Source organism: Gardnerella sp. DNF01141 (genome assembly GCF_049244255.1).
In the GTDB taxonomy this organism is placed as follows: Bacteria; Actinomycetota; Actinomycetes; order Actinomycetales; family Bifidobacteriaceae; genus Bifidobacterium; species Bifidobacterium vaginale_E.
Genome location: NZ_CP058391.1, coordinates 115,343 through 230,685 on the forward strand (window position 1 = coordinate 115,343; position 115,343 = coordinate 230,685).

Here is a 115,343-nt window from a genome sequence, read left to right on the forward strand (position 1 = left end):
AGTAGCAGTTATCGGTATGGGAAATGTTGGTGCAGCTGTTGCTCACCAGCTTGTTGTTGGTGGTTACGCCGACGAGTTATACCTGTATGACAAGAATGAAGCTAAGGTTAAGGCTGATGCATTGGATTTTGAGGATTCAATGGATAATTTGCCTTTTAATGTAAACATTACTGTCAATGATTACGATGCTTTGAAAGATGTTGAAGTTATCGTAAGTGCTATGGGTAATATTAGACTTTTAGACGTTCCAAATCCTGATCGTTTCGCAGAACTTAAACATAATCGTGTTCAAGTTGAAGAAGTTGGCGCAAAGATTAAAGCTTCTGGCTTCCATGGTGTTTTAGTTGATATTACGAATCCTTGCGACGCTATTTGCCAGCTTTATAAAGAAACAACTGGTCTTCCTTATGAAAAAGTTATTGGCACTGGAACTTTGCTTGATTCTGCAAGACTTCATCGTGCTGTTGGTAAATTCTTCGGAGTGCATCCAAAAGCAGTGAAGGGCTATAGCTTGGGTGAGCATGGCGATTCGCAGTTTGTTGCATGGTCAACAGTTAAGGTTCTTGAACAGCCAATTGCTGAGCTCGCAAAAGAAAAGAATATTGATTTGAACGCTGTTGATGAGGAAACTCGCCAAGGCGGCTTTACGGTGTTCTATGGCAAGAAGTACACGAATTACGGTATTGCTGCTGCTGCAGTTCGTCTAGTTCATGCTGTTCTTTCGGATTCTAAAGAGCAGATGCCTGTTTCGAACTATCGCGAGGAATACCATTCTTATCTTTCTTACCCAGCAATCGTGGGTCGCGAAGGTATTGTAAAGCAGTGCAAGCTTGATCTAACTGAAGAAGAATTGCAAAAGTTGCAGCATTCTGCAGATACGATCTTAAGTAAAGCTCAAGCAAAATAATCTAAAATAATCTAAAATAATCTAAAAGTAATATAGCGATGTAATATATCGAAATATTATAAAAGTAATCTAACGAAATAATTAGGTAGTAATGGTCAGTTGCTGTTTAGTAACTGACCATTACTATTGTGTTTTTCACGTCGAATACATCAAGTAATTTAGAATGTATGGTTATGAGGAAGCGCCGTACGAAAGCAGCAGGTGAAGAAACACAGTCACCGATGCAGCAGCGTCGACTATTTTCAGGACCGCTTGTTTTTCTACTCATGGTTTTTATAGTTACAGTTGGTTCAATTGAGTGCATTTCTACAGTTAGAAATTATGCTCTAAGTTTGGCTGAACTTCACGCATTGCAGCGCGAAGAAAGTACGTTAAAAGAGCAAAAACGTACACTCGACAATAATATTGAACGCTGGAAAGATAAAGCGTATATTGCAGCTCAGGCTCGAGATCGTCTTGGTTTTGTTTTTCCAGGGGAACAGGCAGTTAGAGTGGAGCATCCTGAAGCTGTAACAGGCACATTGCCTAATGCGTTTGCGCAGGAGAATAGCGAAACTAAGAATCGTACTGTTCTACCTTGGTATAGTGATTTGATGTATGCAATACACAAAGCAGACAAGCCAGATAATTTGCCATTGCAATAAAATTACAGTAAAGCTGTGCTGGGAAAAATAAATATGCCAGAAAGTTCAAATATTATGCAAAAAAATGACAATAATCATTACTCTCCAGAAGATGCTGTAAAGCGTTTACTTAAAACGCCAGCAAGCGATGCTGAACGTGCGATTGTTCAGAAGCAGCTTGGAAGGTTTCCGAGGGGAATGGTTGCTATTGGTGCGCGCTGCGTTTGTGGCCGGCCTCTTGCGGTTATAACAAGGCCGTGTTTGCAAGATGGCACACCATTTCCAACTACTTGCTATTTAACCAGTCCCGAAGCTGTAAAAGCAGTGTCTCATGTAGAAGCAAACGGTCTTATGCGAGAATTTAACGAATTGTTGCAGACGGACGAAGTTGTTAAGAAGCAGTATGAGCAGGCACATAAGTATTATTTGGCATTCCGTCATGCATTGGCTGTTTCGTTGGGAGATAGTGAAGAGCATATTAGTGATATGAGTGCAGGTGGTATGCCTGTGCGCGTGAAATGCTTGCATGCTTTGCTTGCGCAAACCTTGGTAATGGGCAAGGGTGTGAATCCTATTGGTGACATGGTGTTGGAGAGAATTAAGGATGAGTTTGATCCAAACGTGTGCCGTTGCACAACTCCATGGAGCGATGATTCTGATGCTGAAGAAACGGAAGTTGTTTCGGATGAAAAAAATAATAGAAAAAATGTTGGTAGTAATAGTGAAGAAAAATCTGTGACTGTTGCTGCAATTGATTGTGGTACTAATTCTATTCGTCTTAAAATTGCGCAAGTTTCCGAGCATGGAATGAAAGATATTGTTCCTAGAATGCTTCGTGTTGTTAGACTTGGGCAGGGAATTGATGAAACGCACCGCTTTGCGGACGATGCTTTAGCGCGAGTTCGGGATGCTGCGCACGAATTTGCGCGAGTTTTGAAAGAGCATCCGGTTGATGCGATTCGCTTCGTAGCAACTTCTGCAACGCGTGATGCTGAAAATCGTGAAATTTTTGAGCAGATGATGGTTGACGAGCTAGGTGTTCGACCGGAAGTTATTAGTGGTACAGAAGAGGCGGCGCTTAGTTTTCTTGGAGCTACAAGCGTTGTTTCGCGCGATGATTTGCAGCCACCGTATCTTGTAGTTGACCTAGGTGGGGGTTCTACTGAGCTCGTGCTTGGAGGGGATGGAGATAGTTTGCCTGTTCACAAGGTTGCTGCTGCATATTCGATGAATGTTGGTTCTGTGCGAATGACTGAGCGTCATTTGCATACTGATCCGCCTACTGAAGACGAAATCCAAGCTGCAATTGATGATGTTGACAAGCATATTGACGAAGCTTTCAAAGTTGTGCCTGCTGGTCGCGTGCGCACTATTATTGGCGTTTCTGGAACTGTTACTACAATGGCTGCATTGACAATGGGCTTGAAGCATTATGATCATTCAGCTGTTGACGGAGTTAAAATTGGGCTTGATCAGGCGTACGCGGTTAATAACCGATTTTTGCGCATGACTCGTGAGCGTAGGCGTTCGTATGCGACGATTCACCCTGGGCGTGTTGATGTTGTTGGCGGCGGAGCAGTGGTGTGGAGCCGAGTGCTTGAACGTTTGGCAAAAGCTGCGTATGAGGATCATGGTGGTGTTTTGGATACTTTTGTGGCAAGTGAACATGGTTTGCTTGATGGCATTACGCTTGATTTGGGGCGCAGACTGCTTGGCTTAGAACGCTGAGTTGTGTTTTTGACAAGTGTTTGGTGGAGTTGCATGTTTGAAGAGCGTTTAGTAAGTGCGTGTTTGTGTTTTCGCCACGCGCTGGCTTGTTCTTTGCAGTGATGTATGGCATAATAATTGATTGCTGCCTCTGTGGCGGAATTGGCATACGCATCAGACTTAAAATCTGACGCCCTTACGGGCTTGTGGGTCCGAGTCCCACCGGAGGCACGAACGAAGCGCTGAACAGTTTTTAGCTGTGCAGCGCTTTTTTATTAACGTTGAGAAATAATGGGTTATTTCGGGTTATTTCCCAAAATGTGGCGTTATAGGCCAAAAGTGCTTAAAGCTAATCTGATGAATATTATGCGGCATAGTCACAATCCAAACGCTGTTGTCAAACGATTTACAGTGATGTGCTGAGCGTTATCGTCTGCGCCAGCGAGTGCGTCCTTCGCCATTGTCGCTGCAAACCATAGGCACACCTTTTGTTGATACAGCTTCTACTTCTGGTCCTGAGTTGCAGAAAGAACCTGGATGAACAACTATTGCGCCTGAATTTTGTGCCGTCTGTTGCTGAGGTGTTGGTGATGGAGTAGGAGCTGGTGCTGGAGCAGGGGCTGGAGCAGGAGTCTGAACATGTTGCTGTGGTTCGTTCTGTGGTGCTGGTGGTGTTGGTGTTGGAGCAGGGGTTTGATTTTGTTTAGAATCATTGCCTGTGGTTTTATTTTTATCGCCATTATTTCCATTATTGGTGGTATTGCGATTAGTATTAGAACGCACTACTTTCTTTACTTTATTTTTTCTTTTACGATTAACGCGTTTGCGCTTACGCGTTGTAGTTTTCTTTTTGCGTTTTATACCATTTTTGGTGTTTTTGCGTTTCCGATTTTTCCGATTTTTCTTCTTTTTGCGAGTCTGATTTTTCTTAGACTTTTTGTTATCAGATTTTTCTTTATTTCGTTCTTCTGCCGTTAATCCGTCTTCGTCTACTACTTCGATGTGTTTCTTTGAATTTTTGTCCTTCTTATTTTCCTTTTTGTCACTTTTTTCATCCTTTTTTCCGTCTTTATTTTTACCTTTAAAAATCGATTTCCAAAAATTTTTAACTCCGTCAAACCAGGAACCTGAGGCAATCGTTTTGGTACTATTGTCAGATTTTTGAGTTGCTGCAATGTAAGAGTTTGCTTTATTTTCGCTAGCATACGCAGTCTCGGGAGCAGCAAATAGTGATGCTGACATTGTGAGAGTAATAAGTATGCCCAAAATAGTATTTACAATAGAGCGAGTTGTAGTTTTATGCTTCGTAACGCGCGTAATCTTCTTGCTCATAAGTTTCCTATCTGTAGTTTTGCAAGCTAGGTTATACTATATTCTATTTGATTGTTATTACGTATGTTTCGTTGCTGTTTTTTTTTTATTTGCGTGTTTTATTCTGTATAAAATTTTGACAAGTTGCATTAAATAAAATTTGGGTAGTGTGCACTTATTTTCGCTTACACGCTTATGTTGACAGCATGTGATTACATAGTTGTAGATACGTTAGTTTAGCAATTTTGAACCCCGGCTTCGGCTGGGGTTCATTGCGTATAAGAGAAAATGCGAATGATATTGAGAAATAATATCGTTCCTGTATTTGACAGGAGGCTTAGCAAGTGCATAATCATAATGGTGTAACTTCAACTAGCGGCATTGATTTACACTCAAGAAGTGCCAGTGCCAGCGCAAGTACTACTACAAGCGCAAGTACCACTACAAACGCAAGTACCACTACAAACGCAAGTACGACTACAAACGCACGTACCACTGCCATCTCCAGCACCAAAACCAGCACCAACGCAAGCGACGTCAACATCACAACCAGTTTCAACGCCAACGCAGCTTCCCAAGCAGCCGCAATCCACGCAAGTCACACTCACCAGCATCGCTTACTTCTTACTCTTTCTCTTACTTCAATCGTATTTTTTGCCGAAGTAATCGGCTCTTTCCTCACAAATTCTCTTTCGCTTCTTATTGACGCAGGTCACATGCTTACGGATATTTCCGTTCTTGCAGCTTCAACTGTTACTGCAATTCTTATGCGCCGCCGTCCAAGCAGCAAGCGCACGTGGGGTTGGGCTCGTCTTGAGGTTATTACTGCTGCCGCCGGTGCTCTTATTTTGCTAATTGTTGGCGTATACGCTCTTGTTGAAGCTGGAATGCGTCTTTTTGGCAACGGTCACCAAGGCATTCATGATGTAAATCAACTGCTTTTCTTCGGCATACTCGGCCTTGCTGCAAACCTTGCTTCGCTTGTAATTCTTATGTCTCAATCGCAAGACAACATGAATATGCGAGCCGCATTCCTTGAGGTTATGAATGACGCTTTGGGTTCTGTGGCGGTTGTAATTTCCGCAATTGTTATGATGAGCACTGGTTGGGCTGGTTTTGATGCTCTTGCCGGCGCGATTATTGCTATTCTTATGATTCCGCGCGCTCTGAAGTTGCTTAAGAATGCTGTTAAGGTTCTTCTTGAACAAACTCCAGAAGGTCTTGATCTAGATAAAGTTCGTGAGCATTTAGAGCATGTGCCGCATGTTCTTGCAGTGCACGATTTGCATGCTAGTACCGTTTCTACTGGATTGCCTATTTTTATGGCTCATGTTGTTGTCGATCCTAACATGACTATGGCTCAATGCTCTCAGGTGCTTTCCCAACTTCAGGATTGCTTGCGTGAGCATTTTCCTGTTTCTGTTTCGCACACTACATTCCAGTTGGAGCCTGAAGGCTATACTACTTCAAGCGCTTCTGAGCATCACGAGTAATAGTTTGAAGCATTTAGCTACTATTTAACTGTGTTGCATTCATTTTTGAAGTAAAGTGTAAATATGCCCTTAAAAGAATTAATTGATAATCCACACAGCGAGCGTGTGCGTAGGCTTGTAGCGTTAAGCAAAGGCAACTCGCATGCTTCTAAGCGTTTTTTGGTTGAAGGTCCTCAAAGTGTTCGTGAGGCTGTTAGTTACGCTTCAGATTCAATAAGTGATATTTACGTTACTAAAGAGGTTTGCGTTAACAATGAAGAAGATGCTAATCAATCTTCTTCTTTGCAAGAAATTATTAAAGAAGCGTTATCTAAAGATTTATATGTTCATCCTGTTGAATCAAGTATTATGCAAAAAATAAGTTCTGATTCGCAAGGAATTGTTGCTGTTAGCGATGCGCAATTTTTAGATGAGATTTACGTAGGTGAGTTTAAGAATTTGCAAAAGTCTGTTAGTTCAGAAAACTTTGTGAATGCAGAAGGCTCTGAGCGCGTAGGCAATACAAATAATCCTCTTTTGATTGCAGCTTGCTGGCAGGTAAGAGATCCTGGTAATGCGGGTGCGATTATTCGTGTTGCAGATGTTGCAGGCTGCGATGCTGTTGTTTTTGTTGACGATTGCGTAAGTCGTTGGAATTCTAAGCTTGTGCGTTCGACTGCTGGCTCGCTATTTCATCTTCCTGTAGTGCAATTAAGCGTTCAAGACTGGTTTGATTACGCTAAAAAATCAAATATTCGCGTTATTGCAGCGGATATTTACGGAACTGATCAGCTGAAACCTGTGCCTTTCCCAAAGATTCTTGCAAATACTGAGCTTACCAGCTCTTCTTTAGCAATCTTATTTGGCAACGAAGCGCGTGGTCTTCCTCAAGAAATATTGCAGCAAGTTGACAATATTTCAATTATCCCAATCTACGGTAAAGCGGAATCAATGAACCTTGCAACAAGCGCAGCAGTAATGCTTATGGGCTTGGCTATGTCTAGTCATGAGCGAAAAATATAGCTTTGGGCAGTATTTTTAACAGTGTATAGAACATAATGAAACATGTGGATACGCGTAATACAGATAGGAAGGGTGCTGTGACCGATAATAAGCCATTCGACGTTAAAGCTGTAACTCAAGCAGTCAAAGAAGGTATTGCTCGTGCTGCTGCAGCTCAGAACATGGACGAGTTAAAGGCGGTGAAAACTCAATATGCTGGTGCTCAGTCAGTGATGACTCTTGCGAGCAAGGCTATTGGTTCACTTCCTGCAGATCAAAAGAAGGAAGTTGGCAAAGTAATGTCAACTTTGCGAGCTGATTTTGGACGTGCATTTGCTCAGGCTTCGGAGCGTGTTAAATCTGCTGAAGAAGCACGTATGCTTTCTGCTGAAACAGTTGATATGACTCTTCCGGTGAATCGCAAACCTCTTGGTGCTCGTCATCCGATAGCTCGTATTATTGAAGATTTTGAAGACTTCTTTATTTCTATGGGTTGGCAAATTTCTGCAGGTCCAGAAGTTGAAACTGAATGGTTTGATTTCGACGCGTTGAATTTTGGTCCAGATCATCCTGCTCGCCAAATGCAAGATACTTTCTACGTTCAGGGAAATCAAGCCAAGGATGCTGCAGGCTTTGTTGGTTCAAACATGGTTTTGCGCACGCAGACTTCTTCTGATCAGGTTCGCGCATTAATTGAGCGTGGAGTTCCTCTTTATATTGCTTCACCTGGTCGCGTATTCCGAACAGATGAGCTTGATGCAACTCACACTCCAGTATTCCACCAGTGTGAAGCTTTAGCTGTAGATAAGAACTTGACAATGGCTGACTTAAAGGGCGTTCTTGACCGTTTGGCTGTTGCAATGTTTGGTCCAGATGCTAAAAGCCGTTTGCGTCCTAGCTACTTCCCATTTACTGAGCCTAGCGCTGAGCTTGATTTGTGGTTCCCAGATAAAAAGGGTGGCCCAGGTTGGATTGAATGGGGTGGCTGCGGTATGGTCAACCCAAATGTTTTGAAGTCTGCAGGTTTAGATCCGCAAGTTTACACTGGCTTCGCTTTTGGTGTTGGTTTGGAACGCACTTTGCTGCTTCGTCACGATATTAACGATATGCATGATTTGGTTGAAGGCGATAAGCGCTTCGCACAACAGTTTGTAATGGGGGAGTAAAACTCATGCCAATGGTAGATATTGACTGGCTTAAAGATCATGTTGAAGTGCCAGAAGGTTTAACTTACGAGCAGCTTGCTAAGGATTTAGTGCGCGTAGGTTTGGAAGAGGAAGAAATTCATACTTCGCAGGTCACCGGCCCAATTGTTGTCGGCTATGTAGTAGATGCCACTGCCGAACCGCAGAAAAATGGTAAAACTATTAATTGGTGCCATGTTGATGTTGGTGAAGAGTACAACGATGTTGATGAGAACGGTAAGAAAGTTCCTCGTGGCATTATTTGTGGCGCTCCAAATATGGCTGCAGGTGAAAAGGTTGTTGTAACTCTTCCTGGTGCTGTTCTTCCTGGTGATTTTAAGATTGAGCCTCGTAAGACTTATGGTCATATTTCTAACGGAATGTGCGCATCTGAGCGTGAGCTTGGTTTAGGAGATAGTCATAACGGCATTATTTTGCTTCGCGAATATGGATTCTCTAAAGCAGAATATGATGCTCTGAAACCTGGCGATGATGCTATGGAATTTCTTCATCTTAATAAGCCAATTTTGGAGATTAATATTACTCCAGATCGCGGTTACGCTTTTTCATATAGAGGTGTTGCTCGCGAGTACCATCACTCAACCGGCGCATCTTACACAGATCCTGTAGTAGCTCTTAATGAGCAAGCTGCAAAATTTATGGACTCTCAGAATCATAAATCTGCAGATATTCAGGTAAGCATTGAAGATACGAACCCAATTCACGGTGTTGCTGGTTGCGATCGTTACTATGCTCGTGCTGTTAATAATTTCAGCTCTGATGCTAAAAGCCCTCACTGGATGCAGCGTCGTTTAACTCGTGCAGGCATGCGTAGCATTTCTCTTGCTGTTGACGTTACTAATTACGTGATGCTTGACTTAGGTCAGCCTTTACATGCTTACGATTTGGATAAAATTGAGGGTCCTATTGTTGTTCGTCGTGCGCGTTCTGGTGAACATCTTACGACTTTAGATGGTAAGGATCACGAATTGCACGTTGAGGATTTGGTTATTTGCGATTCTCCTCGTGGAAATCAAGGCTCTCGTATTCTTGGTTTGGCTGGCGTTATGGGTGGCATGTATGGCGAAGTAACCAGTGAAACTAAGAATGTTTTGATTGAAGCAGCTCACTTTGATCCTGTATCTATTGCTCGAACTGCTCGTCGTCATAAGATTCCTTCTGAGGCTTCGCGTCGCTTTGAGCGTGGTGTTGACACTGAGTTGCAACCTGCTGCAGCTCAAATGGCTGCAAACCTTTTGGAGCAGTTTGGTGGTGCTAAGCCATCTTCTTATCCAAATGATGTTAATAATACTCAGTCTCGCAATGTGATTGTTTTCAAAGCTGATGAAGTTAAGCGTGTTGCTGGTCTTGATCTTGATTTGAACCGTATTAGTGACATTCTCACCGATATTGGTTGCTCTGTTGCAGGTGGTGGAAATGGTTCATTCTCAGTTCTTCCCCCAACTTGGCGTCCAGATTTGAATGAGCCTTGCGATTTGGTTGAAGAGATTGCTCGACTTGTTGGTTACGATGAGATTCCTGTTAAAGTACCTGCTGTTCCTATTGTGGGAAGAACTGGTTTAACAGAAAAGCAGGCAACTCGTCGCGCTATTGCTTATGAACTTGCAGAAATGGGCTTAGTTGAATCTTTAAGCTACCCATTTGTTGGTGAAGAAGATATTAAGGCCTTCCGAAAAGATGTTGATGAAGTTGACAAGGTAAGTGTTCGTATTGCTAATCCTTTGGCAGGAGATCGTCCTTGGCTTCGCAGATCAGTTCTTATGACTTTAGCTGGAACTGTTCGTCGTAATCTTCGTCGCGGCTTAGATAATATTTCAATGTATGAGCTTGGTCATGTTTATTTTAGTGATCCAAACGCTCCTGCAATTCCTGCTCTTCCTGGTTCTGTGCGACCGTCTAATGCGGAACTTGCTGCATTAGATGCAGGTTTGCCGGATCAGCCTTTGCATGTTGCGGCTCTGTTTACCGGTCATGCTGAAGAAACTGGCTGGCTTGGCACTCATCGCGATGTTGACTGGAGTGATGCTGTTGAAGCAGTTCAACGTTTAGCTAAGCGCATTGGTGTTCAATTTGTGTTAGACCAATTTAATGCTGAGGATGCTCCTGTTTCTTGGCATCCAGGTCGCAGTGCTAGCGTTTGTGTAATTGCTGAAGATGGCTCTAAAGTGTCTATTGGTGTTGTTGGCGAATTGCATCCTCACGTGTGCGACGCTTTGGATCTTCCAAAACATTCTGCAGCGTTTGAGCTTGATTTGACTTCTTTGTTTAACAATATGTTAATGAAGCCAGTTCAGGCTAAGCCGATTTCTACATTCCCGCCAGTTAAGCAAGATTTTGCGTTCACTGCTCCTGTTTCGTTGAAGGCACAGGTTTTGCAAGATGCAATTGAAAAAGCTTCAGGTGATTTGTTTGAATCTGTTGAGCTTTTTGACGTGTATGAAGGCGAGCAGTTAGGTGAAGGTTTGCGATCTCTTGCATATTCTGTGACTTTCAGAGCTGCAGATAGAACTCTTTCTGGTGAAGAAATGGAAGCAGTTCGTAAGGAGATTACAAAGTCTGCTGCAGCATTGCACGCAACTTTGCGCGTATAAGACTGTATTAAATAAGCATAATGCGATTGTGATTTCATGTTTTATTGGTTTCACAGTCGCATTATTCTGTTGTTATAACAAATTTTTTGAAATAAATTTCATATTTCGTAGATATTTACACATGTAATCGTATATATTTATGTATAAATGTTTTTTATGAAAGGTTCTGTAAAAAATTATGGTTAATTCTAGGCAGGATGCTGAAATAGATGATGACGGAGATGTTGTTTTTAAGCAACAACGTCCCTCTACAAAAGCTGCTAGATTAGATGCTATTGAGCAGGCTTTGTTGTCTGAGGTTATTACGTCTCAGTCTCAGCTTTCTAAGGTTCTTGCTCTCCACGGCTTTAATGTTACTCAAGCTACTTTAAGCCGCGATTTAGATGAGATGAATGCTGTTAAGATTCGTTTAACCGACGGTAGGATTGCCTACGTTTTGGGGGATGGCACTGGAAATCGTCATGCAATGGATACTGTTCGTATAGATCAGCAGGTTGCTCGAACGTTATCTGGTCTTGTTACGGAAGTTGCTCACGCAAATAATATTGTTGTAATTCATACTCCATCTGGAGCTGCACAGTATGTTGCTAGCGTTATAGATCGCCAGCCTTTGAAGGGTATTTTGGGCTCTGTTGCAGGAGATGACACTGTTATTATGGTTTGCGTTTCCAATGAAGAAGCGGAAGAAAGAGCAAACTGGATGCTTACTGTTGCATCTCGCTAATTATAGAAACTTGCTAATTGTAGAAAAAGGTTAGCTTAAAATTTATTTGCGAAAATTTATTCGTTAATATTTATATTTATAACGTGTACAGTGCAAATTATGCTGTACACGTTTTTATATGTATAAGTATGATTTCTAAATTTTATATATTTTTCACTTAATGTGACAGAAAAATAAAAATACAATAATTTTCGACATGTCTATTGCGTTTATCTTGTGTGTATAATATGCTCTATATTGTTTAGTTATACAAAGCGCTGCATATGGAGGTCACATGAATAATAATAAGCGCATTGTTCTGGCATACTCAGGCGGCTTGGATACTTCTGTAGCAATTCCTTACTTGAAAGAACAAACCGGCCAAGATGTTGTTGCTGTATCTCTTAATGTTGGTCAAGGCGGTGAAGCTCTTGATGCAATAAAGAAGCGCGCATTAGCTTGCGGTGCAGTAGAATCTTATGTTGTTGATGCACGAGATGAGTTTGCCAACGATTATTGCATGCTCGCTTTGAAAGCAAATGCAATGTACGAAGATGTGTATCCTCTTGTTTCTGCACTATCTCGTCCACTAATCACAAAGCATTTAGTGCATGCGGCGCACGAATTTGATGCGGATACTATTGCTCATGGTTGCACCGGAAAGGGAAACGATCAAGTTCGTTTTGAAGTTGCTATAAAATCCTTAGACCCACAGTTAAAAGCAATCAGCCCTATTAGAGATTTGTCGCTTACTCGCGATGTTGAAATCGCTTTTGCAAACAGTCACCAGCTTCCAATTGAGCAAAGTAAGAAAAGCCCTTACTCAATTGATCAAAACGTTTGGGGTCGCGCAATTGAAACAGGTTTCTTGGAAGATCCTTGGAATGCTCCAACAGAAGAGTGCTATTCTTACACTCAAAATCCTATGGAGTCTCAAGAGCCTGATGAAGTGACTATCACTTTTGAAAAAGGTGTTCCAGTTGCTATTGACGGTCATAGTGTAACGCCTTTGCAAGCTATTGAAGAAATGAACGCAAGAGCAGGTGCTCAAGGAATCGGTCGAATTGACATTATTGAAGATCGTTTAGTTGGCATCAAGTCTCGCGAATTGTATGAAGTTCCAGGAGCTCAGGCTCTTATTGCTGCACATCAAGAGCTGGAAAACTGCTGTTTGGAACGTGAGCAGCACAGGCTAAAGCGTGATCTTGATAAAAAGTGGGCAGAATTTGTTTACGACGGTCAATGGTTCTCTCCAGTTGTGCGTTCTTTGAATGCGTTTATTAACGAAACTCAAGAGCATGTTTCTGGCGATATTCGAATGACTATGTACGCCGGAAAGGCTGTTGTTACCGGTAGACGCTCCGAAGAGTCTCTGTACGACTTTAACTTAGCTACGTACGATTCTTCCGATACCTTCGATCAGCGTGCTTCCAACGGTTTTATTGAAATTTACGGATTGTCAAATACTGTTGCTGCAGCTCGTGACATGCGCGTTTCAAAAAACAATTAATTTGGATTTGAGGTAATAATGATTTCGCACGATACAACAAAAAACGCTAGCAATCCGATTGCATTGTGGGGCGGACGTTTTAGCTCTGGCCCATCTAAAGAGCTTGCTGCATTAAGCAAATCAACACAGTTTGATTGGCGATTAGCTGATGATGATATTGCTGGATCTAGAGCTCACGCGTTTGCACTGTATCGTGCAGGTCTTCTTAGCAAAGAAGAGTATTCAGAACTGATTTGCTCATTAAATGAATTGCAAAATCAAGTTGATTCAGGAACTTTTGCTCCTATTGAAGAAGACGAAGATGAGGCAACTGCGTTAGAGCGAGGATTGCTTGAAATTGCTGGAAGTGAGTTAGGCGGAAAGCTTAGAGCAGGTCGTTCTAGAAATGATCAGATTGCAGCGCTTATACGCATGTTCTTACGCCGACATGCTCGATTTATTGCAAACCTACTGCTAACAGTTTGCAAAGCTTTAATTACGCAGTCAAAAAATGCAGAAGATGCTGTAATGCCAGGGCGAACTCATATGCAGCATGCTCAACCTATTTTACTTGCACACCAATTAATGGCTCACGTTTGGCCACTACTTCGCAACATTCAGAGACTTGTTGATTGGGATTCACGCGCAAACGAAAGCCCTTATGGTGCTGGAGCTTTAGCTGGAAACACTCTTGGTCTCAATGCTGATGGCGTTGCTAAAGAGCTTGGTTTTGACGCTGTTTGCGCAAACTCTATTGACGCAACCTCAAGCAGAGATATCGTTGCTGAATTTGCATTTATTTCAGCAATGATTGGCGTCGATATTTCTCGGTTAAGCGAAGAAATTATTATTTGGAATACGCAAGAATTTGCTTTTGTTCGCTTAGATGACGCTTATTCAACCGGCTCTTCTATTATGCCTCAGAAAAAGAATCCAGATATTGCAGAGCTCGCAAGAGGAAAGTCTGGCAGATTAATTGGTGACTTAACAGGATTAATGGCAACTCTTAAAGGTCTTCCTACTGCTTATGCTCGCGATCTTCAGGAAGATAAAGAAGCTGTTTTTGATCAAATTGATACGTTAGAAGTGCTGCTTCCAGCATTTGCAGGAATGCTAAAAACTATGCAGTTTGATTTTAAGCGTCTTCGTGAGCAATCAGCCACAGGTTTTGCGCTCGCAACAGATATTGCAGAATGGCTTGTAAAACAAGGTGTTCCATTCCGTAATGCTCATACTTTGTCTGGTTTGTGTGTAAAGCGAGCAGAAGAAATCGGCGGAGATCTTGCTGATTTAAGCGACGACGATTTTGCGAATATTTTAGACGGATTTATTGATTGCAGCCAAATTCCTAATCTTAGAAAACTGCTTTCAAGTGACGGATCTGTTGCATCTCGTTGTACTAGAGGCGGAACTGCACTAGTGCGAGTTCTTGAACAAATAAATGAAGCTGAATCTAAAGTAAATGAATATAGTAAGTTTGTTTCTTCTACAAGCGACGGTTCCGCTTATAGTTCATCTTCAAAATAATATTGTGCAAAATTGAAATATTGTGATTATGCTTTTGACAGCTTTGTAATAGTGTCTGCCTGTACTGCAAAAATTAAAAGGCTTGCGGACGCGCATAGCGCCCGATATTTCGGAATTTTTGCAATAAGGAGATACGAATGGCTCAGGTCAGGAATTACAAGGAAGCAGGTTTTGCTTCTTTGTTTGAAGAGCTAAAGTGGCGTGGATTGATTTCTCAATCTACAGACGAGAAACAGCTTGCTCAAGCACTTGACGGAGAACCATTAACGTATTATTGCGGCTATGATCCTACAGCTGCATCTTTGCATATTGGAAATCTTGTTCAGCTTATTAACATGCGCCACTTGCAGGCAGCAGGTCATCATCCTATTGCGCTTGTTGGTGGAGCAACTGGTTTGATTGGTGACCCTCGTCAAAGTGGTGAGCGAACTTTAAATTCTAAAGATATTGTTGCTGCATGGGCTGAACGTTTGCATAATCAGATTGGACGTATTCTGCCTCTTGATGGAGAAAATCCTGTTCGTTTTGTTAGCAATTACGACTGGGTTTCTAAGATGTCTGCTATTGATTTCTTGCGAGATGTTGGCAAAAACTTCCGTGTTGGCACAATGATCGCTAAGGATATTGTTGCTCGTCGCTTGAACTCAGATGAAGGTATTTCTTTTGCAGAGTTTAGTTACCAGGTTTTGCAAGGAAACGATTTCTTGTATCTCTTTGATAACTACAATGTCACTTTGCAGCTTGGTGGATCTGATCAGTGGGGTAATTTGACTTCTGGCATGGATCTGATTCGTAAGGTTCGCGGAGCTTCAGTAAACGTATTTACTAGCCCGATTATTACGGATAATCAGGGCCGTAAGTTTGGTAAGTCTGAAGGCAACGCAATGTGGCTTGACCCAACAATGTTAAGCCCATACCGCTTCTACCAGTTCTGGTTTAATCAGCCTGATGATGAAGTTGTTAAGTTACTTAAAGTTTTCACATTCTTACCAAAGAGTGAGATTGAGCGTTTAGCGCAGCAAATTCAAGAAGATCCAGGAAGCCGTGAAGCTCAGCGCGTGCTTGCTTGGGAAGTTACAAGTTTTGTTCATGGTGAAGATTTAACTAACCAAGCTATTGAAGCTTCTTCCGCACTGTTTGGCCGTGGAGATATTAAAAATATTGATGAGCAGACTCTTGAGGCTGCTTTAGATGGCGTTAAAGTGAAGTCAGAAGATGGTAGCTTAGATTTTGCAAAGTCTCACAATGGGGATCGTATTGTAGAAGCTGCGGTTTCTGCAGGTTTGTTCCGCACGATTTCCGAAGCTCGTCGCGCTATCGAAGCTGGTGGTTTGTATCTAAATAATGAACGCGTTGAAAGCGTTGACGATGTGCTTGACGATGCTTCCTTCTTGCATGGTCGTTTTGCTTTGCTTCGCCGCGGTAAGAAAGCTATTGGTGCTGTAGAGCGCGCATGATTTGTTTTTAATATTAGATTAATATTAATTTATTGTTTATTAGAATTTGAAAGGTATGCCGATAATGGGCGAAGAGCGCGGATCACGTAGTGGCAAGTCGTTTGGTAATCGTGGTAATTTTGGCCATCGAAACGGTGGTAAAAGTGGTGAAAGACGCGGTGGTTTCCACAAAGATGGATTCCACAAGAGTGGTTCTAAGAGAAGTGGTTTCCGTTCTGAAAATCGCGATGGAGAACATCGTTTTAACCGTAATCGCCGCTTTGATGATCGCCGTGATGATCGTCGTTCGCGCGATTTTGAGCATGGCGGTGAAGAAGGCGGAAATCCTCGCTACAAGAAGTTTGATGGTGAAAAACGTTTCGACCGTCGAAATAATCACAACGAGAATCGCAGAGAAAATAATCGCGGTGGAAACTTCCACAAGGATTTCCATAAAGATTCCAGAAGTGATTTTGGCGATAATCGTCGTGATAATCGCAGCGAAAATCGTCGCTTTGACAATCATCATAATAATCGTTACGACCGCAATGATCGTTATGACCGCAATAATCGCAATGAAAATCGTCACTTCGATGAGCATCGCAGCTCTGAGCGCCGAAACAGCAATGCGCATGGCAATGTCAGATTTGAAAATGGACCTCGTCGCAATTCTGACGGAACGGTTTCATATCCATCACAAAACCCTTATACCGCGCGTCGCCCTGGCGAGCCTAAAATGCCAAAGGGTCTAGAGTGGGCAATGCTTTCTAAGGAAGACCGTGAGCGTTTGCGTGGCCTTTCCAAGGAGCATGCTGAAAATATTGGTCTTCATATTCTTGCAGCCTACGTTTTGCAGGAAGAGAATCCTGATCTTGCTTTGGAACACGCAAAATGGGTTGCTAAGCAGGCTTCAAGAATTGATTTTGCTCGCGAAACATTAGCTTTTGTATCTTATCGTCAAGGCGATTACAAGCTTGCTGTTAAAGAATTCCGCACTGCAATGCGCATGAACGGTTATCTCGACTACCTGCCATTTATTGCAGATTGCGAGCGCGGCATGGGCAATCTAGATAAAGCCTTAGAAATTTGCATGTCAGATGAAGCAAAAATCCTTAAGGGTGAAGTTAAAGCCGAAATGTTCTTAGTGTACGCAGGTGTTTTGTTTGATACTGATCATGCAGATAAAGCTATTGAGCTTGTTCATGCAATGGGCCGTTCAAAGGGCTTACCTGGAGAGTATCGTATGCGTGCCGTTCAAGCTGAGCAGTACTTCTTAGAAGAAGCAGGCAGAAGCGATGAAGCCGTAGAATTAGAATCTTTGCTCGACAGTCTTGAAAATCAGTATGCTGATGCTGACGATGACGATATTAACCCAGATGATATTGTTATTGACTACGATTTGGAACATTTGAACGAAGCCATGATGGATGAGATTGGTGTAAGTGAAGATGATTGCGAATTTGCTCCAGAAGAAGATGAATCTGAGGATTAAAATCATTTAAGGCTATTTTTATGCAACTTGAAACGAGAAAGAATTTTTCTGCAAGTACTCGTCCTTTAAGTGAAGCTTTTAGCTTAGCTTTGCTTGATTTGGATGGTGTTGTTTATAGAGGCGGAAATTCTGTTGAGTATGCTGCTGAATCGATTGAGTCCGCTCAAAAACGCGGAATGTTTATTGAATACACAACAAATAATTCTTCTCGTTTTCAAGCTGTTGTTGCTAAACAATTGGAAAGTTTTGGTCTGAGTGTAAAACCATGGCAGATTATTACTTCATCTGTTGTTGCGGCTCGCATGGTTGCGCGTCATGTTGAGCCAGGTGCTCGTGTTCTAGTTCTTGGTGCTGAGCATTTGCTTGAGGAAGTTAAGCGTGTAGGTTTACAGCCTGTAGATTCTTGCAAAGATGATCCGCAAGCTGTTATTCAAGGCTGGTATCCTCAGATGACTTGGCAAGAAATGGCAGAAGTTTCTTTTGCTGTAGAGCACGGAGCTAAATATTTTGTTACAAATCGTGATTTAACAATTCCTCGCGAACTTGGAATAGCTCCTGGATGCGGCTCAATGATTCAGGCTGTTATTAATGCTACAGGAGTTGAGCCTATTTCGTCTGCTGGAAAACCTGAATCTGCAATGTATGACGAGGCTCGACTGCTTGTTGCAGCAAATGCTGAACATGTAAAAACTAAATTTGAGTCAGAGTACGAACAATATACTGAAAAAGACGAGTTTGGAAATCCTGTAATAAGTATTTCTAAATCTCTTGCTGTAGGAGACCGTTTAGATACTGATATTGAAGCCGGAACAAGGGGAGGCTACGAGTCTTTGCTTGTTCTTACTGGAGTTACGAATCCTAGAATGCTTATGCTTGCGCCGGAGCATTTGCGACCAAGCTTTGTTTCTAAAGATTTGCGAGGACTTAACGAGTCCCATAACTGCCCAGAGAGAGTGGACGAGCATACTTTTATTTGCGAAAGTGCAAAAGCTGAGCTTACTGATAATCGTATTATTGAAGTGAATAATCTTAATGATTGCAATGCTTTGAGGGCTGCATGCGCGTTGACATGGAGTTTGCAAGATAATGGTGAATCTCTTGAAAACTATACTCTTCCGGAGTTTTCATTATGAGTTTTAATGAAGATTTGCGAATTTTTGTAAACTCTTCTTCACATAAACGTTTGGATTGTGCTCTTGTTGTCAGAGGATTAGCAGAAAGTAGAACAATAGCTAAGCGTTTAATTCAAAATGGTGCTGTAAGCGTAAATAATAAAACTATTAAAAAATCTTCTTTTCTTGTAGAGGATTCAGAAGAAATAGTTATTTCTAAATTAGAAGGCGTAAGCTCTTTTGTTAAATATGTTTCTCGCGGAGCTCTTAAGCTAGAAGGAGCTTTTGAAGCGTTTTCTAAATACGGTTTATCTACTTCCAAGTCAACTAGAGCATTAGATATTGGTGCGTCAACAGGCGGATTTTGCGACGTGCTTTTACAAAGAGGAGTTGAGCATATTATTGCTCTCGATGTTGGTCATGGGCAGCTTAATCCTAAAATTGCGAATAATACTAGAGTAATCGAAATGAGCGGAGTAAATATTCGTAACGTTTACGAAGAAGATTTGCCGTATAAACCTAATCTGATAGTTTCGGATGTTTCTTTTATTTCTTTAACATTCGTTATTCCAGTAATTGCGCGCATTGCTGAGCATAATGCAGATGTTGTTTTACTTGTTAAACCTCAGTTTGAGGTTGGAAAAGGAAATCTTGGAAAAGGTGGAATAGTAACAGACGAATCTTTGCGTCTTAAAGCGTTAGAAAATGTTGAAAATTGTGCTAAAGATAATAATTTGACGATTGTTTCAACAGTAAAATCTCCTATTGAAGGCACTCACGGAAACGTAGAATATTTGCTTTATGCGCATTTTGAAGGCTGATAATACAAATACTTACGCCTAATATACGTAGAAGAATTACAATAGTACTGTTATTTGAAAACAGTACGAAGGGTATTTGTGATGCAGCAACATTTCGATGAAAATACTGCTTCTGCGCCTCGACGCGCTCTTGTAGTAACTCATGCGAGACTTGATAGCCACAGTGCTGTAGTAAATCAAGTTACTTCACAGCTTACTCAAGCGGGTTTTCTAGTTGATGTTTTTCACAGTGCTGCCGTTTCTGACTTTTCTAAAACGCCTACTAATTTAGTTGATGAGCATACTGAAATTGTTGTGGTGCTTGGGGGAGATGGCACCATGCTTCAGGCTGCAGAGTTAGTGCATTGCACTACCGTGCCAATTATTGGAATAAATCTTGGTCACGTTGGTTTTTTGGCAGAATTCGAAAGCTTCCAAATTGATGAAGCAATTAGAAGAATCGCAAATAAGGATTATTCAATCGATCGACGTATGGAAGCCCATGTTGACGTATGGCTTCCAGGCGAAAGTGAGCCTTTAAGAGACTGGGCTTTGAATGATATTACGCTTGATCGTGCAGATCGTGGGCGAATGGTAGAGCTTTCAATACGAGTAGATGATGTTGAAATGTCATCTTTTGGCTGTGATGGTGTAATAGTTTCAACTCCTACTGGTTCAACAGCTTATGCGTTTTCTGCAGGTGGCTCAATTATGTGGCCAAATGTTGAAGCTCTGCAATTAGTTCCTTTAGCTGCTCACGCGCTTTTTGCTCGTCCGCTTATTATTGGCTCAGGATCTACTTTTACGATTGATATTCTTGAAGAATCTTCTTCGGGTGGCTGGATTTGTTGCGATGGCAGGCGTCAGCGCGCTCTTCCTCAAGGATCAAGGATTCAAGTTCGACAGTCTAAAGATGAGCTTTTGCTGGCTAGACTTTCTGGAGCGCCTTTTACTAAGCGTTTGGTTACAAAATTTGATTTACCAGTAGTTGGTTGGCGAGAACATAACAGTAATCAGTCAAACCGTAAATAATCCTACTTAACTAATAGCAGTAAAAACGAGGTATAGTGTGCTTGAAGAATTAGAAATACGCAATCTTGGGCCAATTTCACACGCGCTTATTACTCCTTCTTTACGAATGACTGCGATTACAGGTGAAACTGGCGCTGGAAAATCAATGCTTTTAAGTGCCATAAAACTTATCTCTGGTTCGAAATCAGATTCTGCTAGAATTTCGCCAAATGCTAAAGAAACGTGGGTGCAAGGCGTATTTAGCATCCCAAAATCAAGCGAAGTGGAAGAAACTGTTAATCAAGCTGGCATTGAGCTTGAAACTTCAGAAATTGATGAAACAAAGTCAGATATGTATGTTGCAAGAACTGTTCCTAAACAGGGCCGCTCAAGAGCAACAATATCTGGATTCGCTGTTCCAAAAACTTTGCTTGAAGACGTATGCTCACAAATGGTCACAATTCACGGTCAAAGTGATCAATTACGCATAGCAACTAGCGCAAAACAGCGTGAAATATTAGATTTAGTGGCAAAGAATAGTGAATTAGCTAATAAATATTTTCAAGCTTATCAAGCTTTAAAAGATGCTCAAGAAGCGTGTAATCGTCTTGAAAACCAAGAATCTTCCGCTCGTCAGAGAGCTGACTATTTGAGAGAGTCTTTAGCCCAAATAAAACAAGTAGATCCAAAACATAATGAAGATGAAGAATTGCGTGCAAAGCGCGAGCGCATTGAAAATTCTGCGCAAATTATTAACGCTGTGAGCACAGCTTTATCATCGCTTGACGTTAGTCAAATCGACTATAGTGCTTCATCGTCATCTTTAGACGCAAGAACGCTTATTGATCAGGCTGCTCAAGCATTGCAAAATATTAGAGTTGATAATTCATTTAGTAAACTCGCTCAACAACTTGATGATATTCATGCGCAACTGGACGATATTGTAATGCAGCTTGCTCAGCAGATTGATTTTGATGCGAGTGAGGAAGATTTAGATTCTTTAAATGCAAGAATACATGATCTTAGTGAGCTTACGCGCAGATGGGGGCCAACTTTAGATGATGTTCTTAATTGGGCGCAAAAAGCTCAGTTTGAACTTGAAGATTTAGATGATTCTCCAGAAGCTATTGAGCGCGCTAGGGCCGCTTGTAATAAGCGTTACGATGAAGCTTTTGATTTAGCCAAGAAATTATCTGCCACTCGTGTGAAAGCAGCTAAAAAGCTTAGTGATGATGTTAGTAATGAGCTATCTTCTTTAGCAATGGATGGCGCTCAATTAAATGTTCGAGTAAATTCTAGAAGTGAGAATCAAGATGGTTTAGTTTATCTCGATTCAAACGGCATTGACGATATTGAGTTTCTTTTTAGACCATTTCCAGCTTCGCCAGATTTACCAATGGGCAAAAGTGCTTCTGGCGGTGAGCTAAGTAGGCTGATGCTTGCAATGGAACTTGTTGTTGCAAGAATGCGTGAGCATGATGATAAAAACATGACTTTTATTTTTGACGAAGTTGATGCAGGAGTTGGTGGCGCTGCTGCAGTTGAACTAGGAAAGCGTTTGGCTAAACTTGCTAAACATTCGCAAGTGATTGTTGTTACGCATTTGCCTCAAGTGGCCTCTTTTGCTGATGCTCAATATGCTGTGCAAAAAAATATTTCACCTGTTAATAATGGTGATTTTGAAAGTCAAGAAGCGGATACTACTGTTAATCTACTCGAAGGTAAATCTCGTGAGATGGAAATCGCTCGTATGCTTGCTGGAAGTAACTCTAAAACTTCGCTTGAACATGCGCATGAATTGTTGGAAACGAGTAGAAAGATAATTGATGACGCTGCAGAATAATAATTCGTTTTTTAAGGCTGCGATTTTTGATTTTGACGGAACTCTTATTGATTCTCTTGGAGTTTGGGATGATATTGATAAAAAGAGTTTTGCAAAACGCGGCTTAAATGTTCCGGATATTTTTGCAAATACTACAGCAGCTATGAATCCTCGCCAAATTGCAGATTATGTTATTGAACATTACGGTTTTAGTGAATCTCCTGAAGAACTAATGAAGGAGTGGTCGGATATGGCGTTTGACGCTTATGCTAATCATCTTCCTCTTAGAAAGGGAGCTTACGACTACGTTAAATACTTGCGTTCTAAAAAAGTAAAGATGTTTCTTATTACAACTCTTTCCAAAACTTTATGCCAGCCTGCGTTAAGAAGACTTAATATTTTAGATTGTTTTGATTTTTTGCAATTTGGGGAAGATTTATCTAAAGAAGGAAAAAACAGTTATAAAACTTATGTTGATATAGCAGAAACTCTTAAGGTCGCTACAAAAGATTGTGCAGTTTTTGAAGATTCTGCAACTGCGCTAAATTCTGCTCAACAAGCTGGAATGAAAACATACGGTATTGTATATGAATCGTGCTCAAAAAATGATTTAGACTTGCCATTTAGGAAATGTTTAGAAGTATTTTCCAACTTCGATGATGCTCCAAAAAGTTGATGAGGTTTCACATACCCCGGGTTTTGTCGCGTACACAAGTGCACACGGATGGCCATCCATCTCGATTTGACGTTACCGCCAAACTCTAGCAGTCTACCCGAAGACTCAGGCGAGCAGCCTTTAAGCGTCTTCTGCTTGACCTTGCTCCCAATGAGGCTTGCCATGCGACTAACTGTTACCAGAAGTCCGGTGGTCTCTTACACCGCCGTTTCACCCTTACCCAAACGAAACGTTCGGGCGGTCTATTCTCTGTTGCGCTATCTCTCAGGTCGCCCTGGGCGGACGTTATCCGCCATTGTGCTCTGTGGAGCCCGGAAGTTCCTCAGTCACTCCGAATGAACATTGTGACCGCGGCCATCGTGAAACCTCAACCTTCCCAAGTATAGCAGATATTGTTCATATCGTAAAAAATTAGTTGTTTTGCGTAAATTTTCGAAATAATTATGAAATTTTTTTGCTTAAATTTAATAACTTGCTAGTTTCTTATTGATTTAGCAGATATAATAGAAGCACCGACGGCATCGTGGCAGTCGGCTGATACAAATCGAACTTAGGTTCGAATCTATATGGGGAGGTTTCGCATGGAAATCGTCATTACTGGTCGTCATACGCAGATTAATCAAAGGTTCCGTGACGTTGTAGAAAGTAAGATGAATCGCGTAACCGCTATTGCTCCTGATGCGCAGCGCGTTCAAATTGTGTTGACTCATGAAGGTAATCCAAGGCAGGCAGATACTGCAAAGCGAGTTGAAATTACTGTTGTTGCAGGTAGCACCGTGATTCGCGCAGAAGCTTCTAGCACTGATCAGTACAGTGCTCTTGACATGGCTCTAGATAAGTTGACGCTACGTTTGCGCCGCACGCGTGATCGCCGCAAGGATCATCGCCGCGGATACACGGAAATGGTTCCTGTTGATATGGGCGCTGTTGAGCCAGAAATTGACATGAAAATTGAGGAGCCTAGTGAGGATGTTGCCAATAGTGCGGATGCAGCTGTTGCTTCTGATTTAGGCCCTGGTGAGTCTGTGGAAGTTAGCGTTGGTGACACGCCTATTGTTATTCGACGCAAGCTTCATATTGCAGAGCCTATGAGCATTGATGAAGCTTTGTACGAGATGGAATTAATTGGTCACGATTTCTTCCTGTTTGTTAATAAAGAAACAATGCGACCATCTGTTGTGTATCGTAGGCATGGATGGAGCTATGGTGTGTTTGAGATTGATACGCCTGAAAATGTTGCTAAGAAAAAGTAATAATAAAATAATTACGAAAAGTAATAAAGTATTTAGGAGTTTGTAAAAATTAAGTTAGATTAACAAAATGCCCGTCGGCTAGATGGCTAGGCGGGCATTTTATTTGTTACACCGACTCGCGTGCTTATAAAAATCGCTGCCGTCGCGTAATATAGGCACAGTTTACGTCTATGTTGGCTAGGCCGTCTTCATAGACATGACCTAAGGGAGCAAAACGTGGTAGATATCGTCGATAAAGCCTTGCGTATGGGTGAAGGCCGTCAGTTAAAGCGCCTTGAGAACGTTGCCAAGGCTGTGAATGCGTTGGAAGATGAAATTTCTGCGCTTTCCGATGAAGAATTGAAGGGTCAAACTGCTAAATTTAAGCAGCGCTTAGATAATGGTGCAAAACTGGATGATTTGATGCCTGAAGCCTTCGCTACTGTTAGAGAGGTTTCAAAGCGTACGCTTGGCCAGCGTCACTTCGATGTTCAGCTTATGGGCGGTGCGGCATTGCATTGGGGCAATATCGCAGAAATGAAAACCGGTGAAGGTAAAACACTGGTTGCAACTTTGCCGAGCTATTTGAATGCTTTGGAAGGCAAGGGTGTTCACGTTGTTACAGTTAACGACTACCTTGCAAGCTACCAGAGTGAGCTTATGGGTCGTATTTACCGATTCCTCGGCATGAGTGTTGGCTGCATTATTACAGATCAGCAGCCACCTGAGCGTCGTAAGCAATATAACGCTGATATTACTTACGGTACTAACAACGAGTTTGGTTTCGATTACTTGCGCGATAACATGGCTTGGGAAAAGAGCGAGCTTGTGCAGCGCGGCCATCACTATGCTATTGTCGATGAGGTTGATTCTATTCTTATTGATGAAGCTCGTACACCTTTGATTATTTCTGGTCCTGCTGAAGGCGATGTAACTCACTGGTACCGCGAGTTTGCAAAGCTTGTTTTGAAGCTTAATCGCGATGTTGATTACGAGATTGACGAAAAGAAGAAAACTGCAGGTATTCTAGATTCTGGTATTGCTAAGATTGAGGATTACTTGGGTATTGATAACCTTTACGAGCCAGCTAATACTGCTCTTATTGGTTATTTGAACAATGCTCTTAAGGCTAAGGAATTATTCCTTCTCGACCGCGATTATGTGGTTACTAATGGTGAGGTTTTGATTGTCGACGAGCATACTGGTCGTGTTCTTCCAGGACGTCGTTACAGTGAAGGCTTGCATCAAGCTATTGAAGCTAAGGAAAACGTGGAAGTTAAGGCAGAAAATCAGACTTTTGCTACTATTACTTTGCAAAATTACTTCCGCATGTATGACAAGCTTGCCGGTATGACTGGTACTGCAGAAACTGAAGCTGCAGAATTTATGGGAACATACAAGCTTGGTGTTCTTCCAATTCCTTCTAATCGTCCAGTTATTCGTATGGATAAGGATGATTTAATCTTCCGCACTAAGAAAGAAAAGCTTACTGCTATTGTGCGCGACGTTGCTGAACGCCATGCAAAGGGTCAGCCAGTATTACTCGGTACTGCTTCTGTTGAATCTTCAGAAATTCTTTCTTCGCTTCTTGATGTTGCTCGCATTCCTCACCAGGTTTTGAATGCTAAGCAGAATGCTAAGGAAGCTGCTGTTGTTGCTGTTGCAGGCCGTAAGGGTGCTGTAACTGTTGCTACTAACATGGCAGGACGTGGTACTGATATTATGCTCGGCGGCAATGTTGAGTTCCTTGCAGACGCTAAGTTGAAGTCTGAAGGATATTCTCCAGACGATACTCCTGAAGAGTATGAGAAGCGTTGGCCGGGCGTTTTAGCCGAGGTTAAAGAGCAGGTTAAGGACGAGCACGAAGAAGTTAAGAAGCTTGGTGGCTTGTATGTGCTTGGTACTGAGCGTCACGAATCTCGTCGTATTGATAACCAGCTTCGAGGTCGTTCTGGTCGTCAGGGTGATCCTGGTGAGTCCCGCTTCTACTTAAGCTTGGAAGATGATTTGATGCGCCTGTTCAACACTCAGCTTGTTGCTCGTGTTATGGCTAAGGGCTTGCCAGAAGGCGAACCAATCGAATCTAAGTATGTTTCTAACGGTGTGCGCACGGCGCAGAAGACTGTTGAAGCTCGTAACTTTGAAATGCGTAAGAACGTTTTGAAGTATGACGATGTTATGAATAAGCAGCGTACTGTTATCTATGCAGAACGTCAGATGGTTCTTAAGGGTGAAGATATTCATGAGGACATCTTGAAGTTTATTAGTGACACTGTGGAAAGCTATGTTCGTGGCGCAATGAACGGTTCTGATAAACCAAAGAACTGGGATTTGGACGGTTTGCAAAACGCTTTGCTATCAGTTATGCCTGTTATTCTCGATTGGGATCAGGTTCGTGAAACAATTTCTAAGCTTAAAGGTGAAAAAGCTGTTATTGCTTTGCGAGATTTGATTGTTGATAACGTAAACAATTTCTACGATATTTTTGAAAAGCGCATTGGATCTGACGCAATTCGTCAGATTGAGCGTCGTGTTGTGCTGGCTGTGCTTGATCGCAAGTGGCGTGAACATCTTTATGAGATGGACTACTTGAAGGATGGTATTGGTCTTCGTGGCATGGGTCAGCGCGATCCTCTTGTTGAGTATCAGCGTGAAGGCTATCAAATGTACAACTCCATGATTGAAGCAATCAAGGAAGAAAGTGTGCAACTTCTGTTCCATATTAATCTTGAGCAAGTTGCTTCTACAGAAGATACTTCTTCTGATTCCTCTATCGATGAGGATGTTGCTCAGGCAGAAGTCGAAGTTGATTCTCAAGATCAGACGTCTGGAATTGTTGGACCTGCACCTTTGAGCCATGCTGAAGGTGATGTTCCGTTAAGCATGCGACCAAAGAATGAAGAGTGGAAGACCCCTTGGTCTGATGGTCGTACATTCCCAGGAACTAACAAGAATGATGAATGCCCATGCGGTTCTGGACGTAAGTACAAGCTTTGCCATGGACAGAATGAAGCTGAAAACTAAGCAAAACTTAAGTGAAAATTTAAGCTTAGAAAAATAAAATAAAAATAAATAAGCTAAAAGTAAAGTAGAAGGCTACATACGTTTTGTATTGGCCTTCTACTTTTTTATTCAAAATACTTTTATGCAATCTATAAAGCGTTTATTTGCAGACATGTTTTTTTTTTATGCTTTTGTTAGACTCTAGCTCCATGCCCATAATCTCTATAATCTTCTTTATAAGGATCTGGTTTTTTACGGCTTAAAAAGATCCCTAATCCGCCTAAAAGCATGAATATTGCGCTTATAATTCCAACAATAGTTGCGAGCGATGGAATAAAAGCACTCAAAATAATACCAGCAATACCAACAGCAAAAACAGTCCATAAAACAAATGTAACTGGAGAAATATCTTCCAACTTTGGATTAGGAGGCACAAAATCATCGCCATACTCGTCCATAGTCGTATCTACGTCAAGCCAACTTGAGCGAGTATTGTCGCGTGGGCCGCTACTATTTTTTGCAATCAAATAAAAATTATGTGCATTCTCTTTCTTCTTAGCATGCTTTTCAAAACTTTTTGCGTCGCGAGAATTAGAAATATCTTTTAAATCATCCGAATGGTCCGCAATAAAATTCAGCCAATCATCTTCAAAATTTTTACTATTCTTTGCATCGTCATTATTTGATGATTGTGACATTCCTTTTCCGTAACGGTGAGGGTCGTTGGTATCCTTAGAAGAAGTCATGAATTATACTCTAGCAAGTGTGCCTGATTCTTGGTGCGCAAATTAGCGGGTGTCTGCTTGCTTGCAGAAAGGATATGCTATGTTGTACTGGTTCTTCGTGAAGGGTCTTGGGGGTATTGCCCGCATGAGGATTCATCCATCAGCAAAAGGCGTTCAAAATGTTCCTAAAAAAGGTGGAGCAATTATTGCAGCAAATCATCTTGCTGTTATTGACGATGCTCTACTTCCTTTAACTTGCCCGCGTATGATTCACTTTATGGGTAAAGCTGAATATTTTGAAGGTAAAGGATTAAAGGGACGTTTTAAGAAGTGGTGGTTTACTTCCGTTGGTGTGTTCCCAGTTGATCGTTCTGGTGGTTCAAAATCTCTCGGTGCTCTAAATCATGCTCGTGAAATTATAGAAAAAGGTCAGCTTTTTGGCATTCACATTGAGGGCACAAGAAGCCCAGACGGAAAACTGTATCGAGGTCATACTGGTGCTGCTCGTCTTGCTCTTGAAACTGGATGTCCAATCATTCCTGTGGCAATTATTGGCACAAGAGATTTGCAGGTTCAAGGTCAGATAATTCCCGCAAAAGGCAAAACGCAGGCAATCTATGGTGAGCCTATTCAAGTAGAGCGTGTAAAAGACGAAAGTGAGATTACTCACGAGCGTCTTCGTGAAATTACTGATCAAATAACGAAAGCAATTCAACAGATGAGCGGTCAAGAGTACGTTGACGAATATGCTCAAACTGTAAAAGAACGAATGCGTCAAGCTGCAAAAGATAATCAAGCTAATAAGCAATAACGTGCACTAATACAAGTTAGTAACAGTTGGAAAGCTGTAAGCCAAGAACCAGTGAATATAGCAGATACAGTAAGTTAACTGTATCTTAGATTACTGTAAGAGTAATAACAGAAGGATTTCCGTGTGAATCCTTCAAAGGAACTTCGCTACCAGCTCCAGGAGATTGGAACCTAACTACATGCATATAATCTCCAAGAGGAGCCGATATTTTAACCTGTAGACCAAGGCTTTCAATAATCCTACGAGCTTCTGCAGTGTTTTTGCCGCAAACATTTGGTAAGGTAACAGATTTAGGTCCTTTTGAAACAACAACTTTTACGCTGTCTCCCCAGTGCATTTGAGTGCCAGCGTCAACCGAAGCGCTAATAATCCTACCTTTTGCAACAGTATCGCTATTTTCCTCTTCGTACTTTACGTCTAATTTAGCACCGCTAAGAGCAACGTCAGCATCATCCTTAGTGTGATTAACAATATCCGGCATTTGAACAGGCATAGGTCCTTTAGAAAGAAGCAAACTAACTTCCTCATTGTGATTCATGCGCGTGCCCGGTTTAGGAGTAATGTCAACAACGCTTCCTTCTGGGACTTCAAGAGAGTAAACGTCGAGTGAAGTTCGATGAATAATATGAGTAAATCCAGCTTTACGAAGTGCTTGCAATGGTTTCTTACCATTACGAGTTTTTGGATTAGTAATATCAGACGGAATTGTAGCTTTTTTAATACCGCGCGAAAGTATAATACGAAGCTTACTATTCGAGTGCTTACTAATGTGACTTCCAACAACATCAGGCACAGTGGCAAGAACTTTCCCTGAATCAACATCGTCACTGTAGTCTTTGGAAACAGTGTAAGGAATTCCAGCAACCTTCAAAGTATGCTCATATTCTTGCCAACTAATATCTTTAACTTTGCAAGCTGCTTGATTTGCGCATCGAAGATCATCCGGTTTAGGAAGCGTCCAGTAGCTGCCAGGGCCTAGGAAGTACCAGAAGCTTCCAATAGCACCAAGAACTAGCACTGCAATAACACTTCCTCCTGCAATAGCAATTACTCGCTTTTTAGAAGAGGAATCTTTTTTAGAGTCTGAATTAAAACTTGCAGGCTGCAATGTTGGAATTAGTGGATTTATAGAAGTCTTATTGCGATTAAGCTCGTGTGAATCAATTGCAATAGTTGGCATATTGCTGTCATCAAATTCTTCAAGCGGATTGCTTTGAGAATCAGAGTCAGTATTTTCTTCAGACTTTACAGAGGCGGTGCTTATTGCTTGAGTAGCATCCAAATCGCTTGTAGAATCATCTGAATCTTGAGAATACTTATAATCTTTAGTGTTATTATCGCTATCAGACTTATCAATATTGGCAAGGCGCAGATTATCTAGCGGAGATAATGAGTCGGAATCCTGCTCTTCCTTAACAGCATCAATTTTATATTTCCAGTCTTCAGCGCTTAATTGTTTTGAAAGATTTCGCAATTGCATTAACGCTTCGCTAGCATTATCCGGTCGATCGTTCATATCGCGCGCTGTAAGCTTAGATATAAATTGCGCAACTTTTTCGTTAATATCTGGGCACATGGTGCTTATTGAAGGCGTGTTTTCATGAACATGCTTAAAAACTAGTGTTACAGGATTGTCTGCTGTAAAAGGAACTCGTCCTGCAAGCATTTCCCATGCCATCATTCCAGCAGAATATAAATCACCTTGAGGTGTTGCAAGATTATGCTCAATAAGCTCTGGAGCAAGATAAGCTGCCGTTCCAAGCAATAATCCGGTAGAAGAAAGAGTTGCTTGAGATATTGCGCGAGCTAAGCCAAAGTCAGTAATCTGCACGTGACCGCGATCATTAATCAAAATATTTTCAGGCTTAATATCCCTGTGAACGACTCCAGCTTGGTGGGCGGAAGCAAGACCGTCTAAAGTTTCAGCCAACAAGCGTAAGGTGTCGCGAACACTAAAAGTGCCTTGCATGTTCATTTCGTAGCGCAAATTAACGCCGTGAACATACTCCATAACAAGATAATCAAGACCGTCATATTCGCCAGTGTCATAAACTTGAACAATATGTGGGTTTGCTATAGCTGCTGCAGAAGTTGCTTCTCTGCGGAATCTAGCAATAAACTGCTGACGATGTACTCCTTGAGCAAGCTGAGTGTGCATTATTTTAATTGCGACAGGCCTATCGAGACGCTCATCCTGCGCCTGGTACACCGTAGCCATACCACCTTGAGCAATTTTACGCACAATACGATAGCGATTTTCAATGCACATTCCAGGCTGAACCTGAGTAGCTTCATCCATTGTCACAATCCTTATACGCGTAAACCTTGCTTACTATTTACAAGCCTACGTATGATTTTACAAGTAACGTAGTAAGTATGGTTGCTTTCGATAGTTACACTCAAATATTATTGTACATTACGCCATGCTTCAGGTATAAAGCGTTTGCTTATATTGCGAAGTATTGCTTTACCGCTGCTGCTTAGAGGACTTTCATCAATTGAATTATTTGACTTCTGCCAAAGATCCATAATACGTTGTTTTGAACGTTCAATAGCTCCCGAAGTATGGTAGATTTGTATTATTTTTTCAACGTCACTTTCACTGCGTTCTTCGCTTGTATAAGCTTTCGTTAGTATTTCTTTTTCTTGATCACTGCCGTATTGCAACGCGTCTGCAAGTAGCACAGCACGTTTTCCTTCGCGAATATCTCCACCAATAGGTTTTCCTGTAAGCTTGCTATCTGAAACAATGTCAAGCAAATCGTCAGCAAGCTGGAAAGCAATCCCAAGAGGGTCTCCAATAGAATTAGCAAGATTATAAGCATCGTTTGGATTCATTGATGCAGCAAGAAAACCAAGTGTTAAAGGAGCAATAGTTGTATAACTTGCTGTTTTCCACCTAAACACATTAAGAGAAGATTGTGCAAGCTCAGATGGATTATCAAGTTGCATCATTTCAATAGACAAATCCAAAACTTGACCAATACCTACATTGCGTTGCATTGAAGCAAAAGCTTGAAGCAATTCTTCACTATAATTAAAATGCTTTGCTGAATTTCTAGTAATATCAAAGCTTTCTGTAGCAAGCAAATCACCAAGCATAAGGCCAAGCCCTGATCCTATGTGCTTGTTGTTGCACACAGAACTCAATGCACAATATGCACTTGGTTTTCCTCGTCTTAAAGCTGACTCGTCAATAATGTCGTCATGAATTAATGCTGCGGTTTGAAATACTTCTAAAGCACAAGCAATATCAAATAAAGCTTTATCTTGAAGCTTATTCGTGGCTTTTTCGCTAGAAGCAGCATTATAAGCACTTATAGTAAGTAGAGCTCTAAGACGCTTACCGCCTTCGCTAGAAACGATAGCTTGCTTTATTACCTGCTGTAACGTTGTTTTACAGGTTGAAGAAAGATTATTTTCGGCGCTTGTGCAAAATTGTTGCGAAATTAAATACGCAATTCGAGATTCAATAGCAGCAAGATTGCAAGTATCGTCCGTTAAAGTGCTCATATTATGAAAGTTATCCACAGGGCTAAACAATGTAAAACACAATAGTTTGTACGATTTAATGAGCTTCTAACCGTTGCAATCGTTTTTTATTGAATACTATTTCGCATATTGAGAAACTTACACATATCAAGAATTACGCTCGTAAAACTTGATTTAGTAATAAAAAATTATGAGCAAATACATAAATGTATATGTGCAATACACATTAATGAAGTGGAGTAATTGTTATGGCAGTAGCAAGTGTTGATTTAGAAGAGAAGATTTCGCATAGTTGCATTGATGATTTTGATACTCAAAGCATATTGGAAGTTTATGGTGAAAGCGCTAATCTTTGCGATGATTCAATAGATTTTATTGGATTGGATGATTTTAGTAGTTTTGCTGGCCAAGAGATTTCGGACATTAAAGGAAAAATATATCCTTCAAAAGAATGTAGCTTCTTTATGACATTCTCAAAAGAATATGCGTATTTTAATTGTGACGAAAATTCGCAATGGGTTAAAGGCATACAGCATTGGATTCCAACAGTTTCAAAATCTTTTATTCAAAACGCGAATATAAACGGTAAAGAAAGCGCTGTTAGAAATACTGCATGTGTTGCTTTCGTACGATGGTGCGACATGTTTCTACACGACAAGAAAATGTTCGGATATGATTTAGTAAATCTTGCTATTGGAATGTTCCACAATATTAACGTCCGCGACGCAATGCTTATATCTATTTTAGATGAAAATCAAGAATGGTATGACGACAATGCTCTAGCAGAATTCGCATGGTATCCGCACACGCCTATGGTGTCAGATAGATTGCGTCAATTTTTAGAAGCTAAGTTTATTCAAACAAGCAAAAAGCCGAATATAAAAAGAGCAATAACAGCATGCAGAGTGCTACAAGTTATGGCATTTGCTACACAAAGTATACCGGAGTTAACAGTGCAAATTTACGCGCTTTTAGCATATATTAGCTGGTGGTTTAGGCTAGGTAACGTTAAAAAATATACTGAGCGAGCATTGAGTATAGATAATGATTGCACAATGGCAAAAATTGTTGAAGGAGCTTATGAAAATAAGCTTGAACCAGCCTGGATATCAGAATGCGCCACGCCGCAAGAAAAATAAGGGGAATAATCGTCGTGCTTAAATGGTTTACTACTTAAGGTAAAACTTGCCCTTGCTTGAACTATGCCTATATGCGCTGCAAGGGGATACTACAGGAGGAACAGTTTGACGAGCGAAGTTGAATCATCAGCTGATCAGAGCGAAGAGCAAGATGGTAATAAGCCTGTAAAAGCACGTAAAACAAGTACTGCACGACAAAGTCACGCTCGCACTTCGTCTGCTGCTAGTAAAACGCGTAGTTCTCGTTCAAAAAAAGTAGTTGAAAATCAAACTGATACTGAGTTAGGTTTGAGCGAAGTTGAATCTGAAGTTGAAGCAGAAGTTCGCAACAATAGTGATAACAGTATCGATAATGCTCAAAATGATGCTATAGAAGATGGTGATTCATTAGCTATTGACGATTCATTAGACGATGCTCATCTTGACGATGAGGATCAAATGAATTTGGAAGATTTGGATGATATTCATCCGGAAGATATAGCTGATGTTGATGATCTTGGAGATGTTGATGTAGATGTTGAAAGTGATCTTGAAGATGATGTAGATGATCTTGAAGATGTTGAAGACAATGATCAGCATAAGCATGATGTTCCTCAAGTTCCACAGGCTAAGGGCGCATTTATTGTTCGAGATGACGATGATGACGATAATCTAACTCCTTCCGGAAATCCTAAGCGTCGAGTTATTGCTACAGGAGCTACTGCTGACCCTGTTAAGGATTATTTGAAGCAGATTGGCCGCGTGAGCTTGCTGAACGCTGAGCAGGAAGTTGATTTGTCTGAACGTATTGAGGCTGGCTTGTACGCTCAGCATTTACTCGATACCGAGATTGACAATATGGAATTTAAGCGCAAGCGCGAACTTAAGTGGGCTGCGGCAGACGGTAAGAAAGCTAAAGATCATCTTTTGGAAGCAAACTTGCGTCTTGTTGTTTCTCTTGCTAAGCGCTATACCGGTCGCGGAATGCTTTTCCTTGATTTGATTCAGGAAGGTAATCTTGGTTTAATCCGAGCTGTAGAAAAGTTCGATTGGAAGAAGGGCTTTAAGTTCTCCACTTACGCAACATGGTGGATTCGTCAAGCAATCACTCGCGCTATGGCAGATCAGGCTCGTACAATTCGAGTTCCAGTGCACATGGTGGAAGTTATTAATAAGCTTTCTAGAGTTCAGCGTCAAATGCTTCAAGACTTGGGTCGCGAGCCTACGCCAGATGAGCTTGCGCGCGAGCTTGATATGCCAGTTGAAAAGGTGCAGGAAGTACAAAAGTATGGGCGTGAGCCTATTTCTTTGCATACACCTTTGGGTGAAGATGGCGATTCTGAGTTCGGAGATTTGATTGAGGATACTGACGCAATAGCACCATCTGATGCTGTAGCATTCTCTCTTTTGCAAGAGCAGTTCAGGCAGGTTCTTGAAACATTAGCTCCTCGGGAGGCTGGTGTTATTAAAATGCGCTACGGTTTGGAAGATGGTCAGCCTAAGACTTTGGATGATATTGGTCGCGTTTATGGCGTTACTCGTGAGCGTATTCGCCAGATTGAGTCCAAGACAATGTCTAAGTTGCGTCATCCTTCTAGATCGCAAACTTTGCGTGACTTCTTAGATCAGTGATTTTGTAACGTTATATTGCAAAAGTGTCGTGTTTCTACTTTAGTTAAGATGCGACACTTATTGCTTAATAGTTAGCTTATATAAGGGGTAGAAGTGGTCTCTAAAGAGCAAGAGCAATATGATGCCGACAGTTTGACAGTGCTAGAAGGCTTGGATGCTGTAAGAAAGCGTCCAGGCATGTATATTGGCACTACAGACAGCCAAGGCTTAATGCATTGCCTTTGGGAGATTATTGATAATGCGGTTGACGAGGCTTTGGCGGGTGCTTGTGACCATATTATTGTTACTCTTCACGATGATGGCTCTATTGAAGTTGCAGATAACGGCCGCGGTATTCCGGTAGATGTTGAGCCTAAAACAAAGCTCACTGGTGTTGAAGTCGTTTTAACTAAGCTTCACGCTGGAGCAAAGTTTGGTAACGCGTCTTATAATGCTGCAGGCGGTTTGCACGGCGTTGGCTCTTCTGTTGTAAACGCTTTAAGTTTGCGTTTGGATGTTGAAGTTGATAGAGACGGTAAAACGCATCATATGGCGTTCCATCAAGGGCATCCTGGTGTTTATAGTGATGCGGATCCGGAGCATCCATCTCCAGCATCTCCGTTTAAGCGCACGCGCAAAAATAAGCCTACTGAGCTTGAAATTATTGGCACTGTTTCGCCAAAAACTACCGGAACTCGTGTACGCTATTGGGCGGATCCAGAAATCTTCAATTCTACTGCTCATTTTAGCTATGAGCAGCTTATTGCTCGCGTGCGTCAAACAAGTTTCCTAGTTCCTGGCTTAAAGATTACTGTTATTGACGAGCATGTTCCTGAAGGTGAATCTGCAAATATTGAAGAAATTGATTCTCCTGAAGATAATGTTGCAGAAAATAGTGTTGCAGAAAATGATGTTGTAGAAAATAATCTTCTTGAAAATCAGTCTGATAATAGCGATGACTCTGTGGCTGAATTTGAAGAATTAGAATCTGAAACAGCATTAGAAGATGAAAATAAGTCTGAAGATGAGACTGAAAATATAGCGACTGAAAATTCTGAATCTGAAGAATCAGCTGCACAATCTGTTGCAAATGCTGCGTCCGCTAACTCAATGCAAAATAAACATCATCCTCGAGTAGTTGAGTTTTTGCATAATGGTGGCGTTAAAGATTTCGTTGATTTTCTTTCAAAAGGTGAAGCAGTATCCGATATTTGGCGTATTTCTGGCGAAGATACGTATGTAGAAGAAACGCAAGCTGTTGATTCTGCTGGAGATTTACATGCTCAACAAGTGACGCGTAAATGCGGCGTTGATATTGCAATGCGTTGGGTAAACGGCTACGATTCAACGATTATTAGTTTTGTAAACGTTGTTGAAACTCCTGGCGGAGGCATGCATGTTGACGGTTTTATGCAAGGCTTAACTAAGCAAATTCGTAAAGCTGTTGAAGATAACGCGCGCAAGCTAAAAGTAAATCTTAAAGATTCGAATACAAAAATTGAGCGCGACGACATTATGGCAGGCTTAGTAGCAGTCGTAACTGTTCGAATAGCAGAACCTCAATTCCAAGGTCAAACTAAAGACGTGCTTGGAACTGCTCAAGTTAAGCCGATTGTTACAAAAATGACTGACGCTCAATTCGGCGAAATGATAACTGGATCTAAGCGAGGATTCAAAGAGCAGTCCGCTAGAGTTTTAGAAAAAATCGTTTCCGAAATGCATGCTCGTATTCAGGCGCGTAAAACTAAGGAAGTTACTCGCAGAAAGAATGCGCTTGAGTCAGCTTCTATGCCGCCAAAACTTTCTGATTGCCAGCCTGGAAACGACGATGTTGCAGAACTTTTCATAGTCGAGGGCGATTCTGCACTCGGAACTGCAAAAGCTGCAAGAAACTCTGCTTTCCAAGCGCTTTTGCCAATTCGAGGCAAGATTTTGAACGTTCAAAAAGCAAGCCTTGCGCAAATGCTTTCTAACAAAGAGTGCGCTGCAATTATTCAGGTTGTTGGAGCAGGGTCGGGCGCAAGTTTTGATATTTCGCAAGCACGTTACAACAAGATTGTTATGATGACAGATGCTGACGTTGACGGCGCTCACATTCGTATTCTGCTACTAACGCTGTTCTATCGTTATATGCGTCCGCTTATTGAGCACGGACATGTTTATGCTGCAGTGCCGCCTCTTCACAGAATTGCGCTCGCTGGAAAGCGCAAGGGCGAGTATATTTACACGTATTCCGACGACGAGTTGGCTGGAAAGCTCGATGATTTGCAAGCTAAGGGCATTGATTTTAACAGCGATATTCAGCGTTACAAGGGCTTGGGTGAGATGGATGCGGATCAGCTTGCAGACACAACCATGGATCCTAGAACGCGCATGCTTCGAAGAATTCGTATGGAAGATGCTCAGCAGGCGAGTGAAGTATTCGACTTGCTGATGGGTGATGATGTTCCTCCGCGCAAGCAGTTTATTGTTGATAACGCTGACGACTTCGATCGTTCCAAAATAGATACCTGATTTTCTTTGTTTGCGCTGCAAATACGAATTGGCTAATGTTTGGAAATTTTTATGATTAACGTTCTTCTTGCGGTTATTTATCTTGCGTTTATTAGCTTGGGTTTGCCGGATGCTCTTCTTGGAGCTGCGTGGCCTACGATGAGTCACGATGTTGGTGCGCAGATTTCTTGGGCTGGTGGAATATCAATGGTTATTTCTGCAGGAACAATTATTTCTGCACTATTGTCTAACAGGCTTACGCATAAGTTTGGCCCTGGTAAGGTTACGCTTATTTCAGTTGCTCTAACAGCTTTAGCGTTACTAGGTTTTTCTTTTGCGCCTAATTATCTTGTGCTTATTTTCCTAGCTATACCATACGGTTTAGGTGCAGGAGGAGTGGACGCGGCTCTTAATAATTATGTTGCTGTGCATTATGAAAGCTGGCATATGAGCTGGCTTCACTGCATGTGGGGAATTGGCGCTTCTCTAGGTCCTTATGTTATGGGTTTTGCGCTTTCTCACGGCCAACGTTGGCCTGCAGGGTATCAGTATATTGCTGCTATACAAATTGCCTTGACTTTCGTTCTATTTATAAGTTTGCCGCTGTGGAAAAATAGTAAAAGGAAAGAATCGCATAATCTTACTGATTTAAAGCAACAAACTGATTTAAAGCAACAATCTTCTGGAATGCTATCTTATAAGGAAGTTTTGCTTATTCCTGGAGCTAAAAACATTCTTATTATGTTCTTTTGCTATTGTGCTTTGGAGCAAACTGCAGGCTTGTGGGCTAGTAGTTACATGGTTTTGCATGGAGGAGTTAGCCGTGTTGTTGCAGCAGGTTGGGCAAGCTTGTTTTATGTTGGTATTACGATTGGTCGTTTTGTAAGTGGATTTCTTACTATGCGTTTTAACGATGCAACAATGATTCGTATTGGGCAGTGCGTTATGCTTATGGGCATTCTGCTATTGTTGCTGCCTTTGCCGGATCATATTGAGCTTATTGCAGGATTTATAATTATTGGTCTTGGTTGTGCTCCGGTTTACCCATGTATTATTCATTCCACGCCGCATTATTTTGGTGCAGATAAGTCTCAAGCTATTGTTGGCATGCAAATGGCAAGCGCATACATTGGGTCTATGCTCATGCCTGCTATTTTTGGACTAATTGGTCAAAACGTGTCTATGGATTTGCTTCCTGCTTATTTGCTTATTCTTCTTGCCGTAATGACTTTTATGCACGTGCGTTTGCTTCGAACTTGCGAAAGTTGAGTGTGAGAATGTTTGCATACAATTGCGTAATTGCGCAATTGTGAATATTTTTAGTATTGTTGAATAATTCAGTTTTGCTGAGTTTTTAACGGTGTTTTGCTAATTACTGTTACTTTCTCAGTTGGGTATCTGAGGGAGTAACGGTGTTTGATGCTGGAAGACTTCACTTACGTTGAAGGCTTCACTTGATGAAGATGTAAATAAAGAAATTGAACTGGATTAACCACAACCCCAATTCTTGCTTCCGCAATTGCTTCGCTTTTCGCAGGGATAGCCGGTCTTGCTGGATCATTTGCTGCAACTCGCAAGCGCAGAAACTAGTTTTAAAAAGTGTAAAACTAGAAGAGCAAAAACATTGCTACCCAATGTGCGCAATAGGGGAAACAAGTTCAGTTCCAGAACCGTCTCTTCGCATGTCTGGTTTAGGTAACTCTACGTTACTTCCACCTTCAGTAACAGCTTGCAAAGGATAGTATCCAACGTATGCGTGAATTAAAGTATCTTGACCTTTAAGGAATCGTTGCGAGCGCACGCCGCCAGTTCCGCGACCCTTTGTTGGGTACATGTCGAACGGCGTAAGTTTGGCAGCACCGTTTTCTGTTCCAGGAAGAGCATCGCTGTCTCCAGCAACGGTGAATACTACTGTGCCAGAAGCGCAGAATAGTCCATTTTCGCCTTCTTCATAATGCCATTCAATAGCTTGCTCTGGTACTACTGCAAAGCTTGCAACTTTAGCACCTTCAGCTAGGCGAATTCCAGCCATTCCGCCTGCTGTACGTCCTTGTGGACGAACCTGTTTTGCTTCGAAGGTAAGAAGTGACGAATCTGTGCTAATAAACACGAGCCTGTCGTTATCGTTAGCTGGGGCTGCTGCAATAACAGCATCATCATCTTTCAAATCAATTATGCTCCACGAGTCCATAGTTGTTGGAGCTTCGCAGTTCCAGCGTTTAACTACGCCGTTTCTAGTTCCAATCGCAAGCGGGGTAGGAGATTCGGAATTTTCTAATACTATTGCTGTAACTACGCGTTCTCCTCTTACAGGATCGGTGCTTTGTGTGGATGTTAACAATTCTTGTGCTTTTACGCCTTTGGTTAATTCAGAGGTTTTTCCTTCTTCATAGTTTAACTGCGGCAAATCAGCAACATGCGCTAATACTAGGCGTCCAGCGGAAGTAATAAGAGCGTAACTTGCTCGAGTTGTTGTTTCAAACATTGTTGAGCAAGGAGTGTTAAAAACGTTTTCGTTGTGTGACTTCCAGAGTTTGAATGTTGCTATGTCGGTTCGCGCAATGAAACCGGAAGCGCTTAATGCAACTGCACAAGGCTCGTCGCTTAATTGCAAAGCTGCGTAAGCTGCATCATTTTCTCCAGATTTGCGTGCAGCGTTAGCAGCAGCAGCCAAGTCTGCTTGTGTTGAAGTAATTTTATTAGCAGATTGTACGGCTTTAATAGCATCATCTTCGCTGTCTTTACTTACGCTTGAAGAAACTGGCGTAAAGCTTCCGTCTTCGTTTTCGTCTAGAAGAATTGTTCTTCGTGGAGTATCCCACTGTTTAACAGCAGAATCCATATCTGCTATTACTACTCGGTCAAGTTTTGCGTCAGAGCTTAAGATTTGATTAAGTTCGTCAATTTTTTTAAGTAAATCGTCGCGTTCCGCTTCAAGCTCAATTCGGCTCATTTTTGTAAGTCTGCGAAGGCGCAAATCAAGAATATATTGTGCTTGAATTTCGTCAAGATCAAAAACTTTGATTAACTTGGTTTTTGCGCTATCCGCATCTTCAGAAGAGCGAATAACTTGAATAACCTCATCAATATCAAGCAGGGCAAGTAGCAAGCCGTCAACTAAGTGTAGACGCTCTTGTGCTTTTGTACGCCTAAACTCACTGCGTCTTCTAACAACTGTTCTGCGGTGTGCAATCCAAACGTCTAAAAGCTCACGCAATCCCATTGTGTGTGGTCTTCCGTCAACTAATGCAACATTGTTAATGGTGAAGCTTTCTTGAAGAGGCGTGTGCTTAAAAAGTTGCGCAAGAACTGCGTTAGGGTCAAAGCCTGTTTTTATTTCAATAACAAGACGAGTGCCGTTGTGTCGGTCAGTTAAATCAATAGCACCCGAAATTCCATCGAGTTTACGAGCTTTAACACCTTGAGAAATACGCTCAAGAACACGTTCAGGACCAACCATAAACGGAAGTTCGGTAACAATAATCGCTTTTTTGCGAGCGGTAATATTTTCAATATGCGTTGTGGAACGCGTTGTAAACGCTCCGCGACCAGTTTCGTAAGCTTCACGAATACCGCTTCTGCCAATAATAATTCCTCCGCCCGGCCAGTCTGGTCCTGGAACGAGTTTCATAAGATCGTCCAATGTGGCTTCAGGATGTTTCATAACATATTTTGCTGCAGAAACTACTTCGCCTAAATTATGCGTTGCCATGTTTGTTGCCATGCCAACAGCAATGCCGGAAGCTCCGTTTACTAGAAGATTTGGAATAGCAGATGGAAGTACAGTAGGCTCTTTTAGTTTGTTGTCGTAGTTTGGCGCAAAATCAACAGTATCTTCGTTAATATCCGCGTTCATTCCAAGAGCTGCTGGAGCTAAACGTGCTTCCGTGTAGCGGGAAGCTGCAGGGCCGTCGTCGAGAGAACCAAAGTTACCGTGTCCGTCAACAAGAGGTAAACGTAGTGAGAACGGCTGTGCTAATCGAACCATTGCCTCATAAATAGCAGAATCGCCGTGAGGATGCAGCTTACCCATTACTTCACCAACAACGCGAGCAGACTTCATGTAAGCGTGATCAGGGCTTAAATTCATGTTGCCCATTTGGTAAATGATGCGTCGTTGGACAGGCTTCATGCCGTCTCTTGCATCTGGAAGAGCACGCGCGTAAATAACAGAATAAGCGTATTCAAGGAATGATTTGCTCATTTCTTCATTCAATGGTGTTTCAACAATATGCTCTTTGACTTTTCTTGGGTCGAAAGCTTGTTGTGTTGAGTGACGGCGTGAAGGCATATTTAGAACTCCTTGAATGACATTACGGCTCTCAATGTTACCAATTTCTATGCACAAACTGTAAGTATTTTCTTAATATTGTTAATAAAAGTAGGTTTATTTGCTGAAGATTTGTTACTAATTTAGTATTTTTTATTTTACTAGAATGATTTTGCTCTATCAGTATTAGCTCTTAGTAGTGGCTATCAGTAGTAGCTTGTGGTTCTATATAAGTGGTTCAATAGTGTATATGAGTGTTGATGTGCCATCTAAAAAAGAATTGTTGCAGTTTGTAGGCAATATTACTTATGGAGATTTTTCCAGCTCAAGTTTGCAAGATTATTCGCATGATTCTTGCTCTGAGCAAAGTGGCGGAGCTTTCCATCTTTCATCAGTTTTACCAGCTTTAAGCGATGCAATTGGCGCTCCTGTAAGTACTAAAGTGCATGAAAATCCAGCTTTTTTGCGTGAAAGTCTTGGTTTTCCTAAAGTAAAATCTGCAATTGTTGTTTTAGTTGATGGATTGGGATACTGGAATATTCTAATGCGTCAAGGTCATGCGCCATATTTGCGTTCTCTTTTAAATGAGCCTAAAAATCAGCGTCCTATTAAATCTTGTATCCCAAGCACAACTGTTGCTGCAATGGCAACGTTTGGTACAGGCACATGCCCAGGTCTTACTTGTATGACTGGCTATACTCAAAAAAATGCTCAAACTGGTAAGATTGCTCAACTTATTCAATTTAAAGATGCTCCAAATCCTCTTGAATTGCAGCAGCAGCAAACAGTATTTGAAAGCTTAGTTTCTAAAGGTTTTCGTGCAGATAGTATTAGCTTGCCTAAGTTTGAAAATTCTCCACTTACTCAAGCTGCTTTTCGCGGAGCTACTTATATTACTGCTGGAACTCCTAGAGCTAGAATTATGAAAGCTGCTGATACTACTAAAACTCCAGGATTAACTTATTTGTATTTAAGAGACACGGATAAGGTTGGTCATAATTATGGATGGGATTCTGAACAGTGGGTTGCTGCTTTTGAGCAGGTTGATTCGCAGTTGCGCTTGTTGCAACGAAATTGTGCTAAAGGTACTTTGATTGTTATTACTGCCGACCACGGTATGATTCAATCTGATTCTAACTCTTGTATTGATATTGCTAAAAGCGAAGAGTTAATGCGTGGAGTTGAACTGGTAGGTGGAGAACCTCGCTCTGTTATGCTTTATGCAAGTAAAAACACTAATCCTGAAGATATTATTGAAAGATGGCGCAAAATTATTGGTGAAAATGCGCTTATTCGCAGCAAAAAGCAAGCTATTTTAGATGGTGTTTTTGGCAAGGTTGACCCGCGCGCAGAATCTGTTCTTGGCGACGTTCTAGTTCAGGCTCGTAACGCTTTTACTATTGTCGATTCTAGAACTCAAACAGAAAAAGCTATGAGCTTACCAAGTGTTCACGGGTCAATGACTCACATGGAAATGGATATTCCATGTCTTATTGATTTAGTGTGAATTTTTTAGCGTAAATTGCGTAGTAAAAAATTCGCTCTAAAATCAAAAGAATCAGCCTTCTCCGAATAAAATCTCATCCCAGCTTGGAACTGCAGCTCTTCCGCTTCGCCTCTTATTGTTATTGTGATCTTCATGATTTAAAGAGTTTTTCTTAGCAGAATCAGACTCTTGATTAGTGTCAAACTCAGCTTCATGATTTGTAGAAGTGGTATTCAAAGATTTTGCAGCATCAGAATTTACTTTTTCTGCGTTTTCAGATACTTCAACTCTTTTTGCTTTCTCGGCTTTTTCAGTTTGCTTTACTTTGTCTGCCAAAGATTTTTGTGCTTCACTCGAGTCGTAAGAAAGAATACTAGATGATGCATCTTGATTTTCGTCATAATCTGACTGCATAAGCGAAGGTTGCTGAGCTCTACTGCTATTTGATAGCACGTTTTCAGCTAATTCATTTGAAGAATCTGCGATTTTCCTAGTTTTTGCGCGCTTATGTTCTTGATTAGAATTAGAACTATCAGAAATATCCGAACTATTCGAATCAATTTCAGAAAGCTTATCACTATTTCGAAGCTCCCATTGTGAAACAGCGCGTTCAATTCTTGCTGAGCGAATTGAATTTCCAGGCAACTCTTCTGTTGAAAATGGGAAGTTTATGCTTACAGTGTCACGGTACATTCCGCCGTATTGCGCTTGCTTAGCTGCATCATTACCATTTGCGTCTTCGCCAAGAAGTAAACGAGAAGATGGATTAGCGCATGTTACTGAGTTGTCATGCATATTCCATGTCCACTCAGCTTTAATAGTTCGTGTTGCAGTTTTGAAAGTAGCGCTAATAAGCCACGGTTCTAAGCCTCGGCGTGTTGCGAGCCATTGAACTGTTTCCATACCAATATGAGCTTTGGCAAGAGTTCGCTCTATTAAATCTGCAAGTGTGCGCATATTGCTTTGTTTTGGTGCAGGAACAAGCAGGAATTGCTCAATAGCGTACTGTTTTTCTGTTTCTACTCCAGCAGAAAATCGCCTTACTTGGGCTTCGCTTACGTTATAGCGCTTAGCAACGTGGCTTGGATCAACCCCAGCTCGAATTAAAGCCTGAATCTGCGAAATAGGCAGGGTAGCGTTCGACGATGCTGCAGATACGTTATTATCTGCCGAATTATTATCGCTATGCTTTTTAGTAATCTTTTGTGATTCAGCGATAGCGTGTTCCAGCGTGTCGTCCACTTTAATGCTTAACGGCGTGTTTTCAAAAATAAAAATCAAATTGCCGTCTGCATCAACATGGTCAAAACTCGCCTCTTTTGGCGGATTTTCAAGCATTGTGCACCACTTTCTTCGCTTTTAACAATACTATGTATATACTTTAGTCCATACACTGCATTCTTTACCATTCTATATAAGATAAAATGTGTGTATTATATGCGGGGTGGCATTAATGTATGCTATGCGCGTAGGTAGCTTAAAACGAAAGGACCATAATGGCACAGGATTATGATTCTCCTCGTAGTAAAGATGAGGACGAAGAGTCGTTGGAAGCTTTGAGCAAAAGCTCTCAAAATTCCAGCAGCGACATTGACGATGATGAGAATGCTATTGCTGAAGACTACGAGTTACCAGGTGCTGATTTAAGCAATGAAGATGCGTCTGTAACTGTTATTCCTATGCAAGGTGATGAATTTATTTGTTCTGAATGTTTCCTTGTAAAACATCGTAGTCAATTAGCAGAAACTACGGCTGACGGACAGCCTGTTTGCAAGGAGTGCGCAGCTTAAATGGCATACGACGAGACCTACACTGGCCCCGAGCAGGTTGAGGTACTAATTCAGTATCTCGATGGCGAATCCTCCACTATGCAGCCGCTTTGCTATGCGCATGCTGGCGATGCTGGTGCAGACTTGCGTACTACTGAGGATATTACTTTGCGTCCATTTGAACGTGCTTTAGTTCCGACCGGGGTTGCTATTGCTTTGCCAGCAGGATACGTTGCTTTGGTTCATCCTCGTTCTGGTCTTGCCGCAAAACAGGGCGTAACTGTGTTGAATGCTCCTGGAACGGTTGACGCTGGGTATCGTGGCGAAATTAAAGTGCCGCTTATTAATTTAGATCCAGAAAATACCGTGAAGTTTAATCGCGGCGATCGTATTGCTCAATTGGTTATACAGCGTTATGTAGAAGCACAATTTATTCCAGCAACACAATTGCCTGGTTCTGATCGTTCAAATAAAGGCTTTGGCTCAACCGGAGTACAATAATTTTTTAGTAAATCCGACCAGTTTTAGCGCTGAGTCGGATTTATTGTATTATTTGACAATTTTGTAGAGCATAACGCATTTTTGCGGGTAGGATAGTAGACAATACAGGAGGTGTGCTGCGATGGGTGAACTTCAAGATGATGTAAAAGGCGCTCATAGGCTTGGATGCGAAATCAGTGAGGATTCTCGTAACCCATTGCTGCCAATATTAAACATGTGCAAGTGGCATCATCCCGATGAAGACATGACTATTCTTCATCGTGCCTACTCCCGTGCGGTAAAACAGCATACAGGTCAGCGTCGTAAATCAGGCGAGCCTTATATTATTCACCCTCTTGCAGTTGCGCAGATTCTTGCAGATCTTGGTATGGGGCCGATTGTTGTTGCAGCAGGATTATTGCACGACACTGTTGAAGATACTGATTACACGTTAGAAGAATGTCGTGCAGAATTTGGTGACACTGTAGCTGGATTAGTTGATGGTGTTACAAAAATCTCCAAGATGGAGTATGGCGAAAGCGCACAAGCTGAAACAATTCGAAAAATGGTTGTTGCTATGAGCCGAGATGTACGAGTGCTTGTTGTAAAACTTGCAGATCGTCTTCATAATGCAAGAACCTGGAGATATGTTAAGCCATCAAGTTCTCACAAAAAAGCTCGAGAAACTCTTGACGTGTATGCTCCTCTTGCAAACCGTCTTGGTATGAATGCTATTAAAACTGAACTTGAAGAACTTAGCTTCAAAGTACTTTATGCAAAAATTTATAACGAAATTGTTGTACTTGTTGCTCGTAGAGCTGGTCAGCGCGAAGTTTATTTGCGTCAAATTCTTGAAGAAATCAACGAAGATTTAGCAGTTCAACACATAGAAGCATCCGTAAAGGGTCGTCCAAAAGATTATTTCTCGATTTATCAAAAAATGATAGTTCGCGGTCATGATTTTGAGAATATTTACGATCTTGTTGGCGTTCGAATTATTGTTGACTCCATTCGAGACTGCTATGCCGCATTAGGAGCGGTTCATGCGCGTTGGAGCCCTGTTCCAGGACGTTTTAAGGACTATATTGCAACTCCTAAACTAAATATGTATCAGAGCTTGCATACTACTGTTGTTGGCCCTGGTGGAAAGCCTGTAGAAATTCAGATTCGTACTTGGGATATGCATAGGCGAGCTGAATTTGGTATTGCTGCACACTGGAAGTACAAGGCAAATGGCCAGGCTGGTAGAGCTTTAAGTAAGCCAGACAGAGATGACCGTAAGCGTGAAGGTGAGCTTGAAGAACGTAAAGAGCTTAGTGAAGCAGATAATCTTAAGTGGATTCAGCAGCTTGCTGATTGGACTAGTGAAACGCCTGATTCTGATGAGTTCTTAGGTTCATTAAAGCAAGATCTTGGAGCTTCTGAAGTTTACGTGTTTACTCCAAAGGGAAGCATTGTTGCTCTTCCTCAGGATGCAACGCCTGTTGATTTCGCTTATTCGGTTCACACTGAAGTCGGTCACCGAATGATGGGCGCAAGAGTGAACGGAAGATTAGTTCCTTTGGACACTAAGCTTACAAATGGTGACACGGTTGAAGTTCTTACTTCAAAGTCAGATACCGCCGGCCCATCTCGTGATTGGCTGAGTTTTGTCAAAAGCCCACGTGCTCGAAACAAGATTCGTCAGTGGTTTAGCAAGGAACGTCGCTCTGAAGCCATTGAAGAGGGCAAGGACGAGCTAACTCGTGCCATGCGTAAACGTAACTTGCCTTTAACTACTTTGATGACACAGCAGGCTTTAATTGGCGTTGCGGATGAACTTAATTTGCCAGCTAATGTTGAATCATTGTACGCAGCTATTGGCGAAGGACAAGTTTCTACTCAAAATGTTATTTCTAGACTTGTTAAAGATGCAGGTGCCGATGAGGTTGCAGAAGAAGTAGAGCAGGAAGCATTACCTCTTAAGAATGTAGAGCGCAATAGAAAATCTAATGGTGCTTTAGGTGTTTCCGTTAAGGGTGTTGGAGACGTTTGGGTAAAGCTTGCAAGATGTTGTATGCCTGTTCCAGGAGATAACATCATTGGTTTTATTACTAGAAATCAAGGCGTGTCTGTGCATCGAACTGACTGCCAGAATATGCTTGATTTACAAAAAACTCAGCCTGAACGAGTTATTCCTGTTCAATGGACCAGCGATAAAGGTTTGTTCTTAGTAAAGGTTCAGGTTGAAGCTTTGGATAGGCAACACTTGCTATCTGATGTTACTCGCGTACTTTCGGATCATGGCGTAAATATTCTTTCCGGAACTATTGCCACTGGAGATGATCGTGTTGCAACAAGCCAGTTTACGTTTGAAATGGCAGACCCTCAGCATCTGAACACGCTTTTGGCTGCTATTCGTAAGATTGAAGGCGTTTTTGACGTCTATCGTATTACTGGCGCAAAAGATAGCGCTGAGCCTCGTTTGCGTAAAATGGAGCGCGGAGACTTATAAATAAAAAATAAAATAAGATAAAAATAAGAAGGACGTCCAGCTTTGGAACGTCCTTCTTTATTAATCGCACATTTTGAATGTGCATCCGTCTAATTTCAGGCGGCAACAGCCTTCTTCAACAAGGAACCAGCGGAGATACGTACACCATAAGAAGCTGGAATCTTGATGGTTTCGCCGGTACGAGGGTTGCGGCCAGTGCGCTCAGCGCGCTTTACGCGCTCTGCGGAGAACAGACCAGTGAGCTTCAAACCTTCACCAGACTGCAAAGCCTCAACGAACACATCCTGGAATGCGTTGACGGCGGCCTCGGCCTGTGCCTTGGTCAGGTTGGACTTCTGTGCGATCTTAGAAACGAGATCAGACTTGTTGTATGCCATGCAGCATCCTTTGGGTCAGGGGCCTTCTTTGCAAAGGCCACGTTCATTCTCGATACTAATACATTTTCCCTACAAATGTGGCCTTTTTTAGCATTTTTTTCAATAATTTTATGTATTTTTTTATAAAAAACTCATTCTGAATAGTCTTATTGCGATTTTTTGATAGAAAAATACACAAAAGTTGAGCAATTAAGCCATTTATACTAGTTCACGACTGCTAAGCCAATTCATAGCAAAAGCGCCAATAGGAATTCTTAGCCAGTAGAACATAAGCCTATAAAGCAAGGTTGCAGATAATGCAATAGTAGGTGGAACTCCAACAGACGTAAACGCAAAAGTAAGAGAAGCCTCAACCGCGCCTAAGCCGCCAGGAGTTGGTATTGCAGATCCTGCAGTATTTGCAAGAATGAACAAAAGTATTGTTTCCCAAGGGTTCGCATAGTAGCCAAACGCAAGTAAAGCAACCCAATATCCCAATCCAATGCAAGCAACCAATACAATCGCTCCAAAAGATCCTCCAATAAGCTGAAGAGGGTGTGAAACAAGCTCTTTAACCTGTCTGCCATAATCAGACAGTATTGGAAGATAATGCTTGCGAATAATTTTACGAGCCTTAGGAATGGCCATTAAAGTGCATATTAACAAGGTTATTATGCCAATAACTGTAATAAGCATGTGTGTTGGAATCATTCCAGAAAGCACATTCTTTCCAGTAAAAATACCAATAACAAGAAGAACAATAGTTGTTATTAAAGCTTGAATAAGCCATACTGCGCTAGTTATAGCAGTAGCTTGAGTTGAATTGTAGCCATTCTTTTTCAATAATTGCATATTGACAAAAGCAGGGCCAACGCCTGCAGGCATAGAAACTGCTGTAAAACCTGATGCTGCTTGAGAAGCAAACAAAACCGTAGAAGACGGTTTTTGATCATCCATAAACGATCCTAAAGTAATTGCAGAGCCAACCCAGGCAAGCATACTGAAAATAAAGCAAAGCAAAACCATTAGATTATTAGCATGCTTCAACGCTGCAAACACTTCTTGAGGATGCCATTGTGTTGCAATAACAGCAATAGCAATAATTGCTAGAACAAGGCTCACAAAGAATCGAATATTAAAACGTGCTAATCGCACTGTATCGTAGTCTTCCTCATCAGTATGCAGTGCGACTGTTTGGCTTAGCTTATTGCAAAGATGTTCAAAAACTTTCTTATTCCAAGAAGGAAGAGAACGTGTAGAAGCAGGAATAGCAGCTTTTTGCATAAACGGAAGTATTTCTGCAAGCTTGTCTGCACCCCAAGCGTTAAGAGCGGCTTTGATTGAAGTTTCAATATCTGTGCATGCAGCAATAAGAGTTAATAATTGAACTTTATCTAAAGCAATATTTGTTGAATCGCTGGCAACATCACCGTTTTGCCATCCTGCAATAACAGGAGTTCCATCCTCTAAACGTGCAATAGTTTCTGGAGTAATTCTTCTATGCGTAATTCCTCGCATATTTGCAGCGTCAACGTATCGCATAAGTTTTGCCGCATCTTCAACAGTTAGAGTGTTCAAATTACAAGGAAGTAAAGTATTTGCTGCGTGAAAAACCATGATTGATGATTTATCGCTGTCAGATACTCCGTAAACATTAGCAGTTGGCAAATGAAGATTTCTCAATACAAGAAGCATTGAAAGATGATGGTGAACGGAATGTCTTGCTGAACGGTCGCGTCGAGTTGGAATATCAATTAAACGCACCCACTGCCACAGCTGATTCAAATATCCAGGTAAATGCACTTGATTGTCTAAAACTGAAATAACATAGTGCATTCCGTGAATATCAGTTGCGTCATAAAGTCTTGAATTTTCGATTAAATCGTCATCCAAGCTTGAGCGTAAAACTCCAGTATGGTCGGCCTGCTGAGTTCTGCGAGTAAGCTGAGTGAGATTATCTATGCCAATATTTTTAAGCGCAATAACGATGTCATCGCCCCAAGCGCCTTTACTGCTCGTACCTTTAGCAAATCTTATTAATGTTCCAATAGCTCTTCCTACGCAGCAAGAAATAAGTGCTGCAGGGTAGGAGTCCCATGAAGAAAATAGCAGTATTGCAGAAACAATAAACAGAGCATTCCAGCCCCACATTACATGCTTATATTCTTTACGCGGGCCACTTACTGTAAGAAACGCAACCAGAACAGCGTACATGTCTGGCAATAATTCTGTTACTGAATTTGTGGGTTGAGAATGCAATGCAGAAAGCAGGGGCAAATTGTGTGTAGAAGCAATAGCGTCAGAGAGCAGCCATATTGAGCCGTAGCTTACAAACAGCGTAATAACAGAAATAGCAGTATCAATCCAACGCTTTTGTGCAGCCATAAAAGCAATTACTTCTGCAACAACAATAAGCGTTAAACCTTGCTGTATTAAAGCGCATGGAATTCCAGTAACAGTAAGACCAATAATTTTACTAGCGCTACGGGCATCAATTTCCACGCCGACTGTTGTTGCAGAAAGCCACATTGTTGACAAAACTGTAAGCACGGCAACAGCAATAGCTGAAAGTGCGTACAGCAAATCAGCCCAATTTCTTACTAAACTTGGCTGAGTGTCTTCAATAACAAGATTTGGATTTATGCGAGATTGCATTGTTCTTACCGTCTACTTATTGAATAAAATCCACCAATCGTGAAGCAAAACCAGTGTAAGAATCTGGAGTTAAGGACTTTAATCTGCAAGCTGTATCCTCGTCAAACTCGCGAGAAGAAATAAAATCTTCAACATCCTTTTGAGAAATATGATGTCCTCGCATAAGCTCTTTAACTTGCTCATAAGGACGTTCCATTCCAGGAACTCCCGCAATTTCTTCAGCACGCATAGCGGTTTGAATTGGCTCGCCAAGAACTTCCCAATTAGCATCCAATTCTTTAAGAATAAAATCAGAATTAGGGTGAATAGAATTAAGTCCGCCCAAAAGATTGTTAAGAGCTAAAAGAGCGTAGCCAAAAGCAGAACCGATATTTCTCTGAGTTGTAGAATCTGTAAGATCTCTCTGCCAACGGCTTTCTGTAAGAGTTGCGCAAAGAGTATCAAACAGAGAGCAAGAAATCTCAAGATTAGCTTCAGCGTTCTCAAAGCGAATAGGATTCACCTTATGAGGCATAGTAGAAGATCCAGTAGCACCTTTTACAGGAACTTGAACAAAAATGCCTCGAGAAATATACATCCAAACATCAACAGCAAGATTGTGCAAAATATGGTTAGTGTGGCTTACTGTGCTATAAAGTTCAGCCTGCCAGTCGTGACTTTCAATTTGTGTTGTTAATGGATTCCATTGAAGAGACATGCGATTTTCAACAAACTCTTTAGAAACGCCAATCCAATCAACGTTAGGGAATGCTGCTAAATGAGCACCAAAAGTACCAGTAGCACCATTGATCTTGCCCAAATATTCCTGATTGTCGAGATGTTTAATCTGACGCTTCAAACGGTATGCAAAAACAGCCAATTCTTTACCCAAAGTTGTTGGAGTAGCAGGCTGACCATGCGTCAAAGAAAGCATTGGCAAGTCGCGATACTTTTGAGCATTGCTCACTAAATATTCAACAATTGCTTCCAAATTCGGCCTGTAAACATTCAAAACCGCATTTTTTACGCAACGAGCAATAGAAAGATTGTTAATATCTTCACTTGTGCAAGAAAAATGAACCAAAGTTTTAAGATTAGACAGCTGAGTTTCGTGACCTAACTTCTTTTCAGCCTCATCTAAAGCGTCATCAATGTAGTATTCAACAGCTTTAACATCGTGATGCGTAACAGCCTCATGAGCAGCATGACGCGCAATTCCTGCGGCGTCGAAATCTTCAGGAATACTGCGCAAATACTCACATTCTTCATCCGTTAAAGGATTTACACCATTGACAATAGGCTGCCAATTATTCCCCTCATATCCGTTTGCAAGAAGAATCATCCACTCAACTTCAACACGCATGCGCTCGCGGTTTAACGCAGGTTCACTTAAGTATTCAACAAGTTCTGAAGTTTGATTATGGTAACGACCGTCTAAAGGAGTCAGAGCTATTGCAGGAGAAATATCAGTAAGCTTCATACTTGCAAGGTTACATCATGCTGTGAATTAGGCAGTTAGATAAATTATATTAACTAATGCATTATGCCTTGCCATAGGGTAGTGCTTTCTAACTTTCCGTTGATAATACTGTTAAAATGCTGATTATGCATAATCACATTTTTAGAGCCTAATTGCAGAGCGTCATCGTAGGCAGCTTTATGATAGTGCATGTCATGAGTTAAAGTTCCTTCTTCAGGCACATCGTTTACAAATATTCCGTCTTTACTAAATTTTTGATTAGAATATTTCCTTCCAGAAAAACGCGTTACTCCAGGAGGCAAAGGCTTTTGAGTTTCTTTAACATGTATTGCTTTGCCATGAATAGTAATCCAATTACTGCGGCGAGGATTTTCCTTACCGTCTAGAGATGGAACAAGCTCATCTTCCATTTCAATACTCGTAACCCAAGTGCGTTTTGCAATAGGATGATTTGCAATAGGAGAGCCTGCGGTTACTACATGCTGTATGTTGTACTGTTTTGAATAATCGCTTGCAATACTTGCAGCAACAATACCGCCTTGCGAATGACCAACTAACACAACAGGATCTTTAGGCTTAATCCCAGATTTTTTCATTGCTTCAACAACCATTCTTGTACTATCTGCTTGCTTTCTAGCTAAAGGAGTATGACTCATTACCTCAGCATTCTGCTCCCATCCAAACGGTGAATGAGCCTTACCGTCTGTTCCAGGTATTACAACTAGCCATGATGTTTTTCCGTCGGCTTTTTTGAAGCGTGAAATAGCAATAGTTGCGGCATCTGGATTAACAAGTGGAGGGCGAACTCCCAAATTTCCGCTGCCAAGCTCAGCTAAATTATCGAGAGTTTCGCTCAAATTTCTTCCAGGTTTAGGAAGAACAAAAGCTGGTTTTCTCCATGGTTCGTTAATTTTAGTAACAGTTAGATTATTACCTTGCTTTTTGTTATTTAACTGTGCTGTAAAAAGGCTTAGCGCTCCAGAAACAAACGGAACTGAAGAAACTGTTTTGCTTGAATTATCAATATACTTATTTGCGTATTTTAAGAAATTAAGCGACTTATTTCTATACGTTTTTGTCATTCGATTATTTCTTTTACTTTGCGCTGCTCCTAAAATAAACAGAGGTATGCCTGTAATTGGGTTCATTAGTAGATTTTGAGAAAGTCCTCGAATAGTTCCTTGCTGAATTTTGCGAGTTTTGTGAGCCCATTTCCCAACATTTTTAAGACCTGTGTGGTTATTAGCATCGCTAGACGCTGAAGAGAGTGCTGAAATAAAAAATGGCAAGGATGTTATAGGAAAAATTGTTGTAAGAAGCGCAATGCCATTATCAAATTGCTCTTTTGCTTTCTGCTCAGCATCCTCGTAAATTCCGCTTGCTCTAACAATAAGAGCTGCCAATTGCTCTAAATTTTGAGACATATTTTGACATTTAGACGCGTAAGCATTGCACATACTGGGAGTTAGAAAACTTTGAGAAGCGTTCATAGCAAAAGGCGAGGAAGGATTGTAAGAAGCTGATAAATTATTAAAAGCTGAAGTTTGATTAGAAATAACCATTGCAGCATGCTGCCAAGAAGCACTTAACATTGACATTTCATGTGCAAGATTGCTTAGTTTTCTAGATACACTGCAGTATGCTTCGCTTTGCGCAGCTGTAAGAGATATTCCGCCCGAAACAGAAGATTGAACTTTCCAAGGCATATTACATTCCTCCTCTAATTTCGTAGAGTGAATATGCTTGGGTAGCAATATTGCTCATGCTATGGCGAAAATACTGGGCAGCAATACCTTGCCATTCGTTTAATTCGCTCGCTTTAGCCTCAGCAAGAATGTTTCTTGCGCACTGTTCAGTGCGCTGAATAAGCCATTTCCATTCGTAATATGTGTGCATAATTAAGTATTAAACACACTTGCTAAATTAAAGTCACTAAAAAGTAGGCATTGTGGATAAAAGCTATAAGCAATTACCAAGGCTTATTTGCACCGTCTGAACTCGTTGTGCGTTTAGTTGTTTTTTCTTTTCCGTTTTGATTGTCCTGATCTTCTTGATCTTGTTGATCTTTAGGATTTACCTTATTGTTCTGCTTAAGCAAGTCTTCCACTTTATTCTTTTGCGTATTATTAAGTTTAGGCTTGCTTGATTCAGTCTGATTCTTATTTTCTTCGCTCTTACTAGAGTTTTTTAGTTGATTACTTTTAGACGTATGAGATTTAGTATTATTTTTACCGTTCTTTTGCTTAAGGCTCTCAGTAAACTTTCGTGAAATTTCAGAATTGTGCTCAATATTTTCGCTAAGTTTTGGTAATAAAAGTATTTGCTGAGATTTAGCGTCACTAAATTGTGCGTCAGTCTGCTGCTGTTGTGTAACCAATATATCTTTGTCACTGTAAATATTTTTAGCAGATTTCATATTTGCAATAAGACTGTTTGTTGCAGCATTATACGCATATTGCGCACGCCAATTAGTAATCACATAGTATGCTGCGAATAACGCAATAATAAGAAATATAATAGAAATAACGCGAATAATATTTCGTTTAGATATGCGTATCATACTAATTTCCTTGATGTAATAAACCAAACAACTAATTCCCATATAAGCAAAACAGCAGCAATTGTGGCAAATGGCCAAATAATTGGTTCTGGACGCAAGCGCGGTTTCGCTGTTTCATTCATACGCCACTGATGAGAAAGTATTGGTTTTGCTTCACTTCCTAAAGTGTGATTTAAAGAAGAATGAATATATTTTCCACTAAGCTCATCTGCAATATTCCGCAAGTTTTTTTCATCAAGCTTTGAAATTCCAGGTTTTCCAGTAGATGGATCTTTAACCCATTGTGTTGAAGAATCTAAATTAGAATCTCCTTCTGATTTTCCTTGCAAATCTTGATCAGAAGCGTAATCGTCAATACTTAATTTCGTACTTTTAAGCGGTATTTTTGCGCCTTTAAACGAGCCAATACCAATAACAAAAGCGTGAGTAATATAAGCTCGTAAAGATGAGAATGTTCTACGCTTTCGTTGAGTTGTTTCTTCGCCATCACTAAGAACATACAGCACTGTTGTGTCATCTGGATGAGCGTCATGAATAGCTTTTGCGGTGAGCAAAGTCTGATCTATTGGAGCGTCCAGGCTTGTTCCTGTAGCAATACTTGTAGGCTCTGTAAGTAAGGTGGTTATCCAATTATCAACCGCTTTTGCATCAGGAGTTAAAGGCACATCAACAGACGTGGATGCTCCAAAAGAAATAGCTGCAAAACTCGCATTTGCATAAGACTTAGTTATTTGCTTAACAATAGCGCGAGCTGCATCAATGCGCTCAATATTGGCCTTATTATCGTAATTTGCATCTTTGGCTCGCATTGATCCTGTAATATCAACTGCAATAATTACGTTAGTTGCATTTACAGCACGTTGCATAGTTGCGCGCATAATACTAGGGGATAGTATGCAGATTACGAGCATTGCGCAAATAGCTATTCTTCGCAATCTCATTGCTAAAGTTTCGTTTGTTAGTGCCAATTTTCTTCTTAAAGGCACGATTTCAAAAAACATTGCAACAAGAACAATAAGTACGGCTATAATTGCAACAATCCAACCATAAGATGGAGCGAGAACCAGTTGACCTGCTTTAGCAGTGTCATCTGCCACGATTTTGCCATATGAGAAATTGAGAGCCGCGGCTGAAAATAGTGTTGATATCATCGCTTAATCCTCTTTGCAATAGCCAACCACACAACAACGCTTACAACGCTAATAAGCACCCATATTCCAGGATCGTCGCTAAACGCTGATTGCGTTGTGCCTTGAGGAATAACTGAGTGAAGTTTTTCAATTTCTCTTACAAGATTAAGAACAGAATCAGTATTTCGTTGAGTTAAGAATATTCCGCCATGAGATTCAATGAGATTCTTCATGTCTACAGTTGTATCTTCATTCTCATTCTGTTTAGCGCCGGAATATAAGCCGTCAACAGTTATATTTGCTTGCTTAGTCAAATCTAAAGCTTGCTTTAACGAGTAAGTTGGATTTCCGGAAACAACATTATCTGTTGCAAGAACAATTGATGCACTTCTGTTAAAACGACTTTGAGATTTACTAGAATTATGCGCATTGCCATAAATAAAACCAGGAAGCATTGCAGCGCAACTAACTAAGCCATCTCCAATAAGAGAAGTTGCATTTTTTCTATTTTGTGTGCCTTCAAGCCAATCAGAAATTTCCTGATATTGGCGCTGCTGCAAATTGTCAATCTTATTTTGAGACTGAACCCCTCCAAGCAAATTAGCAGCATACTGCAGCTGCTTTTTAGCTAGACGATAATCATCCGTTAAAGGAAAAACTGTTCTAGAAGTGGAATTAAAAATACTTAAACCTATTCGTTCTCCTTGGAAATGCTCAATAAAATTAAGATAAGCAAGAATAACTTCGCGATCGTACGGCAATGCAGAGCCGGAAACATCCAGGCATAAAACAATATCTCTAGAACTTATTTGTTCATCCGCATTAAACACTCGAGAAGGCCTAGAGGCAGTTGCAAGTAATCCTAATAAAGACAAAACCAACATTGCTGTTGCAAATCTTTTAAGTCTTCTCCACATATACCATGAGTGACTTGCTAAAGATCCTTGCAAATCTTCATCAAAAGTAAAAGTGTAGAATTTTTGATTCAGATTGTGGTGATGCTTTTGATACTGCTTTTTAAGAATATGCTGGCGAATAACGTCACCAATAATCAAAACAGCAAAAATAACTAAGCAAACTAGTATTCCTGCAGCAAAAATTAAAGGCCACTTAAAACGCCAAGGCCACAAAGTCTCAAATATCTTACTCATTAGCGTTGCCCCTTAGTTTGCCAGCCTTCGAGCAAAACAAGAACCCACTCTGCTGCTTGATCAACAGTGGTATTTTGTGCCTGTTTATTCTCTTTATAATTAGCAAATTCGGGCGGATACAAAGCTGCGATTGTTTGGCGCAACATATCTGCACCCTTTTTATTGCGCCACTTTAGGCGCAAAGAACTAATTTCACCTAAAGTATGCGTTTTAATATCTTCACCACTCATTCGAGAAACGTAAGTTCTAGCAACTGAAGCTAGCTTTGCACAAGCCTGATCAGAAGTAAGCTCATTGCTGTGATATTGTTTTACAATTTCATCAATTTCATTTCGCCAAGCTTGTTTGTTTTCGCGATGAACGTGTACAGCATTATCTGCAATTTCGTCAGAAGATAACAAAACTTTCGGCTTTTTGAAAGAAAAATACAAAACAATTGCAGCAACAACAATAACAACAAAAGCAACGCCAAGTATGCTTGCAAAAAGAATGTCGTTGTGAATCTGTGGGTGAATATCTTGCATACTCATTACTGCACATCCTCCTTGAGTAATGATTCAGTAAGATAATTCGTACGACTTACAGATTTAGCAGACACGCGGAAAATTTCCTCACTAGATGACCCACATATTAATGACGCTTTAACGCCAACAAGCATGTCACGCAAGGCACTACTTTTGATGCTTCTGCGATTTTCAACCTCTTGCTTAACGTTATCGTTTTGCAAAAATGCTGGAATTTTTCGCAAAGTAATGCCGTCGCTTATACGCATGTTAATTGTTTTATCAAAAGAATTAACTGGGCAAATAGTTACAACAACGAGATTATGATTTTGAGTAATTTTTCGTAAACTATCCGCATCATGAGCTTGCAACGCATACTCGTCTGTAATAAGAACAACAAGACCGTTTGAATCAACAAATTTTTGCATTGATTTAATCAAATACTCAGTATTTCGAATGTGACTTCGAGTATTAAGCAAAGCGCTGTCAAGGTTCCTTTCAAAATCAGAAAGATTACGAGCTTGAGGAACTTTAACTGTGTTGCTACCATCAACGCAAAGTAACGAAACAGAATCGTGACGTCTTAAACTTAAAGCTGCAAAAAAGCATGCAGCATTTGCAGCAATCTCATACAATGTTTCAAAAGATTTGCAAGCGCCGTTCATATTAATACTTGCGTCGCACACAATCCAAGTATGAGATGACGAAGTACGTTCGCGCGAAGAAACCATAGGCTGACCTGTTCTAGCACTAGCAGACCAGTTCATCATTCGAGCTTCGTCACCAGGTTGCCAAGCGTGAACATCAATAACATCCCCAGTTCCAAAACGACGATGTGAAGGGTGTTCACCTTCTAGTAATCCCAATGCTTTACGAGCAATAGGCAGATCTATGCGTTGGTCGAGCAGCTCAATTTTTCTGCGAATGACTTTTGCTGGCTCAGACAACGCTAAACGTTTCATAGGTATCATGGCACAGGAACAGTCTTTACCAATGCGTCAATAACTTGATCCGTAGTAATAGAGTCTGCCAAAGCTTCAAAAGTCAACAGAATACGGTGTCTTAATACTTCGTGTGCGAATAATTTAACATCTTCTGGAATTACATAGTCTCTACCAGAAAGCAAAGCATGAGCCTGAGCAATACGAATAAGCGCAATAGAAGCACGAGGGCTTGCACCCATGCGAACAAGAGTATTAATGGTTGCAAGAGGGTGAGAACCTTCACCTCGAGAAGTTGCAACAATATCAACAGCATACTTCATAACTGCTTCAGAAACATGAATATGTCGAGCTGCAGCACGCATAAACACAACATCTTGCAAGCTAATGCGCTGTGTGCTTAAAGTTGCAGGATCAACAACATCTGAACCTCTTTGTGTAAGCAACTGAAGCATTCGAACTTCTTCGTCAGGATTCGGGTAGGTCATAATTGCCTTAACCATAAAACGATCCATTTGAGCTTCAGGAAGATTAAAAGTGCCTTCTTCTTCAATAGGATTCTGAGTTGCAATAACCATAAAAGGCTGAGGTAGTGCAATACGCTCTCCGCCGATTGTTGTTGCGCCTTCTGCCATAGCTTCAAGCATTGCAGATTGAGTTTTTGCATTAGATCGGTTGATTTCATCTAGCAAAATAATATTTGCGTGAATAGGACCAATCTGAGTAGTAAAACGTTGGGATGCAAAATCAAAAACTTGCGTACCAACTAAATCAGCTGGCATTAAATCAGGAGTGCACTGCACGCGTCGGAAACTACCAGACATTGCAGTTGCAAGAGTTTGCGCAGCAGTGGTTTTTGCAAGGCCTGGCACAGATTCAATAAGAATATGTCCGCCAGCAATAAGTGTTAAAATAAGAGATTCTCGCAATGCTTCCTGGCCGACTAAAGTTTGTGCAAAGCGCGAGCGCAAAATGTTTGCAATCTGCTGGCAGCGACGAATATCGTCTGCTGAAATAGTAGCCGAATCTTGAGCATTTGATAATCCAACTGTAGATTTACCTGCTGCAGAAGCTATATTCGCATTAGGAATCATATTGGAATTATTATTTAATTGTTGCTTACGTGGTTGCGGTGGAAATAATGCCATAGGCTCTATGTTAGCTGATATACGGTACTGAAATTGGTAAAAACCGGCATATTGCTAAGGATTATTTGATTAATACACGCATTTTTAAAGCTATATTTCTTGAGAATTTAGCGACCAGTCAATTGGTGAAGCGCCCATTTTGATTAGTGCACTATTCGCTCTTGAAAACGGTTTTGATCCAAAGAAACCTCGCGAGGCAGAAAGAGGGCTTGGGTGAGAAGAAGTAATAAGTGTTGCGTTTGTTAACAATGGAGCTAAGCTTTGAGCGTTTCTTCCCCATAAAATAGCTACAAGAGGCATTGGGTTTCCGTTTTCGTCTTTTCGAGAATTTAACGCATTTATTGCAGCGTCCGTTACAGTTTCCCAGCCTTTTCCTTGATGACTATTTGCTTTACCTGCTTCAACAGTTAAGCAGCGGTTAAGAAGCATTACACCCTGCTTAGTCCACGGCGTTAAATCTCCACTTTGAGGAGTAGAAACACCTAAGTCGTTTACTAATTCCTTGTAAATATTAATAAGACTTTTAGGTAGCGGACGCACTTTTGGTGAAGTGCAAAAACTTAATCCCACAGGATGGCCTGGAGTAGGGTAAGGGTCCTGGCCAACAATTAAAACCTTTATGCTTTTTAGAGGAATGCTAAACGCGCGCAAAATGTTGTGACTTGCGGGAAGAATATGGTGTCCACTTTCGATTTGCTCTCGCAAAAACACTCCCATTGCTCGTATTTGCGGCTCAACTGGAGCAAGAGCTTTAGCCCAATCTGGATCCATTAATTCTTCTAAAGGTTTAATTTTGTTAGGACTCATATGGCTACTGTATGACAAGGCATAGCATAATAGAAAAAATTTCTTGAAAATTCTGATTTGTGCTTTGTGACCAGCATTCGGTACTATGGATGCATATTGTTTTGAGTAAACACTTGGAGGAATGCAATTATGGCGCGAAATAATCACAACGTGTCGTATACGCCCGATGTTTTTGATGAACCACCAGAGGGGCCAGTTGGTGTGCATCGCGGCAATCCCGCTTGGTACGCTGTAATTCTTCCTTATTTTGTTGCAATAATTATTGCATTACTGGCTGGTTTGCTTGTTTGGGCAATCGGCTCTGGAGAGATTTCGCATCTTCCATTACCTTGGAATAATTCGCATCAAAGCTCGAAGTCTACAACAATAATTAAGAAGTCGCATACTGATAAGTCAGATGGAAAAGATGAAGATAAATCTGAAGATGCAGATGCGGATGAAGATGAGGATACTTCAGCAAAACAAAAGTCCAACAAAGATAAATCAGCGGAAGATACTAAGGATGCTGATAATAAATCTGATTCTACGGCTTCAGTAGATAAGTCTGTTACTGTAAAAGTTATTAATGCAACCAATATTGCTGGATATGCTGCTAAGAATGCAGACAAGCTGAAGCAATCTGGTTATGCAAATGTTACTGCTGGTAATCCAAGCGGCAAAGTTCCGTCTGAATCTGTTGTATGGTACAAGGATGATTCTCAGAAAGCTGCTGCTGAAGATATAGCAAAAACTTTGGGCATTACTGCTGTAGAAAACGAAAAAGAGATTGTTTCGCAGATTGTAGTAGTTCTTTGCAAGTAGTTTTCTACTCACATAAGTAATAAAAGCAAAATATAGAAGCCGGTTGGATTAGATTCTAACCGGCTTTTGTTTATAAAATTTTATTGAAAATAAATAATTATAAACGCCAAAGTTGGCACTCGGGCACATAGAGTGCTAATCTGCTAATTAGCACTCGAAGGTTGAGAGTGATAATTAGCAGCTGACGGCTAATCAAATCTTATTCACCTACGAGTGAGTGTTCCATAGTTACGATATGTGGAGGAAACATGGCAAAGATTATTGCCTATGAAGAGGACGCCCGTCAGGGTATGCTCGCAGGTCTTGACAAGCTTGCTAACACTGTAAAGGTTACGCTTGGACCTAAGGGTCGCAACGTAGTGCTTGATAAGACTTATGGAGCTCCAACCATTACTAACGATGGCGTTTCCATCGCTAAGGAAATCGATCTTGAAGATCCATATGAGCGTATTGGCGCCGAGCTTGTTAAAGAAGTTGCTAAGAAGACTGATGACGTTGCAGGCGATGGTACAACAACCGCAACAGTGCTTGCTCAGTCCTTGGTACACGAAGGCTTGAAGAACGTTGTTGCAGGAAGCAACCCAATTGCTCTTCGCCGCGGTATTGAGAAGGCTTCTGAAGCAATTGTTAAAGAACTTCTTGCTTCTGCTAAGGATGTTGAAACTAAGGATCAGATTGCTGCCACTGCTACTATTTCTGCAGCAGATCCTGAAGTTGGCGAAAAGATTGCTGAAGCTTTGGATAAGGTCGGTCAGGACGGCGTTGTTACAGTTGAAGATAACAACAAGTTTGGCCTTGATTTGGACTTCACTGAAGGTATGCGTTTTGATAAGGGTTATATTTCCCCTTACTTCGTCACTAACGCAGAAGATCAGACTGCTGTTCTTGAAGATCCATACATTTTGCTCACTTCTGGCAAGGTTTCCAGCCAGCAGGACATTGTTCACATTGCTGAACTCGTTATGAAGTCCGGTAAGCCATTGCTTATTATTGCTGAAGATGTTGATGGTGAAGCATTGCCAACTCTTGTTTTGAACAAGATTCGTGGCACTTTCAACACTGTTGCTGTAAAGGCTCCAGGCTTTGGTGATCGCCGTAAGGCTATGCTCCAGGATATGGCTATTTTGACCGGTGCACAGGTTGTTTCTGACGACCTTGGCTTAAAGCTCGATTCTATCGACGCTTCTGTGTTTGGTCACGCAGCTAAGGTTATTGTTTCTAAGGATGAAACAACTATCGTTTCTGGTGCTGGATCTAAGGAAGATGTTGATGCTCGCGTGGCTCAGATTCGCGCAGAAATCGAGAACACTGATTCCGATTACGATCGCGAAAAGCTTCAGGAGCGTCTTGCTAAGCTCGCTGGCGGCGTTGCTGTTATTAAGGTTGGCGCTGCTACTGAAGTTGAAGCTAAGGAGCGTAAGCATCGTATTGAAGATGCAGTTCGTAACGCTAAGGCTGCTATTGAGGAAGGTTTGCTTCCAGGCGGTGGCGTAGCTTTGGTTCAGGCTGCTGCAAAGATTGAAAAGTCTCAAGCAATCACCGAGCTTAAGGGCGAAGAAGCAACGGGCGCTGCAATCGTGTTCCGCGCTGTAGAAGCTCCAATCAAGCAGATTGCTCAGAACTCTGGCGTTTCTGGAGATGTTGTGCTCAACAAGGTGCGTGAGCTTCCAGAAGGCCAAGGCTTCAACGCTGCAACCAACACTTACGAAGATTTGATGGCTGCTGGCGTTACTGACCCAGTTAAGGTAACTCGTTCTGCTCTACAGAACGCTGCTTCTATTGCAGGTTTGTTCTTAACCACTGAAGCTGTGGTTGCTAACAAGCCAGAAAAGCCAGCTGCAGCACCACAAGCTGGCGCTGATATGGGTTACTAAATTAAAAGTTGTAAAAATTTTATATCTGAATAGCTAATAGGCTGAATAGCTCATAGTAGATGGCGGTATGCTCAGAAATGAAGTATACCGCCATTTATATTTCATTAGATTATTCAGACTATTCAGATTATTCAGACTATTCAGCCCATTCCAAATAGGGAAGTAGCTTGAGTTTCCGCATCAAGATACACTCCCGAAGCATGTTGCATAGCTTGCTGAATTGCTTCTAATGATTGTTCCATCTGCTGCTGTGCTGCACGCCACTGACCTGCGGTCGACGCAAACTTTGTAGCAGCGGAACCCGTCCATACGCTTTGCAACTGCTGCAGATTGGCATACATGCCGTTGACTGCTTCTCTAATTGAATTAACCGAGGTTCCAACTGCTGCAGCCGCCTGCTGAATTTGTTCTGAATCAACTCGAAATTGTGCCATATTTCCCCCTATTTGTATCTGCTTAATAAGCATTTAGTATTAATTAGCGCAACAACACACTTATTAAGTAACCTTCTTACATAAACGTGTCTTACCTACTTGTGTGATGTCACGCTATTATGAATATATGCCATCGAAAAATTACGCAAAAGTTTTAGAAGAGAATGTGGTTAAAAGGTCAGGGGTTATCCACATTTTAAATGACTATAAGCTTACAAGCTTAAAATTCGCACGCTTAAAGCAAGTATTACGTGCGGTTGTGGCATTTTTAGTTAGTGTTTTTCTTATTCTTCAAATATTTTCAATATTTCCAACTTTTTCTTTACTTCCGTCTGATTTTATAAAAATTAATAAAGCTTATGCGGAAGAACAAACTTCAAATTCAGGAATTGTTGCTACTGATTCAATTACGGATACTGAAAATCTTCTTGGTGACTCTGTTAATAAAGTTTCTGACGAAATTGCAGCAACTAAAAAGCGAACTGGAGTAACTGTAAGACTACTTTATTTGTCTACTTTTGGAGATACTAAAGATCCATCAAAATGGGCGAGTGATTTATTAATAAGCACTCTTCCTGCTAAAAATACGGTATTACTTGCTGTTGCAACTCGCGACGGCCGTCTAGTAGTTGCAGTATCTCCTAATTCCGACGAATGGTTAAAAAGCAGAAATACTGTTGACGCATTATCTGATGCAGCATATAAACCTCTAGTAACAACAACCGGCACTCATTGGGGTCAGTCTGCAATTATGATGATGAAGCAAATTTCTCGCTCTAAACGAACCGCTACAACTTCATCTGCAAGTCTTATATCAACACTTATTATGTTGATTATTATTATTTGCTTAGGGGCAATAGTGACACTTATTTTGGTTCACCGAAGCCGTATTCAAAAGCAGATAAAAGCAGGGGTTAGAAAAGCGCGTAGACGTCATGCTCGTCATCGCTAATAAAATCAGCTACAACTTGTTGATTTTCAGCATTTATTCAGGAAACATTCAGCTTTATAAGTGATGCTAATCAGTATGAGTAAGAATGTTGAAGCATCTATTGTTGTCGTAGACGACGAACCATCAATTCGTGAGCTTTTAGTAGCGTCTTTGCACTTTGCAGGTTTTGAAGTTGAAACTGCAGCATCCGGTTCTCAAGCCGTTGATGTTATTGAAAGAGTGAAGCCTGATCTTATTGTTATGGACGTTATGCTGCCAGATATTGACGGCTTCACCGTAACGAGACGAATTCGCCAAAATGGTATTAAAGTACCTGTTCTTTTCCTTACAGCAAGAGATGATACGCAAGACAAGATTATGGGCTTAACAGTTGGTGGCGACGACTACGTAACTAAGCCATTTAGTTTGGAAGAAGTTGTTGCAAGAATCCGCGCAATTCTCCGCCGTACTCAAGAGCAGGATGAAATAACTCCTGTTATTCGCGTAGCAGATCTTGAGATTAACGAAGACTCGCACGATGTAACTCGAAGCGGCATACCGATTGAGCTTAGCCCAACCGAATACAAGCTTTTACATTACTTGATGGATAATGAAGGCCGAGTGTTATCAAAAAGCCAGATTTTGAATCATGTATGGCAGTACGATTGGGGCGGAGATGCTGCAATCGTTGAATCCTATATTTCGTATCTTCGAAAGAAAATTGACGGAATTGAGATTACGGACGAAAACGGCAAGCTGCAAAAGGTAGTTCCTCTTATTGAAACAAAACGCGGAATTGGATACATGATTCGCGAACCAAAGTAAGGTCAAGCCTGATTATGGAAAACAATAATCGTAGTAGTGACGATAAAAAGCAGCCAAATAATGCTGGAACTGCGCAATCTAACAAAGACTCAGCGCGACAGCATGTTGGAAAAAGCGTTGCTGTTATACAAAATACTGCGTCAGAAAAAAAGCCAAAACAAAACAGAATTTGCTGGCTTAAAACCAAAGCAAATTCTATTCCTTTAAGTACACGTCTTGTGGCTTGCACTCTTGCAGTACTTACTGTTGCAGCATTTTGTATTTCATTATCAATTCGTCAATTGGTAGGAAATTATCTGCTTGAAAAAACTGACGCACAGTTAACAGATCAGGCAAGACTTATTTACGACAATATAGATTTGCTTCGTTCAAAAGATTCAAGCCAATCTACAGCAGGTCCAAACGACTACTTTATGCAGATTCGCGATATTAATAACAAAATCATATCTACTCCTTTAGTTCCAAAACTAAAGGGAGATTTTGTTTCTATTCCAAAGCTTCCTGCAAACGGAAAACCCATTAAGGGAGTTGTTACAAATAGGCCTTACACTGCTCCAGCTAAAGTTAAGGGTAATCCTAGTAGTGTTGACGAGATTACTTTAAAATCCGCAAAAGCTCCTTGGAGAGTTTTGGTGCTTGAATGGGAGCATCGAAGCAGCTACACTTCAGACGTACGTTTACGCGGATACGTGTATATTGCTTTATCTTTAAGCGACCAGCGCGATACTGTAAATACTCTTACTAGATACTGCATTATGGTAAGTATTGCAGTTATTCTTCTTGGAGCGGTATTTGCGGCTCTTATTATTCAGTCCACTTTAAGACCGTTAAAGCGCATAGAAAAAACAGCTTCAAAAATTGCTTCTGGAGATTTAAGTAGGCGAGTTCCGAGCGCACCAGAAAACACAGAAGTTGGTTCTTTAGCTGCTTCTTTGAACTCAATGCTTGCGCGTATTGAACGTGGCTTTAATGAGCAAGAAGCAATGACTGAAAAAATGAAGCGATTTGTTTCTGACGCAAGTCACGAATTGAGAACTCCTCTAGCAGCTATTCACGGTTATGCTGAGCTTTACACAATGTGGCGCAATATGCAGGGAGAGCAGGAGCGCGCTGATGATTCTATTGCTCATATTAAGGCTTCTAGCGAGCGCATGACTGAGTTAGTGGAAGATTTGCTTTCTTTGGCTCGATTTGACGAGGGTAGAGGAATTAATATTTCTCAGGAAGTTAGCTTGTCTCCAATTCTTTCGGATGCTGCTAACGATTTGCATGCTTTAGATCCAGCTAGAGCGGTTCAGCAGGGTTCGCTTACGCTTTCCGAAGACTTTTCTTTGGAAGATTGCACTGACTGCAATTTTGAACGCAAGTTTGTGTTCAATAGCGGAAGTCTTCCTAGCGTATCTCTTCTTGGTGATGGAGCGCGATTGCGTCAAGTCATGACGAATATTGTTGGAAATATTCACCGATACACTCCGGCTGATTCTCCAGTAGAAATTGCTATTGGCGTAATGAAGGCTTCAATTGATCCAGACCAGCTTTCCAAGCTTCCTTCAGTTAGTGACTCGTTAAAAGAGTTTTTGATTGCTGCAGAAAAAAGCCAATCTACTGATTCTGGCAATACTTACGCAGTAATTCGTGTTGTTGACCATGGTCCTGGAGTTCCAGAAGAGTCGCTTTCTCGCATTTTTGAACGTTTCTATATTGCAGATCCTTCAAGAGCTCGCGAAAAAGGCGGAACTGGATTAGGAATGGCTATAGCACAGTCTGTTGTAAAAGCTCATCATGGTTTTATTTGCGCAACAATATCTGACCCGTCAACTATTTCGGAAGACTTTGCTGGCCCAGATAATAATGTTGACGACACAATGGACGGTTCGGAGTCTCTGGATATTAATCCTCATGGATTAACGCTTACTGTTGTGCTTCCTGTAAGAGAAATTGAACCTTATGCGCTACAATAGAAAAAGCGAAACAATTAACATTAATATCTGGTAAACTATATACGGATGTTTTCGCATATAAACGATGCACTTGTGTGTTTAATGCATATTGATATGCGACAATGAGTGATTATTTGAGTGAGGTGTGTTATGCCCAATGGGCGTGTGCGTTGGTACGATGCGCAGAAGGGGTACGGCTTTATTGCCGGCGACGATGGTAAGGATGTTTTCTTACCAGCTGCAGCTTTGCCTGCAACTGTAAAGACTTTGCATAAGGGTACAAAGGTTGAATTTTCTGTAATTGAGGGTCGTAAAGGTCCTCAAGCGATGGGACTTAATCTTATTGCAACAGCTCCATCGCTAGTTAAAGCAACTCGCCCAAAGGCAGAAGATATGGCAGCAATTGTTGAAGATCTTATTAAGCTGCTTGATTCTGCAGGTAACGGTTTGCGTCGTCGTCATTATCCATCTACTGCTGAAAGCAAGAAGCTCGCTACGCTTTTGCGCGCAGTAGCCGACAATTTCGACGTTCAAGAATAGTTTCGGGAATATTATTTATGACTGATGAAGTGATGAATCCACAAGATATTGCTCGTAGCATTGCTGTGGAAACTTCAGAGCGTTCCGATGCCGTGGGAGATTTTGTGTCTTCCACGGATATTGGTGACGGTGTTACCGATTTTCGCTTTGAAAGTAAGCTTGTTGGTTACGAGGGCTGGCAGTGGTCAGTAACGTTGTATCACGATTTGGAAACTGAGCGTTGGACTGTAAACGAATCTACGCTTATTCCTACCGACGACTCACTGCTGCCGCCACCTTGGATTCCGTGGAAAGATCGATTGAAGCCAAGTGATCTTTCTGTAATGGATTCTATTGGAACAGAGGAAGATGATTCTCGTCTTGAAGATGGATTCCGTCCAGTAAATCATCAGTCTGAAGATGAATTAAGCGAAAAATCTGAGGAAGAATCTAAAGAAGAAAAAGAAAATTCCGAAGAAAATACGCTTAAGCAAGATGGCGAAACTGCTGAAAATGCTGACGCCACAGAAATTGTTGAGAATGAAAATGGCTCTTGCGATTCGCAAGGCAATGAATCATCCGAAAATAATGATTCTAACGAAGATCTTGAAGAGGCAGTTTCGACTTTACGTCTATCTCGCAGACGCGTGATGACTGCAGAAGCTCTTTCGCAAACAGCAAAACGCTGGTATGCAGGGCAGCACGGCCCAAAGTCACTGTCAACAAAAATAGCTGACGGTAACGTTTGCTCTTCATGCGGCTTTATGATTCCACTAGCTGGAAGCTTGGGTTCAATGTTTGGCGTGTGTGCGAACATGTGGAGTCCAGACGATGGTCGAGTTGTATCTCTTGATCACGCTTGCGGAGAGCATTCCGAAATTGAGCCACCTGAACCATCACAGCTGTGGATTCAATCAGCTCCAGCCTACGACGATTATCATATTGATATTTTGCAGCAAGCTCCTCGAGAAGAGCGTGCAGATGTTGAGCTTATTGAGGAAGCAATTGAAGATAGCAAAACGCATCGCCGCAAGCGTCGCAAATTAAATAAAGATGCTGCTAATGATGCTAATACCGCTGATACAGCTGATACGGCTGGTATAGCTGATACTGATATCACTGATACCCCTAGTACAGATACAGCTGATTCTAAGACAGCAGATTCGACTTCAGAAACTAACGATGTTGAATCTCGCGATATTGAATCTAATGATGTTGAATCTAACTATGAGGATGAAACAAAAACCGAAGAAATTAAGAAAATAGAAGTTACTGAAGAATCTGCTAAAAGCGAAGAACCTAATAAAAACACAGGTACTACAGCAATGCGATTGTACAAAAGGAAATCACGCAGACAACATAAGTAAAATCTAAAGAAATTCTAAGGAATACAGAAAAATCCTAAATCTTAACAGATTCTAATAAGTACTAATAAGTTGTGTAATACTTCGCGTCATGGTGACTAGTTACCATGGAATGAACGAAAAGAACGGAAGGCAGTTATGTTTGAACGGTTCACTGATCGCGCACGACGCGTGATTGTGCTAGCTCAAGAGGAAGCTCGCTCACTTCAGCATAATTACATTGGTACTGAGCATATTTTGCTTGGTCTAATTCGCGAAGGTGACGGAATTGCATCAAAAGCGTTGAGCTCAAAGGGCGTAGACTTGGAAGGCGCGCGCAAACAAGTGGAAGAAATGATTGGCAAGGGTGCTGTTGCGCCAAGCGGCCACATTCCTTTTACGCCGCATGCAAAGCAAGTTTTGGAGCTTAGCTTACGAGAAGCTCTGCAGCTTGGTCATAGCTACATTGGTACTGAGCATATTTTGCTAGGACTTATTCGCGAAGGCGAAGGCATTGGCACACAAGTGCTTATTAAAATGGAAGTCGATCTTGGAGACTTAAGAAGCACTACAGTTGACTTAATTCGCGGAGGTAGCTCTACAAGTTCAGAAGATGAAAAGGGCGAACTTGCTAACGCTGGAAGCGTGCAAGATAAAAGCAACAAGTCTGGGTCTGCACTTCTGGATCAGTTTGGTCGAAATCTTACACTTGAAGCGCGCGAAGGAAAACTTGATCCAGTAATTGGCCGTTCTGAGGAAATCGAACGAGTTATGGTTATTCTTAGCCGACGCACGAAGAATAATCCTGTGCTTATTGGAGATCCTGGCGTTGGTAAAACTGCAGTTGTAGAAGGACTTGCCCAGAAAATTGTTGAAGGCGATGTTCCAGAAACGTTGAAAAACAAGCAGATTTATTCTCTTGACTTAGGATCAATGATTGCAGGATCTCGCTACCGTGGCGATTTCGAAGAGCGCTTGAAGAAAGTTCTTAAAGAAATTAAAACTCGCGGCGATGTTGTGCTTTTTATTGACGAAATTCACACTATTGTTGGTGCAGGCTCTGCCGATGGTGCTCTTGGCGCTTCCGACATGCTTAAGCCAATGCTTGCTCGCGGCGAACTACAGACAATCGGTGCTACTACAACCGATGAGTATCGTAAGTATATTGAGAAAGATGCTGCTTTAGAGCGTCGTTTCCAGCCAATTCAGGTTCCTGAACCTACTATTGCTGAAACGATTGAGATTCTTAAAGGCTTGCGTTCGCGATACGAAAATCATCATCATGTAACTATTACGGATGGAGCTTTACAGTCTTCTGCAGAGCTTTCTGACCGTTATATTCAAGATCGTCACCTTCCAGATAAGGCTATTGATCTTATTGATGAAGCTGGCGCACGCTTACGAATTAAGCGCTTAACTCAGCCACCTGAGCTTAAAGAACTTAACCATAAGATTGCTAAGATTTCTGAAAAGAAAGATGAAGCAATTAAGCAGCAAGATTTCGAAGAGGCTGCTAATCTTCGAGACGATCAAGAAAAACTTGAAAACGAAGCTGCCGAAAAGGAAAAAGCTTGGCGCGAAGGCGAGTCTAACGTCAAAATGGTTGTTGACGAAGACATGATTGCTTCTGTTGTTTCAAGCACTACAGGAATTCCTGTAGTAAAGCTTACTCAGGCGGAGTCTCAGAAGCTTCTTCAAATGGAATCTGAGCTTCATAAGCGTATTGTTGGCCAAGATGAAGCCGTATCTGCTTTGGCACGCTCTATTCGACGAGCGCGCGTTGGTTTGAAAGATCCTAAACGTCCTTCTGGTTCGTTTATTTTCGCTGGACCTACAGGCGTTGGTAAAACTGAGCTTGCTAAAGCGTTGGCAAACTTCCTATTTGACGATGATGATGCTTTGATTCGCGTTGATATGTCTGAGTTTGCTGAAAAGTATGCTGCATCTAGGCTTTTCGGAGCTCCTCCTGGATACGTTGGTTACGAAGAGGGTGGTGAGCTTACCGAGAAAGTTCGCAGGAAGCCATTCTCTGTGGTTCTTTTTGACGAGATTGAAAAAGCTCATCCGGATATTTTCAACACGCTTTTGCAGGTGTTGGATGATGGTCATTTAACCGACGGCCAAGGTAGAAAAGTAGACTTTAAGAATACGATTATTATTCTTACTACTAATCTTGGTACGCGTGATATTGCGAAGGCTGCAAACACTGGCTTTACGCTTGGAAATAGTTCTGATTCTACGTATCAGCGAATGAAGGATCAGGTTAATTCGGAGCTTAAGCGCCAGTTCCGTCCAGAATTTTTGAACCGTTTGGATGACACTATTGTGTTCCGTCAGCTTACGGAGCCGGAAGTGCGCCAAATTGTTGATATGGACATAAAGCTGCTCAATAATAGACTGTTTGACCACCACATGTCTTTGGAATTGACCGACGCTGCTAAGAATTTGCTCGCTCAAAAAGGATTCGATCCTTTGCTGGGCGCGCGTCCATTGCGTCGTGTAATTCAGCGAGATATTGAGGATATTATTTCCGAGAAGATTTTGCTGAACGAAATTTCTGACGGCGAACGAATTGAGGTTGACGCTGAAGGCGAAGGATTGCTGGGGGAGTTTACGTTTAAAAGCCAGCAGTTTGATGTTGCTGAGTTAGATGAATCTAGCAAGGATTCTAGTGATGATGTGGAGTTAGATGAATCTAGTAAGGCTTCTAACAACTTATCTAGCGACGTATCTGGTGACGATTCTAGCGATAGCAAGGCTTCTATCGACGATTCTGCAGATAATACTGCAAACAACTCTGATAACGAAGCTGCTGATAAAACTGACAGTGAATCAAAATAAGTATAGATAACTCAAAAAGCCCGACGCGTAAAATCTCGTCGGGCTTTTTGCGAGGTGCAGGGTATTGATTTCAGTGCGTTGGCAGCAGAATGGACTAAATAGCTGAAAGGATGAATAATATAATGGCACTAGATAATAAAAAAGAAAAGGAACGTGACGAACTTCATCGTGCTATATGGTCAATCGCAGATGAACTTCGTGGTGCTGTAGATGGTTGGGACTTTAAGAACTATGTACTTGGCACTATGTTCTACAGATACATTTCTGAAAACATTACTAACTATATTAACGCTGGTGAAATTGAAGCCGGCAATGCTGAATTCGATTACGTGCAGATGTCTGATGAGATGGCTGAAGAGGCAAGAGAAGGCCTTGTACAAGAAAAAGGCTTTTTCATTCTTCCCTCAGAACTTTTCTGCAATGTTAGAGCAAAAGCTAAAGATGATGAAAACCTTAATGAAACGCTTGAAAAGGTATTCCGTCATATTGAAGAGTCAGCAAAAGGCAGCGAATCAGAATCCGACTTTGCAGGTCTTTTTGATGACTTTGATGTAAACAGTAATAAGCTTGGTTCTACTGTTGCAAAGAGAAATGAAAAGCTCTGCAAGCTTCTTGATGGCGTGGCTGATATGAATCTTGGTGATGTTAAGGATCACGATATTGATGCATTCGGTGATGCCTATGAATACCTTATGACAATGTATGCAAGTAATGCAGGTAAATCGGGTGGTGAGTTCTTTACTCCTGCTGATGTATCAGAGCTTCTTACAAGACTTGGTACAGTTGGAAAAACAGAAATCAATAAGGTGTATGATCCAGCCTGTGGAAGTGGTTCGCTGCTTTTAAAGGCAGAAAAAGTACTTGGCAGAGATAAGGTTCGTAATGGTTTCTATGGGCAGGAAATCAATATTACAACCTATAATCTTTGTCGTATCAACATGTTCTTACACGATATCGATTTTGATAAATTTAATATTGCTTGTGAAGATACCCTTATAGCTCCGGCGCATTGGGATGATGAACCTTTTGAACTTATCGTTTCAAATCCTCCATATTCTATTAAATGGGATGGTGATGATAATCCATTACTCATAAACGATCCTCGTTTTGCACCTGCAGGAGTTCTTGCTCCAAAGAGCAAGGCTGACCTTGCATTTATTATGCATTCACTTTCATGGCTTGCATCAAATGGAACAGCTGCGATTGTATGTTTCCCTGGCATTATGTACCGTGGCGGAGCTGAAAAGAAAATACGAAAATATCTGATTGATAACAACTTTGTTGATTGTGTAATTCAGTTGCCTTCTAATCTTTTCTTTGGAACTTCAATTGACACTTGCATTATGGTAATGAAAAAGAATAAGGCAGATAATAAAACGCTGTTTATTGATGCAACAAACGAGTGTATCAAGGTTACGAACAATAATAAGCTTACTCAAGATAATATGGGTAAGATTGTGAACTGCTTTGCAAATCGCAGTGAAATTGAGCATTTCTCACATCTTGCAACATATGATGAGATTTCTGAAAATGACTACAACCTTTCTGTATCAACCTATGTTGAAGCCGAGGACACAAGAGAAAAAATCGATATCGTTAAGCTGAATGCAGAAATCAAAGAAATCGTTGCTCGTGAAGAGACCTTAAGAAAAGCAATTGATACTATTATCGCAGAGATTGAGATGGACTAATGAGCAGATTAGAAGAATTGATCCAGGAATTATGTCCCGATGGGGTGGAGTACAAACCTTTATGGTTTCTAACAATATGGGATAAAAAATTCAATTCAGTTGATAGACATAAACAAACTAAGGTAATCAAATACAAATATTATCTTGCTGCTGACTTAAAAGGTCTTGAATCACAAACTGGTGATGTAAAAATTTTAACAACAAGCATATCCGATTTGTGGACTACTGAAGAATATGTTAAAGATACGATGTCTGAAGGAGAGGTTGTTTGCATTCCTTGGGGTGGAAATCCTGTTGTACAATACTATTCTGGTAAATTTGTTACTGGAGATAATAGGATAGCGACCTCGGCTAACACGTCTGTTTTAAGTAATAAGTTCCTATACTATTTTATGAAAAATAGAATTAGTGATATTGCATCTTTTTATCGTGGCTCTGGCATTAAGCATCCTGATATGGCAAAGGTTTTGGATTTGATGATTCCCGTACCTCCGTTGGAGGTACAACGTGAAATAGTCCGTATATTGGACTCTTTCACGTTACTTACAGCGGAGCTTACAGCGGAGCTTACAGCGGAGCTTACAGCTCGTAAAAAACAGTACGAATATTATAGAAATGAGCTTTTGAAAGTTGATGATTCTATAAAAACAGTTGCGTTAGAAGAAATTGCAGATATCGGAACTGGTAGCAGTAATACTAACGAAGGATTAGAAGAAGGTTTATATCCGTTTTATGTACGCTCCCAAGAGCCTTTGCGTAAAAATGAATATGAATATGATGAAACAGCAATAATCACTGCTGGAGATGGTGTTGGTGTTGGTAAAGTATATCATTATGTTGAAGGTAAATATGCACTGCATCAGAGAGCATACAGAATTCATATCAACACACCAGAGGTGCTCCCTAAGTACTATTTCCATTATATGAAATCAGCATTTTTGCCTTATATACAAAAAACGATGTTTCAAGGATCTGTTGCATCAATCAGAAGACCTATGCTGAATAAGTTTCCTGTGCCTGTGCCTTCTCTCGAAGTCCAAAAGAAAATCATTGATGTATTGGAAAATTTTGACGCCATCTGCTCTGACCTCAATATCGGTCTTCCTGCTGAGATTGAAGCACGTCAAAAACAATACGAATTTTATAGAGATAAGCTGCTTTCTTTCAAACAGTTATAATCTCAAAAAGGAGGTGCCTGTATGCCATATTTCAATATCGTGGCAGCTACAAGTGAAAATACAGTTGTTACTGAATACGAGCCTGTGAAGGCACGTTCTAACAGCTATCAGTCAGAATCTGAACTGGAAAAAGAGTTTATTCGTATGCTCACGGAACAGGGATACGAATATCTTACAATACATCATGAAAAAGATTTGATAACCAATCTTCGTACTCAGCTTGAGAAACTGAATAGTTACCATTTCTCTGAGACGGAATGGGATAGATTTTTCAAAGATTCCATTGCCAACCAGAATGAAGGAATCGTAGAAAAGACTCGTAAGATTCAGGAAGATAATGTTCAGGCATTAAAGCGAGATGACGGCAGCACAAAGAACATTACTCTTATTGATAAGAAGAATATCCACAATAACTTTTTACAGGTCATCAATCAGTACGTTATTGGAGAGTCTGACGGCGCAAAGCACGATAACCGCTATGATGTTACGATCCTTGTGAATGGTTTGCCACTTGTTCATATAGAACTTAAACGCAGAGGAGTGTCTATTCGAGAGGCTTTCAATCAGATTAACAGATATCAGCGTGATTCTTTTTGGGCAGGAAGTGGCCTGTTTGAATACACACAGATTTTTGTTATATCTAATGGAACAAACACAAAGTACTATTCCAACAGCACCCGTTTTAACGCTATAAAGGATTTTAATGCTGCAGCTACTGCCAGGAAAGGCAAAACAAGCAACAGCTTTGAATTTACTTCCTTCTGGGCGGATGCAAACAATCGTGTTATTCCTGACCTGATTGACTTCACAAGAACATTTTTTGCAAAACATACGATCCTTAACATCATTACCAAGTATTGTATTTTCACTTCTGAAGATATGCTTATGGTAATGCGACCATATCAGATTACGGCAACGGAGCGTATTCTTAATCGTATTGAAATTGCTAATAACTATAAAAAATATGGTGATGTTGCAGGTGGCGGTTATATCTGGCATACAACAGGCTCTGGCAAAACACTTACGTCATTCAAAACTGCAAGACAGGCGTCACTCCTACCTTACATAGATAAGGTTCTCTTCGTAGTTGACCGTAAGGACTTGGACTACCAGACTATGAAAGAATATGATCGTTTTGAAAAAGGTGCAGCTAACAGTAATACTTCTACTGCCATTCTTAAAAAGCAGTTGGAAGACAGCGATGCTCACATCATCATCACGACTATTCAGAAACTTGCAACATTTATCAAGAAAAATAAAGAACATGAAGTATACAACAAGCACGTTGTAATCATTTTTGACGAATGCCATAGAAGTCAGTTCGGTGATATGCACGCAGCTATTGTAAAAAGCTTTAAGAAATATCACTTATTCGGTTTCACAGGAACACCAATCTTTCCTGCAAATACAGCAAGCTCCCGTAATACGCAGTTCTTTACTACAGAGCAGACTTTTGGTGACCAGTTGCATACATATACTATTGTTGACGCTATCAACGATAAGAATGTTCTCCCGTTCAGAGTCGACTATGTTAAGACAATGGATATGGATGAAGATATCGATGACGAACAGGTATGGGATATTGCTCGCGAAAAGGCAATGATGGCTCCTGAGCGTATCAAGCTTGTGACGGAATATATTCTTAACAACTTTGATAGGAAAACATATCGTGGTGATAAAACATATATTTACAACACCCTTACCAATATTTCAGAAGTTGCATCCGGCAAGAATAGTGCTGTAGAAGAAATCAAGCAGAAACAACGAGTAAGTGGATTTAACTCAATCTTTGCTGTTGCCTCTGTTCCAATGGCAAAATTATATTATCAGGAATTCAAAAAACAGATGGAGGCTGACCCTACAAAGAAACTCCGTATTGCTACAATTTTTAGCTATGGTGCAAATGAAGCTGAATATGACGAAGGCTCAAGCGGTATTCTTGATGAGGAAAATTCAGAAGATACATCAGCGCTTGACCAGTCATCAAGAGATTTTCTTGAAATGGCAATCAAAGATTATAACGAGATGTTCCATACGAACTACTCTACAGACAGTGACAAATTCCAGAACTATTATAAAGACGTTTCTCTTCGCATGAAGAACAAGGAACTTGATTTGCTCATCGTTGTAAATATGTTCTTAACAGGTTTTGATGCAACTACATTAAATACACTGTGGGTAGATAAGAATTTGAAGATGCACGGACTCATTCAGGCATTTTCAAGAACGAACCGAATTCTTAATTCCATTAAGACTTTCGGTAATATTGTATGCTTTAGAAACCTTCAGAAACGAGTAGACGCTGCTATTTCACTTTTTGGTGATAAGAATGCAGGTGGTATTGTTCTGATGAAAGGTTTCAAAGATTACTACTATGGTTATGAAGGAATTGATGGAAAGCAGTATCCAGGATATATGGATATGATGGATGACTTAACATCAAAATTCCCACTTTCAGAGCCACAGATTATAGGCGAGCAGAATCAGAAGGGCTTTATCTCCCTATTTGGTGCGATTCTACGCATGAGAAACCTTTTATCTGCATTTGATGAATTCGCTGGCAAAGAGATAATAACTGAGCGTGATTTACAAGATTACCTTGGTAGATATCAAGACTTGCGTGATGAATGGAATGAAAAGCGCAAGAAAGGTGAAAGCACCGATATTATTGATGATATTGTCTTTGAAGTTGAGCTTATTAAGCAGATTGAAATCAATATCGATTATATCCTTATGCTTGTTAAGAAATATCACGATAGTCACTGTGAAGATAAGGAAGTCCTTGCAACAATCAGGAAAGCTATTGATGCCAGCCCTGAACTTCGTAGCAAGAAGGCTCTTATTGAAACCTTTATTGCAGGAATTAATGATGTTGAAGACGTTATGACAGAATGGCATTATTATGTAGCTGAAAAGCGTGAAGAAGAACTTGTTCAGATTATTAAAGATGAAAAGCTGAAAGAACCTGAAACAAGAAAATTCATCGAGAACGCATTCCGTGATGGTGAGATCAAAACAACAGGTACGGATATAGATAGACTTATGCCTCCTATATCTCGTTTCGGCGGTGGCGACAGAACTACTAAGAAGCAAGGTGTCATTGATAAGCTGAAATCATTCTTTGAGAAGTTCTTTGGTGTTGGTGGCTCATTTACCACTAATGAACCGAATGCTGTGAATTAAGCTGATGTTGTTTCAAATAAGTCATCGCTGATGGTAGCTGAAGATGCAGCAAACTATTATTAGCTCACATACTTTTTGGTATGTGAGCTAATTAGACACAAGAAAACGACCATACAGGAGTATTCCTACTCTTGTATGGTCGTTTCTTCTTTTGTACCGCTTAAAGGTTATCAGTTAAACTCAATTTCCATAAATCCCTAACTGAACGCTTCATTGGCAAAGTACTTACAAACTAAATTTGCTAGATTCCTTCATTCGATGGCTAAAATAAGCCAAGATGCTACAAGAAGAACTTATCGCTTTGTGCCAGTTCCTGATTTAAATAAAGATTCACCAATTAATTGGAACTTATCTTTAAATGAAATTGATGAGAAGCTTTTCAACTTTTATGGTTTAAATGAGGAAGAAAAACAGCATATCCGTAACTCTATAAAAGATATGGAATAGTGCGAGGAATATCATAGAAAATAAAAGCAAACTAATTCATTTCGCAAAAATGTTGGTTAATTCGCAAAATTTAAGAAGACAAGATGTTATAAGTAGAAAATAGCTAAAATATTGAATTTGAACACAAACAAGTTTTGGAAAAGTAAATATGCTAGAGGGTCACATTAACTTATGGTTCTCTACTAAAAGCAATCGACAACTTTGTTTCGTTCATTTCTAAAAATTGCAAGCTATCAAACTTATCTTTATACTTCTTGAGCTGGTTTTTGCGAATTCTTTTAGAAATCTTTTGATTAATTTCAATTCGTAAAAATTCATTTGCTAAGTCGTATAAAAACAGTATGTCAATAAGTCTGTGAATGTTCTTAACAGTAGTGCAATGCTTTCGTCTTTTTTAATCGCCGTGACATTGCCAGTGTTCAATAAACTCTGCTGCCTTCTTATGCTGATCTGCAATATTCATGCGCCTATTATCTACTGAACCACGGATTAACCATGTGATTATTGTTTATGTTGACAGTCAAATACTGCATGTCTTGCTAGAATTGAAGTGATTGAAAATGTTGAAATATATCTAAAATGGGCTCTACTTGATAATAAATTAAATGATAAAAAAGAGATTTTGCTGTGCTAAAAGAAATATAGGGAAAGATAAGGAAGTTTATTATGCAAATAGTTGAAGGAATACCAGAATATTTATACCATTACACTAGTTTGAAATCGGCAAAGCTAATTTTAATGAATAAAACTTTGAGACTAACTTCACTTGAATGTATGGATGATAAAACTGAAGCAATTACCGGTGAAGGTCGCAATTTGGGGAAATTTATTTTTTCAAGCTGCTGGAGTGAGAATAGAGAAAGCATACCACAATGGTCTATGTATGGAGATTCTAGCAGAGGCGTTTGCATAAAATTAAGAAGTTTTCCTTTTAAAAATAATTATGATGATTACGTTGAGCATTGCATTAATAAAGAAGATCAACCATCGGAAAAGTCAACGGATGAAACTTTTATAGTACCTGCGCAATATTGTTTTGGATGTAGATTTAAGCTAATGCCGCAATTTATTGTAAGTGACAAAGATAGAGACATTCTTACCCAGCGCTTAAATGCAAAAGTAACATATACAGACGATGAATCACTTATCTATCCTAGATGTTTGAGACAGGATGGTGAATTTTTTTGTTTTGACGCGAATGTGTTAGGGAAATATAAAAGTACTGAGTGGGAGTTCCAAAAAGAATGGAGATATTCAGTAATGTATATTCCATTTGATCAAATAAAATTTCTTAGGGATAAGAAATATAGTGCTAATGTTGGTCAAGAAATTGTTAATGATTTATTATCAAATAATCAACCCATCGTTCATTATGTAGACTTTAACATTGATGGTAAATATTTTGACGACATGGAATTGATATGCGGCCCAATGATGGAAGAATTTGATTATCAAGAATTAGTGTATTTTGCAAAAGGCATTAATCCCAATATACGTGTTGTTAGAAGTAGATTGTATAACAAATGGAAAAGTAAAATCTGAATCGAAGTGACTTATGTTTATTGACCTTGTATTTATGCTAAAAAATAAGGATAGCGAAAATGATATTGATTCATTTAAGGAAAATTTCGCAGACCTGATTTCTTTTAAAGAAAAAACATTATGCTTACATAACAATAATCAAGAATTTAATTATAATATTCAGAAAATAGGCGAAGAAATTAGGCTAAAAATTTTAACTATTAATAAGAAAACTACAAGAAAAGAAGCAATTTCAATCGAGTCTTTGAAGCGTGCTTTTATAAAAAATGATTTAAGACGCGAATATAACGTTGTTGTCATTTTTGATGGATCTTCAGAATATTACTGCAGTAACCTCTCTAAGTATATATTCACATTTGAAAGAAAATTAAGACAATTTGTATATCTTACTGTGTTAAGCGCATATGGTACAGAATGGACTAAAAAAACTTTAGTCGACGAAGGAATTAAGAATTATATTGCAGAGAATATACGGAATAAAAATAGCTATATTGAGATTGCTTTAGAGTGTTTTACTTTTCAAAATTATATTGATTATTTATTTAAGGAACAATCTATTGAAGATGCAAATGAGGTAATTGAAGATGCAAAATTAGCTTTGAAAAAGCGGGAAACCTCAAATAATATTATTAATATATTAAATAAGGGTGAAAAGATAGCATTATGGGAAAGACTTTTTAGTAAAAGGAATATAGATTTAACTAGAAATAGTCTTGATGAAATTAGAAAAATAAGAAACAAAGTAGTGCACAACAAAGAAATTTCTGATACTGAATTTTGTAAATATAGAAGTCTACTTAAACAATATATAAAGAAGTTAGATATTGCCATTGCTGATTTTGAGAACAGAAAGCATTTGAGCGTTACAGATTTAGAAAATGTTTTATCTTCGTATACTAGAATCATTCAAACAAGTGAAATCGGTGAGTATATTACTAAAGCTCTTTCGCCCGCTTTGAGTGAAATTTCAAAATCATTGCGTGAAACAATTGTAAAAAATTTTCCAGATCTAAATCGTATAATTCATTTTGATAATGAATCACTAAATAATGTGATAAACGAAAGAATAAAAAAGGGCAGTGTCAAGAATTTTGTGTAAACTCCACTAGTTGTCAATCAAGCTATCAATCCAATAATATTTGCTTTTCTACGAAAAGCAAATATTATTGGATTTCGAATTTTTCGTGCAGGTCATAAGACGCTAATCCAAATCCTCTATGAATTCTTTCTTTAGATAATTCATTTTGTTCAATACAAAATACTCCTAGATAACGATTTAAACTATCCTCTGCTGGAAACTGTTCCTTTGCTTTTAATCGTTTTTTTAGTTGCTTATTGAGACTTTCAATTAAATTAGTCGTATAAATACTTTGACGAATTTGTTTAGGGAAGTCAAAAAAGACTAATAAATCGTCATAAACTGAATCAATACTTGCACAGACTTTAGGATAACGTTTGTGTATGTTTTCTAGAAATTCGTTTAATTTTTTCTCTGCATCTTCTTTATTGTTTGATTGATAAACTTTCTTAAGTGAATCTACTAATTCTCTTTTATCTTCAACTCTTACCTTCTTTTGTAATTGTCGGATTAAATGAACCCAACAAGTTTGATATTTTGCGTTAGGAAACACGCTTAAAAGAGCAGTCTTAACCCCACTAAGTCCATCTGTAATAAATAGTAAAACTTCTTGTAATCCTCTTTGTTTCAATGATTCCAACATTTCTTTATAGTGTTCAGCAGATTCAGTAGGATAGATTGCATAATCAAGAATTTCTTTACTGCCTTCTGGAGTAATTCCTACTAAAAAGTGAACAGCTTCCTTTTGAACAGTAGCTCTTCTTAAATGAACATACGTTGCATCAGCATAAATCACTGCATAACGAGATTGAACTTTTCTTTGATGAAATTCTTTAACAGAGTCTTCAACTTGTTTTGTAATATTTGTTACGGTAGTAGGGCTATAGTGATGACCGTAAATATCTTCGATACACTCTGCAATTTCACGGTTAGTAAAGCCTTTAGAATAAAGTTTAATAATAACCTCTTCTAATTTTTCGGAATTTCTTTTATAAGCTTTAATAATTTTTTGCTCGAATTCTCCGTTACGATCTCGTGGAATATGGATATTTAAAATACCATATTCTGAATAAATTTTACGATTATAGCCACCATTTCTTGAATTTCCGGTGTTATATCCCTCTACAGAATGTTTAGGGTAGTTTAAATGCTCTGTTAATTCAACTTGAAGTAATTGATTAATCCCATTTTCAATCGCTTCTTTTAATAAGTGATTAATATTGTCACCTTGTAATAGTCTTTTTGTCAATTCTGTGTTAAAATCCATTTAGAAGTCACTCCTTTGTTAATTTGTTTTGGTAGATTAATTATACAACTAGTGGCTTCTTTTTTTATACTCTTTTTTGTGTTTACACAAAATATTGTACACTCTCTAAAAAAGATTTATAGATAATATTATGAAGCATAAAATGATAAACTTTTTCTTAAAACCAGAATAATAGAATTATAAGCCAAAAGTGTGTAAGCGAATATGATAGATATTTTTTTGAAATAGAAGTAGTCAGATTAGCTTTTTAAAAACCGCTCGCATACGCGTATCAAAATTGTTTCCTTAACGCAACAATTTTGATACACTTGCTTTATGTCTATTTTTGTGAACGACACTCTTCTTACGCGTGAGGAAGCTGCAGCCCAGCTAGCAGTTAGCACTCAGAGAGTTAGCGCATTATGCTCTAATCGTTCACTAACAACATACGCATTTGGAAGCAGGAAGATCTTAATTTCACTTGATTCCGTAAATCGTTATAAACAACAAAACTCTAAAAGCGGTAGGGCATATGCTCCGTCATTAGCTTTTGCAACATTGTTTATGCTTAGCGGTTGTGAAGTTTCATGGATCAATAGGCAACAGAAATATCGCATAGAAGAATATTTGCAATCGATTACCCCACAAGAGCTAGTTAATCGATCTAAAAATCGTGCGAAAACAATGGAATATTGGTGCAGAAAATCGCGTTTGGTAGAACTTTCAAAGCACTTAATACTTTCTGCTGCAACAGGAAATATGCATTCGCAATTTCAACTTATAAAAACTGACAAAATAGAAGGATATGTAAGCAGTAATAATTTAGAAGATTTAATAAATGAGTTTCATCTCAAAGATAAAGAAGACGGCGTAGATAGTTCAATAATTAATCTTAGACTCCGCGTTATCGAAGATTCTGAGGTTTTCGATTTTATTAGCCAAAATTCGTCTTCACACATTAATGAAGATACCCAAGTAACATCAGCAAAATCCTTTATGCCAATTGCAGTGTGCGCTGCAGATTTGGCCGAATCTCTTGACGTTCGCGAGCGCCAAGCAGGATTAACCAAACTCTCGGAACTGCTTACTGAATACAATCTCACAAAATAAAGTGTTGTATGCGAAAATGTGCAAAGCTAATCTTGTGAATATTCTGGTCTATAAGCCACAATCCAAACACTGTTAAAAACTCAGCTAACCAACTGAGAAAGTAACGGTAATCACCCAAACACCGTTACTAACTCAGTCGAGTATCTGAGAAAGTAACGGTAATCACCCAAACACCGTTAAAAACTCAGTCAAGTATCTGAGAAAGTAACGCTAATAAGCAAAACACTGTTAAAAACTCAGCTAACCAACTGAGAAAGTAACACTTGCGCTCGCAAATGCTCCAATACCATAAACATAACAAACATCCAACCAACACACGCAAACACCACCAAACGACACGCCAAATAGGCGAGGGCTTGCATTTAAGAATATTTCGGGTATAGTAGTTACTCGTGCTTCGGCGCTGACGTTGGTCAGTAAAGTTGCATTGCGGACATAGCTTAGTTGGTAAAGCGCAACCTTGCCAAGGTTGAGACCGCGGGTTCGAGTCCCGTTGTCCGCTCTAGGTCCGATGAGTTATTCGACCTTACGGTGGGTTAGCCAAGCGGTTAGGCAGCGGCCTGCAAAGCCGTATAGATGAGTTCGACTCTCGTACCCACCTCGATTAAGCTTCATGCTTAATAAACAACCTGGGCGGTTGGCGCAGTGGTAGCGCACTTCCCTGACACGGAAGGGGTCACAAGTTCGAACCTTGTATCGCCCACTCGAAAGGATTGCCTTTCACGCATAATTAAAAAATTTTGGGTGATTGGCGCAGCGGCTAGCGCACTTCCTTCACACGGAAGGGGTCATAGGTTCGATTCCTATATCACCCACAATATGTTCGCAGTGTAAAAGCACTGCGTTTTTTGTTTTTGTTACTCGATTTTTGGGCCTATAACCACTTATAACCACCTATAACACCACAACCCCAATTTCTCCGCTTGCCCCTACTTTCCACCAATTACCAACGCTTACCCAACCACAAACCTTGCGACATTCCATATTTGCATTTAATTAAATAATTAACTAAAATATCATCTTGTTTTGCGGACATAGCTTAGTTGGTAAAGCGCAACCTTGCCAAGGTTGAGACCGCGGGTTCGAGTCCCGTTGTCCGCTCCACTTTTTTAGTATTTTGTTTATGAAATCGTGTTTCCATAATTGCTACTAGCATCGATTTTGAAAGAATGGGAATTTATGGCTGACGACGTACAATCTACCAATCAGACGACTTCTAACGAAGATAGTATGTCTACAATGGTAGATGCCATCAATTCCTTATGGCTAGAAGGCAAAATTACTTCTATTCCAAACTTTGTAAAGCATAATATTTTCACCGATTTTCCAAGCCTTCCTTCTAATACTCAGGTTGGATGGTTTAGAATTCCTGGGAAATCCTTCTGCATTTCGATTGGATTAGTTAAAAATGATGGAAAGCTTTTTCGTCAACTTGCTATTGCAGATTCAGAAGGTAGAGTTTACACGGGCGACAAAGTAACTCTTGAAGATACGTTTGAACGTCTTCCGCAACTTTCTTTTATTGAGCAATCTTCTTTTACTTTACGAAATTCAACTCGTTTTTACGGAAGCTTAAAAGTACCTAAATCAAATAATATTTCAAAAAAATTCCGCAATATTTTGCAAAGTTTAAAAAGCTTGCCAAGCCTGTGCTTAAAAAATAAAAACGCAGCCAGCACGTCCAAGGCAAGCGCAGCAATCACAAACGGCAACAACAATATTTCTATAGTAAATGGCGATATTGTTATGCAAGTTTCTTTAGAAGATGGTTTGCATCAGGTTGCTTCATGGCTGTGCTTTACAAATGGAAAGCATAAAAGATATACGCTTGAAAGCACGCGCGTAAAATTACCTGATTCTTTGCGTTGTAATCTTACTTACGAGAATGCTATTGCAACAGCATTTTTCGCAACATTTTTCATACCAGATTTAAACCAAAACTTAATAGGTTTTGGATATTCGCACGTTCTAAGAAGATTGCATACTGAAGCACCTCTTGGCGCAATAAGAAGAAGCGCTGCAGATATTGCGCACGCAAAAAAAGTTGGATTGCAAGTTTCCGGCTTAGAAAGCTACTATGAGCGAGTTATGAAAGAGGTTGGAGCATTAGATCCAACTAGAAGCTTAGAAGCTGTTCATGGAGCAGAAAGACTACATTTTAGACAAGCTCAACAAACTTCTGCACATTACTTAATTTGGGACGATTCATTAGACCCTTCAGCAGCACTCAAAGTTTTAAGAATTGAAGGAGCGCTAAATCGTTTACAAGCAATATACCAGTTCTTACAAGCTAATTCTTTGCAGGGCGGAAAGAATTTTGAAGGAAACGTTAGCTTAGAGCGCATTGCTGCTATAGATAACGCTATGATTGAAAACCCTGCTTTTAATGCTTGTGAATCTTTTGATACGCCAAGTTTAGCAAATCCTTTACAAGACGATAGTATTCGTCCTTTGCTTCACTTATGGAATAAGGCTAGAAAATATCAGCAGTCTGCAACATTTTTGAAGCAGAATGATGCGGGAGAGTGGCTTTACCGTCAATCTCTTTCTAAGCTTATTAGAAGCTTATACATGCCGTTTAGATTCGACGCAGATTTTCGCTCTAATCTAAACGATGGCAATGTGGCGATTGCGTTCACTTCTACAGGATCGTCGCTAATGCCTACAAGCAAATACGATACTTTAGAGCATAAGTGGCATAGGCTAAGTAATGTTGAAAAGTCACGTATGGCAACATATTACAATCTGCGATTCGGCATTATGCTTGCAACGCTCGCCTTTGGTGCAAGCGAAAAAATACAGCATGTTTCAATTAGACTTGATTCTATTGGTTTAGAAGAAATGGTTGCAGCACAAGATAATGCAATCAGTACGCTACTAAACCGCACTATTCAAGCATTAGACAATATGAATGTAAATAATGCACCTTCAAAAGGTGATCCAAAAGACGGTGACGTTCATGGAGATCCTTCACAAATCCAAGATTTGCAACACTTACCGCTTGCAGAAGTTGTTGAAGGTGCGCAATCTTTAATTGATTCTAAGCCAGAATCTAAGTCAGATTCCAACTCAAATCCTTTAGCTGCTTTTAGCGAGCCTCCAGAGATACGTACGTTAATGACAGTAACGTTTGAACGCGAAAAATTTATTAAACATATTCGTGCGCATGGTTTGCAAAATCCAATAGAAATATATAAGCAATCTAATGCAACAATGAGCATGCACGAAGACTACACTTTAGGCTCAGTAGAAGCATCATTCGATATGCACGATACTTGCTTCGCGCCTAGAGGAGCGCAAGAAGAGCCTGAATTTTCCGACACAATATTTAGCGAAGAACAAGAAGAAATACTTGGAACATCACACGCACAAGGCTTATCAATTCAACGAGAAGACCTTTTGCAGCAAGCTGTTACAGACTTCCACCATATTGCATCTCAGCCAATTCAAACAACAGCAGAAAAAGCTAGAGAGGCAATGAATATTATTGAGCAAATTGCAGATCCTGAGCTTAGTGAAAAAGCAGACAGTGTAACAAGAGCTCTTATTGACGAAACAGACATACCTGAACTTTCATTCAAAGCTTCGCAAAGCATACGAAACATGCGTATTCGAGTCCAAGAGCAGCTTATGGAAGGCGATATTAGCACTGCAATAGAAGAATACGAGAAAAATATTGCTAAATTCGACTCAATGTTTTCCGTAGAAAATGTTGTTCCACGCTACTTTAACTCTTATGCGGAAAGAGTTGTGTACAATCACATATTTGCAACACCAGAAGAGCATACACTACTTATTCCAGACGGATTGTTCTACGCGCACATGGAGTTAGCAGACTTACTTTCGCAATTAAATAAGCATGAGGCTGCATTAAAGCACTTAAATACGATGGTTGCGTACGCTCCAACATACGCACTATCTCACTTAAAGCTTGCGGCAGAATTATCTCAAAAAGAAGACTGGCCATCTGTTATAGCAGCATGCTTAAACGCTTTGAGAGTATCTTTCGACAAAGATGATGCAGCATTCGCATACTATCGACTAGCGTACGCTGCATGGATGCAAGACAGGTTTGCACTCGCTGCAAGCGCGTATCGTATGGCTGATTATTTAGCCCCAGGAAGAATAGAACCATTGCAAATGGAACTAGAAGAACTGCTATCTAGAATGCGCTCGCAGTGTTATAAAGCTCCGGCTAATATGGACGATGTGAAGCAGAATTTTATGAATGACGATATTCCTGTTTGGCCAAATATTGAAGCCAGCCATATTATTGGTAAAGCTGCAAAACTTACGGTTGATGAAGGAATGTTTGTTATTGCAAGAACTTTGTGCGTTGCTAATATTCGCATGACTTCAAACGAAGATTTGGAAGGTGCTGTGCAATCTCAATTCTTGCGTTCACTAAATGCTTAAAATGCTAAATAGAGTAGTGGGTTACGCTAAATATTTGGGTTGAAAGGGGATTTTATGAGTGCTGCTTACAATGATGCAGCGTCACAAAGCTCTCAATGGACGCTTTTTGACGATTTTGATGAGCAAGCTGTAACTGATGAAGCGCACTCTAATGCTCATATCTGGAATCCTAATGTTGACACAGATGAGTGGATTCATAAACTAGAACCTACCGATGCGGACGCTTTAGCTCTTTCAAGTCTACAGCCTACATCTCTTACTACTGAACAGGCTGCACGCCTGTGGGCAAAATTAGCAGCGTGGGCGCAATCTGATCAAATTGCCTACTATGTTGAAGATGCTCCAACAAGCTCGGATGCAGCTTATGATGCGCGTATACGAGCATTGAGTGCTCTGGAATCAGCTTTTCCAACACTTGACACTCCGCAATCTCCAACGCACCGCGTAGGTGGAACTTTTTCCAACGATTTTACTTCTGTAAAACATCCTTCGCGAATGATGAGTTTGGATGACGTGTTTTCTATTGACGAATTACACGATTGGTACAACAGTGTTCTTCGAGATTTGCAATGGCCTGAATCCAAGCCGCTTCCTATGACATGCGAAGTAAAAATTGACGGTCTTGCGTTAAATCTTATTTACAGAAACGGCACTCTTGAGCAGGGGCTTACTAGAGGAGATGGAGTCACAGGCGAAGATATTTCTCTTAATGTTAGAACGATTGAGGCAATACCAACTCAGCTTCATGCTGAAAATCCTGAAGATATTCCTGAATTTGTTGAAATTCGCGGCGAAGTTTTTATGAAATGGGCTGATTTTCGTAAGCTTAATGAGGAGCAGGAAGACGCTGGAAAAGCAGCTTTTGCAAATCCTAGAAACGCTGCTGCAGGTTCGCTTCGTCAAAAAGATCCGCGCATTACCGCAACTCGTCATTTAAGCTTCTTCGCGCACGGCTTGGGGGAACTTCGTTGGAAATCAAACTCAAGTCATGCTAATAGTGAAACAACTTTTAACCAGTCTGACGCATACAATTTTTACAAACAGTGGGGTGTTCCAGTTTCTCCATACACGCGTAGAGTAACTAATTTTGCCGAAATACAAGACATGATTGATTATTATGGCGAACATAGGGCAAATATTTTGCACGCATTGGATGGAATTGTTGTAAAGGTTGATGACCGCGCACTGCAGCGCAATCTTGGAGCAACTTCAAGAGCCCCAAGATGGGCTATTGCATATAAGTATCCTCCTGAGGAAGTTAACACTTATTTGAAGGATATTGTTGTTCAGGTTGGAAGAACAGGAAGAGTTACGCCTGTAGCAATTCTTGAGCCTGTAACTGTTGCAGGTTCTACTATTTCTAGAACAACTCTTCATAACGCTTACGAAGTTGAGCATAAAAACGTGCTTATTGGCGATACTGTTGTGGTTCGAAAAGCTGGAGATGTTATTCCTGAATTAGTTGGGCCTGTTTTAAAAGCACGAGAAGGCCGTGAAAACCAATTACGAAAATTTGTTATGCCTGAGTATTGCCCTTCTTGCGGAGCAAAATTAGCTCCAGCAAAACAGGGAGATAAAGATATTCGCTGTCCTAATGTGGAAAACTGCCCAGCTCAGCTTACTGAACGTATTATTCACCTGGCTTCTAGGCAGGCTTTTGATATTGAGAATTTGGGAGATAACGCCGCTTTAGCTCTTACAAATCCTGAAGATTCTAGGCCATCTACCGCTGAAGTTTACTGCCCGGATATTGATAAGATTGTGGTTCAAAGAGGCTCAATGCAGCAGCCTTATGTTCCTCCTGCTAATTTAACGTTACCTAAGCCTCAAATTCCTGTGCTTAAAAGCGAATCTGGAATTTTTAGCATAACAGCTAACGATTTACAAAATGTTATGGTTTGGAAGGAAATTCCGCTTGTTGAAGAATGGCAAGAAGTAGGAAAAGACGGAAAATTAAAAAAGCATACTCGAAAAATTGGGGGATCTGGTCTTTGGAGGCAAGTGCGAGCATTCTGGACGCGCACAATTGAAGCAAAATTTGCTGAATCTTCTAGCCAAAACATTGATGCTGAAGCTTTGGATCAGAACAGTGAATTTGATTCTAAATATCCAGAATTCCAGGTTCCAAAAGATGCTCGAGTAGTTTTTTGGAAAGCTAAACGAGCTTCAAATAATGCAAAAGATACAATTAACGTTCCGTGGTACACAAGACCATCGGAAACTACTCGTAGCATGCTTGAAGAAATAGCTCAAAAAGGCAAAAATGCTGCACTGTGGCGCGTTTTGGTTGCACTTTCTATTCGTAGACTAGGTCCACCAACAGCGCGTCTTATAGCGGCAAAATTAGGATCTTTAGAAAATATTGCAAATACTTCAGTTGAAGAACTTACTCAGATTGATGGCGTTGGTCCAGAAATTGCTCAAGCTGTTTATGACTGGTTTAAGCAAGCAAAAGATAGTAGCAACTGGAGATTTGAAGTTTTGCACGCTTGGCAAGAAGCAGGGGTGGTCGGGAAAGTTGAAACATCATCCCTTGCTCAAACTCTAGCTGGTAAAACTGTTGTTGTAACAGGATCTTTGCAAGGCTTTAGTAGAGATGAAGCAAAGGAAGCAATAGTGTCTCGAGGCGGTAAAGCTTCAGGATCAGTTAGTAAAAACACGTACTGCGTAATTTTGGGAGAAAATGCTGGTTCTAAAGCAACCAAAGCTCAGGAACTTTCTATTCCAATGCTTAACGAAAAGCAATTTAGTGTTCTTTTGGAAACTGGAAGCGTGGAAGAAGCTCTACAAAAAGCTAGCGAAAATTCTCTTGATATTAATGACTAAGGAATCATAACATAAATGAACACGAGCGAACTCGAAACACGCGTTTACGATTTGCTGGGTAGCGTTATTGATCCAGAATTAGGCCGTTCAGTTACAGAACTAAATATGGTAACTGGCGTTAGTGTTAGTGAAGCTGAAAATTTAGATGCTTCTAAACCAGTTTATAACGTAAGAATAAAGCTTGAACTTACTGTACCAAACTGCCCATTGGCTGAAATTATTACAGAACGAGTAAAAGAAGCTGTATCTAAATATCCTCAAGCAACTCTTATAGCGCATGTTACTTCTAGCGCAATGAGTAAAGATAAGCTAGAAAAACTAGTAGAAGATTTGAAGGCTGAGCGCAGAGAAAATCCTTTTAACAAAGCTGGTACGCGTACGAAAATTTTTGCTATTGCTTCAGGAAAAGGCGGCGTTGGAAAATCTTCTATAACCGCTAATTTGGCCGCAACTTTTGCAGCTTTAGGATACGACACTGCAGCAATCGACGCGGACGTATACGGTTTTTCTTTGCCGCGCATGTTTGGAGTAAACTCTCAGCCAACTAATCTTAACGGCATGCTTATGCCAGTTGTCTCTTGGGGAGTAAAGCTTATTTCAATCGGCATGTTTGCTGGAACTGATCGTGCTATTTTGTGGAGAGGACCGCGTTTACAGCGTTCGCTAGAACAGTTTCTTTCAGACGTTTGGTGGGGAAGTCCAGATGTTCTTTTGCTTGATTTAGCACCTGGTACAGGAGATATGGCACTTGCTGTGGCTCAAACTTTACCAAACGTTGAGCTTGTTGTTGTTACAACACCTCAACCTAGTGCGTCGGATGTGGCGGTTAGGGCAGGTCTTATGGCTTTGCAAATTCCTGTGAGCGTTCGAGGAGTTGTTGAAAATATGAGCTGGTTTGAAAATAATGGCGAGCGCTTGGAAATATTCGGCTCCGGAGGCGGAAAAAGAGTTAGCGAACAGCTTTGTGAAGCTCTTCATACTAATGTTCCTCTTTTAGCTCAGCTTCCTCTTGACCCAACTCTTAGAGAAATTGGCGAAGCAGGACGTCCTGCGGTTCTAAACGAAGATGGCAAGTTAGATAATTCACAGCTTGCTAATACTTTTGTGCAACTTGCTAAATCTTTAATGGAAGAATCTAATCAAAAATAAATATGGGGCCGCTTGATTTTTCAAGAAACCCCATATTGTTATTTAATTTATAAAACTAATTACTTAACAGCATTAAGCCACTGTTCTTTAGTTGCTTTTTCAGCTTCCAACTTAGCTTTACGCTTCTTGTCGGTTTCTTTAGCAATAGCAGCGTTAAGCTCTTCGAGCTGCGCTTCCAATTGCAAAGCAAAGCTGGACTTACGAGCGTTAGCTTCAGGATCAGCATCTCTCCAAGCAGCCTCTTCAACAGCCTTAATCTTCTTATCAACATCATTCAAGCGAGCCTCAATGCGACGCATATCTTCTCGAGGAACAAAGCCAATTGCATCCCACTCTTCTTGAATTTCAGACAAAGCTTTACGAGCCTTCTTAGCAGCTTCCTCATTTTCTACAGGCAGCAACGCTTCTGCTTTTACAAGCAAAGCTTCCTTCTTAGCGAGATTCTCATGCTCTCCAGCATTCAACTTTTCGCGATCAGCCTGTCGAGCATGGTAGAAAGCGTCAGCAGCCTCACGGAACTTAGCCCACAAAGCATCATCGTGCTGACGTCCAGCATTGCCAGCCTTCTTCCAACGATCCATCAAAGCGTTAAACTTAGTAGAAGTTTCACGCCAGTCAGTTGAATCCTTCAAGCTTTCAGCTTCAGCAATAATTGCTTCCTTAAGCTGCTTAGCATTATTGCGAACATGTTCACGCTCCTTAACCCAGGAGTTACGAGCTTGGGAGAATGCGGAACGAGCCTTAGAGAAACGCTGCCACAAAGCGTCTGCATCAGCCTTATTCAAATGAATAGTAGTGCGCTGATGTTCCTGCCATTCGTCGAAAAGAGAGCGAAGCTTATCGTTAAGCTCGCGCCAATTTGTTGAATCGCCCATTTTAGCAACCAACGCTTCAGCACGCTCTACAATATTTGAACGCTCTTTCAAAGCTTTTTCAAGAGCCTCTTTACGGGCTTTTGCAATTTCTTCTTTCTTTTCATCTCCCTTTGCTTTAAGCTCGGCGTGTCGCGCACGCAAAGCAGCAAGGTCACCAACGGCTGCAGGCTCAGCTAATTCTTCTTGCAAAGTGTTAAGCGTTTCATCAATTTCCTTCACCTTTACGTTGGTTGATTCCAACCTTTTAGCGAATAAATCGAGCTTAATTTTCAAATCAAGGTAGCGGTGAATATAGAAAGTCAATGCTTCTTCAGGAGTGCCAGTGGAGTATTGACCAACCTCACGTTCAGTACCATTTTCAGTAACATAAACAGTGCCATTTTCATCAACACGGCCAAAGGTTTTTGCGGATTTAATATCCTCTTCGCTATAAGAAATAGTTGGTGCTTGAGCAACAACACGAGTCTTATGCGCGAAGCTCGCAGGCGATGGAGCAAGTGGCTTTGGCGTGGTAGTAGTTTTAGTAGTTTCTTCAGGTTTAGTCTGTTCGGTCACGGTCGACTCCTTACAGCAGATGCACGGTAACAATGTTACGAATAAGTATGACGGTAAGCCATGATTTTTCCGCAACACCACCTATTATAGTGGACATGGTACAAGGCTCATCTATATCAGGTTTCCCTGAATGGCTTCCTAGTGAACGCGCTGTTGAACAGCGAGTAGTAGATACACTTCGAGAAGTCTTTGAACTAAACGGTTTTATTGGCATAGAAACACGCGCCGTAGAGCAGGGTTCAAGTTTGCTGAAAAAAGGCGAAACAAGTAAAGAAATTTATTTATTGTCAAGATTGCAAGAAGTTGGTCACGAATCTGACACACCCGTGGAAGAACGAATTGGCTTGCATTTTGATTTAACAGTTCCGCTTAGCCGTTACGTTGTTGAACATACTGGAGATTTAACGTTCCCGTTTAAACGCTGGCAAATGCAAAAAGTTTGGCGAGGGGAGCGTCCTCAAGAAGGTCGTTTCCGCGAGTTTGTGCAAGCGGATATTGATGTTGTTGGCAACGGAGAGCTTCCTTCTCATTACGAAGTTGAATTGCCTTTGGTTATGGTTGAAGCTCTCGAGCGATTGAGAGAATTTGGTTTACCAAAAGCTACAGTTCACGCAAATAATCGTAAGCTTTCTGAAGGTTTTTACCGCGGTATTGGTTTAACAGATATTGAGGGTGTTCTTCGCGAAATCGACAAGCTAGACAAAATTGGTGCAGAAGAAGTATCTAAACTTCTTATAAAAGAGTGCGGAGCTAATGAGTCTCAAGCTGCTGCCTGCTTAGAATTAGCTGAGCTTACTGCAAAAACTGGGGAAGAACTAAAGTCCAGCTTTGAATCTTTATGCAATAAACACAATATTTCTACGAGCGAAGATAACGAATCGTATGCCTTAGCTACAGAAGGTGTTGAAACGCTCGCAATGATTGTTGACGAAGCTGCACGCATTCGCCCGGGCGCTGTTGTTGCAGATTTGAAGATTGCTCGAGGACTTGACTACTACACTGGTTCCGTTTATGAAACTTTCCTTGATAATGCAGCATCTTTAGGCTCTATTTGCTCCGGCGGACGCTACGATAATCTTGTTTCTCAAGGCAAAAAGAAGTATCCAGGCGTAGGTCTTTCTATTGGATTGTCTCGCTTGGTTTCTTACATGCTTCATAGCGCCGGCGCTACAGTTTCTAGAGTTTCTCCTGCAGCAGTAATGGTTGCAGTTTGGAATGAAGAAGATCGTCCCGCATGCAACGAGATTGCTAGAAAGCTTCGCGAACGCGGTATTTCAGCTGATGTTGCACCAACTGCAGCAAAACTCGGTAAGCAAATCAAGTATGCAGATAAGCTGGGTATTCCTTACGTATGGTTCCCAGCAGACAGCACAGATTCTGAATCCAGCCATGATGAAGTAAAGAACATTATTACGGGAGAGCAAGTTTGCGCAGACGCTACGTCTTGGCAGCCAGATGATGCATATGCACATCAAACTGTTTCTTGCGCTCAATAATTGCGATTTGCTTTTAAAGATTTGCGATTTGAGATTTGCTTTTTAAGATTTTAATATTTGAAAGCGCGATTCATGCGCTAAACTATTAAAGTCAAAACAAAAATTAACAAAATTATTCAAACAAGGAAGTGGACTTATGAGCCAGACGGCGTATCGCACACACCATGCCGTTGAAGTGACTGAGACATTAGTTGGACAAAATGTAACCATTGCTGGTTGGGTTGATCGTCGCCGCGACCACGGTGGCGTTGCCTTTGTTGATGTCCGTGATAACACAGGCCTGGTGCAGGTTGTTATTTATGATGAGGAAACTGCACGCCCGCTTAGAAGCGAGTTTGTTGTGCAGGTAACAGGCGAGGTTCGCTTGCGTCCGGATGGTAATGAAAACGACCACTTAGCAACCGGTAAAATTGAGATTGTTGCTCAAACTGTTACAATTCTCGCTAAATCCGACGCTCTTCCATTCCAAGTTTCTACAGCTTTGGAAAACGAGTCCGAAAACAAGCTACCTAGCGAAGACGTACGTTTGAAGTACCGTTATCTTGATTTGCGCCGTCCATCAATGCAGCGAAATCTAAAGCTTCGCTCAAACATGGCTAAGGCTGCGCGCCACGCTTTGGAAGATATGGACTTTACAGAAGTAGAAACACCAACGTTTATTAAGTCCACTCCAGAAGGTGCTCGCGATTTTGTTGTTCCAGCACGTTTGGTTCCAGGATCTTGGTACGCACTTCCACAGTCTCCTCAGCTATTAAAGCAGTTGCTTATGGTTTCTGGTGTTGAGCGCTACTATCAGCTTGCTCGTTGCTATCGCGATGAAGACTTCCGCGCAGATCGCCAGCCTGAGTTCACTCAGCTAGATATGGAGATGAGCTTTGCAAGCCAAGAAGATGTTATGGCTATGGCAGAGCGCGTTATTGCCGCTATTTGGAAGGAAGCTGGCCACGAAATCACTCTTCCTTTGCCTCGAATCACTTGGCAGGAAGCAATGGATAAGTACGGTTCAGATAAGCCAGATTTGCGTTTTGGAAACCCACTTATTGAGTTGACTGACTTCTTTAAGAACACTCCATTCCGAGTATTCCAAGCTCCTTACGTTGGTGCTGTGCTATTTAAGGGTGGCGCCGAAACTCCTCGTCGTCAGTTTGACGCTTGGCAGGATTGGGCTAAGCAACGTGGTGCTAAGGGCTTAGCTTACGTAGTCTTCGGTGAAGATGGCGAGCTTAAAGGCCCTGTTGCTAAGAATCTTAGCGAAGAAGAGCGCGCAGGTTTGAAGGAAGCTGTTGGTGCAGAAGACGGCGACGCAGTATTCTTTGCAGCAGGCAGCCGTGAGTCTTCCCAGCTTTTGCTTGGTGCAGTGCGCGTTGAACTTGCTAGCCGCGCAGGATTGCTTCACCCAGATGAGTTTGCTTTCACTTGGGTTGTTGACTTCCCATTGTTTAAGCGCACAGATGATCCAGACGATGATGATGTTGCAGTTGGCCATTCTAAGTGGACTTCTATGCACCATCCGTTCACAATGCCATCTGCTGATTGGATTGACAAGTTCGATAAAGACCCAGAGCATGCAATGAGCGATTCTTACGACATTGTTTGCAACGGTAACGAGATGGGCGGCGGTTCTGTTCGTATTCATCGCGACGATATTCAAGATCGCGTGCTTGACGTTCTTGGAATCGACAAGGCCGAAGCTGACGAAAAGTTTGGATTCTTGCTTGAAGCTTTCAAGTATGGTGCTCCACCTCACGCAGGTATTGCTTTGGGTTGGGATCGTACTGCTGCAATTTTGGCAGGAGCAAGCTCGATTCGCGACGTAATCGCCTTCCCTAAGGCTGGCGGCGGTCGCGATCCTCTAACTGGCGCTCCAGCTCCAATTTCTGACGAACAGCGCGCAGAAACTGGCGTAGACTACGATCCTGAAGAAGAAGAGTAAATAAAATCTACTCTTAACTTATTGTTACGAAGCCGTTGATTGTTGATTTAATAATCCTCAATCAACGGCTTTTTGTAACCTAAGAGTAACAAAACGTAACGGTGGCGATAAATAACCGTAACACAGCTTGGCTAGACTTCTTTTTATGGATAAGCAAGTATCAAAGTCAGATCCAAACGCCGAGGATATGACTAATAGCACTTCTAAAGTGCTCAAAGCGGCAAATCCCCTTGTAGAATTAAGCCATGTCGAAAAGCATTTCGGAAAACTACATGTGCTTAAAGATATTAATCTCACTGTCAATAAAGGCGAAGTTCTCGTTATTATTGGCCCATCCGGTTCTGGAAAATCAACGATGTGCCGTACAATCAACCGTCTTGAAACAATTGATTCGGGAGATATTCGCATAGATAGCAAGCCACTTCCACAGGAAGGCAAAGAGCTTGCATCCTTGCGCGCAGAAGTTGGAATGGTATTCCAGTCATTTAATCTTTTTGCAAATAAAACAATACTCGAAAACGTTACTCTTGCACCAATGAAAGTTCGTCACATGGATCAGCAAAGCGCTGAAACTCTTGCCATGGAATTACTTACTAGGGTAGGAGTAGACAATCAGGCCAATAAAATGCCTTCACAACTTTCAGGCGGGCAGCAGCAGCGCGTAGCAATCGCTCGAGCGCTAGCAATGCAACCAAAAGTTATGCTTTTTGACGAACCAACTTCCGCACTTGACCCAGAAATGGTTAACGAGGTACTGGATGTTATGGTTGAGCTTGCAAAAGATGGCATGACAATGATTTGTGTTACGCACGAAATGGGCTTTGCTCGTAAAGCTGCTGACAGAATTGTGTTTATGGCCGATGGTCAAATCCTCGAACAGGGTACTCCAGAAGAATTCTTCGAGAATCCAAAAACTGATCGAGCAAAAGATTTCCTTTCCAAGATTCTTACGCACTAATAGCGCTTTTTTCAATTTCGTTTTAGCTTAAACGCCAAAACATGCGAAAACAGTTCTTATGAAGGGAAAAGATATGAAAATATTACATAATCGCATTTTTCGTGCGATACTAGCGATGCTTTGTACCGTATGCTGCGTTATGCCGCTTACAGCTTGCGATCGTAGCGATGGTAAAAAAGTAATACGCATTGGTATTAAATTCGATCAGCCTGGTATGGGTTTCAAAAAAGCAGGAACTTACGTTGGCTTTGACGTTGACGTTGCTAAGTATGTTGCCAAAAAGCTCGGCTATTCAGAAGATCAAATCGTATGGAAAGAATCACCATCTAAGCAGCGTGAAGCAATGCTTCAAAACGGTGATGTCGATATGATTGTTGCATCATATTCCATTACTGACGCTCGCAAGAAAATGGTTTCATTTGCAGGACCTTACTTTATTGCCGGACAAGATTTACTAGTTCGCAAAGATGAGCATAAGGTGAGTGGCCCGAACGATTTAGATGGTAAGCGTTTATGCTCAGTATCTGGTTCAACGTCTGCAATAGTTATTAAAGAGAAGTACTCTTCAAAGGTACAACTTATGCAACAGCCAGGCTATGCTGAATGTGCAACTGCATTATTCTCAGGCATTGTGGATGCTGTAACTACTGACGATATTATTCTTGCTGGCCTAGCTACAGCTTCTAGAGGTCGTTTAAAGCTTATTAGTAAACCATTTACCGCAGAATATTACGGAATTGGCATCAAAAAAGGAAATACTAGCTTAGCTAAGAAAATTAACGCCGCCTTAAAAGAAATGATTCATAACGGATCTTGGAAGCGAGCTCTAGACGATAATTTGCGCGGAACTGGTTTTAAGCCAAACGCAAAGTATAATCCGCCAATTCCTCAAGAGGGGGAGATGTAATATGCAAGATTTCGTGCAACTTTTTACCTCCTACAATATTCCAGGAGCATTCTTGGTCAATATTGAAATCACCTTATGGAGTGTACTGTTTTCAACAATAATTGGTGTAATACTTGTTACGATGCGCATTTGCCCTGTGGCTTCTTTACGCATGGTTGCAACTGCCTACGTTGAGCTTTTTAAAAACATGCCTCTTACAATCATCATGGTTTTCATGGTGTTAGGCGTGTACGCTCAGCTTAAGCTTGGTTTCTCACCAATTTTTGAAGTGAATTTCTTCTGGCTTGCAATTGCTGGATTATCACTATATACGGCAGCGTTTGTGTGCGAATCTTTAAGATCCGGACTTAACACTGTTCCTGTTGGTCAAGCTGAAGCCTGCCGCGCTCTTGGATTAAACTTCTTCCAGTCGGCAACGCAAGTGATTTTGCCACAAACATTCTGCGGATCTGTAGCACCTTTGGGTAACACTTTTATTGCATTGCTTAAAAACTCTACAGTTGCTGCAGCAGCATCTGTTGCAACAGAAACTTCAACAATGATGAGCGAAATGATTGAGAAGCATGCGGATTTAATCGTACCAATCTTCTTAATATTCGCCTTAGGATACATCATCCTCATTATTCCTATTGGAATTTTGACAACGTATCTGTCTAACAAGCTTGCTGTAAGAAGGTGATAGTGATGGCTAAACAACGTGAACAATCATTATTATTTGACGCTCCAGGTCCTAAAGCTCTTAGGAAGATTCGAGTAGCAAATATTATTGCAGCCTGCGTGTTTGCTGTATTCGTTATTGCTGTACTAATGCGACTTAGCAATCCACCAGAAGGAGAAAACCAGCTTTCTTGGGTATTGTGGAATCCAGCTATTGAATCTGAAGCATGGGTTGATTTCTATCTTCCAGGATTATGGATGACTTTGAAAGCTTCCATGCTTGCTGTAGTAGGTTCCATAATATTCGGCTTATTCTTTGGATTGTGCCGTCTTTTACCTAATTTCATTATTCGTAGTATTTCTGCAGTAATAGTTGAGTTCTGCCGAGCCGTACCAGTATTAATGCTTATGATTTTCTTGTGGAGAGCATTTGCACTTTCTGGCATGAAAGAGGCATCATACTGGGCTGTAGTTCTAGCTTTGATTATGTACAACGGCTCCGTTGTTGCCGAGCTTGTTAGAGCAGGCGTTGGTAATCTGCCAAACGGACAACGCGAAGCTTCGTTAGCATTAGGCTTAAGCGAATACCAATCTCTTACACAAATCGAAATGCCACAGGCTATTATTGCTATGATGCCTGCTGCAGTAACTCAGCTTGTTGTTGTTTTGAAGGATACTGCTCTTGGTTCGATTATTATGTACACTGATTTACTCCAGGAATCTCGTCGACTTGGATCAATGTACTTTAATATTTTGCAAACTTTAAGCGTGGCAGCAGTTATATACTTCCTGATTTGCCTTGCGCTATCTTGGTTTGCAGAATGGCTCCCAGCTCACTTGAAGAATCGCACTGCGGCTCCAACAGAGGCAGACCCTGTTGCACCAATTGCTATTATGGATCCTTCTAACGTGAACCAGATGGCTGTGGCTAACGAGGTTAAGGAATTGCCTTATGGCGGTACTCCTCGTAAGTATCACGTCCATCACCGTGGAACTAACGCTTCTATCCATCATTGGCGTAGAACTCGCTACATACAAGGCTATGATGAGCATCACTTAAAAACTGGCGACGAGACAGAAGGAAATCTTAAGAATGCTCAAAACAATTTTGACAACAAATCAAAAAACAAGCCAAAGGATAATCATAAAGATATTAAAAAAGATAATCCAAAAGCTTAGCTTGTAGCTAAAATTTGTAGCAAAATTTAGGAAGCGTAGTTAGTGACTTTAGTTGCTGACTACGCTTTTTGTAGCTAAACTATTAAGGTCATAAACTATTTATGGCCACATACATACAAGGAGGCTAATACATGGATGGCGCGTTTGAATTGTCCGCTGCAAAGATGCGCGAACAAGGAATGAGCGAAATTGCTATTGAACAATTTGAGCACTTGTATAACGTTTGGAGCGTAAATAAATCTGGGGATAATTCAGGGGAGTTTATTCGCGAAAGCACAATTGAGCCTATTAAAAGCGTTCCAACTTTTCACGAAATTTACGAAACTATTGATCACGATAAAGCAGTGAACGCATTCGCAAAAACAGCGTTTATTAAACTGAACGGCGGTTTGGGAACTTCTATGGGATTGTCTTGCGCAAAATCTTTACTACCAGTTCGCAGACATAAAGCTCGTCAAATGCGCTTTATTGATATTATTATCGGTCAGGTTCTTACAGCACGTCAGCGTTTAGGAGTTGAGCTTCCACTGATTTTTATGAACTCTTTCCGCACTTCTCACGATACTTTGCAAGTTCTAAAACGCAATCGTAAGTTTATTCAGGAAGATATTCCAGTTGAAATTATTCAGCATCAAGAGCCTAAACTTGTTGAAGAAACAGGAGATCCGGTTTCTTACGAAAAAGATCATTGCCTTGAATGGTGTCCTCCTGGACATGGTGATATTTTTTCAACTCTGTGGGAATCTAAATTATTACAAACTTTAAAAGAGCACGGTATTGAGTATTTGTTTATCTCAAATTCCGACAACTTAGGCGCAAGACCTTCAAGAACACTTGCACAGCATTTTGAAAATACTGGCGCTCCAATCATGATTGAAGTTGCAAAACGAACCCAAGCTGATCGAAAAGGTGGGCATATTGTTCGAGATGCTCAAACTGGAAGATTAATGCTTCGCGAAATGACACAGGTTCATCCGGAAGATCGCAGAAGTGCGCAAAGTATTAAAAAGCATCCATATTTTAATACGAATAATATTTGGGTTCGTGTTGACGCGTTGCAAAAAAAGCTGGAAGAACATGATGGAGTTTTGCCACTTCCTGTTATTTGTAACAGAAAAACAGTTGACCCAACTGACGAAACAAGCACTCCAGTAGTCCAATTAGAAACAGCAATGGGCGCTGTTGCATCGCTTTTTGACGAAGCGCTTTGCGTGGAAGTAGACCGTATGCGTTTCTTGCCTGTTAAAACCACAAATGACTTGTTTATTATGCGATCCGACAGATTCCATCTTACTGATTCTTACGAGATGGAAGATGGAAATTACATATTCCCAGATATTGATTTGGATCCACGCTATTACAAGAACATAAACGATTTTAACGAGAGATTCCCATACTCCGTACCAGCTTTAGCTGCTGCAAAATCGGTTACAATTAGGGGAGATTGGACTTTTGGCAACCAGGTATCAATGTTTGCTGACGCAGTATTAGAAGACACTGGTGAGCCAAGTTATGTTCCAAATGGAGAATTTGTTGGACCGCAAGGAATTGAACCAGATTCATGGGTTTAGTATGGCGTGTCGCGAAAAAATGGCGTATTTTCAACGTTGTTTGTGTTTGTGTGAACAAAAAATATAGAATTATTGTAACTTTTTTCAAAAAATGTCCACACGTACCGCAAAACACCATTAAAATAGAAAAGGTTGTGTAATACTGCAGCGCAAATAAAACCGCATTTTGCAAGTTTTGCATGCACTTACACATAAGTAAACAGATTTCAAACATGATACGTGAGGACCAATGGTAGAAGGAAGCAACGGAAGGCGACGTTTTTCCGACAAATGGGGCAAACACGAGCTCGATGTGCTCGCTGTATTGTCTTCCGCATTCCCGCAATGGCTGACTTCGCGGCAAATTGCACAGCGCGTTAAAGCATACGCAGATTCTTATGGTGAGCTTGCTGACCAAGCAGCCAAAGCAGCATTCGCAAAACAATTCCAGCGAGATCGCGCAAAACTAGCTGCTATGGGAATTGCAATCGAGTCTAGGCAGCCTGAATACTCATCGAAGTCCGAAGGTCAAGACTTTGCTTCATATCGTTTGCAATTAGGCGATGAGCCTCGCGTGCGTTTACGTTTTGACCAATCTGAATTGCCAGTGTTAGCAGCAGCAAATTATCTTGCTCGCTCAATGTCTATTTCTTCTATTGAATCGGATCAGCATGAGCAGCAGCGTACTTCTCGCACAGCTCCACGAGTTCCTCAAACTCCTATTCCTGGATTAGGTTTGGATTCTATTGCGCCTGGTTTAGGTACTCAAATGCTTCCTGATTCTTTGGTGAAAGTTATTGATTCTCGTCGTTTTGCAGCAACAGTTGACGTTGACGGAGAACACTTAAATGTTGCTTATACAGATGCAGACGATTTAGCGATGTTTGTGCTAGAGCATCCAGGCTCAAGCGTTGTAAGCCCACAAGAGGCAGTTGACGCTTTCCACCGTCGCTTGCACGCAGCTGTAGATTTTGCAGCATGCAACGAAAATAACAAACTTAATAGCGAAGAAGATAACGAAGCACCTTTGCAAAATACTGAAGCGCAAGATGCTGAAGCAGATAAATCTCACGCAAAGAAAGGCTCATCCTTCCAAACGGGCAGCGAGGTTGACCGTCGTTTGCGTTTGATGCTTTTCTTATCTGCCCATCTTGGAGAAGAATTCCCATTAAACGAACTAGCTGAGCGTTTTATTGGAAAGCCAAAGAATGAGGATGAGCTTCGTCGTTTCGTTACGATTCTTCACAAAGATATTAATACGCTTACTACTGTTTCCGACGATGGCGAAATGGCAGGCAGCCAATTCTTTGACATTGATTGGACTCTTCTTGAAAACGAGGGCATTGTTTCTGCAACAAACTCTTTGGGTTTGGAGCGTCTTGCCGGTATTTCTCAACAGTATTTGAGTATGCTAACTGCATCTGCTAACTATTTGGCACACTCTCTACTGTTGCCAGTTGAGCAGCGAGCGCAAGCTGAATCGTTGTATAAGCGTCTTCGTCGCCACGTGCTTCCAGGCCAAACTCCTTGGCTAAGCTTAACAGGCTACGAAATCGAGCCTCGCAATTGCTCGATTGTGCGTAGTGCTATTAACGCCTCCGCCTTGTTGGATATGGAGTATACCGATGGAGCTGGCCGTATTCGACGCAAAGTTGTGGCTCCTTCGAAAATTTATGTTGATGAAGGCGTTTACTACGTTGCTGTTTGGACTGATGTTGAGAATCAAACACCTGAAGATAAGCGCGAGTTTGTTTCTAAAGATACGACTATTAACAAGGCAAATGGCTTACCTCGAATTTGGCAGGTGCTTCGCGTAGCTAGAATCGAGCGTGCGGAAGTTGTGGAGCCTGTGTCTAAATTAGAAATTCCAGACGTTCCAGTTAGCGAGCTTCGTAAGTGGAGTTTTGACAATGGTACTGAAACCTGCTTCACTACTGACGAAACAGAGCTTAATTTCTTAAAGAATTTATCTGGAGCTACTATTAAACCTTGCGGAAACGGAGTTGAGGTTCATCTTACGGTTTCTTCAGATTCTTGGTTCGTTGCATTCTGTATTGCTCATGCTCGCCACATTACTGCTGTTGCTCCAGAAACATTGCGCAGTATGATTATTGCCCGCGCACAGCGTGAATTAAGCGTTAATCACGCTGATAGCACGAACTCGGAGGAGTAATATGCCATGGTGGATTTGGCTAGTCATTACAGTGTTTATGCTGTGCATGATTGCCGCCGGAGTAGTGGTAGTTGTTTTAAGCGCAATAAAACTAGCTAGGACTTGCGTTAACTTTACAGATAGTGCAGCCTCTAAGTTTGAAGCTTTGAACGAGTCTAATGAAAACGACGACGAGCCTAAAGATCCTCTTTTTACTCTGCCTATTCAAAAAGCTGCAGAACGTTATGAAAAAACCAGAGAAAAAGTGCTTGAACGCCATCAAAAAATTCGCGAAAATCATCGTAAAATATGGCAGCACTGGGATGAAAAATCTCTTCGAGAAGAAGATATTAAACTATAAAGCTCATAAAACAATTTGAACAATAAAGATAGAGCGGGGCATATTTTGCATAATTCACAAACAGATAACTGCAAAAATGGTGACGTTTTATTGTCTCCTGCTCAACGTTTTGCTGCTTTTCGTGAAGTTATTAAGCATGAGCGTTCAATGGCCGCAGATTTTGAGCGTTCTTTGCCTTTTGATTTAGACGATTTTCAGCGTGAAGCAATTGATGCGCTGGAAGCTGAAAATAATGTTTTAGTTGCTGCTCCTACAGGTGCAGGAAAAACCGTTGTTGCAGATTTTGCAGTATTTTTAGCTCAACAGCGTAACGTAAAAGCCTTTTACACTACGCCAATAAAAGCTTTAAGTAATCAAAAATATCATGATTTTTGCGAACAGTACGGTTCTAAAAATGTTGGTTTACTAACAGGAGACACATCTGTAAATCCTGAAGCAGATATTGTTGTTATGACAACTGAAGTTTTGCGCAATATGCTGTATGAAAACTCTATTACGCTTAATTCTCTTGGCTTTGTAATTCTTGACGAAATTCATTATCTTGCAGACAAATTCCGTGGCGCAGTTTGGGAAGAAGTTATTATTCACCTTCCTAAAACAGTGAAAATCATTGGTTTATCTGCAACAGTTTCTAATGTGGAAGATTTTTCCTCCTGGCTTGAATCTGTGCGTGGAACAACACATTTGGTTGTAGATGAGCACAGGCCTGTACCTCTTGAAAGACATGTTGTTATTCAGGAAGATGGCAGAACTGAGCCTGAATTATTGGATTTATATGATCGCGACAATAAAGGAAACGAAACTAAACGCGTAAATCCTGCATTAACTAGGAAACTTAACGAATGGGAGCATCGCGCTCGTAGACGCCAGGATTCATACAGTGACAGCAAATACCGTTATAGAAAAGGCAAAAAGCGTGTTGTTAGAAGGGGAGTGGCCGAGTCAGATAAATCTACTCGCCGACATACTCCTAAACGTTGGGCTGTTATTGACGAATTAGATTACTTAGGGATGCTTCCTGGAATTTACTTTATTTTTTCTCGTTCAGGCTGCGATCAGGCTGTTCAGCAATGCTTGAATGCTGGATTAATTCTTACTTCCGATGATGAAATGTATGAAATTCGCAAAATCGTTGACAGCATGGTTGCAAATCAACTTTCAAAAGAAGACTTGCATGCACTTTCTTTTGAAAGATTCAGGTTTTCACTTGAACAAGGTTTTGCAGCTCATCATGCTGGAATGATTGCATTATTTAGACATATTGTTGAAACACTATTTGAACGCGGACTTATTAAAGTTGTTTTCGCAACAGAAACACTAGCTTTGGGCTTAAATATGCCTGCAAGAAGCGTTGTAGTAGAAAAGCTAGTAAAGTTTGATGGCACAGGTCATGTTCCTCTTACTCCAGGCGAATTTACGCAGCTTACAGGCCGTGCTGGAAGACGCGGAATTGACGATATTGGTCATGCTGTATTAGTCGATCATGCTGATTTTGTGCCAGCTCAAGCTGCAGCACTTTCTAGTAAGCGCGTGTATCCTTTACATTCAAGCTTCGTACCAACGTTTAACATGGCTGTTAATTTGCTGCATTCAAGCGATGCGGATACTGCTCGCACAACTTTGGATTGCTCATTTGCACAGTGGGAAGCTAATGCTTCAGCCCAACGTTTACATAGTCGTATGAACGAGCTTGAAACAGCTCTTAGTGGATATGAAGAAGCTTTTCACTGTGAACAGGGAGATTTTGCTGATTTTCTTCAGCTGCGCATGAAACTTAAAGAAGCTCAGCATGATCAGCGTCGTAAGCTTAAACACACTTTATTTAAGACGGATGCTGAAAGAAGTGCAGCTTTTAAGAAGCTAGATGACACTATTTCTTTGCTTCGCGAAGAAGAGAGAAAGCATCCTTGTGCTGCATGCCCAGATATTCAACAACATTTACGTTGGGGATACCATTGGATGCGCGAACATAAGGAGCTTGAGCAGGTGCGTGAACGTTATGAATCTCGTACTGGTTCTGTTGCGCGAACTTTTGACCATATTTGTGACGTATTGTACAGTTTGAATTATTTGCAATCTTCCAAAGATAATAACATGCAAAATATTTTATGCCTTACTGATCGCGGACAATTGTTGCGAAGACTATATAATGAACTAGATATTGTTTTTGCTGAGGCGATTTGTGAAGGAATTTTTAATAATCTTACGCCTCTTGAATTATTATCATGCTTATCTGCTTTAGTATACGAATCTAGGGGAGCTTCAGGTGGAGAGCCTAAAAGATACCCGGGTGGTCAAAATGGAGCGGTATTTACAACTGTTTCGCGCATGAAGGATCTATTTATTAGAACAAGCGCATTGTGCGCAAACGCCCATCTTCCAGCTTTAAGACCGCTTGAATTTGGTGCTGTTGATATTATGTACGATTGGGCTCAGGGAGCAGATTTAGCCGACATTTTGCAAAATACAGACAATACTGGAGGCGATTTTGTTCGTCAAGCAAAACGTCTTATTGATTTACTCACCCAGCTTTACGCAGCGGGAGAATATTTACAAGCTATAAGCGGTGTAGATAAAAATCTTGCATCTAACGCTCACGAAGCTGCATTACTTATGAACCGTGGCGTCGTGGCATATTCGGATGTGTAACATGTACAACAGCTAGTCCGTGCAATTAGGTAGTTTTATAAAGTACTAAATAAGGAGATACTATGGCAGAACGCAGTTTACGCGGTATGAGCATTGGTGCAAAATCTTTGGAATCTGACGATAATGTAGATTTTGCTGCACGCGAGGATGTTGCATATGTGTGCCCAAAGGGTCACCGCACAATACTTCCTTTTGCTCAAGGTGCTGATGTTCCTGAAGAATGGGAGTGCCGCTGCGGTTCAATTGCTCATCGCGAAGGCGAAGACGACCGTCCTGACGACGATTTTAACAAGCCGTCTCGCACACACTGGGACATGTTGCTTGAACGCCGTAGTGAAGACGAATTGAAGACTTTACTAGATAAGCGTTTGAAAATGCATCACGAAGGCTGGATTCCTGACTATGAGTGATTGCTCGATGAACTCGAGAAAAATCTCACGAAATGTTGTGCTATTAGATCTTGATGGCACTTTAACAAAGTCTGACGTAGGCATTATTACCTGCGCTAAGCTTGCTTTGAAAGAATTAGGTCAGCCTATTCCTGACGATGCTGAAATGCAACGTTTTATAGGACCGTCTATTTTAGAATCCTTCCAGAGAATTAAAGTTCCTGAAAATCTGCAGATGCAGGGTCTTGCTATTTATCGCAAATATTATTCTGAGATTGCTACATTTGACGATCCGAACGTTCCTGGAAGCAAAATCCCAGGTTGTTTGCTCAATAAAGTATACGATGGTATTCCTGAGCAGCTTATTAAATTACGCAAAGCAGGTTTTTATTTGGCAACCGCATCATGCAAGCCTGAATATCAAATGAAACCTATTTGCGATTATTTCGGATTTAATAATCTTATTGACGGAATTTATGGCGCAAGTCGGGATATGTCTCGTATTACTAAAGCGCAAGTTATTCGATACGTTTTTGATGAGATTGGCTATGATCCAGCTAAAGGCGACAGAGCACTTATGGTTGGCGACCGTTGGACTGATGCTGACGGCGCAAAAGAATGCGGATTAGATTGCTTGGGATGCGCTTGGGGTTACGCTGAACCTGGTGAGCTTAAAGCACACGGATCTTACAGGATTATTGACAACGTAAGCGAATTAAGCACAACAGTTTTAGAATATTTCGCTTAACTTATTATTTAATAATACTTTTGTAAGACGCGCGACATTTTCTTTACATTACTGTGTAGTTTATGTAGTTTGAGTTTATTGTTTGAGTGTATTTACTTGATATATTTATCCGATAATGTACGTTATGTCAAATTAGATCAGAATACGCAAACAGAAGCAGTAAAATCTCACCTAATTTACAGCCCTAGCACTATTGCAAAATAATCTATTCTTTTAAGTTTCTGTATGAACAAAATATCATTGTAGAAACGTTTGCAAGAATAAGCACGATAATAATTACGTATGAAGGAATCAAAGTTGAGTCCGTTAATAAGAAATAATTATTGTAAACAAATCCAAAATCGCGAACAAAATGCAAAAGCATGTATGCAATCATCGCACACGGCAACCCACAACAATGCGTAATAACAATGTTCCAAGGTATTAAGCGAACCGAATTTTGCTTATTTATATTTGATTTAGAATAAGCATTTTTTTGAGATCTTACTAAAAAACGTAAGCAAGCAAATAGACTATATGAGAACAACGCTACTGATGCAAACCAGAACATAATAATAGCGATACTAACAGCTACAAGCATGCCTATCCCCACGTTTCTTGAACGAGATTCCAAGAACTATGCTTATTCAACGACGTTTTTGTAAGAGATGATTTTAAATTAGATTTAGATGCAGATTTGCCAGAAATTTTCTTGTTGTATTCTGTTTTAGTATTTTCAGAAGATGCTTCTAAAGCTAAATCATCTTCTACACGCGCCACAATACGCCCAACAGCAATAGCAAATACAGCGAAACCAGAAGCAAGCATACGACGCATATTTTCTTGATTATCATCACATTCTTGAACAGACTGTCCGTCGCAAATAATCGTCATATTGCGCAAACGATCCTCAGAATAACGATTGAGAAAAATAATAGCAGTCGTAACATTTACTAAATTTACGCCAGCATCAAGCAGCCTTTTAGCAACCGCCATAATCGCAATATCCTTAAAAGAATACAAACGACGAGAACCAGATCCATTAGATGCATGAATCGAAGGCTCTATAATGCTTTTACGCGCCCAATAATCTAACTGCCGGTAAGTAATACCAGCAACCTTCATAGCAACGCTACCACGATATCCTAGCTGATCAGATGATAGCGAAAAACCAAAAAGCTCCCCCTGAACAGCATAAGAAGAATTATCGGAAGAATTATCGGACTGTAACTGCGTCATGAGCGAAAAATACCAGTCGGAATTTACCAATCATGATTTCATCACCATTATGAAGCACAGCTTCATCCACTCTTTCACGATTTACGTAAGTTCCGTTCAAGCTTCCAGCATCAATAATGCTAAAGACGCCGTTAACGCGCTTAAACACTGCGTGAGAGCGAGAAACAGTTGAATCATCGAGCAAAATATCAGCATGTGAATCGCGACCAACTGACACCAAATCCTCGTCAAGAAGATAACGAGAACCGGACACCGCTCCCCTAGTTGAAATCAACAATGCGGTTCCAGGCAGCAATTTTGATATTGTGTCAAAATCATCCTGCTGCAAAGGACGATCCGAAGTAGTATTCATTGGAATATGAATAGCTGGCATACCAATAATAGTTGTTTCGCCAGCGGTAGGAATTGGTTCAGTCATACTTGCTATTCTACCTTGTTACTCGACGGGTTTTGCATATTCGTACTGTTTTGGCTCGCGTGTCGCAGTAATTTCTACCTCATCTGGCACAGAAACCGAAACGGAAGAGCCGAATTTAACCTTCAAACGCGACCCAACACCACCAGCAATATTAACAGCATTTTGAAGATTCTGCGGATCTCCAATTGCTTTAACAATATATGGCGGATCAATCATAACGCCGTCGCATAAAAGACCATGCTTTGTTTGCGAAATATAGCTTGAAGTTACAATGCGAACATCATTAATAGACATAACTTCTACACCAGAATTTCGCAATTCTTCCAAAAGCTGAAACATTGTTGCGGCGTCAATATTTTCCTTCTCTCCTGCTGTAATGTGTATAATAATACCCCTTCCAACAGCTGGAAGACGACCAGAAATAAGACCATTGGCTTGTGCGTTTTGTTGCGCAATTCTTCGCGCTTCATCCTGCTTATTAACTGCCTGCTTTAAAGAATCAAGCTGACCGGTCAATTCACTTTTTCTCATTTCAAGACTCTGAATTTGAGAGTGCGTTTCGGTTATAAGTCGAGTTAGTTCTTCCTCGCTCATTGTTTCATACAGTAAAGAGTTGCTTCTATTAACTTGAATCATATAAGCAAATCCTAAAAGAGCACAAAGAAGCATCATTAAAAGTCCGGTAAATATTCGCGTATAAGTAATATGACCGCTTAAAGACAGCTTTACTCTACGGCGAACAGCCGGAAACGAACCCGTTTGAATTGCATCGCTTTCAGAATCGTGAGCATTCTGTCTGCGCATTTTATGAATAATGTCATCCCCTCGAGAAGTATTAGAAAACAGTGGTCGCATATTAACTCCTGAAAATAAAGCGACGAATTGCAGAAACGTTCGAGAATATTCGAATACCAAGCACAACAATAACTGCAGTCTGCAATTGAGCGCCTACACCAAGCTGGTTTCCAAGCAAAACAAGTAAAGTCGCTGCAATAACGTTTGAGAAGAACGAAATAACGAAAACTTTATCCGAAAAGTTTCGTTCAAAATACGCGCGAGCCGCACCAAGCAATGCATCCAATGCTGCGACCACCATAATCGGCAAATATGGCTGAATAACAATAGGAATATCTGGATGCACCACAATGCCAATTAGCACGCCTAAAATCAAGCCTAGAATTGCTGCCATGCTTATCTCCTATCTCCTATTTCTTTCGCTAGCAAAATTAATATCACCTGTACTAGCTGCGTTTAGTTTTATAACCCTGGAAGGTGAAATTTGTGGATTAATACCTGCGTTAAGTAAAGAAGTATACCAACGTACACGTTTTGCTGCATTAAATGCTCGCATTAATTCATTCGTGTCACCAATTGCTTCAATAACGTAAGGGCTTTGTGTTTGATTAACACCAATAAGAATTGTTTGACCAGCAATACGAATAGACGTTTGAGCACCAATTCTATGCCCATTAACAGATATAGCTTCAGCTCCAGCTTCCCACAATGTTGAAACTAGTCTTTGAATATCTCTATCTGTAACAAGGCGCATACGAGCACCGTTATTTTCCCTAGGCAATGAACCACTATTTGTGTCAGACCGAGCAGAAAGAGGATTTGCAATAGTTAAAGTAACTCCGCTTCCTTCAACAGCATGCGTACCGTTAACCATATCGTCGGATTTACTAACTTCATCTTCCTCGGCAGTTGTAATACGCTGCGATTCATGATCAACACTGTTTCTAAGCTGAGTTACTTCTTTAACAAGCTTGTCAAAGCGATTCGTATAACCAACTAACTCGTTCGCTAAAGAAGAGCGTATTGCTTTTCTTGGATCCGTGTGAAGCTTGCGAACAAACTGACTACCAACAGTCCCAATAGCAATACAAATAAGAAAAACAATGATACGCGTAAACCACTTGTGCCATGGTTTAACAGGCTGTTTGCCTAAACGAGCATCCATAAATAGCGGGTCAACAGGCCGATTGGTTAAGTCGTCAATTAAACGAAGAGCATAATCATCAATATATCGACGCCGATCGTGACTATGCGCAAAACGATCTGCAGTTAGAACAACATGGTGATATTCAAGACCTGTAAAGTATTTGGAGAATAGTGCGCGACGACGAGATAACGCAATACCATCCGATGCTGCAAAAGACTCAGGCATATTCACGCTAGAAACGCTAGAAACGCTAGAAGAGTTAGAAGTCTTAGCAGACTTCTCTTCTCCAAAATCATTCTGAGCGTTATCTAATGCACTATTTTGAGCCATATTAACCTACATAGTTTACTTAGATTTTGCACCAGAAAGTAGCACATATGCTTGTCTGTAATAAAGCAAACCAGCATACCAGTAAAGTACAATACCCCACACTCCGCAAGCTATAGCGGCAGCATACAGTACAAACATGGCCTCAGTGTTAACAGCATATACAATCATAAGAGACACAATAGCTAACATAATAAGAGCAGTCCCAGCTTTACCAACAAAATTAACCGGTAACGGTCCGTAATCGTGTTGAGCCAAAAGAACCACCAAAGCTGCCATAATCACATCTCTTAGAACCACTAATACAAGCGCCCACCACGGTATTATTCTTGCAATTGCCAACGCTACAGTACTAAAAATAATCAGAAGGCGATCAGCTATAGGGTCGAGAATTTGACCTAATTTACTTACCTGATTCCAGCGCCTAGCAATATAGCCATCAATGCAATCGGAAAAAGCAGAAATAGCTAAAACAACCAATGCAAGAATCATATGATGCTTAGTAATAAGCCAAGCTAAGTATGGGATTGAGCATATGCGAAGAAAACTAATAAGATTAGGAACAGTTAGAACGCGATTCATCGCCTTAGGACTGTATTCCTGATTCATCACGAACTTAACCATAATTCTTCCTTAATCACATATTTCATTTACTGGAACAAATATTTATATGCTCAAAAAGTTGTTACAAATGATTTAAAATATTGGGGCATTTTTGATGCCCCAATACCAACTAACTATGCACGCCACGCAGCTTGAGCAGTATTTCTAATAGCTTCAATAGCTTTTGCAGGGCTTTCAGCTCCATAAACTGCAGATCCAGCCACAAGAACGTCAGCTCCAGCTTCAGCAACTGTAGCGGCAGTAGAAGGGCTAACTCCGCCATCTACCTGAATATGAGTTTGAAGTCCTCTGCGAGTAATTTCATCACGCAAACGACGAACTTTATTCATCTGATTGCTCAAGAACTTCTGGCCGCCAAAACCTGGCTCAACTGTCATAATAAGAACCATGTCGAATTCGTCAAGAATATCGAAAATAGGTTCAACTGGTTCAGCAGGGCGAACAGCAAAGCATGCTTTGCAACCCATATCCCTAAGCTGGCGAGCTAAACGCACAGGAGCATGAGTAGCACCCATGTGGAAGCTTACAGAAGCAGCCCCGAGCTTAGCATATTCTGGAGCCCAACGATCAGGATCTTCAATCATAAGATGAACATCAACTGGAAGCTTGGTAACTTCGCAAATACGCTTAACAATTGGCTCCCCCAAAGTTAAGTTCGGTACAAAGTGATGATCCATCACGTCTACGTGAACAAGATCCGCATTCGATATTGCGTCAAGATCGCGCTCAAGATTACAAAAATCTGCGGAAAGAATGCTAGGTGCTATTTGTATATTCATGTGTTCCATTCTAGGAAATGCAAGAGACTAGAATGCTAAAAACTGTACTTAATACTACTTTTTTGAAGTAGATTGTATTTTCTTTGACGAAACATTTTGCTCTTCGCGCTCACGCTCATCCGAAGTAATGTCAATAAGACGTTCAATTAACATTTCGCGTGTAGTATTACTTTTTTGAAGTAAAGCGAATCCTACTGCGGCAAAAATAAAAACAATAATAGAAACCCATACGTTAATTCTGACGCCTAAGAAAACATGCGAAAAATCAATACGCAAAGCTTCAATCCAAACACGACCAAGCGTGTACCACATAACGTACAACATAAATAACGAGCCTGCTTTTAATTTGGCCATAAGCATTTTACCAAAGCAAATAAGCAGTACTGCACCAATGAAATTCCAAATCATTTCATACAAAAATGTTGGATGAAATAATGTTCCAGCTGGGCATGTTAAACCATCGTAACAGCGCTCAGCATGACCAATAGCTTGAGTTGCATTATAGTTTAATTTCAAACCCCAAGGCAATGTTGTTGGAGCACCATAAAGCTCCTGATTAAACCAATTACCAAGCCTACCTACGCCTTGTGCAATAAGTATTGCAGGAGCGGCAGCATCCGCAAGCAAACCGGCAGGATATTTGCGATGCTTACAAAAAATGCATGCAGCAATCGCACCTAAAAATATTCCTCCCCAAATACCAAGTCCACCGTTCCAAATTCTAAAAATTTCTAAGAAATCACCATGAGGTCCAAAGAATCTTTCTGGAGTTGTAATTACGTGGTACAAGCGCGCACCAACTATGCCTATAGGAAGACTTAGAAGAATAATATCGAGAATCTGATTAAAATCACCACCTATGCGCTTCCAACGACGATTGGTAATAAACATTGCAATCAATATGCCTGCAAGAATAGAAAGCGCATAAAACTTTATATTGATAGGCCCAAGTGAAAATTGCGAAATACTTGGTGATGGAATAAAACAGACTGTCATGGCGTCGATATTAGTCTAAACCCAAGATTGAGATTCTAAAGATTGACAATATTCAAGATTCTATGCTTAAAAATGAGCAAGATGCACAAGAACAAGCAGAGCAGGACCACAAAGCAAAATAGAATCTACACGATCTAGCACTCCACCGTGTCCTTTAAGCAGATGACCCATGTCTTTAATGCCAATATCGCGCTTAAGCATAGATGCGCATAAATCACCAAAAGTACCAACGATACCTGAAGAAATGCCCATAACTAACGGCATCCACCAGAAATTAAACCAAGAAGAACCGTAAAAACCTGCAATAATTGCATACGCTCCAACAACAGCAAAAAGCATAGAGCCAATCAAGCCTTCAACAGACTTCTTTGGGGAAATACGCGGAGAAAGCTTATGTTTACCAAGCCAAGCACCAGCAAACAGTCCACCAGTATCGCTTAATGCTGGCAAAAATACTAAAAGCATAGCATGAGCAATAGCATAACGAGTATTAGTTAAAGCTAGAACAATGCAGGAAGCTAAAAGCGGAATATACAAAACTACAAATAGAGAAACAGACATATTTGTAAATAGCGTATGCTCATAGGATGAGCAATTAGAGCCGTTAAGCTTTTTTTCTACAGCATGCATTGTTCGAGTAGAAATAGTGTTACTAAGAGTTGCGCAAACTACAGTA

87 protein-coding genes, 6 tRNA genes and 1 other RNA gene (2 of these 94 running past the window's edge) are annotated in these 115,343 nt (G+C 40.7%); 64 read left to right on the forward strand and 30 right to left on the reverse strand.

Annotation, left to right across the window (positions count from 1 at the left end; all coding sequences use genetic code 11):
• The 4 genes from HXT35_RS00380 to HXT35_RS00395 all read left to right on the forward strand — a co-directional run.
• On the forward strand, positions 1 to 907 hold the 3' portion of the coding sequence (locus HXT35_RS00380; RefSeq protein ID WP_004128103.1) for an L-lactate dehydrogenase. 8 nt of this gene lie to the left of the window's left edge; only the last 907 of its 915 coding nucleotides appear in the window; the start codon falls outside the window, past its left edge; the stop codon is at positions 905 to 907.
• 167 nt (positions 908 to 1,074) lie between these two features.
• Entirely contained in the window at positions 1,075 to 1,551 is a 477-nt protein-coding gene (locus tag HXT35_RS00385) for an FtsB family cell division protein (protein ID WP_004128105.1), read from the forward strand.
• A gap of 54 nt (positions 1,552 to 1,605) precedes the next feature.
• The gene (locus tag HXT35_RS00390) at positions 1,606 to 3,258 is read left to right on the forward strand and encodes a DUF501 domain-containing protein (protein ID WP_050543268.1); all 1,653 of its coding nucleotides are present in this window, start codon (positions 1,606 to 1,608) and stop codon (positions 3,256 to 3,258) included.
• Positions 3,259 to 3,384: 126 nt separating this feature from the next.
• Positions 3,385 to 3,468 (forward strand) — tRNA-Leu (locus HXT35_RS00395).
• Positions 3,469 to 3,663: 195 nt separating this feature from the next.
• Here the strand turns inward: HXT35_RS00395 and HXT35_RS00400 are convergent.
• Positions 3,664 to 4,569 (reverse strand): hypothetical protein, encoded by a 906-nt coding sequence (locus tag HXT35_RS00400; RefSeq protein ID WP_004128110.1) that lies wholly within the window; start codon positions 4,567 to 4,569, stop codon positions 3,664 to 3,666.
• A gap of 479 nt (positions 4,570 to 5,048) precedes the next feature.
• Here HXT35_RS00400 and HXT35_RS00405 point away from each other — a divergent pair, with 479 nt between their 5' ends.
• From HXT35_RS00405 to HXT35_RS00470, 14 genes are all read left to right on the forward strand, one after another.
• Positions 5,049 to 6,041, forward strand: coding sequence for a cation diffusion facilitator family transporter (locus tag HXT35_RS00405; RefSeq protein WP_032843505.1), 993 nt, complete (start codon positions 5,049 to 5,051; stop codon positions 6,039 to 6,041).
• 63 nt (positions 6,042 to 6,104) lie between these two features.
• Complete coding sequence (locus HXT35_RS00410) at positions 6,105 to 7,043, forward strand: TrmH family RNA methyltransferase (protein WP_004128114.1); 939 nt, start codon at positions 6,105 to 6,107, stop codon at positions 7,041 to 7,043.
• Between the two features lie 35 nt (positions 7,044 to 7,078).
• Positions 7,079 to 8,188: a phenylalanine--tRNA ligase subunit alpha gene (gene pheS / locus HXT35_RS00415; RefSeq protein ID WP_050543263.1), complete on the forward strand. Its 1,110-nt coding sequence runs from the start codon at positions 7,079 to 7,081 to the stop codon at positions 8,186 to 8,188.
• A 5-nt stretch (positions 8,189 to 8,193) separates the two neighbouring features.
• Positions 8,194 to 10,818, forward strand: a complete 2,625-nt coding sequence (pheT, locus tag HXT35_RS00420; RefSeq protein ID WP_421788062.1) for a phenylalanine--tRNA ligase subunit beta — start codon at positions 8,194 to 8,196, stop codon at positions 10,816 to 10,818.
• A 178-nt stretch (positions 10,819 to 10,996) separates the two neighbouring features.
• The gene (locus tag HXT35_RS00425; protein WP_421788064.1) at positions 10,997 to 11,542 is read left to right on the forward strand and encodes an arginine repressor; all 546 of its coding nucleotides are present in this window, start codon (positions 10,997 to 10,999) and stop codon (positions 11,540 to 11,542) included.
• Positions 11,543 to 11,816: 274 nt separating this feature from the next.
• A complete protein-coding gene (locus HXT35_RS00430) occupies positions 11,817 to 13,031 on the forward strand; it encodes an argininosuccinate synthase (RefSeq protein ID WP_421788066.1) in 1,215 nt (404 codons plus the stop codon).
• 18 nt (positions 13,032 to 13,049) lie between these two features.
• Positions 13,050 to 14,537 carry an argininosuccinate lyase gene (gene argH, locus HXT35_RS00435; protein WP_421788068.1) on the forward strand — a complete coding sequence of 496 codons (1,488 nt, stop codon included), beginning with the start codon at positions 13,050 to 13,052 and terminating at the stop codon, positions 14,535 to 14,537.
• A 137-nt stretch (positions 14,538 to 14,674) separates the two neighbouring features.
• Positions 14,675 to 15,994, forward strand: coding sequence for a tyrosine--tRNA ligase (gene tyrS, locus HXT35_RS00440; RefSeq protein ID WP_116793981.1), 1,320 nt, complete (start codon positions 14,675 to 14,677; stop codon positions 15,992 to 15,994).
• A 64-nt stretch (positions 15,995 to 16,058) separates the two neighbouring features.
• Positions 16,059 to 17,465, forward strand: a complete 1,407-nt coding sequence (locus HXT35_RS00445; protein ID WP_421788362.1) for a hypothetical protein — start codon at positions 16,059 to 16,061, stop codon at positions 17,463 to 17,465.
• A gap of 20 nt (positions 17,466 to 17,485) precedes the next feature.
• Complete coding sequence (locus HXT35_RS00450) at positions 17,486 to 18,598, forward strand: HAD-IIA family hydrolase (RefSeq protein ID WP_421788071.1); 1,113 nt, start codon at positions 17,486 to 17,488, stop codon at positions 18,596 to 18,598.
• The gene (locus HXT35_RS00455; RefSeq protein ID WP_004128127.1) at positions 18,595 to 19,398 is read left to right on the forward strand and encodes a TlyA family RNA methyltransferase; all 804 of its coding nucleotides are present in this window, start codon (positions 18,595 to 18,597) and stop codon (positions 19,396 to 19,398) included. The genes HXT35_RS00450 and HXT35_RS00455 overlap by 4 nt, the downstream gene beginning before the upstream one ends.
• Positions 19,399 to 19,479: 81 nt before the next feature.
• Complete coding sequence (locus HXT35_RS00460; RefSeq protein ID WP_004128130.1) at positions 19,480 to 20,409, forward strand: NAD kinase; 930 nt, start codon at positions 19,480 to 19,482, stop codon at positions 20,407 to 20,409.
• 37 nt (positions 20,410 to 20,446) lie between these two features.
• Positions 20,447 to 22,231 (forward strand): DNA repair protein RecN, encoded by a 1,785-nt coding sequence (gene recN, locus HXT35_RS00465; RefSeq protein ID WP_004128134.1) that lies wholly within the window; start codon positions 20,447 to 20,449, stop codon positions 22,229 to 22,231.
• Entirely contained in the window at positions 22,215 to 22,886 is a 672-nt protein-coding gene (locus tag HXT35_RS00470) for an HAD family hydrolase (protein WP_421788074.1), read from the forward strand. Before recN ends, HXT35_RS00470 begins: the two co-directional genes overlap by 17 nt.
• On the opposite strand, the gene rnpB is transcribed toward HXT35_RS00470, so the two are convergent.
• Positions 22,883 to 23,256, reverse strand: an RNA gene (gene rnpB / locus HXT35_RS00475) — RNase P RNA component class A. The genes HXT35_RS00470 and rnpB overlap by 4 nt on opposite strands.
• A gap of 211 nt (positions 23,257 to 23,467) precedes the next feature.
• Here rnpB and hpf point away from each other — a divergent pair.
• Both hpf and secA read left to right on the forward strand, forming a co-directional pair.
• Positions 23,468 to 24,139, forward strand: coding sequence for a ribosome hibernation-promoting factor, HPF/YfiA family (gene hpf / locus HXT35_RS00480; RefSeq protein ID WP_004128140.1), 672 nt, complete (start codon positions 23,468 to 23,470; stop codon positions 24,137 to 24,139).
• A gap of 216 nt (positions 24,140 to 24,355) precedes the next feature.
• The gene (secA, locus tag HXT35_RS00485) at positions 24,356 to 27,142 is read left to right on the forward strand and encodes a preprotein translocase subunit SecA (protein WP_421788076.1); all 2,787 of its coding nucleotides are present in this window, start codon (positions 24,356 to 24,358) and stop codon (positions 27,140 to 27,142) included.
• A gap of 173 nt (positions 27,143 to 27,315) precedes the next feature.
• Here the strand turns inward: secA and HXT35_RS00490 are convergent, their stop codons facing one another.
• Positions 27,316 to 27,867, reverse strand: coding sequence for a hypothetical protein (locus HXT35_RS00490; protein ID WP_421777683.1), 552 nt, complete (start codon positions 27,865 to 27,867; stop codon positions 27,316 to 27,318).
• 79 nt (positions 27,868 to 27,946) lie between these two features.
• On the opposite strand from HXT35_RS00490, the gene HXT35_RS00495 reads away from it, so the two are divergent.
• Positions 27,947 to 28,657 (forward strand): lysophospholipid acyltransferase family protein, encoded by a 711-nt coding sequence (locus HXT35_RS00495; RefSeq protein ID WP_004136107.1) that lies wholly within the window; start codon positions 27,947 to 27,949, stop codon positions 28,655 to 28,657.
• Positions 28,658 to 28,742: 85 nt separating this feature from the next.
• Here the strand turns inward: HXT35_RS00495 and HXT35_RS00500 are convergent, their stop codons facing one another.
• Together HXT35_RS00500 and HXT35_RS00505 are read right to left on the reverse strand one after the other, a co-directional pair.
• Positions 28,743 to 30,956: a protein kinase domain-containing protein gene (locus tag HXT35_RS00500; RefSeq protein WP_421777684.1), complete on the reverse strand. Its 2,214-nt coding sequence runs from the start codon at positions 30,954 to 30,956 to the stop codon at positions 28,743 to 28,745.
• 107 nt (positions 30,957 to 31,063) lie between these two features.
• Positions 31,064 to 32,170 carry a polyprenyl synthetase family protein gene (locus HXT35_RS00505; protein WP_421788078.1) on the reverse strand — a complete coding sequence of 369 codons (1,107 nt, stop codon included), beginning with the start codon at positions 32,168 to 32,170 and terminating at the stop codon, positions 31,064 to 31,066.
• A 227-nt stretch (positions 32,171 to 32,397) separates the two neighbouring features.
• On the opposite strand from HXT35_RS00505, the gene HXT35_RS00510 reads away from it, so the two are divergent.
• The 4 genes from HXT35_RS00510 (at position 32,398) to HXT35_RS00525 (ending at position 38,640) form a co-directional block, all read left to right on the forward strand.
• Positions 32,398 to 33,288 carry a hypothetical protein gene (locus HXT35_RS00510; RefSeq protein WP_421777686.1) on the forward strand — a complete coding sequence of 297 codons (891 nt, stop codon included), beginning with the start codon at positions 32,398 to 32,400 and terminating at the stop codon, positions 33,286 to 33,288.
• A gap of 105 nt (positions 33,289 to 33,393) precedes the next feature.
• A complete protein-coding gene (locus HXT35_RS00515; RefSeq protein ID WP_421777687.1) occupies positions 33,394 to 34,899 on the forward strand; it encodes an RNA polymerase sigma factor in 1,506 nt (501 codons plus the stop codon).
• 93 nt (positions 34,900 to 34,992) lie between these two features.
• A complete protein-coding gene (locus HXT35_RS00520) occupies positions 34,993 to 37,392 on the forward strand; it encodes a DNA gyrase subunit B (protein ID WP_421788080.1) in 2,400 nt (799 codons plus the stop codon).
• Positions 37,393 to 37,443: 51 nt separating this feature from the next.
• Positions 37,444 to 38,640, forward strand: a complete 1,197-nt coding sequence (locus HXT35_RS00525) for an MFS transporter (protein ID WP_421777689.1) — start codon at positions 37,444 to 37,446, stop codon at positions 38,638 to 38,640.
• A gap of 358 nt (positions 38,641 to 38,998) precedes the next feature.
• Here the strand turns inward: HXT35_RS00525 and HXT35_RS00530 are convergent, their stop codons facing one another.
• Entirely contained in the window at positions 38,999 to 41,662 is a 2,664-nt protein-coding gene (locus tag HXT35_RS00530; protein ID WP_421777690.1) for a DNA gyrase/topoisomerase IV subunit A, read from the reverse strand.
• A 229-nt stretch (positions 41,663 to 41,891) separates the two neighbouring features.
• Here HXT35_RS00530 and HXT35_RS00535 point away from each other — a divergent pair, with 229 nt between their 5' ends.
• Complete coding sequence (locus tag HXT35_RS00535) at positions 41,892 to 43,148, forward strand: alkaline phosphatase family protein (protein ID WP_421788082.1); 1,257 nt, start codon at positions 41,892 to 41,894, stop codon at positions 43,146 to 43,148.
• A 51-nt stretch (positions 43,149 to 43,199) separates the two neighbouring features.
• On the opposite strand, the gene sepH is transcribed toward HXT35_RS00535, so the two are convergent.
• Entirely contained in the window at positions 43,200 to 44,465 is a 1,266-nt protein-coding gene (gene sepH, locus HXT35_RS00540) for a septation protein SepH (RefSeq protein WP_421788084.1), read from the reverse strand.
• A gap of 158 nt (positions 44,466 to 44,623) precedes the next feature.
• On the opposite strand from sepH, the gene HXT35_RS00545 reads away from it, so the two are divergent.
• From HXT35_RS00545 to HXT35_RS00555, 3 genes are all read left to right on the forward strand, one after another.
• Entirely contained in the window at positions 44,624 to 44,917 is a 294-nt protein-coding gene (locus HXT35_RS00545) for a DUF4193 domain-containing protein (protein ID WP_004128217.1), read from the forward strand.
• Positions 44,918 to 45,397, forward strand: a complete 480-nt coding sequence (gene dut / locus HXT35_RS00550; RefSeq protein WP_004128220.1) for a dUTP diphosphatase — start codon at positions 44,918 to 44,920, stop codon at positions 45,395 to 45,397. It abuts the gene before it with no gap.
• Between the two features lie 121 nt (positions 45,398 to 45,518).
• Positions 45,519 to 47,870, forward strand: coding sequence for a RelA/SpoT family protein (locus HXT35_RS00555; protein WP_004136141.1), 2,352 nt, complete (start codon positions 45,519 to 45,521; stop codon positions 47,868 to 47,870).
• 95 nt (positions 47,871 to 47,965) lie between these two features.
• Here the strand turns inward: HXT35_RS00555 and HXT35_RS00560 are convergent, their stop codons facing one another.
• The 11 genes from HXT35_RS00560 to HXT35_RS00610 all read right to left on the reverse strand — a co-directional run bounded on the left by HXT35_RS00560 (position 47,966) and on the right by HXT35_RS00610 (position 60,580).
• Positions 47,966 to 48,247 carry an HU family DNA-binding protein gene (locus tag HXT35_RS00560; protein ID WP_004127774.1) on the reverse strand — a complete coding sequence of 94 codons (282 nt, stop codon included), beginning with the start codon at positions 48,245 to 48,247 and terminating at the stop codon, positions 47,966 to 47,968.
• Between the two features lie 198 nt (positions 48,248 to 48,445).
• Positions 48,446 to 50,881 carry a lysylphosphatidylglycerol synthase transmembrane domain-containing protein gene (locus HXT35_RS00565; RefSeq protein ID WP_004127777.1) on the reverse strand — a complete coding sequence of 812 codons (2,436 nt, stop codon included), beginning with the start codon at positions 50,879 to 50,881 and terminating at the stop codon, positions 48,446 to 48,448.
• 16 nt (positions 50,882 to 50,897) lie between these two features.
• The gene (purB, locus tag HXT35_RS00570; RefSeq protein ID WP_421788086.1) at positions 50,898 to 52,340 is read right to left on the reverse strand and encodes an adenylosuccinate lyase; all 1,443 of its coding nucleotides are present in this window, start codon (positions 52,338 to 52,340) and stop codon (positions 50,898 to 50,900) included.
• A gap of 53 nt (positions 52,341 to 52,393) precedes the next feature.
• Complete coding sequence (locus HXT35_RS00575) at positions 52,394 to 54,046, reverse strand: alpha/beta hydrolase (RefSeq protein WP_421788088.1); 1,653 nt, start codon at positions 54,044 to 54,046, stop codon at positions 52,394 to 52,396.
• A 263-nt stretch (positions 54,047 to 54,309) separates the two neighbouring features.
• Positions 54,310 to 54,900, reverse strand: coding sequence for a DUF6466 family protein (locus tag HXT35_RS00580; protein WP_421788090.1), 591 nt, complete (start codon positions 54,898 to 54,900; stop codon positions 54,310 to 54,312).
• On the reverse strand, positions 54,897 to 56,051 hold the full coding sequence (locus HXT35_RS00585) for a vWA domain-containing protein (RefSeq protein ID WP_421788092.1): 1,155 nt from the start codon (positions 56,049 to 56,051) through the stop codon (positions 54,897 to 54,899). Before HXT35_RS00585 ends, HXT35_RS00580 begins: the two co-directional genes overlap by 4 nt.
• Entirely contained in the window at positions 56,048 to 57,181 is a 1,134-nt protein-coding gene (locus HXT35_RS00590; protein WP_421788094.1) for a vWA domain-containing protein, read from the reverse strand. The genes HXT35_RS00585 and HXT35_RS00590 overlap by 4 nt, the downstream gene beginning before the upstream one ends.
• Entirely contained in the window at positions 57,181 to 57,711 is a 531-nt protein-coding gene (locus HXT35_RS00595) for a hypothetical protein (protein WP_119521602.1), read from the reverse strand. The genes HXT35_RS00590 and HXT35_RS00595 overlap by 1 nt, the downstream gene beginning before the upstream one ends.
• Complete coding sequence (locus tag HXT35_RS00600) at positions 57,711 to 58,655, reverse strand: DUF58 domain-containing protein (RefSeq protein ID WP_119521604.1); 945 nt, start codon at positions 58,653 to 58,655, stop codon at positions 57,711 to 57,713. Before HXT35_RS00600 ends, HXT35_RS00595 begins: the two co-directional genes overlap by 1 nt.
• Complete coding sequence (locus HXT35_RS00605) at positions 58,652 to 59,773, reverse strand: AAA family ATPase (RefSeq protein ID WP_410296060.1); 1,122 nt, start codon at positions 59,771 to 59,773, stop codon at positions 58,652 to 58,654. Before HXT35_RS00605 ends, HXT35_RS00600 begins: the two co-directional genes overlap by 4 nt.
• Before the next feature lie 90 nt (positions 59,774 to 59,863).
• Positions 59,864 to 60,580 carry a uracil-DNA glycosylase gene (locus HXT35_RS00610; RefSeq protein WP_019260997.1) on the reverse strand — a complete coding sequence of 239 codons (717 nt, stop codon included), beginning with the start codon at positions 60,578 to 60,580 and terminating at the stop codon, positions 59,864 to 59,866.
• Positions 60,581 to 60,709: 129 nt separating this feature from the next.
• Here HXT35_RS00610 and HXT35_RS00615 point away from each other — a divergent pair, with 129 nt between their 5' ends.
• Positions 60,710 to 61,381, forward strand: a complete 672-nt coding sequence (locus tag HXT35_RS00615; protein ID WP_421788097.1) for a LytR C-terminal domain-containing protein — start codon at positions 60,710 to 60,712, stop codon at positions 61,379 to 61,381.
• A 248-nt stretch (positions 61,382 to 61,629) separates the two neighbouring features.
• Positions 61,630 to 63,255 carry a chaperonin GroEL gene (gene groL, locus HXT35_RS00620; RefSeq protein ID WP_004134974.1) on the forward strand — a complete coding sequence of 542 codons (1,626 nt, stop codon included), beginning with the start codon at positions 61,630 to 61,632 and terminating at the stop codon, positions 63,253 to 63,255.
• Positions 63,256 to 63,395: 140 nt separating this feature from the next.
• On the opposite strand, the gene HXT35_RS00625 is transcribed toward groL, so the two are convergent.
• The gene (locus HXT35_RS00625) at positions 63,396 to 63,689 is read right to left on the reverse strand and encodes a WXG100 family type VII secretion target (RefSeq protein ID WP_004127832.1); all 294 of its coding nucleotides are present in this window, start codon (positions 63,687 to 63,689) and stop codon (positions 63,396 to 63,398) included.
• Between the two features lie 127 nt (positions 63,690 to 63,816).
• Here HXT35_RS00625 and HXT35_RS00630 point away from each other — a divergent pair, with 127 nt between their 5' ends.
• The 12 genes from HXT35_RS00630 to HXT35_RS00685 all read left to right on the forward strand — a co-directional run bounded on the left by HXT35_RS00630 (position 63,817) and on the right by HXT35_RS00685 (position 81,228).
• Positions 63,817 to 64,641 carry a hypothetical protein gene (locus HXT35_RS00630; RefSeq protein ID WP_421788099.1) on the forward strand — a complete coding sequence of 275 codons (825 nt, stop codon included), beginning with the start codon at positions 63,817 to 63,819 and terminating at the stop codon, positions 64,639 to 64,641.
• Positions 64,642 to 64,716: 75 nt separating this feature from the next.
• Positions 64,717 to 65,445, forward strand: a complete 729-nt coding sequence (locus HXT35_RS00635) for a response regulator transcription factor (protein ID WP_004127837.1) — start codon at positions 64,717 to 64,719, stop codon at positions 65,443 to 65,445.
• Positions 65,446 to 65,459: 14 nt separating this feature from the next.
• Positions 65,460 to 67,406 carry a sensor histidine kinase gene (locus HXT35_RS00640; protein WP_421788101.1) on the forward strand — a complete coding sequence of 649 codons (1,947 nt, stop codon included), beginning with the start codon at positions 65,460 to 65,462 and terminating at the stop codon, positions 67,404 to 67,406.
• A gap of 129 nt (positions 67,407 to 67,535) precedes the next feature.
• A complete protein-coding gene (locus HXT35_RS00645) occupies positions 67,536 to 67,925 on the forward strand; it encodes a cold-shock protein (RefSeq protein ID WP_116794016.1) in 390 nt (129 codons plus the stop codon).
• A 17-nt stretch (positions 67,926 to 67,942) separates the two neighbouring features.
• Positions 67,943 to 69,271, forward strand: a complete 1,329-nt coding sequence (locus tag HXT35_RS00650) for a DUF3027 domain-containing protein (RefSeq protein ID WP_421788103.1) — start codon at positions 67,943 to 67,945, stop codon at positions 69,269 to 69,271.
• Positions 69,272 to 69,406: 135 nt separating this feature from the next.
• Positions 69,407 to 72,088 carry an ATP-dependent Clp protease ATP-binding subunit gene (locus tag HXT35_RS00655; protein WP_421788105.1) on the forward strand — a complete coding sequence of 894 codons (2,682 nt, stop codon included), beginning with the start codon at positions 69,407 to 69,409 and terminating at the stop codon, positions 72,086 to 72,088.
• Between the two features lie 122 nt (positions 72,089 to 72,210).
• Positions 72,211 to 73,779 (forward strand): type I restriction-modification system subunit M, encoded by a 1,569-nt coding sequence (locus HXT35_RS00660; protein WP_421788107.1) that lies wholly within the window; start codon positions 72,211 to 72,213, stop codon positions 73,777 to 73,779.
• Complete coding sequence (locus HXT35_RS00665; RefSeq protein ID WP_421788109.1) at positions 73,779 to 74,957, forward strand: restriction endonuclease subunit S; 1,179 nt, start codon at positions 73,779 to 73,781, stop codon at positions 74,955 to 74,957. Before HXT35_RS00660 ends, HXT35_RS00665 begins: the two co-directional genes overlap by 1 nt.
• 21 nt (positions 74,958 to 74,978) lie before the next feature.
• The gene (locus tag HXT35_RS00670; RefSeq protein ID WP_421788111.1) at positions 74,979 to 78,140 is read left to right on the forward strand and encodes a type I restriction endonuclease subunit R; all 3,162 of its coding nucleotides are present in this window, start codon (positions 74,979 to 74,981) and stop codon (positions 78,138 to 78,140) included.
• Between the two features lie 258 nt (positions 78,141 to 78,398).
• A complete protein-coding gene (locus HXT35_RS00675; protein ID WP_421788113.1) occupies positions 78,399 to 78,587 on the forward strand; it encodes a hypothetical protein in 189 nt (62 codons plus the stop codon).
• A gap of 666 nt (positions 78,588 to 79,253) precedes the next feature.
• Positions 79,254 to 80,129, forward strand: coding sequence for a DUF2971 domain-containing protein (locus HXT35_RS00680; protein ID WP_421788115.1), 876 nt, complete (start codon positions 79,254 to 79,256; stop codon positions 80,127 to 80,129).
• A gap of 13 nt (positions 80,130 to 80,142) precedes the next feature.
• Positions 80,143 to 81,228, forward strand: coding sequence for a hypothetical protein (locus tag HXT35_RS00685; protein WP_421788117.1), 1,086 nt, complete (start codon positions 80,143 to 80,145; stop codon positions 81,226 to 81,228).
• A gap of 64 nt (positions 81,229 to 81,292) precedes the next feature.
• Here HXT35_RS00685 and HXT35_RS00690 read toward each other — a convergent pair whose 3' ends face one another.
• On the reverse strand, positions 81,293 to 82,474 hold the full coding sequence (locus HXT35_RS00690) for an IS256 family transposase (RefSeq protein WP_004126753.1): 1,182 nt from the start codon (positions 82,472 to 82,474) through the stop codon (positions 81,293 to 81,295).
• Positions 82,475 to 82,789: 315 nt separating this feature from the next.
• Here HXT35_RS00690 and HXT35_RS00695 point away from each other — a divergent pair, with 315 nt between their 5' ends.
• The 9 genes from HXT35_RS00695 (at position 82,790) to HXT35_RS00735 (ending at position 91,954) form a co-directional block, all read left to right on the forward strand.
• A complete protein-coding gene (locus HXT35_RS00695) occupies positions 82,790 to 83,563 on the forward strand; it encodes a DNA-binding protein (protein WP_421788119.1) in 774 nt (257 codons plus the stop codon).
• A 429-nt stretch (positions 83,564 to 83,992) separates the two neighbouring features.
• A tRNA-Gly gene (locus tag HXT35_RS00700) sits at positions 83,993 to 84,065 on the forward strand.
• 28 nt (positions 84,066 to 84,093) lie between these two features.
• Positions 84,094 to 84,164 (forward strand) — tRNA-Cys (locus tag HXT35_RS00705).
• A gap of 30 nt (positions 84,165 to 84,194) precedes the next feature.
• Positions 84,195 to 84,266, forward strand: a tRNA-Val gene (locus HXT35_RS00710).
• Positions 84,267 to 84,305: 39 nt separating this feature from the next.
• A tRNA-Val gene (locus HXT35_RS00715) sits at positions 84,306 to 84,378 on the forward strand.
• A 213-nt stretch (positions 84,379 to 84,591) separates the two neighbouring features.
• Positions 84,592 to 84,667 (forward strand) — tRNA-Gly (locus tag HXT35_RS00720).
• A gap of 75 nt (positions 84,668 to 84,742) precedes the next feature.
• A complete protein-coding gene (locus HXT35_RS00725; protein WP_421788121.1) occupies positions 84,743 to 87,979 on the forward strand; it encodes a tetratricopeptide repeat protein in 3,237 nt (1,078 codons plus the stop codon).
• A 54-nt stretch (positions 87,980 to 88,033) separates the two neighbouring features.
• Complete coding sequence (gene ligA / locus HXT35_RS00730; protein ID WP_421788123.1) at positions 88,034 to 90,805, forward strand: NAD-dependent DNA ligase LigA; 2,772 nt, start codon at positions 88,034 to 88,036, stop codon at positions 90,803 to 90,805.
• Between the two features lie 15 nt (positions 90,806 to 90,820).
• Positions 90,821 to 91,954 (forward strand): Mrp/NBP35 family ATP-binding protein, encoded by a 1,134-nt coding sequence (locus tag HXT35_RS00735; protein ID WP_004137184.1) that lies wholly within the window; start codon positions 90,821 to 90,823, stop codon positions 91,952 to 91,954.
• A gap of 59 nt (positions 91,955 to 92,013) precedes the next feature.
• On the opposite strand, the gene HXT35_RS00740 is transcribed toward HXT35_RS00735, so the two are convergent.
• A complete protein-coding gene (locus tag HXT35_RS00740) occupies positions 92,014 to 93,384 on the reverse strand; it encodes a DUF349 domain-containing protein (RefSeq protein ID WP_004126897.1) in 1,371 nt (456 codons plus the stop codon).
• Between the two features lie 95 nt (positions 93,385 to 93,479).
• Here HXT35_RS00740 and hisS point away from each other — a divergent pair, with 95 nt between their 5' ends.
• From hisS to HXT35_RS00800, 12 genes are all read left to right on the forward strand, one after another.
• On the forward strand, positions 93,480 to 94,880 hold the full coding sequence (gene hisS / locus HXT35_RS00745) for a histidine--tRNA ligase (RefSeq protein WP_032843390.1): 1,401 nt from the start codon (positions 93,480 to 93,482) through the stop codon (positions 94,878 to 94,880).
• Positions 94,881 to 95,016: 136 nt separating this feature from the next.
• Positions 95,017 to 96,813 (forward strand): aspartate--tRNA ligase, encoded by a 1,797-nt coding sequence (gene aspS / locus HXT35_RS00750; protein WP_004126894.1) that lies wholly within the window; start codon positions 95,017 to 95,019, stop codon positions 96,811 to 96,813.
• A 187-nt stretch (positions 96,814 to 97,000) separates the two neighbouring features.
• Positions 97,001 to 97,771 (forward strand): amino acid ABC transporter ATP-binding protein, encoded by a 771-nt coding sequence (locus HXT35_RS00755; RefSeq protein ID WP_032843394.1) that lies wholly within the window; start codon positions 97,001 to 97,003, stop codon positions 97,769 to 97,771.
• Positions 97,772 to 97,844: 73 nt separating this feature from the next.
• Positions 97,845 to 98,678: a glutamate ABC transporter substrate-binding protein gene (locus HXT35_RS00760; protein ID WP_004126892.1), complete on the forward strand. Its 834-nt coding sequence runs from the start codon at positions 97,845 to 97,847 to the stop codon at positions 98,676 to 98,678.
• A gap of 1 nt (position 98,679) precedes the next feature.
• Positions 98,680 to 99,357, forward strand: coding sequence for an ABC transporter permease subunit (locus HXT35_RS00765; protein WP_004126890.1), 678 nt, complete (start codon positions 98,680 to 98,682; stop codon positions 99,355 to 99,357).
• A 5-nt stretch (positions 99,358 to 99,362) separates the two neighbouring features.
• Positions 99,363 to 100,514 (forward strand): amino acid ABC transporter permease, encoded by a 1,152-nt coding sequence (locus HXT35_RS00770; RefSeq protein ID WP_004126888.1) that lies wholly within the window; start codon positions 99,363 to 99,365, stop codon positions 100,512 to 100,514.
• A gap of 131 nt (positions 100,515 to 100,645) precedes the next feature.
• Complete coding sequence (locus HXT35_RS00775) at positions 100,646 to 102,085, forward strand: UTP--glucose-1-phosphate uridylyltransferase (RefSeq protein ID WP_004126886.1); 1,440 nt, start codon at positions 100,646 to 100,648, stop codon at positions 102,083 to 102,085.
• Between the two features lie 229 nt (positions 102,086 to 102,314).
• Positions 102,315 to 104,237 carry a helix-turn-helix transcriptional regulator gene (locus tag HXT35_RS00780; RefSeq protein WP_421788126.1) on the forward strand — a complete coding sequence of 641 codons (1,923 nt, stop codon included), beginning with the start codon at positions 102,315 to 102,317 and terminating at the stop codon, positions 104,235 to 104,237.
• A 1-nt stretch (position 104,238) separates the two neighbouring features.
• Positions 104,239 to 104,577, forward strand: coding sequence for a hypothetical protein (locus HXT35_RS00785; protein ID WP_119521138.1), 339 nt, complete (start codon positions 104,239 to 104,241; stop codon positions 104,575 to 104,577).
• A gap of 15 nt (positions 104,578 to 104,592) precedes the next feature.
• Positions 104,593 to 107,226, forward strand: coding sequence for a DEAD/DEAH box helicase (locus HXT35_RS00790; RefSeq protein WP_421788128.1), 2,634 nt, complete (start codon positions 104,593 to 104,595; stop codon positions 107,224 to 107,226).
• Positions 107,227 to 107,288: 62 nt separating this feature from the next.
• The gene (locus tag HXT35_RS00795) at positions 107,289 to 107,636 is read left to right on the forward strand and encodes an RNA polymerase-binding protein RbpA (RefSeq protein ID WP_004126876.1); all 348 of its coding nucleotides are present in this window, start codon (positions 107,289 to 107,291) and stop codon (positions 107,634 to 107,636) included.
• Positions 107,637 to 107,643: 7 nt separating this feature from the next.
• Positions 107,644 to 108,363 (forward strand): HAD hydrolase-like protein, encoded by a 720-nt coding sequence (locus HXT35_RS00800; RefSeq protein ID WP_421788130.1) that lies wholly within the window; start codon positions 107,644 to 107,646, stop codon positions 108,361 to 108,363.
• A 582-nt stretch (positions 108,364 to 108,945) separates the two neighbouring features.
• Here HXT35_RS00800 and HXT35_RS00805 read toward each other — a convergent pair.
• The 9 genes from HXT35_RS00805 to HXT35_RS00845 all read right to left on the reverse strand — a co-directional run.
• Positions 108,946 to 109,581, reverse strand: a complete 636-nt coding sequence (locus tag HXT35_RS00805) for a MerR family transcriptional regulator (protein WP_421776149.1) — start codon at positions 109,579 to 109,581, stop codon at positions 108,946 to 108,948.
• A complete protein-coding gene (locus HXT35_RS00810) occupies positions 109,559 to 109,999 on the reverse strand; it encodes an FHA domain-containing protein (protein ID WP_004137215.1) in 441 nt (146 codons plus the stop codon). Before HXT35_RS00810 ends, HXT35_RS00805 begins: the two co-directional genes overlap by 23 nt.
• Positions 110,000 to 110,017: 18 nt before the next feature.
• Entirely contained in the window at positions 110,018 to 110,854 is an 837-nt protein-coding gene (locus tag HXT35_RS00815; protein ID WP_421788132.1) for a DUF881 domain-containing protein, read from the reverse strand.
• A gap of 1 nt (position 110,855) precedes the next feature.
• Complete coding sequence (locus HXT35_RS00820; RefSeq protein WP_004135038.1) at positions 110,856 to 111,188, reverse strand: small basic family protein; 333 nt, start codon at positions 111,186 to 111,188, stop codon at positions 110,856 to 110,858.
• A 9-nt stretch (positions 111,189 to 111,197) separates the two neighbouring features.
• Positions 111,198 to 112,271 (reverse strand): DUF881 domain-containing protein, encoded by a 1,074-nt coding sequence (locus tag HXT35_RS00825; protein WP_421788134.1) that lies wholly within the window; start codon positions 112,269 to 112,271, stop codon positions 111,198 to 111,200.
• Positions 112,272 to 112,286: 15 nt separating this feature from the next.
• Positions 112,287 to 112,892, reverse strand: a complete 606-nt coding sequence (locus HXT35_RS00830; protein WP_421788136.1) for a CDP-alcohol phosphatidyltransferase family protein — start codon at positions 112,890 to 112,892, stop codon at positions 112,287 to 112,289.
• A gap of 113 nt (positions 112,893 to 113,005) precedes the next feature.
• A complete protein-coding gene (rpe, locus tag HXT35_RS00835) occupies positions 113,006 to 113,671 on the reverse strand; it encodes a ribulose-phosphate 3-epimerase (RefSeq protein ID WP_004126825.1) in 666 nt (221 codons plus the stop codon).
• Between the two features lie 54 nt (positions 113,672 to 113,725).
• Entirely contained in the window at positions 113,726 to 114,667 is a 942-nt protein-coding gene (lgt, locus tag HXT35_RS00840) for a prolipoprotein diacylglyceryl transferase (protein ID WP_421788138.1), read from the reverse strand.
• Positions 114,668 to 114,733: 66 nt separating this feature from the next.
• Positions 114,734 to 115,343, reverse strand: partial view of a phosphatidate cytidylyltransferase gene (locus HXT35_RS00845; protein ID WP_004126819.1) — the 3' portion only. It continues 416 nt past the right edge of the window; only the last 610 of its 1,026 coding nucleotides appear in the window; its start codon lies beyond the right edge, outside the window; the stop codon is at positions 114,734 to 114,736.

What these genes read in the sequence shown, in the direction of transcription:
- HXT35_RS00385 (WP_004128105.1), top strand. Translation starts at nt 1,075, where the DNA reads ATGGTTATGAGGAAGCGCCGTACGAAAGCAGCAGGTGAAGAAACACAG.
- HXT35_RS00390 (WP_050543268.1), top strand. Translation starts at nt 1,606, where the DNA reads ATGCAAAAAAATGACAATAATCATTACTCTCCAGAAGATGCTGTAAAG.
- HXT35_RS00400 (WP_004128110.1), bottom strand. Translation starts at nt 4,569, where the DNA reads ATGAGCAAGAAGATTACGCGCGTTACGAAGCATAAAACTACAACTCGC.
- HXT35_RS00410 (WP_004128114.1), top strand. Translation starts at nt 6,105, where the DNA reads ATGCCCTTAAAAGAATTAATTGATAATCCACACAGCGAGCGTGTGCGT.
- pheS (WP_050543263.1), top strand. Translation starts at nt 7,079, where the DNA reads ATGAAACATGTGGATACGCGTAATACAGATAGGAAGGGTGCTGTGACC.
- pheT (WP_421788062.1), top strand. Translation starts at nt 8,194, where the DNA reads ATGCCAATGGTAGATATTGACTGGCTTAAAGATCATGTTGAAGTGCCA.
- HXT35_RS00425 (WP_421788064.1), top strand. Translation starts at nt 10,997, where the DNA reads ATGGTTAATTCTAGGCAGGATGCTGAAATAGATGATGACGGAGATGTT.
- HXT35_RS00430 (WP_421788066.1), top strand. Translation starts at nt 11,817, where the DNA reads ATGAATAATAATAAGCGCATTGTTCTGGCATACTCAGGCGGCTTGGAT.
- argH (WP_421788068.1), top strand. Translation starts at nt 13,050, where the DNA reads ATGATTTCGCACGATACAACAAAAAACGCTAGCAATCCGATTGCATTG.
- tyrS (WP_116793981.1), top strand. Translation starts at nt 14,675, where the DNA reads ATGGCTCAGGTCAGGAATTACAAGGAAGCAGGTTTTGCTTCTTTGTTT.
- HXT35_RS00445 (WP_421788362.1), top strand. Translation starts at nt 16,059, where the DNA reads ATGGGCGAAGAGCGCGGATCACGTAGTGGCAAGTCGTTTGGTAATCGT.
- HXT35_RS00450 (WP_421788071.1), top strand. Translation starts at nt 17,486, where the DNA reads ATGCAACTTGAAACGAGAAAGAATTTTTCTGCAAGTACTCGTCCTTTA.
- HXT35_RS00455 (WP_004128127.1), top strand. Translation starts at nt 18,595, where the DNA reads ATGAGTTTTAATGAAGATTTGCGAATTTTTGTAAACTCTTCTTCACAT.
- HXT35_RS00460 (WP_004128130.1), top strand. Translation starts at nt 19,480, where the DNA reads ATGCAGCAACATTTCGATGAAAATACTGCTTCTGCGCCTCGACGCGCT.
- HXT35_RS00470 (WP_421788074.1), top strand. Translation starts at nt 22,215, where the DNA reads ATGACGCTGCAGAATAATAATTCGTTTTTTAAGGCTGCGATTTTTGAT.
- hpf (WP_004128140.1), top strand. Translation starts at nt 23,468, where the DNA reads ATGGAAATCGTCATTACTGGTCGTCATACGCAGATTAATCAAAGGTTC.
- HXT35_RS00490 (WP_421777683.1), bottom strand. Translation starts at nt 27,867, where the DNA reads ATGACTTCTTCTAAGGATACCAACGACCCTCACCGTTACGGAAAAGGA.
- HXT35_RS00495 (WP_004136107.1), top strand. Translation starts at nt 27,947, where the DNA reads ATGTTGTACTGGTTCTTCGTGAAGGGTCTTGGGGGTATTGCCCGCATG.
- HXT35_RS00500 (WP_421777684.1), bottom strand. Translation starts at nt 30,956, where the DNA reads ATGGATGAAGCTACTCAGGTTCAGCCTGGAATGTGCATTGAAAATCGC.
- HXT35_RS00505 (WP_421788078.1), bottom strand. Translation starts at nt 32,170, where the DNA reads ATGAGCACTTTAACGGACGATACTTGCAATCTTGCTGCTATTGAATCT.
- HXT35_RS00510 (WP_421777686.1), top strand. Translation starts at nt 32,398, where the DNA reads ATGGCAGTAGCAAGTGTTGATTTAGAAGAGAAGATTTCGCATAGTTGC.
- HXT35_RS00525 (WP_421777689.1), top strand. Translation starts at nt 37,444, where the DNA reads ATGATTAACGTTCTTCTTGCGGTTATTTATCTTGCGTTTATTAGCTTG.
- HXT35_RS00530 (WP_421777690.1), bottom strand. Translation starts at nt 41,662, where the DNA reads ATGCCTTCACGCCGTCACTCAACACAACAAGCTTTCGACCCAAGAAAA.
- HXT35_RS00535 (WP_421788082.1), top strand. Translation starts at nt 41,892, where the DNA reads ATGAGTGTTGATGTGCCATCTAAAAAAGAATTGTTGCAGTTTGTAGGC.
- sepH (WP_421788084.1), bottom strand. Translation starts at nt 44,465, where the DNA reads ATGCTTGAAAATCCGCCAAAAGAGGCGAGTTTTGACCATGTTGATGCA.
- HXT35_RS00545 (WP_004128217.1), top strand. Translation starts at nt 44,624, where the DNA reads ATGGCACAGGATTATGATTCTCCTCGTAGTAAAGATGAGGACGAAGAG.
- dut (WP_004128220.1), top strand. Translation starts at nt 44,918, where the DNA reads ATGGCATACGACGAGACCTACACTGGCCCCGAGCAGGTTGAGGTACTA.
- HXT35_RS00555 (WP_004136141.1), top strand. Translation starts at nt 45,519, where the DNA reads ATGGGTGAACTTCAAGATGATGTAAAAGGCGCTCATAGGCTTGGATGC.
- HXT35_RS00560 (WP_004127774.1), bottom strand. Translation starts at nt 48,247, where the DNA reads ATGGCATACAACAAGTCTGATCTCGTTTCTAAGATCGCACAGAAGTCC.
- HXT35_RS00565 (WP_004127777.1), bottom strand. Translation starts at nt 50,881, where the DNA reads ATGCAATCTCGCATAAATCCAAATCTTGTTATTGAAGACACTCAGCCA.
- purB (WP_421788086.1), bottom strand. Translation starts at nt 52,340, where the DNA reads ATGAAGCTTACTGATATTTCTCCTGCAATAGCTCTGACTCCTTTAGAC.
- HXT35_RS00575 (WP_421788088.1), bottom strand. Translation starts at nt 54,046, where the DNA reads ATGCCTTGGAAAGTTCAATCTTCTGTTTCGGGCGGAATATCTCTTACA.
- HXT35_RS00580 (WP_421788090.1), bottom strand. Translation starts at nt 54,900, where the DNA reads ATGATACGCATATCTAAACGAAATATTATTCGCGTTATTTCTATTATA.
- HXT35_RS00585 (WP_421788092.1), bottom strand. Translation starts at nt 56,051, where the DNA reads ATGATATCAACACTATTTTCAGCCGCGGCTCTCAATTTCTCATATGGC.
- HXT35_RS00590 (WP_421788094.1), bottom strand. Translation starts at nt 57,181, where the DNA reads ATGAGTAAGATATTTGAGACTTTGTGGCCTTGGCGTTTTAAGTGGCCT.
- HXT35_RS00595 (WP_119521602.1), bottom strand. Translation starts at nt 57,711, where the DNA reads ATGAGTATGCAAGATATTCACCCACAGATTCACAACGACATTCTTTTT.
- HXT35_RS00600 (WP_119521604.1), bottom strand. Translation starts at nt 58,655, where the DNA reads ATGATACCTATGAAACGTTTAGCGTTGTCTGAGCCAGCAAAAGTCATT.
- HXT35_RS00605 (WP_410296060.1), bottom strand. Translation starts at nt 59,773, where the DNA reads ATGGCATTATTTCCACCGCAACCACGTAAGCAACAATTAAATAATAAT.
- HXT35_RS00610 (WP_019260997.1), bottom strand. Translation starts at nt 60,580, where the DNA reads ATGAGTCCTAACAAAATTAAACCTTTAGAAGAATTAATGGATCCAGAT.
- HXT35_RS00615 (WP_421788097.1), top strand. Translation starts at nt 60,710, where the DNA reads ATGGCGCGAAATAATCACAACGTGTCGTATACGCCCGATGTTTTTGAT.
- groL (WP_004134974.1), top strand. Translation starts at nt 61,630, where the DNA reads ATGGCAAAGATTATTGCCTATGAAGAGGACGCCCGTCAGGGTATGCTC.
- HXT35_RS00625 (WP_004127832.1), bottom strand. Translation starts at nt 63,689, where the DNA reads ATGGCACAATTTCGAGTTGATTCAGAACAAATTCAGCAGGCGGCTGCA.
- HXT35_RS00630 (WP_421788099.1), top strand. Translation starts at nt 63,817, where the DNA reads ATGCCATCGAAAAATTACGCAAAAGTTTTAGAAGAGAATGTGGTTAAA.
- HXT35_RS00635 (WP_004127837.1), top strand. Translation starts at nt 64,717, where the DNA reads ATGAGTAAGAATGTTGAAGCATCTATTGTTGTCGTAGACGACGAACCA.
- HXT35_RS00640 (WP_421788101.1), top strand. Translation starts at nt 65,460, where the DNA reads ATGGAAAACAATAATCGTAGTAGTGACGATAAAAAGCAGCCAAATAAT.
- HXT35_RS00645 (WP_116794016.1), top strand. Translation starts at nt 67,536, where the DNA reads ATGCCCAATGGGCGTGTGCGTTGGTACGATGCGCAGAAGGGGTACGGC.
- HXT35_RS00650 (WP_421788103.1), top strand. Translation starts at nt 67,943, where the DNA reads ATGACTGATGAAGTGATGAATCCACAAGATATTGCTCGTAGCATTGCT.
- HXT35_RS00655 (WP_421788105.1), top strand. Translation starts at nt 69,407, where the DNA reads ATGTTTGAACGGTTCACTGATCGCGCACGACGCGTGATTGTGCTAGCT.
- HXT35_RS00660 (WP_421788107.1), top strand. Translation starts at nt 72,211, where the DNA reads ATGGCACTAGATAATAAAAAAGAAAAGGAACGTGACGAACTTCATCGT.
- HXT35_RS00665 (WP_421788109.1), top strand. Translation starts at nt 73,779, where the DNA reads ATGAGCAGATTAGAAGAATTGATCCAGGAATTATGTCCCGATGGGGTG.
- HXT35_RS00670 (WP_421788111.1), top strand. Translation starts at nt 74,979, where the DNA reads ATGCCATATTTCAATATCGTGGCAGCTACAAGTGAAAATACAGTTGTT.
- HXT35_RS00675 (WP_421788113.1), top strand. Translation starts at nt 78,399, where the DNA reads ATGGCTAAAATAAGCCAAGATGCTACAAGAAGAACTTATCGCTTTGTG.
- HXT35_RS00680 (WP_421788115.1), top strand. Translation starts at nt 79,254, where the DNA reads ATGCAAATAGTTGAAGGAATACCAGAATATTTATACCATTACACTAGT.
- HXT35_RS00685 (WP_421788117.1), top strand. Translation starts at nt 80,143, where the DNA reads ATGTTTATTGACCTTGTATTTATGCTAAAAAATAAGGATAGCGAAAAT.
- HXT35_RS00690 (WP_004126753.1), bottom strand. Translation starts at nt 82,474, where the DNA reads ATGGATTTTAACACAGAATTGACAAAAAGACTATTACAAGGTGACAAT.
- HXT35_RS00695 (WP_421788119.1), top strand. Translation starts at nt 82,790, where the DNA reads ATGTCTATTTTTGTGAACGACACTCTTCTTACGCGTGAGGAAGCTGCA.
- HXT35_RS00725 (WP_421788121.1), top strand. Translation starts at nt 84,743, where the DNA reads ATGGCTGACGACGTACAATCTACCAATCAGACGACTTCTAACGAAGAT.
- ligA (WP_421788123.1), top strand. Translation starts at nt 88,034, where the DNA reads ATGAGTGCTGCTTACAATGATGCAGCGTCACAAAGCTCTCAATGGACG.
- HXT35_RS00735 (WP_004137184.1), top strand. Translation starts at nt 90,821, where the DNA reads ATGAACACGAGCGAACTCGAAACACGCGTTTACGATTTGCTGGGTAGC.
- hisS (WP_032843390.1), top strand. Translation starts at nt 93,480, where the DNA reads ATGGTACAAGGCTCATCTATATCAGGTTTCCCTGAATGGCTTCCTAGT.
- aspS (WP_004126894.1), top strand. Translation starts at nt 95,017, where the DNA reads ATGAGCCAGACGGCGTATCGCACACACCATGCCGTTGAAGTGACTGAG.
- HXT35_RS00755 (WP_032843394.1), top strand. Translation starts at nt 97,001, where the DNA reads ATGACTAATAGCACTTCTAAAGTGCTCAAAGCGGCAAATCCCCTTGTA.
- HXT35_RS00760 (WP_004126892.1), top strand. Translation starts at nt 97,845, where the DNA reads ATGAAAATATTACATAATCGCATTTTTCGTGCGATACTAGCGATGCTT.
- HXT35_RS00765 (WP_004126890.1), top strand. Translation starts at nt 98,680, where the DNA reads ATGCAAGATTTCGTGCAACTTTTTACCTCCTACAATATTCCAGGAGCA.
- HXT35_RS00770 (WP_004126888.1), top strand. Translation starts at nt 99,363, where the DNA reads ATGGCTAAACAACGTGAACAATCATTATTATTTGACGCTCCAGGTCCT.
- HXT35_RS00775 (WP_004126886.1), top strand. Translation starts at nt 100,646, where the DNA reads ATGGATGGCGCGTTTGAATTGTCCGCTGCAAAGATGCGCGAACAAGGA.
- HXT35_RS00780 (WP_421788126.1), top strand. Translation starts at nt 102,315, where the DNA reads ATGGTAGAAGGAAGCAACGGAAGGCGACGTTTTTCCGACAAATGGGGC.
- HXT35_RS00785 (WP_119521138.1), top strand. Translation starts at nt 104,239, where the DNA reads ATGCCATGGTGGATTTGGCTAGTCATTACAGTGTTTATGCTGTGCATG.
- HXT35_RS00795 (WP_004126876.1), top strand. Translation starts at nt 107,289, where the DNA reads ATGGCAGAACGCAGTTTACGCGGTATGAGCATTGGTGCAAAATCTTTG.
- HXT35_RS00800 (WP_421788130.1), top strand. Translation starts at nt 107,644, where the DNA reads ATGAACTCGAGAAAAATCTCACGAAATGTTGTGCTATTAGATCTTGAT.
- HXT35_RS00805 (WP_421776149.1), bottom strand. Translation starts at nt 109,581, where the DNA reads ATGACGCAGTTACAGTCCGATAATTCTTCCGATAATTCTTCTTATGCT.
- HXT35_RS00810 (WP_004137215.1), bottom strand. Translation starts at nt 109,999, where the DNA reads ATGACTGAACCAATTCCTACCGCTGGCGAAACAACTATTATTGGTATG.
- HXT35_RS00815 (WP_421788132.1), bottom strand. Translation starts at nt 110,854, where the DNA reads ATGCGACCACTGTTTTCTAATACTTCTCGAGGGGATGACATTATTCAT.
- HXT35_RS00820 (WP_004135038.1), bottom strand. Translation starts at nt 111,188, where the DNA reads ATGGCAGCAATTCTAGGCTTGATTTTAGGCGTGCTAATTGGCATTGTG.
- HXT35_RS00825 (WP_421788134.1), bottom strand. Translation starts at nt 112,271, where the DNA reads ATGGCTCAAAATAGTGCATTAGATAACGCTCAGAATGATTTTGGAGAA.
- HXT35_RS00830 (WP_421788136.1), bottom strand. Translation starts at nt 112,892, where the DNA reads ATGGTTAAGTTCGTGATGAATCAGGAATACAGTCCTAAGGCGATGAAT.
- rpe (WP_004126825.1), bottom strand. Translation starts at nt 113,671, where the DNA reads ATGAATATACAAATAGCACCTAGCATTCTTTCCGCAGATTTTTGTAAT.
- lgt (WP_421788138.1), bottom strand. Translation starts at nt 114,667, where the DNA reads ATGACAGTCTGTTTTATTCCATCACCAAGTATTTCGCAATTTTCACTT.